Genomic DNA, 115,343 nt, shown 5'->3' on the forward strand with positions numbered 1-115,343 from the left:
CCGCAGAGCAGCCTGTCCCTGCCCCCGCGCCCGTGGTTGAACCCACGCCTGAGCAAAGTTTAATTACCGACATTCAAAACCGGGTTAGCAGCATTAGCCGCTCCTACGGGGCGGGGCTGATTCAATCGGTGGAGGTCAATCTACCGGAAAATACCCTGGGCGTGAATGTCGCCGAAGCTTGGTACGGTTTGCTGACCAGCCAGCAAAATGACGTGGCCCAAGACATCTATGCCCAAGCCCAGGGGCTCAAATTTGGCACCCTGCAACTGCGCGACCCTGAGGGTGTAGTGGTGGCCCGCAACCCAGTGGTGGGGCCAAACATGGTGATTTTGCGACGGCTGCGATCGGTGGATGCGGACTGGCGCACGCAGTAGTGGGGCAGATAAGTGCATGGTCAGCTCCTTCGACTCCGCTCAGAGGCAGAGTTGAAGAGACAGAGTCTTGAGCGAAAATTAAGCAGGGGCAGCTCTCAGTAACATTTTTGGAGTGACGGCATGACCTGGCAACCTGTCGGGAGATGGCTGCGACCTCGGACCTTAGCTCTAGGTGGGCTAAGTCTGGGCTTGACTGTGCTGAGCGGACTGCCTGTGCAGGCGGCTGAAGCAATTTTCTTTAGCTACGGCCCGGTAGAGCGAGCTGTGAGCACCAGTTCTCTAGAAACCCTGATTGAGTCAGGAGAACTTACCGATGACCTGGCCTTCTACGTCGATTTAGTCGGGCTGAGCGAGGCCGAAGTGGCTCAACTGCGCGAAAACCTCGATCGCCCGCTAGAGGTAGATGGGGTGCTGCTATCCCGTTTTCTCTACACCAGCGTGGGCGAGGAGCTGCTTGACCAGGTGGGGGTAATTCTCAAAACCCGGGCTGGCGGCAATGGCAAACTGTCGCTGCGGGCGGCGCTGATTCAAGCGGCGACTTCACCGGAGGGGCTGTCGGCCATTAATGTGGTGCGATCGCTGCCCACCGATATGCAGATCAGTATTAACGACGCCCAGGCGGTGGCCAGCGCCGTCGAGCGCATCGTGAACGCCACCACCGACTCCATTGTTCAGCTAGAGCAGATCACGGTGAGCCAGGCCGCCCAGCAGCCCCCCATCGACTATGCCAACCTAGCCGATTTGACCGTTCCCGGCCCGGCGAGGGTGCAGATTCAGCGGTTTGAGTTGACCGATACCCAGCGCGATGGTCAAGGACCGGCCCCTGGGGGCCATCGCCAGCTCTACATAGATGTTGTGCGCCCCCGCCAGTGGCGGGGCCAGGCTCCGGTGATGGTGTTTTCCCATGGGCTGACCTCTAGACCCGAGGCGCGGCACCAGTGGGCCTCCCACCTAGCTTCCCATGGCATTGTGGTGGTGCTGCCCCAGCACCCCGGCAGCGATGCCCAGCAGGTGGCTGACTTTCAGGCGGGCCTCAGCAGCGACGTGTTTGAGGTGCAAGAGTTTATCGATCGCCCCCTCGACATTACTTTTGTGCTCAACGAGCTAGAGCGGCTCAACCCCACAGAGTTTGAAGGGCGGCTCAAGCTCGACCAGGTGGGGGTGGGGGGGCACTCGTTGGGGGGTTACACGGCTCTGGCGGTGGCCGGGGCAGAGATTAACTTTGACCATCTCCAAGAAGTTTGCGATCGCAGCTTCATTTACCTAAATACGTCGCTGCTATTGCAGTGTCAGGCGCTAGAGCTGCCTCGGGAGACCTACCGCTTTCGCGACCCCAGGGTTAACTCAGTGCTGTTGGTCAACCCGGTCAACAGCAGTATCTTTGGCCCCGAGGGGCTAGCGGCGGTAACGGTGCCGGTGATGGTGATTGCGGGCAGCCACGACCCCGCTACCCCCGCCGTGTTTGAGCAGTTTCGCACCTTCCCGTGGTACACCACCGAGAATCGTTCCCTGGCGCTGATCGAAGGGCAGGCCCACATTGACTTCTCAGCGTTAGATGCGGGTCTGTCGCACCTGCTGTCTGCCCTGCCGGGGCTCACCCTAGCCGAGCCGGAGGTGATCGATCGCTACATGAATGCCCTAGGCCTAGCCTTTGTCGGCCGCTACGTGGCCCGCCGACCTGAGTACGGGTTGTATTTGCGATCGGGCTACGACAGCTACCTCAGCCAGGGTGAACCCTTTCGTCTATTTATGGTGAATGCGGGTGCAGAGGTGGAGCAGCAATTGATCAACCCCCTCGATGAGCTCCTCCAACCGCTAGAACTGCCCGACGGTGAACCGGAAGAACTGGGGGAACCGGGAGAATCGGAAGAATAAAAGGCCAACAATTTAAGAGCCTCAACCGGCCTCTACAGCGACCCAAAGGCCATTGTCGTTCCGGTGTTGGCCCACCATCATCCCCTGAACTCCAACCTAATGACTTGCCAGAATGCGGGTTGGATGATCAGGGTTGGCAGGCTGAAGGACAAGCTGCGGATCGCCCTCGTGTTGGTAAACATGTTTAAGGGTAGTCCCTTCACCCTCAATCAAAACCACCGCGATTTTACCGGGTCGGACAGCCCAAAGATCGTTGGTAGGGCGAACAACGACGATATCGCCATCAAAAATTTGGGCGTTTACCATACTGTCACCGCTAACCTGAAGAGCGTAGTCACCTTCTCGGTAGCGCCTGCCGTCCAGTCGCACCCGCTCGAAAAATCTTTCAGGGTGCTCCGTGAGATAGCCCGCTTGGACAATTCCTTTTAGGGGCAACTCACCGTACAGCATGCAAATTGCCCGCGCTTGCCCCTGAGCTCTGGCAATAAACCCCTTCTGCTGCAATCTGTCTAATAAGTCTTGAACAAAGGATGTGGAGGATTCTGGCAGAGCCGATTTCATCTCTCGAATAGTGGGGGCATAGCCATACAGATGGATCCACTGCCTCAAACAATTGTGCAAACGGCGCTCTGAAGGGAGAAGAGTCATGAGTCAAACTAATACATTTGCACTAACTTACCATTCAGTAGTTGATGTATCAATAGGTTCATATGTTCTGCGTACAAATGTAGAATCTATAGCTGCAAAAAAGCCCGGCTGGGATCTCAGCCGGGCGTCAGGAGCAAACTGCAATTGCTTGTTCAAAGAGGCGGAGGCTTTTGAGAGCCTGCGCGCCCACGGCAAAAGCGGTACCGAGGGCTAGATTTCTGCCACAGCGCGCTCGATCAACCGACGGGCCAGGGTTTGAGTACCGGTGTGCTCGTAGTACTTCACTGACATATCGAGGAACGCGCCTAGGTAGTCGAGCTTGCCCTTAGAGCCCTCGATAAAGCCGCCCAGGTTGTCGACCAGTTTGCTTTGGGTGATGTTGTGATCGGTCACAAAGCGATCCATCCAGCCCTTGGTCGACTCAAAACTCTCAGTCATAAACGACAGCTTGGCCTTGTCGTTGCCGCCGGGAATTTCGTTTTTGATGCCCTTGAAAGTCTGGTTGCTTTCCAGGTCGCTGGCCCCCATGCTCTTAATGGCGTTGAGCGCCTTGGACGAAAAGTCAGCCCCCAGGGGAATAATGCCGTCGAAGCTGACTAGGGCAGCCATGCGCACCAGCGACTCGCTACTGTAGTCGCCCAGGGCGGCGAGAAAGTCGCCTAGGCTATCGCCGGGAATACCGCTAATTTTGCAGAAAGCCACCACCTCGGCTACCAGCTTCACCACCAGGTCGATGGTTTGGGCTTTTTCGGGCTTGGGGGAGAGGTTTTTGAGAAAGCCCAAGAAGGTGTCTTGGCCAATGCGGTTGGCTAGCGCCGCCGCCCCCAGCAGCCCGGAGGCCGAGTCTACAGTTTCGTACAGCCAGAGGGCGCTCTGGTAGCCCTGCTTTTTGTCGTTGAAAAGGGCGATCGCCCGTTCGCCAATCGCCTGCACCATGGCCTCATCGGTTTCACCCGTGACGGTTTTGATGGTGTTGTCAAAGCCCACCAGGTTATTCCACTGGCCGGGCACAAAGGTGTCGAGGGTCTTCAGTGCCCGCACGGTCAAGCCCCCAGTGGGAAGCTTATCGACAATTTCGTAGATTTTTTTGCTCACAACTTACTCCTTAGGTCTGCCCTAGTTTCTGGATCGCCGTCATTGCCGTTTGCATAGCTAACTCCCTAGGAGGCGGGCTGAAGACTGGGGGACACGCTCGGCAGCTTCACCCTAGGTAACTTAAATCCGTCCTTGGGCCGAGTCGGGGCGGCGGTGGGAGATTGGGGGAGCGCTGCGGAGGGCTTGGCGCCGGGGTTAATTGCCCCTTTGAGCTGGGCTAGACCTTGAAGGTCAAACTTCTCTAGCCAGGCCGCTCGGTCTTCTTTGGTAAAGGAGGGATCGCGAGAGAGTACCTTGACTTGGTAGCGATCGTTCACCAGCACTCCAGTAGCGGTGCTGCCTTGCTCTACGGTCGGAAAGCCGCCGATAGACTGAGTGGCAGCGCTGTATTTCTCCGCTGAGCCAGGCACGCTGGTGGTATCGCTAATCGTGAGCATGGCCACGGTCTTGCCATCCTGCTCAAGCTTATACTCAGCAAACCCTTTCTTTTCCTGGTAGGGAGTGACGTTGTAGCCGCTCTGGTTGTCTGGGAAAAAGGCGTTGAAAGTGCCGCCCTTTTCGGCTTTCTTGTCGACCGCCGCAGGGGAACCAAAACCAGTAGTGTCGTCTTGCACCTGGTCGTATTTAGATGGAGCTGACGTGCAGGCGCTAACCAGCAGCACTAGGCACACCATCAGGGGCGCTAGCCGCCGCAACCAGCGGGTAAAACTCATAACTTTCTCCTTAAACAGGCAAGTGGCTAATGCCCTAGAACGCTCTAGGGCTACTTGGCGATTATCGTTGACCCTGGCACAGAAACATAAAGCTTGCGTAAGCAAAAATTATTTCTTACCAAAAAGAACGGAGGTATTCAGTCTAGTCTGCAAAATTAAGCCGCTATTTGACCGTAGCTACTTCGGGCTGATCAAGCATTATTTTTCCAGTGTGCTTCTGGTTGAATGCTCACTTCAAGGCGGTTCCCAATTCTCGGCTGCCGCAGACTATACGCCTCATGTACCGCACCCCTCTCCTATCTTAGAGGCCCAGGGCCACCTTAAACTTGGCTAGAGCAACGGCTTCAGTGGTGCTGACCTTATTGCTACCAGTGCCAAACAGCCCTTCACCAGCCGCAGCGGCAACGGCAGCGCCGCAGTCGTAGACAAACTGCTTGTACTCGGCGACTTCCTCAGGGGAGGCTTTGCCTTCGACTAAGGTCAGGGCGGCGCTAATGTCGGCGATCGCGCTGTCGATCATGGCTCCCGATTTGACATCCTCGGGCTTGATATCAGGCTTGTCGAGCTTGACCTGATTACTCTTCATGGTTTCTTCTGAGAAAGCCGCTTGAATGATGGAGTTGGCGGGATATTTTTGGGCAGCCCCAGCAATTTGTTTTGACATCGCCGCCGCTTCAATGGCCGTAGAGACAATGCCCATGTCAACCATGGCCACCGAAAGCCCGGTCATCATCGGCGCTTTAACCAGTGTTTGTAGCTCTGCGGTCGTGTAGCTGCTCATGGTTTACCTCGTGGAGGACGGTCTTGGCATAGATACTAAACCACTCAGTCTCCTTTGAGGGTTAAGCAAAAACGATGAGAAACCCACAAGGGATTGCTTTTAAAGGGTTAGGTCGGGCGGCCAGCCACACTCCACCCTCCTGACTTGTAATGAAGCAATGCTGAAAATCATCCTTAGCCAGGGCAGTCTTAAATTGGCAGCGTTAAGATTAAAGCGCTACAGCCTGTTTTTCCAGTTTTTGTGGCTTTGATACCGCGATGGTTCTACAGAGGCGGTCTTACGCCTTCTCCTGCTGAAGAGGCTGCGCCACGACCATCGCACTGACTCTTGAGGAGGATCTATGCCCGCAGTCACTCAGTCTCCCTACACCCAGGAGCAGATCAAGGTTTGGCTCCGGGGGCTGCTCACCCTGGCCTGGGCCGACGGCAACTTTGACGACGACGAAAAGGCGCTGATCGCCACTATTACCGAAGACGAACTGGCTCCCGAGCTCGATTTTGAGCATTTTGAACCCGTTACCCCTGCCGAAGTGGCCCGTGTGCTCGGCTCTGAGCCCAACGTGGCGGAAAACTTTTTGCGCATGGCGGTCATGGTAGCCCTGTCCGACGGGGTGTATTCCGTAGAAGAAGACTTGCAGCTCCAGGCGCTGTGCCAAGCCCTGAACCTGCAAGATACCGTGCTCACCTCGGTGCGATCGACCATATACAGCCTCAAACCGGAGAATGCCGAGATTGCTGCTGAACTGCGCCCCCCAGTAGTAGGCAAAATTGACCCCCTCAAACCCGCTCGCGAATGGCTCGATCAGCTTGAGGTGCACGACCCGCGCCTGGCCCGGTTTGTCTGCAAACTGATCCCGTCCCAGTGCCCCTTTGAGCGTGATGTGGTGCTATTCAATAAAAAGCTGGTGCACATTCCACCCATGTGCAAAATTAACCCGCTGTACGAGCAACTGGTGGGGCTACGCTTTCGCGCCTTGTCTTACTTGGCTGATGACTGCGGCGAAGACGTGACGCCGCTGCTGTAGACGGTTGCCTATTGGTCTGCTGCCCCCTGAGCCAAGCCGAGGGGACAGCAGACGATTAACACTAAAACCTAGAGACTTTCGGGTTCTTTGCCGGAGACTACGGGGGCGATCGCACTGAGCTTGAGTTCGGGGTGGTCAGACTGAATCTGCTGACAGTTCCACTCGTTGCGGAATAGGAGAACCGGGCGATCCCAGCTGTCTTTGACGGTGACGGTGTTGAACAGTCGGCCGACTTTTTCCAAAGCCTCCCAGTCGCCGTCGACCCAGCGGGCTACGGCGTAGGGCAGCGGCTCAATGCGGGTTTCAACGTTGTACTCGTTTTGCAGACGGTACTGCACCACCTCTAGCTGAAGCTGACCCACCGCCGCCAGAATAGGGTCACGCTTTGACTCGTCGGCGGAGAACATGATTTGCACCGCCCCTTCTTCGCGCAGCTCTGATACGCCCTTTTGGAACTGCTTGTATTTAGAGGGGTTGGGGTTCTTCAGGTAGGCAAAGATCTCTGGAGAGAAGCAGGGGATGCCGTCGTACTCCAGCCGCTTGCCTTGGTAAATGGTGTCGCCGATCGCAAACACACCGGGGTTATTGAGACCAATCACGTCGCCCGGATAGGCTTCTTCAAGGGATTCCCTGCCCTGGCCAAACAGCTTTTGGGGGTGCGACAGACGCACCGATTTGCCGCTGCGAGCGTGGCTCACCACCATATCTTTCTCAAACTTGCCGGAGCACACCCGCACAAAGGCGATGCGATCGCGGTGTTTGGGGTCCATGTTGGCCTGAAGCTTAAACACGAACCCTGAGAAGTCTTCATTGGTGGGGGAAATTTCGCCTAAAGTGCTGCTGTGGGCTGAGGGCTTGAGGGCGTAGTCGAGAAAGGCGTCAAGAAACAGCTGCACACCAAAGTTGGTCATGGCGCTGCCGAAGAACACTGGGGTTTGCTGCCCGGCGTGGACGGCATCGAGATCCAGCTCTGGCCCGACTTCTTCGATCACCTCCAGCTCTTCTTTGAACTGGTAGTAGAGGTCCTGGTCGAGCAGGTCTTCGATGCGGGGATCGCCAATATCTAGCACCGTATTCTTGGCCGCTTTTTTGCCGTGAATGCTGCGCTCAAACAAGTGAATCTGCTGGTGACGACGGTCAAACACGCCCTTGAAGCGATCGCCCATGCCGATGGGCCAGTTGACTGCGTAGGTTTGCAAACCCAGTCGTTGCTCAATCTCATCCAGCAGTTCTAGGGGTTCGCGGGCGGGGCGATCCATCTTGTTGAAGAAGGTGAAGATGGGCAGCGATCGCATGCGGCACACTTCAAATAGCTTCAGGGTTTGCGGCTCTAGACCCTTAGCAGCGTCTTCGAGCATCACCGCGTTGTCGGCGGCAGCCAGCGTCCTGTAGGTGTCTTCGCTAAAGTCTTGGTGACCCGGCGTATCGAGCAGGTTGATGGTGTAGCCGCCGTAGGCAAACTGCAACACCGTGGAGGTGATCGAAATCCCCCGCTGCTGCTCCAGCTCCATCCAGTCGGAGGTGGCGCTGCGCTGGGCTCGCTTGGCCTTCACCGCCCCAGCTTCTTGAATAGCGCCTCCGTAGAGCAGCAGCTTTTCGGTCAGCGTTGTTTTACCGGCGTCGGGGTGAGAAATAATGGCAAAATTGCGCCGTTGCTCTACCGCTGCGGCAATATCGGCGGAGGTGGCGGCGGTAGAAACGGCGGCGTCAGTCATGAACTAGCGTACTCGTGCGTGTGAATGGATACGTCTTTTAATTGTACGGGCTGACCTGGGTTTTGATGGGCGAGGTGCTGAGCGGACGGCCTAAAGCAGAGCGAACAGGCTGAGTACTAGGGGCAGCAGTTTGGTGCAGGCCTCGGCTAGCTTTGAGGCATCGGTAAGGGTCTCGGTCATGCCTTTGAGGGTGGTAGTGGCGCGTTTGACGATACCTTTGGTTTTGTCATCGGGGTTGGGTTCAGTGCCTGCGGTGGCAATGCGAGCCACGGCTTGCAGGGCTTCGGCTTTTTCCTCGTTGCTGAGTTCGCCGTCGGTTTCTACGGCGGTTTTGAGCTGGGTGAGAATGTCGCGCAGGTCGGGCTGGTCGGGAGCAGCGGGCGCAGGAATTTGATTGAGCTGGTTGGTGACCTGGCCGCTGATTTGCCCCAAGTTAAGGGTGCTGCCCGATAGGTTGACGTCGCCCCCGGCGTAGAAGCTGCCGTCGCCTGTGTTAATGGGGTTGTTCATATTGTTAATTTGTACGCTGGATAAAAATCGACTGAAGCCCAGGGAAATATCTTTAATGTCGTCGGCTCGGCGCTTTTCGGCTTCGAGTTGGGCAGCGGCGGTGGCGGCAGTGAGGCGGGCTTCATACACTTCGTCCCAAGTGCGCTCGATATCGGCTTTGTTGGTGGCTTCGGGCACTTGAATGGTAACTAGGACATCGTCGCCCTTGCGCTCAAAGCCCTGAATGGAGTCGGCGGTAATGTCGGGGTGCGTTTCGATAATGCTCTGAAATGCTGCCTTAAACGAGTCAGGGTTGACCCCGTTGCGAATGAGCAACTGCACGGTGTCGAGCATGTCTTTGAAGAATTTTTCAAAGTCGCCGGGCTGAAAGTCTTTGTCAGGATTATGGGGTCGCCGCTCTCGGTCGCCCCGCCCGTCAGGCTGCTTTCGCAGAAACACATACTGGCAGTCGATGTCTTTGAGAATGGTGGTGCTGTCGATGTTCCAGGCTTCGAGGCAGGCCCCGGTGAGTTGGGCAGCGGTGAGGTCAGTGCCGACGCAGTTGGCCTCGGTCAGCGTGGCCTCGTGAAGTTCGGCGTAGTGCAGTATTGCCCCACTTAGATTTGCACCAGTGAGATTGGCACGGTGGAGCTTGGCCCCGGCCAGGTTTGCCCCGCGCAGATCGGCGTTGCTTAGGTCTTGGTCGATGCCGTTGAGGGTGGTGAGCAGCAACCGCACGCGTGGGTCTTGCAGGATGGCGATGCCTAGGCGGGCGCGATCGAGCTGTTGAGCCTGGTGCCAGCGAACGTGGGTGAGGGTGGTGGGCCGCTGGCACCAATCGGCAAAGTTAGCGCTTTTGAGGATGGCATGGGCCAAGGTGCCCCCGGTGAGATCTGCGCTGCTAAAGGTGGTACCCCCCAGGGCCGTAAAGGCTAATCCAATAATGCGAAGATTCTCAAATTTTGGATCTCCTCTATGGCTTTTTCGACTGATATAGAGTGAAAGTAGTAAGTTTGCGAAAGCGAAAGCGAATGCAAAAACGACAGCAAAAGAAACAGCGACAGCGAAAGCGACAGCGCCAGCAATAGCGCCAGTAACAGCGAAAGCGAAAGCAAAAACAACAGCGCCAGCGCCAGCAACAGCGCCAGCAACAGCAATAGCGCCAGTAACAGCGAAAGCGCCAGCGAAAGCGAAAGCGACGGCAACAGCGAAAGCGCCAGCGAAAGCAACGGCAACAGCGAAAGCACTAGCGAAAGCAACGGCGAAAGCGAAAGCGCTAGCAAAAGCGACAGCGACAGCGAGAGCGACGCTTCCTAATGCTTTTAACGTGAAGCCTTGGCGGGCAATCGTTAAGAAAACGACGATGACTAGAACTGAACTGACTAGTCCTGCAATCAGGAATTCCTGAGAACCTTCAGTCAGCAGGTATCCAATCCAAGCTCCGGCAAAGCCTTGCAGAAATCCTGTAATGACGGAGATAAGAACGATTAAGAGCAACTGACCGACAACCCACCGCCGTTGCAACCCGGCCCTAGCGTGGCTAAAGTTTACTTCTTCCAGCGTCGCTTCCACAAACCGGGCGCTGCGAATATCTGCCCCGCTAAAGTCAGCTCTCGACAGATCTACCCTATGAAAATTGCACCCGCGCAGCACCGCACCGCGAAAGTCGCGTTCTCCGGCGGCGTAGAGGCGGGTGACTTCAGTGGCGCTCAGGCGTTTGCCCTGGTACCGGCCTGGCTTAGTCAATGAGTAGATCTCGTGTGGGTTGCTCTCAATTTAAGCGCAACCCACCCTAAAAGGCACTACCCACGCAGTTACGCTGCCTAACGACAGAGAAAACCCCGGTTTTTAAGGGCAGGGCCAGGGCTTGAGGCACGGCGCAGCAGAAACCTGGTTTCTAGCAGAGGCGATAGCATAGCCACCAATCACCAGATAGCGCACCTCATTATCGTTTAACGACTGTACAAACTCTTTGAAATCTTGGTTCAGCACCGTATTTCCAGAGGTGGTATTGCTGCCGGATAGACTCTAAAGCTTTTAGTCTGTCTGTATGGGGTTGGCTACGCCAATAGGTAGCATCTTGCTTGGGTGCATGAAGGCTAGCTCTTGTAACCACCATCTGCATAGCGCAAGGCTTTGGAACAACCACAACTGGTATTTTCTCCCTAGCTAAACCCATTGTAAATCACCTGGATAGCCTAGGGTGTCTAGGCTCCCGTTCAGAAACCAGCGCACAGATTGGTGCCGCGACCGGCGAAAAATTCGCTACCCTAAACGGTCGTGTAGCGTAGGCAGCAACAAGGATGGCAGCAATGGAGATAGTAGGCAAAATTGCGGTGGGTTTAGCCCTCGGGGCGACCCTAGTCAGCGGCGGGCTAGGGCCAGCTCTGGCGAAGATGCCAACGCCGACGGCGGCAGAAGTCAGCTTAGACAGCCGCCTGAAGCAGACGCGATCGCAGTCCTACCGCTATGCCATGCTGGCGGGCTACTCCGCCGCCGAACTGGGAGACTACCACACGGCATTGATCAACTTTCGCCGGGCGCTGACGTTTCGGCCGGGTGATCGCTACGCCAACGCCGGCATACGCAATATGCAAACCTATATCGCCCAAGAGCGGGCCGAGGCCGCCAAACAGGCCGAAATTGTCCAGCGCCAGGCAACTTTAGCCAGGGCTGTGGAAGCCAGCGATTGGGCCTGTGCCGCTGCCTCGGTCGATCGCTTAGTGGTGCTGATACCGCCCACCTCCGCCGATCGCGCTCGGCTGATTGCCTACCGAGGCGAGCTTGCCGGGTTCATTCAGGCCAGGGCCAACTTAGAGCAATGGTCTACAGTTTGCCCCGGCGGTCAGGTTTAGTCGGTCAACGCTCCCTGAGGGATGAACATCGACGCGGCATAATAACTATTGGGTTCACACCCAGCTGTCTTTGCCCCATTGTCTTTTGCAAATGAACTACCTGGTTGCCGTTTTAGACAATCGCATCAAAGCCGAAGAAGCCTACAGCGCCCTTGAAGAAGCCAGTCTGCCCACAGATAACTTCGACATCTTGGGCAAAGGCTTCAAGAGCGCCGACGAATACGGGCTTGTCGACCCCGCCGACCAGGCCTGGAATCAAATTCGACTGATGGCGGTGTGGCTGGTGCCCTTTGGTTTCGCTGCTGGGTTCATGTTCAACATCATTACCGGGCTAGATACCTTTGCCTTCACGGGGCGGTTGGGCAACCAGATCATCGGTGGGTTGCTCGGGGCGATTGGGGGATCGATGGGAGCCTACTTTATTGGCGGCGGCATGGGCATTCTCGGCAGTGGCGATGCCCTCTCGTACCGCAACCGACTCGATGACGGCAAATTTTTAGTGGTAGTGCGCGGCTCCGAAGCAGTGATTCGCCAGGCTACCCCCATTCTGCGCAAGTTTCGTCCCGAGAATATCCAGGGCTACACAGGGAGATAGGGGCTATGCCATCTTCCAAAACCGCCGATGTGATCGTGATTGGCAGCGGCATTGGTGGCCTGTGCTGTGGCGCGCTGCTGGCCCGCTATGGCTATAGCGTCACCGTCTGCGAAAGTCACACCATTGCGGGCGGAGCAGCCCACGGCTTTGAGCGCCAGGGGTTCATCTTTGATTCGGGGCCATCCCTCTACTCGGGAATGTCGTACCGGGCTTCCACCAACCCCCTGCGCCACGTGCTCGATGCGGTGGGCGAAGGGGATAGCATTACCTGGGCCAACTACAACACCTGGGGCGTGCGCCTGCCCGAAGGCGACTTTGACACCACCGTGGGCAACGATCAGTTCGCTGACGTGCTGCGCGATCTGCGGGGGGAGACCGCTGTTCAAGAGTGGCGTCGCCTGCAAAAAGCGATGGTGCCCCTAGGCAAAGCGGCCACTGCCCTCCCCCCCGCCGCTCTGAGGTTAGATCTGGGTGCGGTGCAAACCGTGGCTCCCTACACTTGGGAACTGCTGCGCAATGCTCCAGTGTTCACCCAGTCCAGCAAACCCTTCAGCACCGTGCTCGATCGCACCACCCGCGACCCCTTCATTCGCAACTGGATGAACATGCTGTGCTTTTTGCTGTCGGGTCTGCCCGCCGAGGGCACCAGCACTGCGGAAATGGCCTTTATGTTTGCCGAGTGGTATCGGCCCGGCGTCACGCTGGACTATCCCATGGGCGGCAGCGCAGCTCTAGTCAATGCCTTGGTGCGCGGGCTAGAGAAGTACGGCGGCACTCTGCGTTTGGGCGCTCACGTTAAAGAAATCTTGGTAGAAGGCGGGCAGGCAACGGGCGTTGCCCTCCGCTCTGGAGAAGTCCTCAGCGCAGGCACCGTGATCTCTAACGCCTCTATTTGGGACACGCTCAAGCTAGTACCCGATGGGACGCTGCCCAAGGCATTCGTAGAAGAACGCCAGGCTACTCCCGAGTGCCCTAGCTTTCTACACCTGCACTTGGGCATCGACGGCGAGGGACTTCCCCCTGACTTGGCCTGCCACTACATCACCGTAGAGGATTGGGAACGGGGCATTGACGCTCCGCAAAATCTCATCGTCATGTCGATTCCCACGGTGCTCGACCCGTCGCTGGCTCCACCGGGCAAGCACACCATCCACGTCTACACCCCCGCCACTGAGCCCTATGAACTGTGGCAGGGGTGCGATCGCCGCAGCCCCGAATATGCCCAGCTCAAGGCAGAACGGGCAGAACCCCTCTGGCAGGCCCTAGAGCGCATCATCCCCGACGTGCGCCAACGGGTAGAGGTAGAATTGGTCGGCACTCCCCTCACCCACGAACGCTTTTTGCGCTGCCACCGGGGCAGCTACGGTCCCGCCATCTCGGTTCAAGATGGCCTCTTCCCAGGGCCAAAGACCCCGCTTGAGGGGCTGCTCTGCGTGGGCGGTTCTACCTTCCCCGGCATCGGACTACCGGCGGTAGCCGCTTGCGGCTTGATGACTGCCAACACCCTGGCTTCGGTCAGCCAGCACCGCCAAATGTTGCGGGAGGTATTGGGCTAGTCGCTTCTCCGCCTACCCTAAGCGGCATCATCCTCCACGCCTAGGTTGGCTCACGCCAGAAGGTCAGATTTTCGCCAATCGGCTGCAACGTGGTGCCGGGATAGTAGAACTGCAAAATGCGAGGATAGGCCCAGCCCAGGCTGCCCAGGCGGTATGACCCAGTTTGACTCAGGCCAACGCCATGACCCCAGCCGCCGCCCACAAAGCGGTAGCCCGTGATCTGTCCTGAAGCAGGGGTACCAGGGGAAGTATTGCCCGCTGCCGGAGCCTGATACATCGGCTCGACATAGAACAGCAGGCTGCGGGGAGCCGTGAGCACCCGCACAATTTCATCCTTCTTGAGCTGCACCACACCCAGGTCGGTTTCGATATCGATCGCCTGCACCCGACCCGAGTCAGCCCGTTCTGAAACGCGCACCGATCGCACCTGGGTCAGCCCTGCCATCGGGTGCTGGCGACGGCCCAGGTAGGTTTTTAGATCTTGGGTGATTTCGGCCAAGGGGCTCTCATTGCGCCAGCGAAACAGCTCCCAGGTGTCTTCGTTGAAGCCTTTGTCGATGGCCATAAAGGCGCGAATCGCCTCCTCGGAGCTGAGGGGGTACTGGTTGATATCCCACAGGCCGTTGACGGTATCGACCACCGGGCGCAGGTAGGGGCGATCGGGGCCATCCCACACGTCGCTAAAGGCGGCGGTAATGCCCCCGGTGGTGGAAGAGTACAGGGCATCTACTAGCTCGTTTTGGTAAGTGAGCACCTGACCTTGGGTGGCTTGAATGGCCTGATCGGCCACGGGCGCGGTGCCGGTCAGCCCTCGGTAGACCTGGCACTGGGTGTCGGCGCAAAGCTCATAGTCGTCAATGGCAAAGCGGCGCAGATTGCGCAGGGCATAGGTGCGGGCCAGCACTGCCTGGGCCTGAATGGCGGGCACTGGCGCACTGGCACCAATCTCGTGGGGCACTACTCCGCGCAGGTAGGTTTCGATCGGCACGCTGTTGACTAGGGTGTAGGTGCCGTAGGTGTTGGGCTGTACCCGCAGGGTGCCGCCGTAGACGCGGGTGACGGGCGGCTCGCCGGGCTGGGTGACACGCACCCGTCCGCCGCTGGCGCGAATATCGAGGGTGTCGCGGCCGTAGCGATAGCCGTTGGCCTCAAAATAGGTGCGGGGAATTTGACCCACCACTTCGCTGTCGAGAAAGACTTCGGTAAAGCCCTGGGCTTGCAGGTTTTTGACCAGCAGGCGACGCACTAGGGGGCTGTTGTAGGTTTCACGGTTGGCCCACACTTCCCAACTGCCGGGCTGAGCGATCTCGGGCTCGATGCCGCGATCGCGCCACTGCTGGGCGCTGTATTCGGCGGTCTCAAAGCTGCGGTGGTTGCTGAGCACCACGCGCTCGCCTAGGGTGGCCTCGGGCAGTTGCTCAGGGGTGAGGCCGATCACCACTCGCGTTGCGGTTACGGTTTGGGGCTGGCCCTGGGTGTCAAAGCTGAGGGTGAGCTGCTCACCGGGCAGGGCTTCGAGGGTGATGCGGTCTTGTAGGTTTTCGCCAAAGCGCTGCACAATGCCTACTTGAATCACCGGGTTTTGGGCGGCGGGGGCGGGGGCGGCGATGGCGGTGGTGAGGGCGATCGCCATGCCGCCCACCGCTCCTAACCATCGCGATCGCCGATGGCCTAGGGGTTGAAGCTGAAGCCGGGGCGGGGAGAGCGTAGCCATAGTGCGCTAACGAAGTAGGGTGCTGCCCGCTGTTTGTGCAGTCGGGTCAGAGCAATTCTAGCGGCTCAGACCCTTAAGGGTGGGAATAGTTCCTGGGTCTATTCTCGATGGGGACAGGCAATTCCTAAACCGCCGCCTCTTACCAGCGGCACAGCTTGTGCTCCAAATCTACCTATTGTTGACTTGGGACAAGATGAAATCATATCCATGGTCAAAACGAGGGATCATTCGGCAATTGAGTTGACTGAGTTCTTCAACAATGTCGGGACTGTCAAAATCTTTGGAGTTTCGATTCAAAAAACATGCCTGCTTAGGCCTAAAATTTTGCAAGTGGCTGATGACTGATGCGTATACCAAAGCATCCTGGGGAGCTAAGTCGTACCTAGTTTCAAACTCTGCTGCACTGCTTAAAACCTCGGCTGTGAGGGCAATAATTTCGCCAACTTCCACAATGCGCTGACGGCACTGAACAAAGCGAGAGCGCTCTTCTTCGTTGCTTTGTACTAATAAACTGGCGATATCTTGAATGCTCTGAATTCGGCTGGCGTAGGATGCTGTGCGTGAAAGCTGGCTCAGTTCAGCATTCAATAATTGTTGAAGTTCACGACGGTTGCGGCTTTGGCGAGTCAACTTTTCGTGAGGTTCGGCCAAACTGTAGGCTGGCATGATGAGTTTTGCCTGCTCAGCCTCACAAAGGGAAAGAATCTGCTCGCAATCAGAGCATTGCTCTTGTTCGAAGGTCAGCTCTAGGACAAAGTTGGTTTCAGCGTAAATATTCACGCTGCTGCCTCGTGTTCAAATTTGCCTCCAGATAGGGCATTGTTTAAGCCTGACTCGACAAGCCACTGTAGGGACTCATCGCGGGCTTCTGGTGCTTGCTTAGAGTGGAGCAGTTCTCCAAGCCACGAAGCAACAATGAGTTCAAGGCTCTGCCCGCTAATCTGGTCGGCGGTTACCCCAGCCTTATCAAAATAGGGCTGAAGGATAGGACGAGCATCGATGGTGTAGGTCGGGTCGCTCTGCTCGGGATGAGCCTCGGCATCTGCCCACAGGTAAAACCTATCTGGGAAGGCTATTAGAAAGTAAGGGGCATTGGGAAAGGTGCCGTGGGCCAGAATGTTGCGACGAAGTGCTGCGGCCCAGGCTGGCGATGCGTTGGTTTTGCCTTTGACTTCAACTACTAGGGTGAGTTTGCCGTTGCGATCGCTAACGGAAAGATCCCAGCCCATGTCGCGAGTGAAAGCCATAGCGGGTTCGCATTGGAAGGTGACTACTCAATTATATTGGGCACAGCACCCGGTAAAGCATGGTGTTGAGCAGGAAATTTATTCGAATGGTTGGGGTGTTGATGGAAAAATCTTTTTTTAAGACACAGTAGGTTGGGAATAATATTGCACTGAGATTGTTGGGTTTCCTGCGTCAACACAGCTATAGGAGAGATGCGATCGCACTATAGGTCTTTATCGCTGCCACTGCCAACATAGGAAGCTGTTTCAATTAATTTATCAAGTTTGTTCTCTAAACGCCTCAATGCCTCTGGTGCTGAGAATCACCATGATAATGATGCACTGATTTAACAAAGCCATCCTGATACTCCACTTGAAGATCACAGGAAGCCTGGCACGTTAACCCATACTCACTGTAAGAATCACTAAGAGCTTGAAAGCTAGGGCCTGCACCGCCACATCGAGCGCTTCTTTGGCACCCGCTAACTCGACTTCGTCGCGATCGACGGCACCTGCGGCAAAGACCCCTTCCAAGACTTCATCGTCTTTTCGGCCTGCGCCTACGGGGCCAAAGGCCAAATCAACCTCGACGACGACCCACCCACCGTCCGCTACCAAAAGTGGTCGCTGGAAAAGGATGTCTCTATGGTTACCTACATCCCCGTCCCCTTCTCCGAATTTGCCGATGTCGTAGACCAAGATCGGCCCGAAACCTTTCTTGTCTCTGATAACGAACGGGTAGACCTCTCCAGTATCGATACCAAAATGATGGAGCTGGCCGAAATCTACCTGGCCTACAACGTTGCCACCTCCTCTTCCCTCGAAGCACCCAAGGTCATCCTGCTTGACAGATCTCCCTCCAGCATCCTGGCGAGCGTGGCCATCCAGCCCGAGGCCATTCCCATGCTCAACTTCCCCTTCGACCGTCGTCACCTTACCGTCGATGACGCCACCGTCGCCCTGGCCCACCCCTTCAACCCAGTCCTTGGCATTCCCACTACCAAAAAGTTCAGCCAGTACATGGCGCTGATCGCCGAGTTCCACCACCAGCGCACCCAGTCCCTCAACCTTGACGACTTCGCTGCCCGCCACCACCTTTCCGTAGATGACCTAGACGGAGCGATCCGCTACCTCACTAAGGCTCGCTGCCGAGGGCAAGATCCCCTCCCCCCCTTCGCCCGGCTCGAAACTCGCCAAGGCAACCACCACCTCACTACCGACGTCAACTGCATCACCTCCTGGGACTATTGCGTGTCCCTGTTCGAACACATCTGCCGCCGCCTCTTTATCGAAAAAGATCAAAAGGCCCTCGTCTATGAAACTCCCGACGACTACGGTGTCGTCCGCCAGCGCTGGATGTCGCCCAACGACGTGGGCTTCCTCATCGCTGTCGGCATCCGCGCCTTGATCGAAGTCTGCTGGAACCGCAAGATTCTGCTCACCGGCATCATCAAAGACTCTGCTTCTCGCTACCTCACCCGCAACTACCTGGGCGTGATGAAACAGCTCGGCGCCCAGGGTTACCCCAACCTCGCTGACCTGGATGTGCGTCAACTGCCCTGGACCGATCGCATTTTCCTCGAACTGCTACCCCTCGCCGACGAAACCCTCACCACCCCCTGGTCATCCATCGAGTTCGACTCCACCTACATGACCCTCCACGCCCGCGCCAAGGCCGACGGCAGCCCAGAAATCTCAGGCGTACAGGGGTTCATCGTGGCTCCAGAGCGACTATTTGCGCGATCGCTGGCCCAATTTTTTCTCAAGCGAGATAAGGCCACCCCTCTGATGGGGCACGTTGTATTTATAGATAGGCTTATCTACCCCGAGTGGGACCGGTCCGGGCTTGACCAGGTCACCATTGAAACTAAGGCTCTGGGACGCATTCAGCCCCTCTGTTACCGCACCAAGAATGACACCAATCTGGCCCAGTTCATCAACATGTATCTGCTCGACGTCCTTACCCGCAACCATTTCCCCGAGGTAATCGGCTACCCCGATCCGCTCCACAAGGCCGACTGGGGAGCTAAGACCGTGGGCAAGCGCATTCAGGGCATTATCCGGTCGTCCGCCTACTCCTTCCGTTCTCAGCCCCTGAGCCGCACCTTCCGCACTATCCGCGACTCCTTCCACCGCTCCTGACCTTGAGGCCCACCATGTTTGTACGCGACCTGAGCGGCATTCTCATGAAAATTGAGGAGAACGAAGTCACCCGCTACCGCTACGAACTCTGGTTCGACTATACCCGACAGGCTATGAACACCATCGCCGAGGGGGCCATGCTGGCAGTGCCCAACTTCGCTAGCGACCAGCAGCAGACCTGCTACAGCATCCTCGAAGTCACTGGCATTTTGCCCATGCACTATGCCCTCGGCACCGATACTGGCGGCTACCCAGGTTTCATCACCGAGGCCGCCCGCAACGCCGGCCAAGACTGGATCACCCAAGACGTCCTCTCCACCGAAGACACCACCAAAATTCGCTGTATCGCTGTCCCCACCAATCTGGAGGTGGTCGAAGTCGCCTTCTCCCCCAATGGCACTGGCCCCACCATTCAAGAAGAGAGCAACGTGCCTATGGTGGGGCACGAAGTCCACCTGCTAGATACCGCCATGACCGAGCAGGTCGCCAACCTCTCCCTCGACCTGGAGAACGAAAGCCTGATCCAGATCGGAGCCCTCGTCCGCGACGAAAACGTGCGCGTCTACTTGCGGGTGGAAGAGCTGATCAAAGTCCACTTCGGCATCTTCGGCTTCACTGGGGCCGGTAAGTCAAACCTGCTCAGCACGCTAATGCGCAAGCTGCTGACGGAGGTAAAGTCGGAGCCAGTCAAGATCGTCATCTTTGACTTGATGAGCGAATACACCGGCCTGCTGCTCGATCAGCTGGTGCAGCTACAGGAAGGCTTTATCGTCAACATTGGGGCGCAGACCAGCCCCGAGTCGGTGATTACCTACTACAGCGATCTATCTAAGCAGAACAAAGCACTAAATTTCTCTAATTTGGAAAGGGCCACAAAGGACTTCGTTAACTCTACTGTTTTGCCAAAAGCTTTGAAGCGGCAGCAGTCATCCCTTCATCGACCTGCTGCAATTTTCTTGCATGAACATAAAATGCGGTTCTGGCAGCAAAAAAATACTGTGGGCGACGCCCTGGCCGCCGCCAAAGAGCAGTTCAAGGGCAATATGGGGGCCTGCGGGCGGGATGTGCTCAAGTTGCTCAAGGAAATGGATCGGCTCTACGGCAGCAAGGGAATTGATGGGTCGCTCGCAGAAACAATCGAGTCCGACATCGAAGCCTTCGTCGACGACTACAACGAAGATGCTTCTAAAAATAAGGCAACTAAGAAACCCATTACGCCTACAGCCCAAACCAACCTCGATACCGTCGTCAGCGTGCTTAAGGCCCAAGCCCAGCAGTACAACATCGATATCCCCGCCAGTGTCACCGTCTCCATTCCCCAGATCGTCGATTGGCTCAACGACGACAGCCAAAGTAGCCTAATCATCGTCCAATCCCATAACCCCGATGATCTACGCGACTTTGCTGCCAAGCTCTCCTACGTCGCTTACGAGTCGCGGCGGCGCACCGGCCGCATTACACCCCTTGTTTCCCTCATCTTCGATGAGGCCGACGAGTTTATCCCCGGCAAGAGCAGCAGCGACAGCCAAAAGCACTCTAAAGCTGCAGTGATGACCTTGGCCCGCCGGGGTCGTAAGTTTGGCTTGGGCATTGGCATCTCTACCCAGCGCATCGCCAACCTCGACGTCAACACCCACCCCACACCTACTTTGTGTCGAAGCTGCCCAGGGAGTATGACCGCCGGGCGATCGCCGAAGCATTTGGCATCTCCGAAGACATGTTCCGTCAGACCTTGCCACTGGTCTAGAGACGCTGTCGATTCCAATCCACACCGAAGACGCTAACCACAACATTCTCGACTTTGTTGAGCAGCAAAGTTCAGCCCACCCATAACTATTTCAACGGCAGCCCTAGTTTTTACCCCAGCCAAATTCCCCTACGTTAGAGGTTTGCTCAGTTGGCAGTGTCGGCATCAATACCCCTTCTGCCGTCAGTAAAGCTTTATGGATTGTGATAGACCATTGAGATACGATTTATTGACAATTCTTAAAGCCCTTGAGAAATAAAGCTTTTCAGAGGTTTGATTACGCCCTTCACATGGAAGAGGTCACTGATTCGAAACCGGTATCGCCCATACATTAGTTTTGACAAGTCAGCACTTGCAGGCACGTTGCAAATGTTGAACTGTCAAAGTCTATTGAACTAATGCTGGTCTAGAAAGCCTCTTACCCAAAACTCGTCCAGCCACTGTTGAATAATTAGCGTTAGCGGCAGGGCTAACAGCAGACCTAAAAAGCCGAAGAATGCGGCAAAAATAACCTGAGACAGTAGGGTTATTGCCGGTAGTAGGGAAACCTGTTTCTTCATGACCAGCGGAGTCAAAATATTACTCTCAATCTGCTGAATCACGATATAGAGGACGACTACTGCGATCGCTTTCCAGGGAGCTTCGAGTAGGGCGATCGCAGCAGGCGGAATTACGCTGATAAAGGGGCCAAGATTAGGGATGAATGCAAGCAGCCCTGCCAGCAATCCGTTGGCAAAGGCTAGGGGGATGCCCAAAATCCAGAGGCCAATCATGCTCAACAAAGCGATAATCGTCATGTTGAAAAGGATGCCAATGAACCAGCCTGCGATCGCCTCTTCGCAGCCGTCTAGCACTCGACTTATCTGTTGTTTTCTAGACGACGGAAAGACCCTGAGCAAGAGTCTTCGGTAGGCCATCGGATTTAACAGCACCATGATGATGACAACCGACACCAACAGCAGGTTGAAAACAACGGTTAGGGTGTTGGAAAACCATAGGAAGAAGCGGCCAAATATGATGTCTAGATCTAATGCCTGAAGCTGACCTAGGATAGCTTCAAGACTTTGGAGATCTTCGATGGCAAACCCCGGCAATATGTTTCCTAAAGCCACAAGCCAAGACTGCGATCTATCAACAACTTGACCGGCAAGACCCATCAAATCTTGAAGCTGGTCAACAAAGGGAGGAACAATAATTATCCCAAACCCTCCCATGACTAATAGAACAGCGCTGGTTAAAATAAGAACGGCTATTCTGCGATCGGGAATTCGTTTTTGCAGGAGTCTGACTGCGCGGTTGAGCACTACGGCAAAGGTGATTGCTGTCAATGCTAGCAATAGTACGTTGCGAATCTGCCAAAAAATATAAAGACAGACTCCTAAAAGTACTAAGCTTAACCACTGGCTAAAAATCACTTAAGATTCCTGCAATACAAACTCGGTAAGATTTAGTTGAAAATACTTGAACTTCCATAAATCGCACAATTTTCTTGTTCGGATGCATCCGACATAAGAGCACTCGAGCGAGAAGTACGTTGACTATCAAAATGCTACTACTTATTTTCTGTTAGTAACGCACGAACGAGCCTTCTGCCTAGCTGGCAAATTTAATACCTGGCAAAAATGCTCTTTACCAAGAACTTTGTTTGTGTGTAAATAATGTGATTTTGTTCTCAGCAGATTCAAACTTGATACTAAGTCTGAAACCTGACTTCCTATCTAAAATTTATGGCTGCCGAGGGTAGAAGGTCATCTTCCTCAAGAATCATATTGACTTAACTATGTCTTTGTATAGATAGAAGTAGGAACTAAAGACAGATGCCATGCGTATCCAAACACTCTTTAATTGAGACAGATAAGGATTAGGCTAAGAAACTCTATGGATATCTTGAGGCTTATAGCAGCCATTTTTCTGCCGCCCCTTGGAGTTTTTCTTCAGGAAGGGATTGGCACTCAGTTTTGGATTAACATTTTGCTTACGCTTTTGGGGTATATTCCCGGTATTATTCATGCAGTCTGGATTATCGTGAAGCGGTAGATTGCATTCATATTCCTAAGATTTTATGCTGCGGTTAAGCCTTGCTTTTTCAAAAGCAAGGTATTTTTTTGTGTTTTATATTTCTCGGGAAAATATTTTTATTTGGTGTTCGCTAGTTTCGCTTCTGTACGCAAGGTAGAACTTTTGAAGCTGCACTAAGGATTGTCTGTAATGTTACTCAATCTAAAATTAAGGAAAGCGGCTAATTGCTAACTTTTGATGTGGACTAATGGTTTCAATTCTTCTTGGGGCTAGGGAAAATAATGCTAACGCAAACAGGTCAATTTGCTTTGGCGGTGTCAAAAGATAGAGGTACGACCGTTGAGAACTCTAGCGCGGGAAGGATGGTTCAGGCTGTTTTAACGGGTACAAATTTATTACCTTCAGTAGAGTACGTCTGAGCTAAGACAAAGAGCTTGGTGAAGCTGTAGAGAAATATTTTCCTCGGTAGTTTTGTTTGTAGCTAGAAAGCTAACCGTATAGGTAGTGTCAATGAATATTCAAGAATTAACCCCGCCAGGACAACAGCCTGAAAAGTGGATTGAACGCTTAGCGCGGTTTGGCTATGCGGCTAAAGGTATTGTCTACATGATTGTCGGGTTGCTGGCTGTGATGGCTGCCTTTGATTGGGGTGGAAGAATAACCGGTACCGAGGGGGCTTTTCAGACGATCGCATCTCAACCCTTTGGCAAGCTGATGCTGTTTATAGTAGCCATAGGGCTACTAGGGTATGTTCTCTGGCAGTTTGTGCAAGCGATTAAAGATCCAGAGCACCAGGACAGCGGGGCAGCGGCCATTGGCAGACGCCTCGGCTACGCGGCTAGTGGGCTAATCTATAGCGGCTTGGCCTTCTCTGCTCTAAAGCTGGTCTTTGGCCGCTCGTCGGGTGGTGGTTCTGGCAGTGAACAGCAAACGGCCACATTGCTCTCTCAACCCTTTGGTCGGTGGTTGGTAGCCGCCGTTGGCGTAGCCAGTGTGGCCTACGGGTTTTATTCGTTTTATCGAGCTTATTCTACCGAGTTTCGCCGCAAGCTTAAGCTGTCTGAAATGAGCGCTAATACCGAGAAGTGGATCACTCGTATTGGCCGATTTGGCTATGCTGCCAAGGGAGTGGTCGCTGTTATTATCGGCTACTTCTTTATTCAAGCGGCCCGGGCGGCCGATGCCAGCCAGGCTGGCACGACTGAAGGCGCTCTGCAGGCCATTCAGAAGCAGCCCCACGGAGCCTGGCTGATGGGAATTGTTGCCCTTGGCCTGGTTGCCTACGGCATTCATCTCGAAGTTCAGGCTCGCTACCGCCGCATTTCCCCTTAGCGACGCGCTGCATTTACATACATTGCCGATAGATAGAGGTGCTACTATACACCTCTTCTGTTGTGGCGATGGGTAGTTAACGCGGCATGGCACGTTGGGTAACGGCTCAGACTTTCAGACAGGGTTGGTATCAGTTTTGGCAAGACTGTCACAAAGTGCCCCAAGCAGTATGGCGGCGGTGGGCAGGCACGCTGGCAATCGGTCTGGGGCTGTGTGCGTTGGTCACTTTAACGCTTACTGTGTGGGCTAAGGGGCATGTTGACCAGGGCCTACAGGATTGGGATGTGCGGCTGTTGCCGGTGCTAGCTGAGGGTTTGCCGCTGAGTTTTTCGAAAGCGATCACGTGGGAATCGCCGGGTAACTTAATCGGCATGCTGCCCATCGTGGGGGGATTTGTGGGGGTGATGGTGGCGCGATCGCGCCCTCTGCTAGCCGCCACCATGATGGCCGCCTACGGGCTGCAATTTGCCTTGGTGTGGATTGGCTGGGGTTACTGGAACCGAGATCGGCCCGATTTGATCGTTGGTGGCATCGCGGCTCCGGGGCTGCATTCGTTTCCGTCGGGGCACGCGGTGGTGGTGATTACGGTGTATGGGCTGCTGGCCTATCTGTGGTACCAGGCCTCTCGCAGTTGGGTTGAAAGGCTGCTGATTATCTTGGGCGTAACGGGTTGGATTGGCATGATTGTCAGTTCACGCCTGGTGTTGGGAGCCCACTGGCCCAGCGATGTGATCATGGGTGTGATTGTTGGGGTGCTGTGGTTGACGACGGTAATTGTTGCCCTAAAACGGGTGGAAGACGCGATTTAGGGCAGGGAGATCCTAACGAAGGGGTTACGACTGGAGCAATTCGGCGATCGCCCGCAGGAGGGCAGCGGGTTCCACCGGCTTAGAAATGTGCCGCTGAAACCCGGCAGCGAGGGATTGCTCTTGGTCAGTCTCTCTGACGTAGGCGGTCAGGGCGATCGCCGGCACCTGGCCGCCCTGCTCGGCCGGCAACGCTCTAATCTGCTGCATCAGCATGTAGCCATCCATATCTGGCATGCCGATGTCGCTAACTAAAACCTGAGGCTGGGCCTGCTTGAGGGCGGCCAAGCCTTCCTGGGCTGAGGCGGCGGCGACTACATGGGCCCCGGCCTGTTCTAGCAAAAAGGTGATGAAGGTGCGCGTATCGTCATCGTCATCCACCACGAGGATTTCGGTACCCGGCAGGCTCAGCGAGGGTTGCTGGAGGGGGAGTTCTGACTGGGCCAGGGGCTGCTGGGCCAGGGTCGGTAGGCTAACGGTGAACGTCGCTCCCATGTTTTCGCCCAGGCTGGCCGCCTGGATAGTGCCGCCGTGCAGCTCGACTAGGTGGCGCACGATCGCCAGCCCCAAACCCAGCCCGCCAAACTGGCGGGTCGTAGCGCTGTCGGCCTGGCGAAAATAGTCAAAAATCAGCGGCAAAAACTCAGGCACAATGCCCTTGCCGGTGTCCTTGACAATGATGCGCGCTTGGTTGGCATCGCCCCGCACCAGACGCACCTCAATCTGTCCGCCGGCGGGGGTAAATTTAACGGCATTGGACAGCAAATTCCACACCACCTGCTGTAGCCGGGTGGCATCGCCCGAGACTAGGCCAACGTCAGTTTCTAGATGGGCTTCAACGTGAATTGATTTGGCGTCTGCTGCTAGACGCACGGTTTCGATCGCGGCCCGGATGGTACTGGCCAAATTGACCGGGCTGGCCGAGATCTGGAGCTTGCCCCGCAGCATGCGAGACACGTCGAGCAGGTCATCAATCAGTTCGGCTTGCAGCTTGGCGTTGCGCTCAATGACCGTGAGCGCCTGTTGGGTTTTGGTTGCGTCTAGGGTGCCGTTTTTGAGCAGGGTTGCCCAGCCGAGAATGGGGTTGAGGGGCGACCTAAGCTCGTGGGAGACCACCGCCAAAAACTCATCCTTGGTACGGCTGGCGACTTCGGCAGCGGCGCGCGCGGCCTGCTCCTGCTGAAGCAGCTGACTGCGCTGCTGCTCTAGCTGTTTTTGGTCCTCGATATCAGTGGCGGTGCCAAACCACTTGAGAATTTGCCCCTGTTCGGTCTTGAACGGTACCGCCTGGTGCAGGTGCCAGCGATAGACGCCATCGGCCCGACGCATGCGGCCCTCGGCCTGGTAGTTGCTGCCCTGCTGCTGAGCGATCGCCCAGTTGTGGCCGAGCACGGAAATATCGTCGGGGTGCACTATGGCCTGCCAACCTGTTGTCTTGACCTGATCTGGGGTGAGCCCTGTGAAGTCACACCAGCGCTGGTTGGCATCGAGCAGAACCCCTTCGGCGTCGGCCGTCCACACCAGCTGAGGAATGGACTCGACCAGGAAGCGGTAGCGCTCTTCGCTCTGGATGAGGGCTTCTTCGGCCCGGCGGCGATCGCTGAGATCGTTAATGAGCGCCACAAAGCCTTCTACCACGCCCTGGGGACTGAGGCGCGGCACGTAGGTGGCGCTAACATAGCGGATGTCCCCGTCTATGTGGACAACCTGGGTGTCAAAGGTAACTTTTTGCCCAGCCAAAACCTGCTCCACATAGGGGCGAATATTGCCGTAGGCCCTATCCCCCAGCACCTCCCACAGGTATTTGCCATAGATTTCGCTGGCTGAATGGCCAAACCACTCCTCGTAACCGCGATTGTTGAACCGGTAGCGCTGGTCGGCATCCACGAACGAGATTAAGGCGGGGACAGTATTGGTAACTAATTGCAGTTCGGTTTCGCGCTGCCGCAGGCTTTCTTCGATGCGCTTGCGATCGCTGATATCCAGCACCGAGCCAATGTAGCCCTTGAACTCGCCGTCTGCCCCAAACCAGGGGCTAGCCGCATCGATCGCCCAGTGATAAAACCCGTCTTTGCTGAGCAGGCGATACTCAAAACGAAACGCCTCCTGACGCTCATTAGCCGCTAGAAATATTTGACTACAAGTCTCTTTATCGTCGGGATGGACGGCATCCAACCACCCTGAGCCCAAACCGGTGGCCTCGGTCTGGCCCGTGAAGTCATACCAGCTTTGGCTGAGGTAGGTGCAGTAGCCGGTCGAGTCTGTCACCCAAACCATGACCGGCGCGTTGTCGGCCATGCTGCGAAAGCGTTTCTCACTCTCTCGTAAGTTGGCTTCCGTGCGCTTGCGATCGGTGATGTCAATGGCCGCGCCATAGAGCATCTGCCTGTCTGAGTAAAACTGAGCATTCCAGAGAAACCAGCGGTAGGAACCGTCTTTATGGCGATACCGGTTTTCAAAGGCCATCGTTTCGCTGCCCGCAAACCCCTGGTTCGCTTCCCCCACCGATGTCGTCACGTCGTCGGGATGGACGAACTCTACCCAGGGGCGAGACAGCATTTCCTGAGTGGTCCAGCCGAGAATGCGCTCAAAGGCGGGGCTGACCCACTGAAAGTAGCCGTTAGAGTCGGTGAGCACCTGTAAATCTGCACCCACCGCCAGAAATCGCTCTCGCTCTAGCTCTGCTTTTTTGCGATCGCTGATGTCGGTCAACAGAATGGCAAACCTGTGGCTTTGCGGGTCACCAATAGCGAAGGCGTCGATATTGAACCAACGGCCCGAAATCACCGATTGACGCTCAAATTGATAGGATTCCCCCATTGATACGACGCGGCCGTAGGTCTCAATCCAAAAGGCATCCAGGTCAGGAATCAGTTCGAGTGCCGTTTTGCCGAGCATCCCTGGTAGTTCCGTCAGCCTCTCAAAGGCTGGGTTAACCTCCAAGAAGCGATAGTCGATCGGTTTGCCGTGGTCATCAAACAGCATTTCACAGGCACAAAAGCCCTGATCCATCGATTCAAACAGCGTTCGATAGCGGTACTCGCTGTTGCGCAGGGCCAGGGTGGCGCGATCGCGCTCAACGGCAATGCGGGCCACCTGGGTGCCGAAGTCGGCCAGCTGGTATTCCCAAGGGGTGGGCTGTCGAGCCTGATCAAAACAGAGCATGAGTGACCCCACGGGCCGCCCCTCCAGGTCCAGCAGTGGGGTAGAGTGGCAGGCGCGAATGCCGTGGGCTAGACACAGGTCGCGCCAGGCCGCCGACCAGCGATCGTCGGTTACTACGTCGGGACAGGTGACCGGCTCCCCGCAGTCAACCGCCTTCGCACAGGTGCCAATGTGGAGGTCGTTGATGGGCAAGCCTTCAACGGCTGCCCTGAAGGCCGGCGGAAAGTCTGGGGCAATCGTCCCAACAAACTGCTGCTGTTGGGTATCGCTCAGCAGCACACCGGCCCGAATCAGGGGATTTAGCTGCGATACGGCGAGGCAGATGGCGGTTAGACAATCTTCTAGGGGGTACCCCGAAGCAACCAGCTCTAGCAAATGCTTTTGCTCCGCCAGCAGCAATTCAGTCTGCTTGCGTTCGGTAATGTCGAGGGCGGTGCCGATCAGCTCGACGACTTGCCGCGCCAGACCCTCGCCCCCAAAGATGGCCTGGCCACTGGCCATAATCCACCGCTCGGTGCCGTCATTCCACACAATGCGGTAGTCGATTTCGTAGGCCCCTGACGACGGTTCGAGGGCGGCACCGACGGCACTGACCACCCGTTCGCGATCGTCGGGATGCACCCGCTCTATGACTTGAGCCAGCGGTAGCGGCGTCGCTGACTCACCCCAAATTTCCTGCATGCGCTCGTCTAGCTCGACCAGCTGGGTACTTGGGTCATAGTGCCAGGTGCCTAGCTGCGCCACCCGAATGGCCAGCCGCGATCGCTCTTCGCTCCGTTGCAGGGTGGCCTTAGCCGCTTGCCGCAGCTGCGCCAGCTTGAGGGCCGCCTCAACTTTGGCCAACAGCTCCCGGGCCGAAAATGGCTTAGTTAGATAGTCATCGGCCCCCGCCGCTAGGCCCTCAATGCGAGACTCTTCCCCTGCGCGGGCCGACAGCAAAATAATCGGCAGCTCCTGGGTCTGGACATCGCTCCGCAGCTGCCGCAGCAGCTCAAAACCGTCGATTTCGGGCATCATCACATCCGTCAGCACTAGGTCGGGGCGCTGCCGACGAATGGCGGCGATCGCGGCTCGGCCATCCCTGGCCGTCTCGACGGTGTAGTGCGGGCTCAGCAGCCGCTCGACGTAGTCGAGCATGTCGGCGTTGTCGTCTGCTAAAAGAACGCGGGCGGTAGCGGTGGGTGATGGCGTAGGGGGGTGAGGGAGTGAGGGAGCCGGCGGAGCGGGTTCCCTGGGCTCGGTGGGGTGCCAGCGGAGGGCTTCTTCTAGGTAGGGGGTGGCTCCGGTGGCGGTGGAGAGGCGGGTGCGGGGGGTATTGATGCTATCGCTGGGCAAATGGTCAGACCCGGCTGGCATGGTGATAGTGAAGCAGGTGCCCTGGTCAACCTGGCTGGTGACTTCGATGGTGCCGCCGTGCAGGCCTACTAGCTCTTGCACCAGCGACAGCCCAATGCCTGAGCCCTCGTGGGTGCGGCCTCTGGCCCCCTGCACGCGGTGAAAGCGCTCAAAGATATGGGGCAGCTCCTCGGGTGGAATGCCTGTCCCCGTGTCTCGCACCTCGAGCTGAATCTGGTCTGCGTTACCGTGCAAAACTACCGCAATCTCGCCCTCAAAGGTAAACTTCAAGGCGTTAGAGAGCAGGTTCAGCACGATTTTCTCCCACATGTCGCGGTCGACGTAGGCGGGTGCTGCCAGGGGAGGGCAGTCTACGGCCAACCGCAGTCCGGCTTGCTCCACTGCCGACCGAAACACCCCTGCTAAGTCCGTTGTCAGCAGGGCCAGGTCGGTGGGCTCATAGCTGGCTTCAATGCGCCCCGCCTCAATGCGAGAGAAATCGAGCAGGGTGTTGACCAGCTTTTGCAGGCGCAGCGCGTTGCGGTAGACCAGCTCTAACCGCTGCCGCTGGTCGGCATCTTGGGTATCTTGCAGGGCTTCTTCCACCGGCCCCAGCATCAGGGTCAGCGGCGTGCGAAACTCATGGCTCACGTTGGAGAAAAAGACCGTCTTGGCGCGATCGAGTTCGGCCAGCTTGTCCGCCCGCCGCCGATCTTCTTCGTGGGAACGGGCGTTGGCGATCGCCGCCGCAATCTGCCCAGCAATCTGCTCAAAAAAGTCGCGATAGACCCCATCTACGCGGCGGCGGGGGTTGGCCACCGTCACCAATACCCCCACGGCTTTGGCCTGCCCCGGCACCAGGATGGGCAAGACCATGGCCTCCTGAGGCGGCTCTGGCCAAGGACTGCCCGGCAGGTGGCCAAAGTGGCTGACCAGATCATCAATGGTGCGAGACTGGCCGGTCTGGGCAACCGAGGCGATCGGCCAGCCCCTGGCCTCATCCTCAACGGTTAGGTCAACCTGGTCAAGCGTCTTGGGCAACCCCAGGGCAACCTCACTTCCCCCGCTGAGGTAGGCCATTTTGCCATCGTCGTCGACAATATAGAGCAACGCTAGCGGAACGTCGGCCGAGCTAGATTTAAGCGCCTCTGCCATCAGGGCACAGGCATCGTCAACGGTCTTGGCACTGCCGGTGCGGGAGGCCAGCTCGCGCAGCAGTCGGGCCCGGCGATCGTTCAACACCCGATAGGTGGTCTCACTGACCACATTGAGGATGCCGTCGATTTTGCCGCCCTCCCCTTGAATCGGGTTGAACGTATAGTCAAAAAAGCATTCTTCCTCGTAGCCAAACCGACGCATCACCAACAGCGTGTCGCTGTAAAAGACGCCCTCGCCCGTAGCAAACACCCTGGCAAAATCTGGGCTGATATCGTCCCAAATTTCGGGCCAGACTTCGTCGGCTGGGCGACCCAGCGACCAGGGGTGCTTATCTCCCACGATCGGTCGCCAAGCGTCGTTGTAGAGCAACCAGCAGTCTGGCCCCCAGTAGATCGCCATGGGGAAGCGAGAGTTCAGGCAAATGCTCAGGGTCGATCGCAGGCTCTGCGGCCACTGCTCAACCGCGCCAAACGGTGTTTTTGACCAGTCGTAGGAGCGCATCAACGCCCCCATCTCACCACCGCCCCCAAACAACTGATCAGCCGCCTGCTGATGCTGAACCATTTACAGCTCTCTCCTATCCATACCCAAATGAGCCAAGGGCAACCAGAATCTTCAGCCTCTAATCGACTGGGGCGATGAAAGCGATCGAAGCAATTTTAGCTCTCGGTTTCCTCTAGCTGCCCGTCCTAATTACCCGTAAGTAGTGGTTTATGTGTTGGCTTGGAAAAAGAGTATTTTATAAAGAGAAGCTGACTAACTGAACGTAGAGCGCTTAAGCAAGCCTAAAAGAATGACTGTAGTTTCCTCGGGAGCCTATTTATTCTCGTTATAAGATTAGCAGCAAGAATCCGTCCGAAGATAGATAAAGCATTTGCCAACACTTTGCAAACAGAAGTAATCAAGCTTCCACCCGCCTAAAGGTCGCCGTTGCCTGAAGGGTCAATACCCTAGCCGCTAGTCCAACCAAGTTTTGGGGATGGCGAATGCTTCATAACTTCTCTATCTACAGATCAAACCGTAGCCGCAGCCGCTAAATACCACCGGAACGCTGAAAATAGAAAAATCCAGATTGTAGAATGCCGATCGCAAACCCTAGAATGCCGCCTAGGTTGACGATCGCCTGCAGCTCACTGCGCACAATGCCCTGAATCGCCAGCTCCAGCTCCTGGGCCGAGGTGCCCCGCACCCGGTCGATAATCACCTGATCAATGTTCAAAATTGGAATAATCTGCGCCACCAGCGATTCTAGGTCGCGCTCTAGGTAGCGTTCTAGAATCAGCGCCAGCTCTTCACTCACCGGGTCTAACGACTGGGTGATCACCTCAGAATTTTGCAAGCGGTTGAGCAGCTGGGTGGCTAAGGTTTCCCAGTTGACCGAGTTGCCCAGATTTCTGACAAACTCTGGTCCCAAGGTGCGAATGTAACCCTGCAATGACTCGCGCAGGTTGCCACGCACCTGGCGCACCGTTGACACGGGCAGATTTTGCAGCGACACCCGCTGGAGCGACTCTTTGAGGCGCTTTTTGAGCTGAAGCGCCACCTCCAGCTCGGCAATGCGCGCGTTGCTTACCTCCCGCTCGTCGAGGCAAAAGGCTCTCAGGCGGCTCAGGGCGTTGCGCACGCCAAATAGGTTGGCTACCACCCAGTAGGTGCCGCTGGTGCGCTCCCGAAAGATGGTATCGATGACTTGAATGTTGCGATCGGTGAGAAAGTCAACGGCCAGCTGGCGCAGCTTATCGGGGGGAAACACGCCGCTGAGCAGCCAGGTGGCGATCTGGTCAGCTTGGTCGGCCGTGAGCTTAAAGTCGAGCAGCACCTGGTCGAACAGCTGGTTGAGCTGGGGCTCTAAAAAGTCTTCGCGCCGGGCCCAAACGCGAATCAGGCGGGGCAGAGATTTGCCGAACAGGTCTTGCAAAATCGCCCCGGCAATTTTGGCGGTGCGCTCCTGGGCACGGCTCTGCACCTGGTCGAGGGCAAGCTGCAACAACCACTTGATGGCTGCTTGGGTGCGATCGGTTTGTAGCAGCCGCCGGGCCAGCTTTTGCAACTCCTGAGGGGTGAGCAGTGACCCCATAATGGTGTCGGAGATACGCTTGGCCAGCCGCTCCTGGTTGCTAGGGATCAGTCCTGGGGTAAAGGGTAACTGCCGTTTGCCCAGGTAGATGGGGCGGTAGGGGCGAAACAGCATCTTAATGGCGATGTCATTGGTGAAATAGCCAATGATGCCGCCCACGATGGGCGGCGCCAGCAGTAGCCACAGCTCAGAGCTGGTCATGGCGACTCACCACCAACACCCCCATCAGCCCCCCGGCAATGGGGTAGTGAACGGCCCGCTCAAACCCGGCTTGGCGGGCTAACTTCACCTGTTCTGGCCCGGTCGGGAAGCGATCGACGCTGGGGCCAATATAGGCGTATTCGTCGGTCAGCCCCATTTGCTCAGCGGTAGGCACCACCAATGCCTCTAGGTACCAGCGCTGAAACTGCTCGGCTACCCAGCCCTGGGGGCGATGAAAGTCGAGGATGGCGGCGCTGGCACCGGGCTTGAGCACCCGTCGCAGCTCGGCTAGCCCCTGGGGAATGTCGGTGAGATTACGCAAGCCGTAGCCCATGGTGGCAGCATCAAAGGTGTTGGCCTCAAAGGGCAGGGCTAGGGCGTCGCCTTGCACCCAGTGCAGCGGCGCGGGCAGGTGAGCACGGCGCGATCGCTCTTTAGCTACCGCCAACAGCTCTGCCGAGAAGTCAAGACCGTACACCGTACCCGTGGCTCCCACTTGGTGGGCCAACAACAGCGCCAGATCGCCGCTGCCGCAGCAGACATCCAGCACCTGCTGCCCCGGAGCGGCCCCGCTCCAACGCACGGCCATGCGCTTCCACACTCGGTGCAGCCCAAAGCTGAGGCGTTCGTTTAGGCTGTCGTATACCGGGGCAATACGATCGAACAGGCCTTGAATATCAGTGGCGGTGGGCGGGGCGGCTGAGGGTGGCTGGGCAAATCCCACGGTGAATGCAGTAGAAGAGTAACCTTTACTGTAACGCTGCCCCTGGCCCACAGCCACGGTAGTTCGTAGTGTTTGTTACATCTGCGATCGCGATTGGGTCAGCCGTGGCCGATTTAGGGACAACGCTGAGGTCTATAGGGATAAGGTTCTGCCTCCCACCTCAAGCTTTAGACCTGGAGACCGCCTACCTTATATTCTGCCCACCGCCCCTCAGCGCAGCGTGCAGTTGGCAATCTGCACCTGCCCTGCCACCGTGATCGGCGTTGGAGCTGGGACGCCCGCGGTACTGCCCTGGCAAATGGCCGTGCCCAGTCGGGCCAAGCCGCTGGAATCAACGGTGGCAAAGACGAGCCCGGCATAGCCTCGCAACGCCGGGTTGATAGGTATAGCTTGGGTGCTGGTAATTTCTAGGCCGGTACCTCCGGCAGTCATCGTATAGGTGTAGTCGGGGGGAGCATTCTCCCTAGCAAAACCCAGCTCGTCGGTAGAGGTAGCAAAGCGAGAATGTTCTACAAAAAATGCCTGCTGGGCTCGGTTGATCGTGCCGACGTATTTCAGCGCTCTGGCCTGTTTAGAGCGGGCCGCTTGATTGAGAAAGCTAGGAAGGGCTACAGTTGCCAATACCCCCAGGATCACGACCACAACCATTAGCTCAATCAGGGTAAACCCTCGCTCCCTCTGAACAGAGCTAGAGGATGGGCGACGGGCAAACTTGTAACGGATAAGAGCAACCATAGCAACGAAAATCAGGATAGAAATTGCCATACCGTCTACGCAATTTCTCGGAGAAAACCGGGAGTCTTTGCCGAGTTTCATCTGACCTTTAAGTCGGCTGCGGGCCGCTGCGAAGCGAAACCCAAAGACAGAAATTATGCTTTGATGAGTCCTTCAACCACTAACAAACGCTTAGCTCTGCCAAAACCGTCTAAACTGTCTGACTATAGCTGTTGAAGTTGAGCGATTTGGACACTCTTTCCTCTACCGGCCCAAGCCCCAATTGCCTGCGCGTGTTTATGACGGGGGCCAGCGGTTGCATTGGCCACTATATTTTGGAGCTGCTGCTGGAGAGCGATCGCTACGAGCTATTTTTGCTGCTGCGCCACCCCGAGAAGCTACAGCTGCCGGTGCAGGGCAACCCCAGGGTGCACATTCTCCAGGGTGGCCTCGAAAATATTGAGCCTTTTGCCGACCTGCTGCCCACGATCGACATCGCCATTTTGACTGCTGCGGCTTGGGGCGGCGACCCGGCCTATGTAGAAGCCATCAACGTTGAGGCCAACCTGGGGCTACTGGCCCGCCTCGATCGCGATCGCTGTCAGCAGGTAATCTATTTTTCCACCGCCAGCATTCTGAGCCAGCGCAGCGAACCCCTCCCCGAAGCTGGGGAAATTGGCACCGACTACATTCGCACTAAGTACGAGTGTCACCACCGTCTGAGCGAGCTGCCGGTCTACAACAAAATTACGACGGTGTTTCCTACTCTGGTGTTTGGCGGCGACAAAGAAAAGCCCTACTCCTTTATTTCGGCTGGGCTTCAGGATGTCACCCGCTGGATAGGCCTGGCGCGCTTTTTTCGGGCCGATGCTGGGTTTCACTTTGCCCACGCTCAAGACATTGCTACGGTGGTCAACTATCTCGTCGAGCATCCCTCCACCCAGGGCTACCGTGAGTACGTGTTAGGCAACCCACCCCTGACGGTGAACCAGGCCGTCGAGCAAATCTGCGACTACTTTGGCCAACGCATCTGGTTTCGCATTCCCCTCTCAATGTGGCTGACCGATGTGCTGATTAAGCTATTTCGGGTGCAGATGGCTCCCTGGGACTATTTTTGTCTGCACTACCGCCACTTTGTCTACGCTGGAGCCGTCAGCCCAGCCAGCTTTGGCATGGAGCCCTACTGCTCGACCTTGGCCGATCTAATGCGGGTGCATGGTCTGCCTGGAGTGAAGCGGCGGAAGAAGATTAGGGGGTAAGGGAGATAGGGAAGATGAGGCAGGTGGGGAAGATGGGGCAGTTGGCAAACTGAGTTTTCTTTTCCCTCATCTTCCTCATCCCGCCATCCCCTCACCTTCCTCATCTCTCTACCGCTCTACTTCACCACAAACTGATAAGGCATCAGCATATAGACGCCACGAGGATCGTTGAGGGCGCGCAGAATTTGAGCATCGTCAACGAACTGGAGCACCTGAGCCGTCAGCGGGTCATGGGTCTGGGCCTGGGCAACTTCAGTGCTGAAAAAGCCGCGCAAGAATTGCTGCAACTCGCTGGGTTCAGGATACTCTTGCAGACGCCAATCATCGCCCAGCTCGGCCAGCTCAACGGCAGTGGCGATCGCCGCATTCACTCCCCCCAGTTCGTCTACCAAGCCTAGATCGAGTGCTGCCTGGCCTGACCACACCTGCCCTTGGGCCAGCTCGGCCACCGCTGGTCGCGTCAGGTCGCGGCCTTCTGCCACCCGGTCGAGAAAGCTGTCGTAGATGGCATCAACAGAGCGCTGCAAAATCGCCAGTTCGGCTGCCGTTTTAGGTCGGGTGCTGGAGAAAATATCGGCCAGCTCAGAGGTTTTAACTCCGTCCCAGTTGACCCCCACCTTGGTACCCAGCTCTTCGAGGTTGAGAAAGATGCCGTACACCCCGATGGAGCCGGTGATCGTCGTGGGCTGGGCCAAAATGGCATCGGCCTGGGAGGCAATCCAGTAGCCGCCGGAGGCCGCCACATTGCCCATTGACACCACCACGGGCTTACCCGCTTCGCGCAACAGCTGAACTTCGCGCAGAATTACCTCCGAGGCGGTGGCGCTGCCGCCGGGGCTGTTGACCCGTAGCACTACGGCTTTGACCTCGTCGTCCTGGCGCAGCTGGCGCAGCTGCCGAGCTAGGGTATTGCCCTCGATAATGCCGGTCTGGCTAAAGTCGCCGTCGCCGCCGTCAATGATGGGGCCTTCGGCGTAGACCAGAGCCACCTGGTTGTCAGAGCGGCGGCTGGTGAGGGGGTCGTCAACAGTGGCTGCATAGCCCGCTAGGCTGATCTGACGAAAGTCGAGGTCGCTGTCTTCTACCTCCTCATCCTTTTCGCCGGTCAGCTCCCGCAGGGCGGTGATCACTTCGTCTTCGTAGGCGATCGCATCGGCAAGCTGCTGCGTTTCAGCCTCGGCCCCAAACAAAAAACCCTTAGTGTTGGCAATATTTTGCAGCTGCTGGGCCGTCAGATCGCGGGGGGCGGCAGCGGTGGTCAGTAGGTTTTGCCACACATCCCCCAGTAGGCGCTGGGTTTGCTCTCGCTCCTCGGGACTCATAGTGTCGCGAATCAGCGGCTCGACCGCCGACTTGTAACGGCCCACGCGGGTTACCTGCACCCCTACTCCCAGTTTCTCCAGGGCATCGGCCTGGTACATGGTTTCGGCGTAGAGCCCGTTCATTTCGATCTCCCCAAAGGGGTTGAGATAGATCGTGTCGGCCAGGGCAGCTACCGCATACTCCCGCTCGCTCCAGGAGATGTCGTAGGCCAAAACTGGTTTGCCCGCGGCCTGAAAGGCCTCGATCGCCGGCTGCATTTCGGTTTGGCTGGCTAGACCGGCGCCCAGAGCAGTGCTGCCCTTAAGGTAAAGGGCGGTGATGCGATCGTCGGTGGCAGCTTCTTCGAGGGCCAGCACCGCCTGGCGCAGGGTCAGCTCGCTGGGGACCTGGGTGCCAAACACCAAGGCGCTGGGGTCGATCGCCTCGGGCGAGTCAGGAATCACTGTAGAGAGGTCGTAGACCAGCACCGTGTCTTTCTCGACGGTAGGGGCATCGCCTTCTTTGCCCAAACCCGCCACGATCACTCCTACCAGCCCCACCGCCCCCAAGGTGAGCAAAAAGCCCAGCAGCAAACAGAACAAAATTGACCCGGTCAGGCTGGCCAGGGTGTACTTCAAAAATTGCCGCATGGAGGTAACGCTAAGGGGTTAAGCAAGGCAAACTAGCGATATACGTCAGCGTCTTCAGCGTCTTCGTAGGTGTCTATAGCCGCGTCGTCGGGGGTCTGACTCATCTCTTCTTTAAAGCCGCGCAGGGTTTTGCCGAGGGCGCTGCCCAGTTCAGGGATTTTCTTGGGGCCGAAAATCAGTACGGCCACTCCGATGACGAGAACGACTTCAGTCCAGCCGAGGTTAAACATGGCGCTAGGGAGGGTGGAGGTTTGTCTAACTATACAGCCTAGGGCTAGCGGCCGGGGTAGAGGCGACTAGCACCCCGGCTTTTCGAGGCCTACACCGTCGCTGTTTCGGGGGCGAAGCGGAAGCCGGCCTGGCGAATGCGATCCATGGCGACGGCGAGGCGATCGCACTCGGCAATCAGGCTGACGCGAATGTAGCCCTCTCCGCCGGGACCAAAAGCGTTGCCGGGGGTGACCACCACCCCAGTTTCCTGTAGCACTGAGAGGGCAAAGTCTGTGGAGGTGCTGTCGGGAGGGCAGGGCACCCACAGGTACATCGTGGCCTGGGGTTTGTCCACCGTCCAGCCCAGGGAGGCAAACTCGTCGATCAAAAAATCGCGCCGTGATGAATAGCGCTGCTGCACCTCTTCTAGATAGTGGTCAGGCAGCGACAGGGCCGTTTCCGCCGCCCGCTGCAGGGCCGCAAAAATGCCGTAGTCGAGGTTGGTCTTGAGGGTGCGCAGGCCTTGAATAATGTGGGAGTTGCCCACCACAAAGCCCACCCGCCAGCCGGCCATGTTGTAAGTCTTCGACAGGGTATGAAACTCTACACCAACTTCCTTGCCGCCAGGAATTTCCAGCAGGCTGGTGGGCTGGTAGCCGTCGAAAGCCAGCTCGGCATAGCAGAGGTCATGCACCAGCAAAATCTGGTGGCGGTGGGCAAACTCTACCGCAGCCTCAAAGAACTCGCGAGGGGCAGTGGCAGCGGTGGGGTTGTTGGGGTAGTTAAAGAACAGCGCCTTAGCCCGCTGGGCCACCTCCACCGGAATGGCGTCGAAGTCGATTAGCCAGTTGTTGGCGGCGGTAAGGTGCAGATTGTAGATCTCGGCTCCGGCGATCGCCGGTCCGCGGAAGTGGGCCGGGTAGGCAGGAGTTGGCACCAGCACCAGGTCGCCGGGGTTAATAAACGCCATGGCCAGGTGGGTAATGCCTTCTTTAGAGCCCAGCAGGGGCAGGGCCTCGGCGGTGGGGTCGAGGGCCACGCCGTAGCGGCGACCATACCAGTCGGTAATAGCGGTGCGGAAGCTGGCGGTGCCCTCAAAGGGCGGGTAGCCGTGGGTGGCGGCGTCGCCGATCGCAGCGCGGGCGGCCTCCACTACTGGGGCCGGGGTAGGGCCATCGGGGTTGCCCATGCCTAGGTCAATCAGATCGAGGCCCTGCTCGCGAGCGCGGGCCTTGAGTTCATCCAGGCGGGCAAACACGTAGGGGGGCAGGGCGCTAAGGCGGTGGGCGGTGGGCATCCAGTCGAGGGTCATGGCTGCACCTCCGGGGCAACACTAGAGGACGAACGGGCAGGGGCAGAGGCGCGAGGTTTTTCGCGCAGTTCAGGGCACAGGGGCGACACCATGGCCGCCATCACCGCTTCGGGGGTGACGGTAAACGGCAGGTGGTGAATGTCAGACCCCTCGCGGCAGGCAAACTCGGCCACCTGCTGGAGCTGGCTTAGGGTAATGTCTCCCAGGCCCATATCAGCTAGGGTTTGGGGCAATCCTGCCGCCTGATAAAAGGGCAACAGCTGCTGCCGCGCAGCCCGAGCCAGAGAAGCGTTGCCCCCCATTTCTTCAAGGCGAAGCTGCACCAAAATGCCGTAGGCTACCTTCTCGCCGTGGAGAATGTTGTGGCTGGCGGGTAGCTGAGTCAGGCCGTTGTGTACGGCGTGGGCCGCCACGGTACGGCACTGGGCACCGCCAATACCCCCTACAACCCCAGCCAGCAGCACCGTAGCATCTACGACCTCCTGCCAGTCAAGGCCACCCCACTGGTGCAGGGCCGCCGGGGTTTTTTGCAGCAAAATGTCGCGCAGCACTCGCGCCTGCTGCACCGCCGCCACCATTAGGGTCTGCTGGCTCGTACCACTGCTGATCGCAGCCTCATACCACTTAGCTAAGCCATCGCCGATGCCCGCTACCAGGGTACGTCGGGGTGCAGTGCGAATCAGGGCATAGTCCAGAATTAGCAGATTAGGACAGGTGTTTAGAGCCACGTCGTAGCGGAAAGCCCCCTGGTCAGAATACACGTTCGACAGGGCGGTCCAGGCGGCACAGGTAGCGCCCGAGGTAGGCACCGTCACAACTGGTTGATTGAGCTGGTGGGCCAGCAGCTTAGCGGCATCGAGCGCTTTGCCACCGCCTATGCCAATCACCATATCGGCTTGGTGATCGGCATAGGCAGAGTGGAGGTGGGCCAGGGCCGCTTCGCTACAGTCGTGACCGTAGGCTACCGTTTGAGTCGCTAGACCCGCTTCGTTCAGGGCCTTAACCAGAGGAGCAGCTAGCTTCAGGCTGTAGCTGCCGCCGACAATCAGAGGACGCTGCCCCAGTCGGGCAATTTGCGCAGCGATTCCTCCAGAAATCGCCGCTTCCTGGGCCGTCAAAATGCCGTCTCCCCGAACAACCTGGGCCGGAGCGATGGCAAGGGTGGGTAGTTGAGCGGTGGTCATAGGCCGAGAGAGGGTGGATAAGTAGGTTGGTTAGGTGTAAATGGGCTTAGCTTGGAGTGGGGAGTTGAGACCAGGACTCGCGGTTGATCTGTACCTGGAACGGTTCCTCTGAGCCTTTGGGAGTGGGCTGAATTTGGCCTAGGTAGAGCAATCGAGAGATGCCACCGGGGTTATGGACAACCGTGCGGGCGCGAATGGTGGCGACCTGCCCTGGCAGGCCTAGGCGGTAGGGCTTAAACAGATTGCTGGCGGCCTGGTGCAGGGTGGCATCTAGCATCTCAGGGGTGATGGCCGGCGGCACCGTAATCACAATTTGGCTGGCTCCGGAGTCGTAAACCGTTGTGTAGGGAATGGCACCGGGCACGGCAGTGCGGCTAAAGGGCTCAAAGCTCAGACCTAGCAGACCAACGGTGAGCACGGCGGCAAACCCCGTTGCCCCCACTAGGCGAAAACGTAGGCCCCACTTCAGCCCAAAAGCCAGCGCCGTCAGCGCCGCTAGGGCTAGAGTACCAATGCCAGCCCACTGGGTGGCAGTTAAAAATTCAGCGGGGCTGAGCATGGTGCGATCGCATCCTTATAGTCTGAGACGGCCAGAGTATCCAAGATATCGCAGAAGCCCTTGGCCCAATCGAGAAAAGCGTTCCCCGGCGGCGATGGCGTTCAGACCCATAGCTATCCCAGAACCACGGTCCTGGTATCTAGCAATACCCTTCAATACCCGATCCTATCAGCAGTTTTCCAGTCTTTGCGGAGCGGGGCCAGAACTGAAGGCGGTGGCGCAGCCTCTCTGGAGGAGAATCGCGGGGGCTGAATGGGCAGTGGCGCGGCTTATTCGGGAGAATCGCGATCGCCGTCACCGCTGCTCCAACCAGGCTGAATCAGGGCTGCAAACCCCTTACTTAGCTACCTCTATATTCCACCGCGCCTCACCATCAAAACTCAATAAATTAGGTTGTAAACCTACCCAAGACAGGGTAAAACTTGAAGCCGTAGCAATAAACAACGGCGGCAGCGATGACACAGGTAGCAGATATGGTCATGGGTAAATGGCGACGGGGCATGGGCCGGGCAGTGCTTTTGTTGCCGCTGCTGCTGTTCGGCTGTGGGTCATCTAAGGTCGCCCAGTGCAACCAGCTCGCTGAAGTGGTCAATCAAACCCAGGGCTTTATGCAGGAGTTTGAAGCCGAGATTCAAACCTTTAGCGAGAGCGCCGCCCAGGTCAAAAACTTAGACGACATCAAGCTAGCCGCCAGCCAGTACACTACTGCCGTCGATAAAGTAGTCACCAACCTAGACGGGCTGGTCGGCGATCTCCAGTCCACTACCCTGCGAGACGAAGACCTTAGCAAGTTTAGGGATGACTATGTGGGGGTTGTGCAGGGCTTCAGCACCGCCCTCACAGATGCCCGAGAAGCCATGGATCTCGTAGTGCAGGTTGAGACCGAGGCCGAGCTACCCGCCAAAATCGAAGAATCTCAGCAGCAAACCATGACAGCGGTATCTTCCATCGAGACCCTCTCCCAAACCGAATCGCAGTTAATTACTGAGGTCAACGGCTACTGCGGTGCTGCCCAGCCCGCCGATACTGGATCGTAGCCTTGTTCGTGGGGCCGATTCTGCGACCTGTAACCGTTCTGAGATAGCCCCACCCCAGCGTTGTAGCCGCCTAGAGCTGGGGGCTATTTCCTAGGCTTTAGGTCTCAGCGATCGCCTAGGTATACATACGGATAAATTCACGCCCAAATCAGGCTGAATGAAGACTGACTCCAATTTCCTGACTGGAGACGATTAACTTCTGAGCATTTTGCTCCCTAATATGAAGCATTTTCTTCAACTAAACCTATACTTTGAATTCTGATTAAACCCGCCAATTTAGAGAGCCGCAAGAACTGTGAGCTTGGGCTATGTTAGGGCATAGTAACGCTCTGGAGCTAAGGGCTGCGGCTTTGGAGCACACTGTGTGCTTAGACCAAATTAAGTTAACTCTGCAAGGGCAGGTGAGCAAATGTTGCTCGATGCTTGCTACTCAATGCTTATGGCGGGTTTCTAAATCATTGAGCAAGGCAATTTTAAGCAGCTCAAACGCGGTTGTTTTGTCCTAAGTAGCCATCATCGTCACCTTGGTGTTATCGGTAAGTTACTGAGGCTAAAAATTCTGTAATTTACCTAGTCTGAGTAATTATTCATCCTGTGACCCACCCGTCCCAAGTTCCGCCTGATTTGAAAGATGATTTGCTGCGAGCCGTAGACAGTAGCCCCGCAGACTGGATTTTGCTAAACCTCGCCCTCAGCACCATGAAAATGGGCGGGCACCGCTACGGAGCCTTTTTAGACGCCGCCACCACCGCCGCTAAACTGGCGATCTACAGCACCTTCGTCGAACAGGGCAACAATATTCGCAAGACGGGGTTTTTGTACCACGTTGAACCCAAACGGGTCAAAGCCATAGTGCAAGAGATTCAGGTCGCCCTAGCGGAAGGGCAGAGCCTCAAGGTACTCAATTCAAAGGAGCCCTACTATCTCATTGCCCTGCCGTTTCTCTGGCAAGAGCACTTTCCCTGTCCCCCTGGTGCAGCGCGGGTGCGATTGCAGGGGTTGACCCCCGGCGAGCGCAAGACTATCGAAGAGAGCCTGCCCTCCAGCGCTCCTCGAGCGCGCATCTTAGACCAGGTCGAGTTCGCCGAGTTGATGGAATTACTTCATCATATGTCGCAGGAGGAACTGCCCTCCAGCCAGCGCATGCCCTTCAGCGATGCCCTGATGTTGCACATCAAGTTTCGGCTGCTGCACTCTGGCACCGTCATCCAAATTGACTCTCCCCTAGTGGATATTCCGCTGTATGCCCTGGCTAGTGAGTCCTACTCACCTAAAGGTGAGCAGGAGCGGGTCTTCGCCATGATCGACGACGTGGCCAGATTCTTCAGCTTGCTACAGGCCTGGGTGCGAGAAGATGAGGGCGTGCTGCGGGGGGTAGAGGTGTTTGATGTTGCCCCCCAAGACCGCAAGGCCGCTTTAGAAGAACTTGATGCCATGCTGCGTGCCTGGGCCGACAAGTATCACCAGGATGGTGGTCTGCCCATGGTGCTGCAATTTGCCGCAGGCCGCCGCGAGTACGAGTAAAGCGCTAGGTTGCAATCTAGGCCTTAACCCAGTGGCAATGGTCGAAGCGAGGCATTTGAGGATGGGTGAGCCCGCTCGACTCAACCTGACACCTCGCAGCCAGTGAACTCCACCACTCACCCAAAAAAACGGCCAATCTCACCCCCAGGTTGAGTTAAGCTTAAAATATCGTAAAGAAATGTAACGCTATGGGCCATGTCTCTTCATCGTCTGGCCGTAGGGTAGTAGTGGTTGGCGCTGGCATTGGTGGACTGACCGCAGCGGCCCTGCTGGCTCGCCAAGGTTATGCGGTGCAGGTATTTGACCAGGCCCGTGTGGCTGGGGGTTGTGCCTCAACCTTTAAGCGGCGAGGCTTTACCTTTGACGTAGGAGCAACTCAGGTGGCGGGGCTAGAGCCGGGAGGCATTCACCACCAAATCTTCAGCGAGCTCGACCTGCCGCTGCCTGATGCGACCCCCTGTGACCCGGCCTGTGCCGTGTTTTTGCCCGGCGAAACCGAGCCCATTCAGGTATGGCGCGATCCTGCAGCTTGGCAGGCCGAGCGCCAGCGGCAGTTTCCAGGCAGTGAGCCCTTCTGGCAGCTGATGCAGACTCTGTTTCAGCCCAGCTGGCGGTTTCAGGCGCGACAACCGGTATTGCCCCCCCGCAGCCCGTGGGATCTGTGGCAGCTGACCCAAGCCCTGCGCCCCGATACCCTGGTGACGGTGCCCTACACCTTTAGCACAGTGGGCCAAGTACTGAGGCAGCTGGGGTTGGCGGGCGATCGCCGCCTCAAGACTTTCCTCGACCTCCAGCTCAAACTCTACTCCCAGGTGAGTGCCGATGAGACGGCGGTGCTCTACGCCGCTACCGCCCTGAGTATGTCTCAAGCGCCCCAGGGTCTGTGGCACCTAAAGGGCAGCATGCAGGTGCTGAGCGACAGCTTGGAAAAAGCGCTGGTGCGCGATGGTGGCCTGCTTCAGCTCAACCATGGGGTGCGGCAGATCCATGGGGTGCAGGGCCGAGTGGGCGGAGTAACCGTCGAAGACCAGAGCACAGGCAAAACTTGGGTAGAACCCGCTGACCACGTGGTAGCCAATGTAACGGTGCAAAATTTAGTGCAGCTGTTGGGCGATCGCGCTCCCCAGGGTTATCAGCGACGGGTTGAGGCGCTGCCTGAGGGCAACGGTGCTTTTGTCCTGTACTTGGGAGTAGAGGCGGCGGCGATTCCCACCGATTGCCCACCTCACCTACAGTTTCTCTACAGCTACGACAGCCCCATTGCCGAAAATAACACCCTGTTTGTGTCAGTCAGTCGCCCTGGAGACGGACGCGCCCCTGAGGGACGAGCCACCATTGTGGCCTCATCGTTCACTAACCTTGCGCCCTGGTGGCAGGGCGATTATGAGGCTATGAAGCAGGCCTATACTGACGGTGCTCTGCGGCGGCTGTCTAGCTATTTTGACCTGCGGGCCGAGCATCTGATTCACGTCGAGGCAGCTACTCCCCGGACCTTTGCCCACTTTACCGCCCGCCACCAGGGCAGTGTTGGTGGGTTGGGGATGCGGATAAACACATTTGGACCCTTTGGGTTTGCTAATCGCACGCCACTGGCCGGACTTTGGCTTGTGGGTGACAGTACCCATCCGGGTGAGGGGACGGCAGGGGTGAGCTACTCGGCCCAAACCGTAGTGAGGCAGATTGTGGCCCAATAAAGCCTCCTCAAGAGTCAGCGAGGGGCAAATCCTCAAGAAAACTTTAAAAAATGCATCCTACTTGACGGAGAAAACTGTCCCTGTCCTGGGTATTATTGTCTAAACTATGCCCGTACTCTGGGCTAGTCTAAGTAAAACTCGCTACTTAGCCTACCGGCAAACCTGCTGTAGCTAAGCCGTCCCTGTTCCTGAAAGTGCAGCTAATCCTTGCAACCATCGGTTTTGATCGGGTGCCTTCGTCATCTACCGCTCTTCTAATCAGGTCAGCAGCATGAGTCCTTGGGATTCCTTAGATTCGTGGTCAAATTACTCTAGTCGGCCCCCCGCTAACCTAGAGGACTTGCTCTACCAGCACTGGCAGTACTGGCGCAAGCAGGAGGCCCCCCACGAGCTGATTGCGCGGTTTCGCAGCCTGTTTTTGGATGTGGCTAACTACCCCGACAGCTCAGTGGCTAGCGCCCTTTTGAGTTTGTCTGAGCAAGAGACCGCTGACCGCGAGTTTAAGTATGTGCTCAACCGCTGCTGCTACACCCTGATCAATCTCTGGTACACCCAGCCTCGTGATCATTGGGCAATTCCAGAACTGGTGCGGCTCTTTGAGGATTTGCCCCCCGCCAATAGCACTAACCCCAAGGCTCGAAAGGTCTACGGCTTAGTCAAGGAGTTTCCTCAAACTGAGCAGTATGCGTCTTTGGTGCGGCTTCAGCAGATTATGGCTCCTGCTCGGGAGGCCGATGTTTCAGCGGCAGCCGTGATTGAAGATCAGCCTCTGGCCCACCGCATTCGCCACTACCCCTTTCTCTACGACAACAGTCTGCTGACCAAAGACAGTGGCCAAGAGCAAAAACAAAACATCAACGACCTGCGCCGTCGAGCTGAGACCGACCTGGGCATTCGCTTGGCCAGATACCATGCTCAGCACCAAACTTCCGGTCGGGCTATACAGGCGGTCAACCCCACCTTGCTTGATGCTGATGGTCTAGAGCAGGCGCTGAGCTTTTACACCGGCAAAATTGATGGGCGCACCCACCGCGACCAAGCTCGCTGGTTTGCTACTTACAGCAAAACTGTGCGATCGTTTCGCGACTTCAAAGATGAGTTTGTCGACTACCTAATCGGCCCGATCGCAGCGGCAGAGCCTAAGTACAGCGGCAACCATTTCACCCGCAACCTGCGCCAGTACCTGCGCGAAACCCTAGCGGAGTTCGACAACCAGCCGTTGAACAGCTTTATTTTGGTTGAGACCTGTCGCCGTCTGCTCAACTTTTTGGTGGTCGATAGCCCCCACCGGCCCGTATTTCGCAACTTTCGCCACCTGGTCAACGATGTGGGACACACCCTGACCATGGGGCTGCTGCTGCGGCTGGTGCTGTTTTGCTCGGCCGCCAAGCCTTGGCTGGAGCGCTGCTTTTCGGTGCTGTTTAATCTGCATGAGCGCCGCACCTGCAAAGAGGTGCCCTGGCTGGTCACTAGCCTGGAGCACGCCAACGTGGCGCTGATCACTAACTTTAACGATGTGGGCTACCAATTTTAGATCGCTACTGGGATGAGCCAGGCAACGGCTTTAGTTTTCCTTTCAGGGGGAGCTGGCTGCTCGCCTTGGCAGATGCAGGCTAAGGCTATTGCGGGTTTTAGCCCCTGTCTGGGGTGGGTTAGAGCTTGAGCATAGCTGTAGCCAAGATGACTGGGGCCAAACTTAAGGAGAAGAAGCTTGGCAAAGGGCTGGGTTGGGGTCAAGGGAGTGGCGATCGCCGCCATAGCAGTGGGCCTGGTACTGCGTTTCTCTAACTTAGACCGCAAGGTCTACTGGCACGATGAAGTCTATACCAGCCTGCGAGTGGCAGGCTACATCGGCCCAGCCGTGGAGGATGCTGTTTTAGATCGCCCCGATCTGACCGCCACCGATCTGTTGCGCTATCAGCAGATGCCGCCTTCCCCCTCCCTATCAGCTTGCTGGGATGCCCTAGCCAACCACCCGGAGCACCCACCGCTGTATTACCTTGCCGCCCACGGCTGGGGACGGATGTTTGGGGCATCGGTGGGAGGCTATCGAGCGATCGCGGCGATTTTTGGGGCGATCGCCCTGGCGGCCATGTTTTGGCTGGGGCGGCAGCTGTTTCCGCTGCACCCACCCGTAGCCTGGCTGGCGACGGCCCTGATGGCGGTCTCGCCTGTGCAAATCATCTACAGCCAGGAGGCCCGCGAGTATAGCCTATGGGCGGTGGGGTTGCTGCTGTCCCACGGTGCCCTAGCGCGGGCGGTGCGACTCAACCAACCATTGGCTTGGCTAGTCTACGGTCTGGCCCTAGGGCTAAGCTGGTACGGATCGCTGATGACTGGATTGCTGGGGCTGAGTCACCTGGCCTTTGTGGCATTGACCCAGCGGCAGCGACGGCCCTGGATGGGGTTTGTGCTGGCCCAGGGTTTGGGCATTGGGCTATTCACCCCTTGGATTTGGACGATTGTGCGACGGTGGGAGCGGCTAAGAGAGGTCACCGCCTGGACCGATGACCCTCAGTCTTTAGACTATTTGGCGAAGCTGTGGGGTTTGCATTACAGCGCCACCGTGGTTGATTTTAATCTGCCCATCGACCATCTTTTTACGGTGGTTGGTCCGGCCCTGGTGCTGGGACTGGTGACCGTCAGCCTGGTTCACGTTGGGCGACACTATCCTCGCTCAACGGCGGTGTTTTTGGGCTGCGGGCTGCTGTTGCCGCCCCTAGTGCTGATTGGCGGTGACATTGTGCGCAGCGGGCAGATTTCGACCAATACCCGCTACTTTTTTCCGTCGCTGCTGCTGGTGCCGCTGGCGATCGCCCCCCTGATTAACGCTGGGCTTGCCGCCGCATCGCAGCGCTCTAGGACAGTGGGGGCGGCTCTTCTGGCTCTGCTGCTCACCCTGGGCATTGCCTCTGGGTTCGCCAACAACCGCGCCTTCACCTGGTGGAACAAATCTCTCAGCTACCCCAACCTGGCGATCGCCAACTACCTCAACCAGCAGAACGCTTCGGTAGTTATCTTTGGCGAGAGCGGTATTGCCCTGGGAGAAGCAATTTCCCTCAGCCACTACCTCACCCCCGAGACCGCTCTATGGCTGCTGCCCGAGAGAACCTTGCCCCCGGCGGCCACCCTGCAGACCGTCGCCCAAGACCAGCCCAGGCTATTTTTGTTTGAGCCGCCGTCGACCATGCTCGACACGGTGCCGCTGGGGTGGCAGATAGCTCCAACCGCCGATGTTAACGGGTTCGCTCCCAATGACCTGGTGCAGCTGATTCCGCCGCAGGGGTCTTGAACTGCGCTAACTCACCGCCGGAGCCTGCATTTGTAGACTGCCGAGGGTAGCATCCATCGTCACTGAGCCGCCAATGGGTAACGTCCAAAGTGGCTCTACATGCCCAATCCAGGCGCCTGCATAGGCGGGAATGCCTAGGGGTTTGATGTGGTCTTGCAGAATGTCCTCCAAGGTGAGCGAGCCATAGCCTTCACCGGGGCCGCAGGCGGTGCACTGGCCGAACACAAACCCCGCCAGACCGTCGAGCACCCCAGCCAGCTTGAGCTGGGTCAGCATGCGATCGATGCTGTAGGGAGCTTCGCCCACATCTTCTAAAAATAGAATTGCCCCAGTTGTGTCGGGCATATAGGGCGACCCCACAATGCCAGAAATGACTGAAAGATTGCCCCCCAGCAGTGGCCCGGTGGCGCGGCCCGAGGTAATGGTTTGAATGCGGCCCTGGTCGCGCATCAGGCGGTCTTGATCGCCCCCCAACAGCGGGTTGCTGTAGGTGAGCATTTCACCATTGATCAAAATGCGGCGCAGCGGCTCTACCTGGTCGTCTCGCCAGGCGGTTAGGCCGTGGGGGCCGTGGAATGTGACCAGCCCCGTCTGGGCGTAGAGCCCCAGCAATAGAGCCGAGATGTCGCTAAAACCGATGATAACCTTGGGGTTGGCGCGAATTAGGTTGTAGTCGAGGTAGGGCAGAATGCGGGCGCTGCCCCAGTCGCCGCGAATGGGCAGCAGTGCTTTTACTGCCGGGTCGGCGAACATGGCATTTACATCGGCGGCCCGCTCGGCGTCGGTGCCCGCTAGATAGCCGTAGCGCGCCAGGGCGTGGGGAGCCACGCGGGGCACGAAACCGAGGGCTTTGACAGCGTCGATCACCAGATCGAGGCGATCGCGCTCAAAGGTGGCCCCCGCTGGGCTGACAATGCCCACCGTATCCCCTGCTCGCAAGCGCGGCGGCAGTAGGGTAGGACGCCCTTGGGCCTGCACCGCCCGCTGCCCAAGCGTCACCCCTGCCGCTGCTACCCCCAGCCCGCCCAATAGCTGTCGCCGCCGCATACGCGCTACCCTAAAATTTTGCAACACCACTGCCGAGCATACACCGGAGTCCCCCCGTGACCGCACAACCTTCGTCCTCATCCCTGCCATCTCTTGGACCCGACGATTGGGAACAGCGCTACCAAGAGGGCACCCCCCGCTGGGATCTAGGTCATCCCGCCCCCGCCTTTCAATCGCTGCTTACTGCTGCGGATGCGCCTCAGTCGGGCCGTGCGATCGCCCTCGGTGCTGGACGCGGCCACGATGCTATCTTCTTTGCTCAGCAGGGGTTTGAGGTGACTGCCGTAGACTTTGCCCCTTCGCCGATGCAGTCGCTGAGGGAGCAAGCCCAGGCGCAGCAGCTTTCCCTTAACCTGCTGCAAAAGGACATCTTTGAGCTGACCCCTGATCTGGCGGGCCAGTTTGACTATGCGATCGAACACACCTGCTTTTGTGCGATCGATCCTGCTTTGCGTCCTGACTACGTGGCTTTGGTGGCGGAGTTGCTGGTTCCCGACGGCGAACTGCTGGCTGTCTTCTTCACCCACCAGCGCTCCGGTGGCCCTCCCTTTGGCACCACCTCGGCAGAAGTGCGCCAGCTCTTTGAACCCCACTTTGAAATATTGACTCTGGAGCCAGTGACGAACTCTATACCCTCGCGGCAAGGGGAGGAGCATTTTGGGCGACTGCGGAAGCGGGGATGAGAGAGATGAGGGGATGAGGGAGAAGGGGAGATGAAGGAGACTTTAGCTTACTTCCCCACCCTCCTCACCTTCTCTATCCTCCTGACCTTCCTCACCTGCCCCATCTTTCTCATCTCCTTATACTGAAGAAGACCGTTCACCCCGAATCTTCCCCATGGATTTAGAGCAGATTTCTGCCCAGCTTAAAAGCGAAGACTCGAAAGACCGCATGCTGGCTCTGGCCTCGCTGCGGGATGTGCCTGCGGCTCAGGCGGCACCGCTGATTCGGCAGGCGCTCCACGACAAAAACCTGCAAATCCGTTCGATGGCGGTGTTTGCTCTGGGCATTAAGCCCGATGAAGAGTCCTACGATATTTTGATCAATCTGCTCACCTCTGACCCTGACTACGGCATTCGTGCTGACGCGGCGGGGGCACTGGGATATTTGGAAGATCCCCGAGCCTTTGAGACTCTGGTGCGGGCCTTTTACGAAGACACCGACTGGCTGGTGCGCTTCAGTGCGGCGGTTTCCCTCGGCAATCTCAAAGACCCTCGCGCCCACGATGTGCTGATGCAGGCGTTGCAGAGTGACGAGGTGGTGATGCAGCAGGCGGCGATCGCGGCTGTCGGCGAGATTGGCGACCTGGAAGCGGTTGATGAAATCCTCAAGTTTGCCCAGTCGGAAGACTGGCTGGTGCGCCAGCGCTTGGCCGAGGCTCTGGGCTATCTGCCCACACCCAAAACTGAGCCAGCCCTGCGTTATCTCGAAAAAGACTCCCAGTTTCAGGTGGCTGAGTCGGCGCGAATTTCTCTCACCCGACTGCAGAAGCGTAAGGACGGTTAGTGCGCATCGATATCGCTGGGTCAAATTGACATAATGCGGCGTGCAATTGGCAATTTGACCTCTGAAAGCATTACACAGCTGTGCCACTTTGCTTTGCAGCGGCCTCTGCAAGCTAAACAGCTGTGCCACTTTGCTCAACAGCGGCCTGTGTATGTCAAACAGCTGTGCCACTTCGCTTTGCATCGGCCTGTGTAAGCTAAACAGCTATGCCACTTCGCTATACAGCTGTGCCACTTTGCTTTGCAGCGGCCTTAGTTTGTTAAGCGGGCTGCTGAGTATGCCAAGTTGCGATCGCAGTGGGCTTGATTTGGCGATCGCAGCCCCCGACAGCAATGGGTAGTCCGTCGAGGGCGGGCGAGGGCTTTACTCAATCAGCACGGTTTTGGTGGCGATCGCCATCCACATCTCGGCTCCGCTCGATGCTGGCGTGGTGCCTGCTGGGGAGGTTGGGTCAGGGGTGCCGCTGGTGGGCGGCACGGGGATGGGGTCGCTCCAGTCGTTGGGGTCGGTGTAGCCGAGGGTGTGGAGGATTTTGATGGTGCGATCGATGCCGGCGAGGCTGCCGTAGAGCATGTGGCGCACCCGCTCTGGACGAACTTGGGAGGTGCTGTGTGAAGACGGCGGAAGATTAGATGCGCCGCTGGCATCAGGTTCGAGATATTCAAACATCGGTTCTGTTTCCTTGTTGTGGGTACGGTATTGATATGACAAACTCGCGTATCCGCCCATATGCGATGCCTCTCAAATCTTCACAAAACAAGCCTTTTCGGCCTTTTTCGGCGTTCTTTTTACTAACCTATGTAGGATACTCTCCTACAGAAAATCTTCCTAAGGGCAAGGCAAGAAACGACCATTGGCTAAAAATTTGGTAGCTTAATATCCGGATTCACATTGCCGACGTAGCGACGCAAAATGGTCTCCGGCGTATTGCCAGACACCGCACTAATCGACCCAATCGACTCCCCCTCCTCCACCGAATGAGAAATTCTAGATATCCGCGTTGTGTAGGGCTTCCGGTATCGAATCTCCGCCAGTTTCAGCGCCAGTTGCCAATACCGCTTTCGAAAATTCCCCGTATGAATTGGCTTCCCTCGCACCGACGTGAAAATGAGACTGTCCGGGGATGGCTGCTCAACCCCTTGGCTCATACACACCGCATCCTACCGACGCTTCAAGATCTCTTTTGCCGTCTCATTGAGCGGAATAGCCCTCGTCTTCCCCTTCTTGGGCAGCTTCCGCTCCTTCTTGCGGGTCAGCTGCTCCAAAATATTCACCCGCGAAAAGTCCTTCGCCAAATGTTTCCACCGTAGCCCCAGCAGTTCACCAGGCCGACACCCCAGATTCAGCGCCACCCGCACGTAGTCCGCATAGTGGGTCAACCGCTCCTCTGTTTGAAAAATGCTGATCAGCTCCTCAATCTCCACGCGGGTGAACGGCGACGGCAGCTTCTGCGTCAGCTTCACCCCCTTAATGGCCTCCGTCCACGGATCCGGTTCCACCCCGTAGCCCCGTCGGGCTGCCCACTGCCACTCATCTCGAATCCGGTACAGGTAGCTTTTGCGTGTTTCCTGGCTCAGCGGTTTTTCCATCAGCCAGTCCACAAACTTAAATCCGTCCTCTTCCCGTAGCCCCTTAATCAGTTTTTCACCCCAAAACGCTTGCAGCTTCTTCAGAGCATAGCGGTAGCCATCCTCCGTACTATCGGCATCAAATCGATGGGTCTTGCGGTACAGCTCCCATAGCTCATCGAGCCGTCGCGGCTCCCCTGTCTTCTGGACAACCTCCTGCTTCGGAAACAGACGGTACTTCGCTTTGGTTGGGTCAAAGGTGCCGTTCTTCAAATCCACCGCCAAAAGCTCAGCGCGGTTCTGAGCCAGCTCCCGATTTGTGGGTGTATCTTTGGTCCCCAGATAGCAGTAGTGTCGAGTAACAGATTATCCGTCGTCTTAACAAACTTTTGTCATCTAATCAAAAATCGCTAAACTATTGATAGAAAAGGGTTTTAGCGATTGCCGAGCACCCAATTCTCGTTAGCAAGATTAACATTATATGTGTCGCCTCCTCGAGAACTAACAAATTAACTGTCGTATTTTAGCTGCTACTATCTGGCAGAATTTAACAGAATAAGTGTCATGTATTGAGGGGTCTTACCTTTCAATCTCAATGAAAGTTCATCAACTTTCACTCCCTCTATAGGATTTACCACAGTAGGGACAGAACCGGAACTTGAGAGAGGCAATGGGTTCCTAGCAACCTGAGCAGCGGTCTTGCAACTTGCTCCCACAGACGAAGCATTGCTTTGAGCGCGAAGCCGTTAATTATAGAGGTGGTCTCGCCGGGGACGGAGGCATATAAACGGGGTGGAAAATTTACGCTCTACCGTCAGTTAGACAATCTGAAGGAGTAAAGAGTGGAACCAAAACGGGAAAATTCCTGCCGACGTTTTTGAAAACCTGCGCAAAAATCTGAAAGAAGATTCAGCCTTTCAGGGAATGCCAGGGCGCTGGTATTACGCTGGCCGAGATTCGGTTAAGCGAATCTATAAGTCATGGCTCACCAAGCAGCGTCGCTTATACAGCCGGTTAGATGGTCAAACTCACTGGCTCACCGTCCTCCAGAGTGATGATGAACTCATAGCTGCCTGTAATCAAGACCTAGAGGTAATGCGAGCCGAAGCAGCAGCGCTTTTGGTCAAGGCTGAGGCTGAAGCACCTCCTAGCCCCAGTGCCAAAAAATCAAAAAAATCTCCTCACCCCCAGAAAAAGACTCAAAAGCAGAAATCTGCCCAACCCAGTAAAAGCCTCTATCCTTGGCTATTTGAGGCATACAAAACCGCAGAAACAGATTTGTCTAAGTGCGCGATCGCCTATCTGCTAAAAAATAACTGCCAGATTCCCACGAAAGCAGAGCATCCCAAAAAATTTCAGAAGCGCCGCCGTAAAGCCGAAATTCGGGTAGAGCGGATTATTGAGCAGTTAGCTCGCACTCGACTACCAAAAGGGCGCGACTTAACCAACGAGAAGTGGCTTGACACCCTCAAGATGATCGTTCAGCAAGTTCCAGAAGATGAAACCGAGATTGCTTTATGGGCAGCCGATCTACAAACAGACTCTAGCTCTCTACCTTTTCCCATAGCTTACGAAACCAACGAAGACCTGAACTGGTCTCAGAATGACAAGGGGCGACTCTGCGTGCGCTTCAACGGGCTAGCTGAGCACACCTTTGAGGTCTATTGCGATACCCGTCAGCTCCACTGGTTTAAACGCTTCCTAGACGATCAAACCATCAAAAAACAGGGAGGCAAACTACACTCTGCTGGTGCCCTAACACTCCGCTCGGGTCGCATCGGTTGACGGTTAGGCGCTGGCAAAGATGAACCAAGGAAGGTACCGAAAAAGCTAGCCAAGAAAAAGCCTCTAAAATTGCCCAGGTAATCTCTGGTACAAAGGCCAAAGGTAATTTGACCAGCCAGCAGAAAGACTTTGTTCGCAAGCGGGAAAAAACCTTAGCTCTGCTTCAAAACCCGTTTCCCCGCCCTAGCCGCCCCCTCTATGAGGGAAGTCCAGCAATCCTCGCTGGTGTCAGCTTTGGCTTAGATAAACCCGCCACTCTAGCTATCGTGGATGTCACCACAGGCAAAGCCATTGCCTATAGAAGTATTCGGCAACTGCTCGGCGACAATCATAAGCTGCTCAATCGGCAGCGCCAGCGCCAACAGCAAAAAGCCCAGCAACGACGCAGCAACCAGTTAAAGTTTGCTTCCAGCCGCGTTTCTGAGGGTGGACTAGGAGACCATATTGACTCGCTGATAGCTAAAGCCATCGTCCAAACCGTCCAGCGGTATAACGCCAGCAGCATTGTACTTGGTGATCTAACCAACATCCGCGAGGTCATCGAGAGTGAGATACAGGCCAAGGCAGAGCAAAAGACTGCCCTTAAGGAAATCCAAGCCAAATATGCCCGAGACTATCGCACCAGCATTCACCGTTGGAGCTATAGTCGGCTAGCGCAGAAGATCGAGAGCAAGGCTCTGCAAGCAGGTCTAACCGTGGAAACGATAAAACAGCCCTCCATTGGTACTCTGCAGGACAAAGCACGAGAGATCGCGATTGCAGGCTTTCAATCCCGCAAAGTCAGCTAAATTCTTGACAGTGGTTCATGGGTACCAGTACATTGTTTCTAGCGCCGCAGCTCATGCCAGTAATGGCCAATGTGTTGTGCAAAATGCGAGCTAGTTTGACTATCTGCTAAGTAGTCTTGCTTTCTGGCTCAGGTAACTGTCCACCCGCAAGGTCGTTGGTGCGCTGGCGATCGGAGAGCATGGGTCCTGTAGTGATGGTTACCGCTTACACCTCCGATCAAGGAGGAATCCACCCAAACCCTAAATTTGGCAAACCTAAGCAAGGGCGAAATCTCTAGGGAGTTTGCCAAAAAAGTGAAGCCATTATTGTGGCAGGCTTTCGGCTTATTGGCTGTAGCCCAACCAGTACCCCAAATCCTTTTCTTGCTGTAACAGTGTAACCTTTGCCAAAAAGGCCATTGAAACGCTTGATGGATACGGGCTGTAGATCACAGGGGTTGCCTCACCCTTTGAGGCCCAGGAGCGATTGAAAGCTGTCTCTGGCGCCGCTGTCGGGGGCTATGTGGGGGGGTTGCCTCACCCTTTGAGGCCCAGGAGCGATTGAAAGATCGTAGTGTAGTTGCTGGCGTCAAACGTGCCGCTGGGTTGCCTCACCCTTTGAGGCCCAGGAGCGATTGAAAGAACTAAAGCAAAGGTCAACACCATCATGGCTAGGCAGGTTGCCTCACCCTTTGAGGCCCAGGAGCGATTGAAAGAAGCCAGCTACGCTATCCTCTTAGGGAAGCGTAATCGTTGCCTCACCCTTTGAGGCCCAGGAGCGATTGAAAGTTGACGATACAATTGGGCCCTAAAAAACGTTTCAAGGCGTTGCCTCACCCTTTGAGGCCCAGGAGCGATTGAAAGAGGCTAACAATGTGCTCAGAGCCCGAGGGCAGTGTGAGTTGCCTCACCCTTTGAGGCCCAGGAGCGATTGAAAGTCCTGCTGCCGGTTTACTCTACGGTCTTTTCCGTAGTTGCCTCACCCTTTGAGGCCCAGGAGCGATTGAAAGAATTCGGTTGAGAGTTTCCACTTGGGCATGGCAATGGGTTGCCTCACCCTTTGAGGCCAGGAGCGATTGAAAGTCGATAATCTTAATGTCCAGCAGCTCGGGGGCATTTGTTGCCTCACCCTTTGAGGCCTAGGAGCGATTGAAAGCTCAAGCCAGACCCCTACGATAAGGGTGAAATCGCTGGTTGCCTCCCCAGCTTGAGGCCTGGGAGCATTGGAAGGCGACGTAATCAAGCATTCCCCATGCGACAAGGTTGCCTCCCCCTTCGAGGACTGGGAGGTCTTGAACGCATAAAACGAACTGATGCAGCATCACGCGCGGGCAAGCTGCCTCACCATTTGGGCTTAGAAGCTAAAGTCCCAGCAAACTGAACTAATGTCTTTCAGGACAAGCGTACTGCCACACTGGGTTTGCGTTATTCTTGACTTGGGTGGATTGAAAGGCGCGCTTCCTTCACACTAGGCTGATAGAAGCGCTTTTGGACGACACTAAAGTGTTATCGACTGATCTTAAGGCTTTTGATGACATCAGACTGTTAAGACGACATCGAACCCGTTAGGACGACACTAAAGTGTTATCGACGACAACTAAATCGTTACTCGACACTCGACAGTATGGGCGATACTGGTTTCGAACCAGTGACCTCTTCCGTGTGAAGGAAGCGCGCTACCACTGTGCTAATCGCCCTTGGGTTTTTTAAGATAGCACATCTTCTGGGGCGGTTTAGCGAAAATCTTAATTTCAGGTCAAGCCATATCAGGAGGGACTGGGCTGCCCTGTTGTGCTTGCTGAAGCTGTGCTTGAATTAGGGCCTGCATGTCTTGACGGTGAATCTCGACACCTTGGCTTACCTGCCCCGGCGTTTCAAAAAAGATCAGGCTGTCGATGGGCTGCATAGCCAGCAGCTGAAACAGGATGTGCACCACGGGCACCGGCAGAGCCATGACCTGGGGATCTTTGACGGTGGCTTGGCTGGTGGCAGCGTCTTGCAGGGTGGGGTAGGCGTAGACGATATTCTTTTGGCTGTTGGGCTGGGTGCGGTTACTGAGGGTGGTCATCATCCAGCCCTGCTCTAGGGTTTGCAGCACGTAGTATTGCTCATGCTTGAGCTGCCCGGCGATCGCCTTGAGGGTGGGCGCAATGGTGGTAATGGCGTTGCCAGTTACGCCATCGTTGGGGGCACTGTGCTGGAGGGAGACAATTTGGGCATCAAGATCCATAGCGGGTTCTGAGGGATAGTTGGGGGCTAGCGTTGAAGGTGACGGCTTGGGCCAAGAAATTTAAAGATGGCGATGGTTGAAGACCGTTCCAGGGAACCATCGAGCTTGATCTAGCATCACTTTACCGCAGGGGGCTACCGGCGAGGTGCCTCGCCCCGCATCCATAAAATTACGGACAGATGTTAAGGTGTTGGGTAGCTTGCAATTCTTGGGCAACCAATCTACTTAGACTCAGACTTTTCTACCTACTGCGTCTAGATTGGTCTCGTTAGCTAACCGCTATAGCTCACCCCAAGGTCGCAGCGGGCGCATCCACCACGTTCCTAAAAACCTGAATATCGCTCCACGGGTCTGTGTAGCTTTTTGAGGATAGCCAGATTGAGTCAGGGTATCTGTGCGTTGAGTGTGGATTCGCTTAGCCAGCTTTTCTACCAAGATTTAAAGAATGGTACTGGTGCCCCAGAGTCGGGGTGCCAGGCGATGGCTCAGCGGTTGGCTAGCGAAGTGCAGCGCATCTGTAACGAGAGCGATCGCATTCAGTCATCCGGCGATGTTGAAGCCTGGGCCAAATCGCTGGGCAAACACCGTCTAGATCAGTGTTTCAAATATTACAACCTGGGGTCACGCCAGGGCCGCGTTGAGCTGCACAGCACCCTCAGCGCCATCGTATACCGCTACATTACGCCGCCCCAGGCGCAAACCAGCTACCCAGCTCGGCTGGCGCTGATCGAAGATTTTCTCCAGGGGTTCTACGTCGAGGCGCTCAACGCCTTTCGGCGGGAAAATCAGCTGGGCGATCGCTATCAGCCCCGCACGCTGCTTGAGCTGGCTGAGTTCATGGCCTTTTCTGAGCGCTACGGCAAGCGGCGTATTCCGCTGCCCGGCCGGCGCAGCCAGCAGCTGATCATCCTGCGAGCCCAGACCTTTTCCAAGCAGCAGCCCCCCGAAGTCGCCATCGACATCGAGCAGGCCACCGACTACGGCGGCGACGGCGATGACGTTCGCCCCGCCGCTTCCCACCAGCGGGTGCGCGAAGAGATGATCGCCCAGGCCGATGATCTGCCCGAAAACTCCCTGCGGGGGCGGGTAGTCGAAGAGCTGCTGGCCTATCTTAAAGAGCGCAACCAGGATGAGTGTGCCGACTACTTTACCCTGCGACTGCTCGACCTGCCCACCCACGAAATCGAGGCTCTCCTAGGGCTGACCCCCCGGCAGCGCGATTACCTCCAGCAGCGGTTTAAGTACCACCTGCTGCGCTTTGCCCTGTCCCATCACTGGGAATTGGTGCATGAATGGTTAGAGGCGGGCCTAGAAACTAACCTGGGCCTAACCGCCCAGCAGTGGCAACAGCTGCAAGACAGCCTCAACACTAAGCAAGCCAGACTGCTCTCCCTCAAACAGCAGGGCATACCCGATGGCGAAGCCGCTAAAATCTTGGGCATAACCGCTACCCAATTTCAAAAGCAGTGGACTAAGCTCCTAGAGCAAGCCTGGGAGATTCGTAACGTTTAATATCCGTCAAACATCCATCCGGACAGACCGTAGCAGGCCATGAATAGAGACTCAGATATCCCCGAAGACCTCTTGCTAAAGCTCCTGCTAGAGCCACTTTCGGCGGATGACTCACCATCAGGAACGCGCTTTTCCCCGGCTACTGACGCTGACACGGCGAAGCTAGAGAGGGCAGGGCTACCTACCCCTCCGGTCTACCCTGATCCTGAGACATCTACCCCAGCGCCAGCGGCTTCAGAGGATGATGCGCTCAACCTCAGCTACACCCCTGTCTTTGACTCTGGAGACCTATCCACTGTGCAACCCCATTTTGAAGCCCTTTTGAAGCGCCGCCTGCGGCAAGAGATTGCCCATCGCCCGCCTCTGTTTCCTTGGGAGAAAGGTCTGCAAGACTATCCCGATGCCCTGCGCCCTAGCGCCGCCTCTATTTGGTTAGACCACCTTAGAAATCTTTCGGTTCCCGGCGATGTGCCTGAAGATGTGCTGGCTGACTTGCTCAACCAGTGCCAGCAGGTGGCTCAAGACATTCGCCAAACCGGTCGGCGACTGGTAGCGGCGGTCGAAGGCTTGTTTCCAGATCAACCCCAAACCCTGGAATACATTGCTGGGCTGGTGGCTCGACCGGCCTACCGGTCAGCTCAAACCGAGGCTTTGACCCAGGTAGACTACAACACGGCCTCGACGCAGCAGCAGGTGGCGCTAGCTATGCTGGCTGCCCAAGGCATCTTTGAAGCCCTATCGCTGACGGTAGGAGAAGCCAACCCCACCCAAACCCAGACCTGGCTCACGGCCTCTGGCCTGTTGACGGTGCAGGCGGCCTACGCGGCTGTCGGACAGCTGGAGGTCAAGGCGGTGCTACCGGCGGACGGTAGCCTGGTGCTGACCAGCCTGGGCGAAACCGTTGGCTCCGAACGCTCTACCCCCGGCGAGCTGGTGCTGCGCTTGACCACCCAGCCCGGTGCTGTGCATCGTCTGGATGTCAGCCTAGGGGAAGCCCAGGTGGCCCCCCTGAGCTTTCAGGTGATGATTGCTGAGCGCTAGAGTGACTCTGGGCAGGGGCTAGCCCAGCGGTTAGCATGGAGGCGACCCTCCTCCGGTTTGTCTATGGTCGCGTCCCGCTGGCTGGCCTCTTCTCCCTTAACTCGGCCCATCCCTCACGATGAAATTGAAGACTCGCGGCTGCTGCGGGTGCTGGTGCAGGGGTTAGTTACCGTAGGCATTGGTTCGGTGGTGGTAGCCGCCGCTGGGGTGACTGCGGCTTCGTGGTGGAACCTGCTGGCTATACCCCTAAGCGCGGTGGGAGCAACCTTTAGCTGGCAGCGGCGACGCGATCGCAACATCGCGGTGAAATTTCTTATTGCCATCGGCATGCTAGTGGCTCTGGCGGCGTTTTTTTCTCGGCTGCTCGAAGCGCCCGGCGACACCCGCATTGTGCTAGCAGAACTCTTGGTGCAGCTGCAGGTGCTGCACAGCTTTGACCTACCCCGCCGCAAAGACCTGGGCTACTCGATGATGATTGGCTTGATCTTGCTGGGGGTGGCTGCCACTATCAGCCAGACCTTGGCCTTTGCACCGCTGCTGCTGCTGTTTTTGGCGTTGGCAGTGCCGGTGCTGAGGCTCGACTACCAGTCGCGGTTGGGATTAGGACCAATCGCCTGGGGCGAGATCAAGTTGCGGCCTAGCCTAGGGCGGTTTTTGGGCCTAATGGGGCTGATTGTGGGCCTGGGGCTGCTGATTTTTGTCTTTTTGCCCCGGCTGCCGGGCTACCAGATTCAGAATTTTCCGGTGAGTTCGGTGATCGACACGCCAGGAGATTTTTCGGGGGAGGATATTCTCAACTCGGCCTACCGAAACGAAGGTGAAGACGGCGAAGGCGACGGCTTTGGCGACGGCGCTGGCACCATTCGAGGGCAGGGCAAGTCTACTGGTCCTGGGGTGGTGGATACCGTTTCTTACTACGGCTTTAACCAGCGAATGAACCAAAACCTGCGGGGCACCATGACTCCCCAGGTGGTGATGCGAGTCAGGTCTCAGGCACCGGGCTTTTGGCGAGTGCTGGCCTTTGACACCTACACGGGCCAGGGCTGGGATATCTCCCGCAATGACGATACCCAGACGCTAAAGCGATCGCGGTTTTCGGCCCAAACCTTTTTGCCCATGGACCCAACCCTGTCCCGCGATCGGGAGGTGGTGCAGACTTACACCTTAGTCAGCGAACTGCCCAACCTGATTCCGGCGATGTATCAGCCTAAACAACTCTACTTCCCAACTCGAGAGGTGGCCATCGACGCCGAAGGCAGTCTTAGGTCACCCGTGATCTTGCAGGAAGGCATGACCTATACGGTGGTGTCGCGGGTGCCTTTTCGCGATCGCACCCTGCTGGGTCAGGCGGGCACCCGCTATCCCCCCGGCATTCGCTCCCACTACCTCCAGGTGCCGGAGGAGATTCTAAAGCCGGTAAGGGCTAAAACCGAGGAGCTGCTTGCCACCTCCCCGGTGCCCCTGACCAATGCCTACGAAAAATCCCTTTACTTGGCCCAGGCTCTCAAGCAGCGCTACACCATTCAACCCGAGCTGCCCTTCTTCAGCGCTGAGCAAGATCTCGTTGAGAACTTTTTGTTTCAAGCCCAGGGAGGCTACCCCGACCATTTCTCCACCGTGTTGACCATCATGCTGCGCTCCATCGACATCCCAGCGCGACTGGTGGCAGGGTTTGGGGAGGGTGAATTTAACCCCTTCACCGGGTTCCACGTGGTGCGCAATACCGATGCCTATGCCCTCACCGAAGTCTATTTTCCCCAATACGGTTGGTTTGGCTTCGACCCCATCCCCGGCCATGAGCTGATTCCGCCTAGCCTTAGAGAGTACGAAACCTTCAGCACGGTGCGGCGGGTTTGGGCTTGGCTGGCTGGCTGGCTGCCCTCTCCCTTAGTGGGCTTCGTCGATGGCTTGGTCAGCTTGCTTGGCGATGGGATCGCCTATCTATTACGCACCTTTAACGTGCTGCTAAATCTAGGCTGGGTAGGCATTTTGCTGGGCATTGCGATCGCCACCGCCTTTGGCTTCATCGCCTGGCTAGCCTTCTTAGGGTTGCGTCGAGGCTGGCGCTACCGACAACTGCGCCAGCTCGCCCCCACTGAGCGGTTATATCAACAAATGCTGACTTGGTTTGCCCACCAGGGCCTCGGCAAAACCCCTGCCGAAACCCCCATCGAGTATGGCCAGCGCCTCTACCAGCAGACCCGGCCTCAGCCCGCCCAGGCCGCTAACGAAATTACCCACGCCTATGTCCGCTGGCGCTACGGCGGTGAACCCCAAAATCTCGCCTACCTAAGCGAAAAATTGCAGACCATCCGCAAAAAGGATAGCCCCCGCCAACGGCTCATTCGTCGCTAAACCAGCCCCGATTGGTTCAGGATAATCATTGATTATTCTGAGGTTTCCGTTATGCTCGATCCATTAGTTGGAGTCGGTGAGTCAAGGCCATTAGTGAGGCGGCGACTAGCATAATTAACTGCTGTATCGTTCTTACTCCCCACCCTCCCACCCCCCACCCTTACTCCCCCACCCCTATCCCCACCGTGAGCCTAAAAACCCTCGTCGAAAATTCCCTCAAGTCGCTCAATATTGCGACCAACGGCAGCACCGCCTTCTCGCCGGACCAGTTTGATGCCGACGTGATGACCACCTACGGGCGCTTCCCCATCGCGCTAACCAAGGGCCGAGGCAGCTTTGTTTGGGATGATCAGGGCCGTCGCTACCTCGATTTTGTGGCCGGCATCGCCACCTGCACCCTGGGCCATGCCCACCCAGCTATGGTCGAGGCCGTGACTCGGCAGATTCAAACCCTGCACCATGTGTCGAACCTCTACTACATCCCTGAGCAGGGGGAGCTGGCCCACTGGTTGGTGGAGCATTCCTGCTGCGATCGCGTCTTTTTCTGCAACTCCGGCGCCGAGGCCAACGAGGGGGCGATCAAGCTGGCCCGCAAGTACGCCCACACCCAGCGGGGCATCAATAATCCGCTGATTATTACCGCCCAGGCCAGCTTCCACGGGCGCACCCTGGCCACCATCACCGCCACCGGCCAGCCCAAGTACCAAAAGAACTTTGACCCGCTCATGCCGGGGTTCGCCTACGTCCCCTATAACGACATCGCGGCCCTAGAGGCGCTAGTTGCTGAGTTGGATGCTGAGACGCCCCAAGTCGCCGCCATTATGCTAGAGGCCCTACAAGGTGAAGGGGGCGTCTGCCCTGGTGATACTGCCTACTTCCAGCGCATCCGCCAGCTCTGCGACGAGAAAGGCATTCTGCTGATTCTCGACGAAGTGCAGGTGGGCGTCGGTCGCACCGGCACTCTCTGGGGGTTTGAGAATCTGGGCATTGAACCCGATATCTTCACCTCAGCCAAGGGATTAGGGGGCGGCATTCCTATTGGGGCGCTGCTGTGCAAAGCCTCCTGCGCGGTGTTTGAACCCGGCGACCACGCCAGCACCTTTGGCGGCAACCCCTTCGCCTGTAAGGTGGGCCTCACGGTGTGCGAAACTTTGGAGTCTGAGAACCTGCTGAGCAATGTGAAACTGCGCGGTGAGCAGCTGCGGTTTGGCCTGCAACGCCTGGTGCAGCAGTACCCAGCCCTGCTAGAGCAGGTGCGCGGCTGGGGGCTGATCAATGGCCTAGTACTTCAGCCCAACTCCACCATTAAGTCAGTGGATATAGTCAAAGCGGCGATGGATGAAGGTTTGCTGCTGGTGCCCGCTGGACCGCAGGTGGTGCGCTTTGTGCCACCGCTGAACGTCAGTGCTGACGAGGTGCAGCAGGCGCTCATGGCGGTGGAGAAAGCTGTGGCCATGCTGGTTAAGCGGGAGCATGCTTAGTACACGCTTGAGTTCATTATTAGGTCGTTAGGACGCTCTGTTCACTCCGCCCTAACTCCAAAATAGCCGGCGGCTTTCCCCTCTGGGGACGCTTCGTGTTGGTAATGCTTGCCACCAAGACAAACAGCTCCATTAGCCAACGGCTATTTTTTTTAAGCAACTCCGATCGCGGGTGAAGATACTCAAGCTCAAAAGCCTCCTCTTCGAGGAGGCTTTTGCTAATTCTGGTTCTATTCTTCTAGGTTGGTGTCTGGGTCAAGGGGTATGCCAATCGGGTCAGTATTGGGTAAGGTGCCTTGCATACCCTCACCTGGGATATCAGGATTGTTCTGCAAGTTAACCTGTCCCTGCTCGGAGGATTGATCCACTGTAGACGGCCCGCTGACTGTGGCAACGTCTGCTGTTTTGGCGTCTCCACTGGTAGAGGCGGTTGAGAAATTGGTGGCAATCGGAGACTCAACCGGATCGCCCTCGGGTTGGGCTTCGCCAGCGGCAGCATGGGCGTCAAGCATAGCGCTGCCGGAGGCATTAGTAGGTGCCATCAGCTGGGCGTGCTCTGACGCAATGACGGCCTGGTCAGGATTGGTCTGCTGATTGGATAGTGTGGGTTCAGACATGGGTTTATACCGGGTTAGGAACAATTAATAGCTTTGGGAAATGGCTGTGGTCAGCAGCCAGCTTGTAACCCTCTGACCTGCGACAATCATGGTCGCAAGGGCGGGATGCTTAGACGCTTTCACGTATAGGCTGCCTGTGCGGATCCAGCCTTTGTGGGTGCCTCGCTCATGCATGCCGTCCTCAGGCCGATAGAGGGCGTTGTCCTCACGCTCGCGGGAGGAGCGATTAGCGTGATGAGAGGGGTAGGTCCAAAATTCCATCAGCTTGTCCATAAGGCGCTCCGGGTTAGGACTGGGCAGTCAACCAAGTCATCGCTTCACGGGAAATATCAGCAGGAACTGTGTGCCCGCCATTAAATTCTCGATAGCGGGTGTCGTAGTGCGCCTGCTGCAATTGTGGGACGATTCTACGGCTGCAACTGTCGATCGGTAGCACCGGGTCTTGGGTACCGTGGGAGATGAAGATATGGGGTTCTCCTCGCTGGGCTGCGGGAGCCATAAAACCAGGGGAAAAAGCTATTACATGGGTAAATAAATCCCCGTTGGTAATGCCCACCGAGAGTGCATAGGAAGCCCCATCGGAAAAACCTGCGATCGCAACTCGGCTCGGGTCTATTGCGTAGCGCCTAAAGGTCTGGGCCAGCGCCCGATCCATCACAGCAATATCGGGGCCATAGTCGCCGAGAATGTCATCCCAGGTGCGCCCCCGTGACTCCACAGCCAGCGGTATCAGCCCATAGGTGTCGGCTAGCCCTGCCAAAATTCTGAGTGCCCCTTCCGCATCGCCGCCTGCACCGTGGAGCATCAGCACCAAAGGCACTGGGGTATCGGGCTGATAGCCTTTGGGCACATAGATAAACCCATCTCGCTGGCTTTCCAACTCTAGGGGATGTAAGCCTCTAGCAGCCCCTGCTTCAGTGGGCGGACTGGGGCGAGAAAGAAGAAAACCTGTTTCCTGTTGTGTGCTGTTCACAAGCTGTGTGCTTCCTGAGATATGGTCGGCTGTGCAGGCCGCTAGCGCAGCAACAGCACCCACCAATCCCCTCTTAAGAAGTCTTCGCCGCGTCAGAGTTAAGGGACTGTTCATCACTTCCCTTGGGCACGTTTTCTAGACAACCAAAAGATGATGTTGAGAGGATGAAAACAGTCTAAAAAGATACCCGTAGTGACGGCCTCTTACTAACAGCCTTTTAAGGCTAGAAACTTCTCTATCTAATGGAATATCTAGATATTCAGGCTATGTTTTTTGAACAGATTTTCTGCTGCTAGAAAGTGAAAGATTGGCAAATTTTAGGTCGTTTTACTCACCGCACCAATAGGTTTATCGATTACTTTCAAATCTAGTGCTACTGCCGCAACAGAAGCAATCACAATCAGCCATAAAAGAGGCCAGGGTTTAATACCCTGGCCTCTTTTATGGCTTACCCTTTAAACAAGGGCTAATCCACTCGCTCTAGCAATCGTAGTAGAGAGCCAGTTCGTAGGGGTGGGGCCGCAGGCGCATGGGGTTAACTTCGTTGTCGAGCTTGTACTCGATCCAGTTGCTGATGAAATCTTCGGTGAAGACGCCAGTGCTGGTCAAGAAGCTGTGGTCAGCTTCGAGGGCCTTGAGGGCATCCAGCAGCGAGCCGGGGGTAGACGGAATCTTCGCTAGCTCCTCGGGACTGAGGTCGTAGATATCCACATCCAGCGGGTCGCCGGGATCGATTTGGTTTTTGATGCCGTCGATACCAGCGCAGAGCATGGCTGCAAACGCCAGGTAGGGGTTCGAGGTGGCGTCGGGGCAGCGGAACTCAAGGCGCTTGGCCTTGGGGTTGTCGCCCGAGAGGGGAATGCGCACGGAGGCCGAGCGGTTGCCCTGGGAGTAGGCCAAGTTCACCGGCGCTTCAAAGCCGGGCACCAGACGCTTGTAGGAGTTGGTGGTGGGGTTGGTTAGCGCCAACAGGGCGGGGGCGTGCTTGAGAATGCCGCCGATGTACCACAGAGCCATCTGGCTCAAGCCGGCATAGCGATCGCCCGCAAACAGAGGCTCACCGTTGTTCCAGATTGACTGGTGGGTGTGCATGCCAGAGCCGTTGTCGTTAAACAGAGGCTTGGGCATGAAGGTGACGGTCTTGCCCCACTTCTTGGCGACGTTCTTAATGCAGTACTTGTAGATCATCAGCCAGTCAGCGGCCTCGATCAGCCGACCAAAGCGAATGCCCAGCTCGCACTGACCACCGGTAGCCACTTCGTGGTGGTGCTTCTCGATCGGCACGCCCAGCTTGGCCATGGTCAGCAGCATTTCGCTGCGCATGTCTTGGGAGGTGTCGGTGGGGGCGACGGGGAAGTAGCCCTCCTTGTAGCGGGGTTTGTAGCCCAGGTTGCCGCCTACTTCTTCACGGCCAGTATTCCAGCGGCCCTCGACGCTATCGACGTAGTAGTAGGCCGAGTGCTCGTTTTGGTCGAAGCGCACGTCATCAAAGATGAAGAACTCAGCTTCGGGGCCAAAGAAGGCGGTGTCGCCCAGACCGGTGGACTTGAGGTACTCGATCGCCTTGGTTGCGATCGCCCGAGGGCAGCGAGCATAGAGTTCTCCGGTGCGGGGCTCCTTAATGGTGCAGATCATGCTCAGGGTCGGCTCCGCCATGAAGGGGTCGATCCAGGCGGTGTTGGGATCGGGCACCATCATCATGTCTGATTCGTTGATGGCCTTCCAACCCCGAATGCTGGAGCCGTCAAAAGCTACCCCATCGGTAAAACTGCTCTCGTCAATCTGGCTCTTGTGCAGAGTGAGGTGCTGCCAGATACCCGGCATGTCAATAAATTTCAGATCAATTAACTCAATGCCGTCATCCTCAATCCATTTCAGGATGTCTGCTGGGGTTGCCATGAACTACTCCTTAGCCTCTTTAGCGTTCAAACGTGGGGAAACCGATTTAACTCGTCGTAGATGATGCCCTGGCTCCGTCCCAATTTCCCTGCCAAATCGGCAAGGCTGCAACAGGCAAGCCCTATACAACACCGGTTTGTTGGCACGGGCACTCTGACCCTGCTGGTTCCACAGGTATCAACTCATCAGAATTATCCTAGGGAGAGGGGTTAGCCCGTTTTGTATCACCTAATACTTTTTGTCAGGGAAAGCCAACAAAAGCGCTAGGTCAGTCCATGATGTTTTGTAACAATTCGCTCATAAAGCCCCGCCTCTGACGGGCCTGAGCAACCCAGGGGTTAGGCCCCCGTGGTAAACTTCTTCGAAGATTAAACCTGGCAATTTATCAGGGTTTTGGCCCTTAGGGTTAGAGCCTTTAGCCAGAGACGGGCAGCCTGCGCCTGCCACCATTTATAAAATGCTGTTTGCCAAGTGAGAGTTGGGAGAAACCACCTATGCGGGACGCTGTCACCACGCTAATCAAGAATTACGACAACACTGGACGCTATCTCGATAGCAGCGCCCTCGACTCTATTAAGTCCTACTTTGACAGCGGTCTCGATCGCATCAAGGCGGCGGCAATCATCAGCGCTAACGCCGCTGGCATTGTCAAAGAAGCAGGGGTTACCCTGTTTGCGCAAGTCCCTGAGCTGATTCGCCCCGGCGGCAATGCCTACACCACCCGCCGCTACGCTGCCTGCCTGCGCGATATGGACTACTACCTGCGCTATAGCAGCTATGCCCTAGTAGCTGGCAACCCCGACGTGCTCGACGAACGTGTGCTGACCGGGCTGCGCGAAACCTACAACTCCCTGGGCGTGCCCATTGCCCCTACGGTGATCGGCATTCAGCTGATGAAGGACCTCGTGAAGGCCAAGGTGCAAGAAGCGGGCGTAGCCGATCCCTCCGTGGTCGACTATCCCTTCGACTACATCACCCGTTCGATCAGCGAGACCAGCATCTAAGCGAAATCGGAGGAATGGTGTAGCGAACGGCTGCTTCGTGACGCCCCTTCCCCTGGCTCTGGGTATAGACTTTGGCACCTCTGGGGTGCGTGCCGCTGTGGTCAATCCACAGCGGCATTTGTGCTGGCAATATCGCCAGAGCTACCCCGACTTGCCGGCTCCAGAGTGCTGGCGGCAGGGGCTCTTTGCCCTGCTAGAGGCGCTGCCGAGGGCGATCGCTCCCCAGATCGGCCGAGTGGCGATCGATGGCACCTCGGCCACCGTGCTGCTGTGCGATCAAGCGGGGGAATCGCTTACTACCCCACTGCTCTACAACCATCCCTGTAGAGAATCTTTGGCAACCGTCAAAGCCTTGGCCTCTGCTCAGAGCCCCGCTGCCAGCGCCACGTCGAGCCTGGCCAAGCTGGTGTGGTGGCATCAGACGTTGCCTTCCTCAATCTGGAATCAAGCGACGTATTTACTGCACCAGGCCGACTGGCTTAGCGCTCAGCTCCACGGTCAATGGGGGCTGAGCGACTACCACAACAGCCTCAAGCTGGGCTACGACGTGGGCGATCTCAGCTATCCCGCCTGGATGCAAGGGCAGCCGTGGAGTCGGGTGCTGCCTCGCGTGCTGGCACCGGGAGAATTAGTGGGGTGCGTGACGGAAACCGTCGCCCAGCGGTTTGGCCTATCGCCCCAGTGTCAAGTATTCGCAGGCACCACCGACAGCATTGCGGCTTTCTTGGCCAGCGGCGCGATCGCCCCAGGCGATGGGGTCACATCCCTGGGCTCAACCTTGGCCATCAAGCTGCTCAGCGACCAGCGCGTCGATATAGGCGACTATGGCATCTACAGCCACCGGCTAGGAAGCCACTGGCTAGTAGGCGGTGCCTCTAACAGCGGCGGTGCCGTGCTTGAAAAATTTTTTGACCGAGAGGCTTTAGCCACCCTGAGTCAGCGCATCGATCCAGCCGTGCCCACGGAGCTAGACTACTACCCCTTGGTGCAGCCAGGGGAGCGCTTTCCCATCAATGACCCCACCCTGGCTCCGCGTCTCTCGCCGCGCCCTGAGGATGACACCGCGTTTTTGCACGGCCTGCTAATGGGCATTGCCCGCATCGAGCAGCGCGGGTACGAGTTGCTCACCCAGCATGGGGCATCGCCCCTACGGCAAATTTTCACGGCTGGGGGCGGTGCCGCCAATGAGACCTGGCGTCAGCTGCGAGCTACCCTGCTGCCAGTGCCCATCAAAAACGCCGCCCCGGTGGAGGCGGCGGTCGGTAGTGCTTATTTGGCGCTGGGGTGGCTAAAGGATACGATTGAGTGATCCTTAAAGCGGGTGAAGGGGCGCGATCGCTCTGCCTTGCCCCCAGCTGCTCGGCTACGAATTAAGCTTATTGTCCCGGCGATATTGCAGGTAAGCCGCAACGAAAAGCCCGGCCAGGGTGACAGGAATAAACCCTAGAACAATGCCACTTAGCAAAGGCTCAACCACAGCAATACTCCTTGTCTCAACAAAAATCTATGGTCTAACCATAACACTAATCAGGGCCTGAACTCAGGCCTTCAACCGCTAACCCCATGCCGGTCTGTCAGTTTAAGCACCCCGGTCGAACTAGCGCTCTGGCGCGATCGCAAACGCAAGTTAGTGGCTTCGTTACCAATGCTGAAAAGAAGCTATTTCAACGGGAAGGTTTTTGGGGTCAAGCTTGGCCTTGGCGATAGTGTAGGCAGGCCGCAACCAGAGCTTGCGCGACCTCTGGACAGCCGCCCCAGTGCAGGTGCAGGTATGAGGCATGAATACGATGCGATCCCCAGCCCTCAGCGGCATGGCGCTGCGTTGCTCCGTAGCGCTTGAGTTGATACAGCGGCGAGGGAGATGGTGTTTCTGCCTCGGAGCGGTGAAACTCGTGCCCCCATATAGTTTGACCGCTCTGCAAGAGTAAGCTGTCTTGTTCTGCCAAGGCGTGACGGTAGCCCAGGGTGAGTCGTCCGGTCATGCGCACGCTGGTGGGCAGCACTCCGACCATAGGCCAGGCGTTGTCGTTTAGATCGACCAGGGTAGTGGCTAAATACATCAACCCGCCGCACTCAGCGTAGATAGGTAAGCCTCGACAAATGAGGGCGTTGAGCATTGAGCGCAAGCCCTGGTTAGCGGCTAGTTCCGCCCCAAATATTTCGGGAAAGCCGCCGCCGAAGTACAAGCCATCGGCATCGGCAGGAGGCTGGGCGTCCCGCAGCGGGCTCCAGGGAATAATCTCGGCCCCCAGGGCGGTGAGAATGTCGAGGTTGTCGGGGTAGTAGAAGCTGAAGGCGGGGTCTTGGGCGATCGCGATGCGGGGAGTGGGGGAGTGGGAGAGTGAGAGGGTGGGAGAGTGGGAGGGTGGGAGAGTGGGAGGGTAGGGAGTGGGGTTGGAAACAAGAAGGGGGGTGAGGGCGGGCCAGTCGAAGGAGGTGTGGCCGAGGTGGGCGAGGCGGGTGAGGATGTCGGGAAGTTGGGGGAGTTCGGCGGTGGGGACTAGGCCTAGATGGCGATCGGGAAGGGCGATCGCCGTTTGCCGGCGCAATACGCCAAGAATCGGCAGATCGATGCTGGCTAGGGCATCGGTGAGGAGTTCGAGGTGGCGATCGCTGCCGACTCGATTCAGCACCACCCCAGCTAGTTTCACCTGAGGATCCAGCGTACGGTAGCCGTGAATAATCGCCAGCACCGATCGCGACAGGCGGCTGCAATCGACCACTAGCAACACGGGCAGGTTCAGCAGCCGGGCGATATGGGCAGTGCTGGCGACATCTGAGAGCCCAGACGCGCCGTCAAAGAGACCCATGACCCCTTCGACCAAAGCAAAGTCGGCCCCTTGGCAGCGGTGGGCAAAGCACTGCTGCACGTAGGTTTCTGAAGTCAAAATGGGGTCGAGGTTGTAGCAGGGTCGCCCAGTGGCCTGCTGGTGGAACATCGGGTCAATGTAGTCTGGCCCCACCTTAAACGACTGCACCCGGGGCGATTTTTGCGCTAGGGCCGCCAATAGCGCCAGGGTGACGGTGGTTTTACCTACACCGCTGCGCTCGCCTGCGATCACTAGGCCGCCGGGGCTAGCCGCTGTACTCAAGACCCTGCCCTCATGGTGAGCTTCCTACGGTTAAATCTGTGCAAACCATCTTATCGAGGGACGGGTACCGACGGTGGCGGTTGGGTAGTCTTGAAATATCTACGGTACGGGATAGGCCCAATGCGATGACGACGCCTTCGCTACTGGAGCAGGCCAAGGATGGGGATGCGGCAGCGATCGCCGCCCTGCTCACCCACGCCCTCAAGCCCAGGGGCATTACCGTACGGGGCGATCGCCATAGCTACTGTTTGCAGCTGTGGTTTAGCGGCAGCCCCGCCCCACCCCAATCGACAACGGTGGCCTACGTCCGCCGCACAATGGCAAAATTGCAGCCCTCCGTCATTGGTATTGTGCAACTCCACGGCACACAAACAGGCGAAACTCAGCCTGTTTGGACTGAGGAAATTGCCCTGCTGTCGCTGTTCTCAAAAGCTCCCCTATCTGACGAGTCACAGGCCTGTGAGACGCTAACCTCTACAAATGGGGGCAGAGCTGCTACCCCGGCCCCCCCAGAGCCAGTAGCAGTAGTTCGCGCCTACAAGGAACTGGGGCTATCCCTGGGAGACCCGCTGCCTCAGATAGAGGCTGTGTATTTTAAGCGCCGAGCGGAGCTGCTTTACCGGGGCGATCGCGCCGCCCTAGAGCCCCTCAAGTGGGCCTTCACCACCCTCAAGACTCATCTAGAGCAGAGTGTTGTCGCCGAGGTCGCCCCCACTAGCACCACTTTGCTAGAAGCAGATCTCCCTACAAATCCAGGACCGGGGCGGCGATCGCGACCCCGACAGACCAAGCCCCAGCCTGACCCACCAGCAGACGATACCGATTTGCTGTCATTTCAGAATCGCTACAGTAACGGGCTGATCTTCCCCGGCCTGATGCTGCTGGGAATGCTGATGAACGCCATGCCCATCGTCAATGCGCTGCTGTTCGGCATCAAAATTTGGATCCATGAGTTTGGCCACGCCACCGTGGCATGGCTGTCGGGGCGGCAGGCGCTACCCCTGCCCATCGGCTGGACGAGCTACAACCCCCAGCGATCGGTTTTGGTCTACCTTGCCATTCTGGTGCTGCTAGGTTTGCTTTTTTGGGCTGGACGACGCGAGGCCCAGCGCTGGCCAATGGTGCTGGCTGCGACGCTAGCTGTGGTGCAGTTTTATATGACCTGGCTGCTGCCTGCCGATCGCTTTGAGATGCTGATGGCCTTTGGCGGCGTGGGGGGCGAAATTTATCTGTCCGCCCTGCTGATGGTGGGATTCTACTTCCCCCTGCCCAACTACTTTCGGTGGGATTTTTATCGCTTTCCGGTAGTGCTGGGGGCGGCCTTTTGCTTTTGGGGTCAGGTGTGGCTGTGGCAGCAAGTGCCCAAGGGCAAAGCCTCAATTCCCTTTGGCAGCCTGTGGGGCGAAGCCGAGCACGGCGACATGAACCAGCTGATCGACATTCATGGCTGGATGCCGGGTGACATCATTGGCACCTATAGCACCCTAACCCACCTCTGCCTGCTGGGAATCATCGGGGTCTACGGGTACAAGCTATTTCGGCAGCACCGTGAGATTTTTATTGCTCTTGGGCGGCAGTGGTTACCCTAGCGATGCCACTCGGTGACGCCGCCGGGCTTATCGATCAAAGTAATGCCCTCGGCCTGGAGTAGGTCGCGGATGCGATCGCCCTCGGCAAAGTCTTTCGCCGCCCTGGCCTCGCGCCGCTGGGTCAGCAGCGCCTCAACCTCGGTATCCGACAGCCCGCCTTCGGTGGATACCTCAACCTCAGGCCGAGCTTCTAACCCCAGCACCTGAGCTAGGCACACCAGGGTTTGCCACTGCTGACGAAGAACATCGCTAGGAGTGTCGGCTTCGCCCGTGTGGGTGATCAGATTCCCTGCGCGGCGCAGGTCTTTGGCCAGGTCAAACAGCACCGCCAGTCCCCCAGCGGTGTTGAAGTCATCGTCCATCGCGGCTTGGAAGGTTTGTACCGGATCACTCTCCCGGTCAATGCGCATGGCTGCTGGGTCACCAAAGGCGGAGTCCTCAACATCGACCCAGCCAAGTTTGGCCCCATACTGATAGCCAAACAGCAGCCCGTCCACGAGCGTGCCCCAGCTGGTTTGGGCGGCAGCGATCGCCTCATCAGTAAAATCCACCGGCTTGCGGTAGCTGCCCTGGAGCAAAAACAGCCGCACTGCCATAGGGTCTGGGGCATTAGGCGCATCCAGCAAATCTCGAATGGTGGTGAAGTTGCCGAGAGATTTTGACATCTTCTCACCGCCCACGTTCACCATCCCGTTGTGCATCCAGTAGCGCGACAGGGGATGGCCGGTGGCTGCCTCCGACTGAGCGATCTCGTTCTCGTGGTGGGGAAACACCAGGTCGCTGCCGCCCACGTGGATGTCGATGGTGTCGCCGAGGCGATCGCGAATCATTGCCGAGCACTCGATGTGCCAGCCCGGTCGTCCCGGCCCCCAAGGCGACTCCCAAAAAGGTTCACCTTCTTTAGCACCCTTCCACAGGGCAAAGTCGAAGGGGTCTTGCTTGATGACATCTTCCCCCGTTACCCGACCGCTAGCTCCGGCCTGCATATCATCGAGATTGCGACCCGAGAGCTTGCCGTAGCCCTCAAATTTGCGCACTGAGTAATACACATCACCGTTGGCGGGATAGGCGAAGCCCTTCTGCTCTAGCTCACCAATCAGCCGCTGAATGCCGTCCAGGGTTTGGGTAGCGTAGGTATATTCGTCGGCCTCCACCACGTTCAAACGAGCAATATCTTCCAAATACGCTTGGGTATAGCGCTCCGCCACCGTCTGCATAGAAGACTCTTCTGACTTGGCGCGGTTGAGGATTTTGTCGTCAATGTCAGTAAAGTTTTGCACATAGTGGACGGCGTAGCCCCGCCACAGCAGGTAGCGTCGCACCGTATCCCACGCCACGTAGCAGCGGGCGTGGCCCAAGTGCGAATAGTCATATACCGTGACGCCGCAGCAGTAAATTTTCACCCGGCCCGGCTCTAGGGTTTCAAAGGGTTCCTTCTTACGGGTCAGAGTGTTGTAAAGGACAATGCTCATGGCAGGGCGAGGCAACGGCGCAGAATGCCCAGTATATAAGTTTATAAAAGGCGCTAACAGAACGATTCAACACTGAAACTGCCCTGGGTGCAACGCAGCACTCAGGTGTTGCAGATCGCTAGACTAGCTCATCACAGAGCTTAGATTCAAAATTGCTCGCTCTCACCGCAGCACCTCCACCAGGGTTTTGACGACGGTGCTGCTCTTCCAGTAGCCGCTGTGGGCATCGCCACCCCACAGCAGAGGCAGCCGTCCCCAGGTAATGGGCAAGCCGCGGTGCTCGGTAATCACATCTCGCAAATGCACATAGAGCTGAGCGTTGCCCATCAGCCGAGGCATGAGTCCCTGTAGGGGATAGGCAATCGGGTCACCGGGGTGCAGGTAGTTGTACCAAGGCAGCGCTTTCTTGCCTCGCTGGTGGTATAGGGTTTGCAGCATTGCTCGCAAATCCTTCGTCAAGTCATGGGTGCTATCGCCGGTCACCGACAGCAGGCTAAACAGTGCGATCGGCGACCCTAGGGTGTGCACGCTGGAAATATGTATTCCTCGCCCCGGCTCTTGGCCCAGACCAAACAGGGTATTGCGCAGCTGGGTTACCGTTTGCCGAGTTTGGCGGGTGCTGGCGTCTTTGTCCAAACTGGGGTCATCCCAGCGGGTGGCAAACAGCAGGTCGAAGAGAATGACGCTGCCCAGGCTGTGGGTGACAATGTGGAGGCGATCGCCCGGCTGCGCCCCTTGCAGAACCGGCAAAGCGATTTGCTGAAACCGCTGCACCACCTGAGCCCCCACGTGGCGGCTGAGGTATAGGGCCGCATCGCCCGCAAACTCAACCACCTCTCTGATGCGAAAGTCGGTCAGCCATAGGTTGCGCCACTGGGGAGAGGCTTCAAGCCCCTGGCGTAGGCTGGCCTGGGGCTGCACGTTCAAGTCGCCCCAGAATACGACGATGGGTTTAATCGTGCGTCCGTTACTACCGATGCTTCGCTGCACGTTCTGGAGCAGTTCCTGAACGGTGCGGTTAAACGCCTCAGGCTGACGCTGCTTGACGCCGTGAACAAATAAAACGTAGTCGGTGGCCATAGCAGTGTTCTCCAGGGGCAATGGGTAATACAGCTTACCTGCGCACCACCAGGTCGCAAGCATCGCTCTATAGCTACAGGAGTAGCGGCAACATTTCAGAAGATTGACGCTGGCAGAATGCAGGATACCTGTAGGCTGGGGGATTGGTTTGGCCTAAGTCAACCTGTAAGCTCAAATATATAGGATTTGATTTGAATACGTTGGGAGCCATGGTTAGTCGATCCAGCCTGTGTCGGATAGTTGTAGCCACGCTGATGGTGCTAACCCTTTGTCTCAGCTGGGTGGGCCCGGCCCAAGCCACCAGCTACGATCGCCAAAACCTGAGAAAGACCGACTGGTCTAACCAAGACCTGCGCGACAACAACTACACCCGCGCCGACATGGCCGACGCCGACATGAGCCACGCCAACCTGCGCGGGGTTCGCCTGTTTGACACCACCTTGGCCCGCGCCAACATGGAAGGAGCCGATATGACCGGAGCCACCCTAGATGGGGCCCGTTTCTTTCAGGCGAACCTCACCAACGTCATTCTGGAAGGGGCCTACGCCTTTGGCACCGACTTTCGCGAAGCCATTATTGATGGAGCCGACTTTACCGATGTGCTCCTCGACCCCAAGGTCAACAAAATGCTATGCGATGTGGCCAAGGGCACTAATCCAGTCACGAAACGCAACACCCGCGATACTCTCTACTGCTCATAGGTTTAGATCAGTTCCCGCTGGGAGTGATCCTGTAATTGCGATCGCCCACAGCTAAAACTGGGACGGCAAGCTGGCCTATAGCGATCGCCTGACTACTGATGAAAATGTCCTGACCTTTGTGGCAACGGCTATGAGGTAACCAATCAGAAAAAACCCCTACGCTGAACTCAGCGCAGGGGCTAAAGGCACGAACTTCAGGCGGTCAAGCTCCCCTACGCCGCAACGGGCTCAGCCGAGTTGATCGTAATGACCAAGTCGTTAAAGTCATTGTCAGAAAGGTCTTCGAAGCCCCAAACGTTGCCGTTGCGTTGAATGCGAGACTCACCGATGGTAGCCAGGTTATTGATATCACCATCCACCAGCAGCACAGGGGCATAGTAGGTGCCACCGGGCAGGGTCAGTTTGACACTGTCAGTCACCAGGTTGTCGACAAACAGCTCGGCATCGAGCAGGTTGGCGGCAACAGCTGTCTCATAACCAGCATCTCCGGCCACAAGGCCATCTACGCGCCCCTGGGCATCGGTTTCGTAGAACCGCAGCACGTTATCGAAGGTTGCTTCACGGGTCACAGTAATATCAACAACGACATCACCGTCGATACCAGTCAGATCAACCAGTTCAGCCACAGGTGGCTCAAACGCCTCATCCCCAAACAACGTGCGATACATCATCTCGTAAATGAAGGTGTTGTCTAGGGTAGAAGGCAGCAGGTCGGCATTGAGACCATAAGCTTTAGACACAATGCTGCCGGGAAAGTCGGGGGTGCCCACCCAGGCCACACCGAAGTTGCCCATTGGGCCATCGATGCTGTCGGTAGCCGCAAAGGAATCCCAGGGGAACTCCACACTGCCGGTGCTGCCGGTAGCGCCATCCAGAAAGACAGGAGTACCTGCTTCGGTGGTGGGGTTGGCGTAGATAAACGGAACCTCAGCTTCCTCTGCACCCAGAGCCGGTCCTGAGACAGGGTTACCTGAGGGGCGGGTGTAGGGGGCAAACTGGAACACCTGTAGACCGCCCGCATCGCTGTCGGCAGCGGTGACGACTAGGGTATTGGGGTCAACGTTATCGACGTAGTCCATGGCGACGCCAATGGCGGCATCGGCTCGGCGCACGGCTTCGATCGTGCCTGCCGCATTGTTGCTGTTGGCAAAGTTGTCGGTGCCCTCTTCTTCCAACACCACAAAAAAGCCATCGGGATCGTTGGAGACCAGTTTGAGGGTGGCGTCCAGCATTTCGGCAACAGTGGGAGCGGTCGCTACGTAGAGGGGTAGGGGAGAGTCTGTATTCAGCCCTAGGTCCTCTTCGGTGGTAGCGTCAAAGGTGGCATCGGCAGCAAAGACACCCAGCAGCTTTTCGGGAGGGTTGTTGCCATTGACCACCGCGTTCATCTGCTCCTCGGTGTAGACCACGGTGTAGCCCAGGGATTCTGCCAGTTCAATCAGATTTGTCTCAGGGCGGCGCTCGGGCCGGGTTTCAGCCGCATCAATTTCGGCGGTGACGTGGAAGCCGGTGGTGCCGACGGGCAGCATGTATAGCTCACCACCGCCCAGAATGACGTTGGTGCCAGAGCGAATGGTCTGCTCGATGATTTCGGCGTACTTGTCGCGGGCGCGGATGTCGTCACCGTCACGGTTGGTGGTGGCGGCGGTAAAGGCAGCGGTGCCCGGCTCGGCCATTTGACCCGATTGAATCAGCGCGGTGGCTTTGCCCGCCTCGATCGCCTCTTCCAGAATGGTTTTGCCCACGTTGCCCGAGGCCGGCACCACAACGGAGTTGTCTTCTTCCAAACCAAAGGACTCGTTGAAGACCTTGACCCCATTAGCGTGGGTGACGGCCCCGGCGTTGGAGGTACCGGTGAGCTGGTTTTCCATGTGGCCTAGGTAGACCCCAGCGTTGGACATTTTGTCCCAGTTGAGGCGACCATCGGGGCCGAGGTCGACGTTGCGCAGCGCCATATAGTGGGAGGGGCTGGTGCCGTCGGGGTGGATGAAGATGACGTTGCCAGTCTCGGCGGTAGGGGCGGGTGCCACCTTAGTTTGGTCAGGAATGCGCGGCTCAAGCTCGACATCGAACAGAGTTTCGTACATCAACTCGTAGATGCCGGTGTTGTCGACGGTGACGGGTAGCTTGTCGGCGTTGAGCCCCTCGGCCTTAGAGACAATCGAGCCAGCAAAGTCAGGGGTACCAGCCCAACCTACAGCGAAGGGGAATTCATCGCCGTTAGCATCCGGGGCAGCCACAAAGGGCAAGGTGCCCACGCCGCCCACGCCATCCAAAGGCACCGGACGGTCTTCGAGGGTGGGGTTGTTGTTGACGGTGCCCACGGGCTCAGCGGGGTCTACGTCAGTAACCTGTAAGCCACCGGCATCGCTGTCGGCAGCGGTAATGATCAGAGTATTTTCGTAGCGGCCGAGAAAGTCTTGGGCAACGCCGATCGCCGCATCGGCCCGCCGCACTCCCTCAATGGTGCCAGCGGCGTTGTTGTTGTTGCCAAAGTTGTCAGAGCCCTCTTCTTCGACGATCGCGATCGAGCCATTCTCAAAGTTGGGATGGGCCTCCATCAGCTGTTGGGTGACCTCCAGCATTTCGGCCAGGGTGGGCGCCGTCTCTAGGTAGAGGGGCAAACCACCCTCAGCCAGCACTTCTTCGGGGCGATCGTTGAAGGTGTGAACGGGCGCGAACACCCCCAGCACCTTTTGGGGCGTTGCCGACTGCTCCAGCAGGGCATAGAGCTCATCGCGGGTATAAACCACGGTGTAGCCCAGGGACTCAGCTAGCTCAATCAGGTTTTCAGAGGGGCGACGGACGGAGTCGCTGGCGATCGCGTCGTATTCCGCAGCGGTGCCGTGAAAGCCGTCAGTGCCCACCGGCAGCAGCGTGACTTCGCCCCCGGCCAAGATAAAGTCCACTCCAGACTCAATCACCTGCTTGGCGATTTCAGCGGTTTGACTCCGAGGCACAACCGTTCTACCATCGACTTCAACATTGCCGGTCTCAGCTACAAAGGCCGCCGTACCCGGTTCGAAGATCGCCCCAGACTGCACCAGCGCGGTGACCTTGCCTGCGTCGATCGCCTCCTCAACGATGGTTTTGCCCGTGTTGCCCGAGAGCGGCGTAATCTCCGAGCCATTTTGCTCTAGACCAAAGGATTCGGCATACACCTTAGCCCCAGTAGCGTGGGTGACAGCACCCGCATTGGAGGTGCCGCCCAGCTGGTCTTCCATATGCCCTAGGTAGACCCCGGCATAGTCCAGGTTGTCCCAATTAAGGCGACCATCGGGGCCTAGATCGGCAAATCGCGCCGCGGCGTAGTGAGATGGGCTAGCTCCATCAGGGTGAATGAAGATAACGTGGTTGTTGGCCATTGGTATGCTTCCTTACAGATTGTGTCTCTAGAACCGGGCAAGCTCTACGCAGCAACCTTTCGTCTCGCCTGGCCCATCCCAAGCGCTGCAAACCTGGCAAAGCGCACTAAAGCAGGCCACACCGGTTGCGACCGTGCGACGTCTCATTGCCTGAGACTGATACCTCAGGGTTGAGACAAAGGTTAGAGTGGGGCAACTCCCCAATCGCGTTAGAGGGGCTTAAGACTGAGCGTCGAGATCCGGTTACTGCTTGACCGCCGCTTGATAATCTCTCACAGCAACTTTAAAGAGAAGCTGACATCGGGTTAACGGATGCCCCGTAATTGGTTTAATCATTTCGAAAAGTTCTTAACCGCAAGTTCCATCCCACCCCACCAACCTGTTCAGATAGTCCTTTCAGGTCAATGGAGTGAGATGGGAACTGGCTTAGCTTCAAGCCATTTAAGCAACGGCCTCAGCCGAGTTGACGGTGACGATTAGGTCGTTGAAGTCGAAGTCGGTGAGATCTTCGAAGCTCCAAACGTTCCCGTTGCGCTCAATGCGAGACTGCCCCAGAGCCGCATCGTCGATCGTGACCAGGTTCTCAGGGTTGCCCTGAATCAACAGCGCTGGCGCGTAGTAAGTGCCACCCACCAGCAGAATGGATTGATCGACAACGCTGAGATTGTCGAGGGTTAAGCCGTCTGCATCGAGCAGGTTAGCCGCAACCGCTGCTTCATAACCGGCTTCACCGGGTAGAAGCCCATCCACAGCGCCCCGAGCATCGGTCTCATAAAATTTCAAGATGTTGTCGTAGGTCGCTTCGCGGCTCAGGGTAACATTCACGGCCACATCGCCATCAAACCCGGTTAGGTCAACTAGCTCCGTGACAGCGTCTCCAGCCAATCCAGCGACACCCAAACGAGGGTCGAGGTTTAAAGGCTGATCGAGCTGAAGTTCGATAATTTCGTTGTTGTCAATTCCCGGTGGACGGCCCACCGAGAAGGGGTAGTTGTTGTCGTTGGCCACCAGGATGGTGTCGGCATCGAGCACCAAGACATCCTCAATCGTTTGGAAGGGGAAGTCAAAGGTGGTGCTGCCGTCGCCATTGAGATCGTTGGGGTCGCTCACGTTCAGCAGATCAACCAGCTCTTCTTTTTTGACAAAGCCTTCGTTGTCGAGCTGAGACAGGTCAACTTTGAAGATCTTCTTGAACTCGGCGGCCTCGCCCTGGTTGTTATCGCGCTCAATTACGAGAAACTCGTTGGCGTTGATGGGGGTGAAGTCGCCGATCGCATGGCTAGTTGACTCCAGCTGATACAGACCTACCACTCCCTCAAAGGAACTGTTGGCCACGTCGAATTCGTAGATGCGCAGGGAGCCAGGGGGGTCACCGACGACAGTGCCCTCCAGCATCGGGTATAGGGTGGTGCGATCGGGGCTAAAGGCCATGCCCTCAAAGCCTTGGGAACGGTTGAGGTTTGCCACTGCCGGCTCTTCAATGAAAGTGCTGCGGGCGGTAAAGCCGGTGCCAGGGAAATCGGTGAAGAAGCCGTCTACCCCTAGCTCGATGAACTGCTCATATTCATTGAGGGGGTCGCCCTCGTAGCTGTCAGGCAGGAAGAAGCTCTCATTCCGCAGGGTATAGAGGTGAACCAGTAACCCAGCGTCATGGGCGTCTTGAATCAGGGTGGTAGGGATGCCAGTGACGCGATCGCCATCGCTAATCGCTCCATCGCCATTCAGGTCATCAGGCTGGCCGTTACTATCAGCATCCACCGTACTCAGCGGCACAATGCGCTGTTTGTTGGGGCCAATGCCAGCGGCATACCCAGCAATTTCTGCCAGGCCAGCGGGGGTAGACAGGTCAGTGTAGGTGCGAGCGTCGCCAGCAACCACAAAGTCGTAGGGCTGCCCCGAACCGCCAAACAGCTGCACTAGGGGAATGTCGATCGCCGCAGCGGGCATGATCGTGTCGTTCAGCGCCTTCAGGTTTGCCACCTCAAAGGACTGGATGTAAACCCGGCTGGGGTCGGTGAAGCCTTCTGCCACTAGGGTTTCCACCAGGATTTCGCTGGTGTTGAAGCCCTGCTGCTCAAAGAAGGTGGGGTGCTTGGTTTCGGGATAGATGCCGATTTTGCGTCCGGTTTCCGCCTCGACCTCTTGCACTAGGTCGATCACCTCCGCCAGGGTGGGCACCTTCAGGCCATCGTTGTTAAATTCGGTACCCCGAATCGCCGGAATCCGCTCAATGGCGTTGAGCTGCTTGACCTCCGCCAAAGTAAAGTCTTCGGCAAACCAGCCGCCCCGCAGAACGCCGTCCAGGTTTTTCACCGTCAGGCGATCGGCAAACTCAGCCCGCAGGTAAACATCGGTGCTGGTGTCGGTGGTGTTGAGCACGGGGTTACCGCTGGCGTCCAGCTGAATGGTGCCGTCAGGATTCAGCGCCACCACCCCTAGCATGGGTTCGTGACGAGCGATCAGCACACCGTCTTTGGTAACTACCAAGTCAGGCTCGATAAAGTCTGCCCCCTGGGCGATCGCCAGCTTGTAAGCCTCTAGGGTATGCTCAGGCCGCTCACCCGATGCCCCCCGGTGCCCAATCACAATGGGAGCACCGCCAGTTAGCGTATCGAACTCTGTAGTGGCCAGCACTTCAGGGTTTTGGGGCGAGCGAACAAAGTCACTGGTGATTTGATCACGCACCAGATCCCCCGTGCCGGGGAAGTCGGTAAAGTAGCCATCCACACCCAGGTTGATGAACTGCTCATATTCCTTGTTGGGGTTGCCCTGATAGTCGGCCGCCAAAAATCGCCCCTCGTTGCGGAAGGTGTAAGCATGGACAAACAGCCCCGCATCATGGGCATCAGGAATCAGCGTGGATGGGGCAGTGGTTATTTTGTCCGCATCGTTGACGGCGCCATCGCCGTTCACATCGTCCGCTGCACCGTCGCCATTGGCATCAACCCCTTCGACCGACACAATCATTCGCTTCCAGGGGCCGATGCCGTCGGCATAAGTGGCAATTTCGGCTAGCCCTTCAGCGGTTTGCAAATCGCCGTAGGTGCGGCTGTCGCCGTTAACCGCAAAGTCGTAGGGACGAGCATTGACATCCTCGTAAATGAGTGACCCATCTAGGGCCACGTCGTAGGCATCTAGCAACTGCACCAGAGGAATATCGGTCTTATTGTTGAGCTCCTTGAGGTTGGAGACCTCAAAGGATTGGATAAAGACGCGGCTGGGGTCGGTAAAGCCCGTTGACTCTAGGGTCGCCAGCAGGGGCTCTTCTAGAGACAGACCCAGGTCGTCGTGGTAGGTGGGGTGCTTAGTTTCAGGATAGATGCCGATCTTTTTACCGGTATCCGCCTCAACCTGCTTGACCAGGTTAATCACCTCTTCGAAGGTTGGGATCTGGAATACGCCATCAAACGCATCGGTGCGGTAGCCCTGTGGCATGATGGCGCGCAGGGTCTTGATTTCTTCAAGGGTAAAGTCGGAGGCAAAGAATTCGTTTTCGTAGGTGACGCCATCGATCACACCTGTGCGCTTGCGATCGGCAAACTCGGGGCGGCTAGCGACATCCGTGGTGCCTCCGAGAATGGGCTCGTGGCGAGCGATCAACACGCCATCTTTGGTGGCTACCAGGTCGGGCTCGATAAAGTCGGCCCCACGGGCGATCGCCAGACTATAGGCCTCTAGCGTGTGCTCTGGCAATTCACCACTCGCACCCCGGTGTCCAATCACTAGCGGAGCTTCGCCGTTGAGAGTGCTCAAAGGTTTGATATTGGGAGTAGCAATAGGCGCATCTAGCAGCACACCAGTAGCGTCAAAGTGCAGCAGGTAAGGGCCAAACTCATCGCCAATCCAGATTTCACCGTTGCCGTCAATGACAAACGATTCCACATCAAAGTCAGCGCCAGTGAGAAAACGCTCTGTCGTCTCCCCATTCACAATGTCAAAGGGAATCAGGTTGTTGGGGTCGCTGAGCTGCACAAAGCCCTGAATATCGACACTGCCATCCCCACCTTCTGACCCAGCTAAGCTCGGGTCAGCCTGATACAGCCGCAGCAGGTAGTCAGCACTGTTGGTCTTAGCGCCAAAGCCGTTGTCTGAGAGGAACCAAAAAGTCGAGCCATCGCTACCGGGAGCAAACTGAACGCCGCTGAAGCCTTGAATAGGCTGACCATCGAAGGGGCCAGTGCGACCATTGCCGGTGACGGGTGCGCCAGTGCCATCGTTGCCGCCAGCGGCAGGGCCTTCGGCAAAGGTGTCAGCGGGCAGTGAGGCAAAGCCAGTCAGCTCTGCACCCTGGGTTGTATCTAAATTCATAGCTGTCAGGCTCTCCCAAGTGACTCGTTGTAGTCCGTTCAAACAGGCATCAAAATCTTTTGCTGAGCTATCAACTCAGCAAGTTGTTTTCACCCCAATTTCCAGGGAAGATGCTCTCACAAAAGCTTTGAGGTGAGATTAAATGTGGGCTACCTTAGGGTTAACTTTGTTTCCCTATAAGTTAAGGAATTGTTTAAGGAGGGATTTATTATAGACTTAGCCACCTATGGATCCTGCCTGCCCCTTTGAAGTAGAAGATTGCTTAAGATTGAAGCCCTTATTTGCTGCAAACGTCTTGGTTTAGAAAGTTTCGATGTCGTCAAATCATCTTTCTTAGCTGATTCGCCTCTAAAAGCAAGTTTCTTAAAGGGAGCTATTAAGCAATAAAGTTTGGTTTAAATTCAGAGAAATTTCAAGTTGAGTATCTGCGTAGTTAATAGGATATTGGTCGGGTGAGTGCGATCGCATTGCTGCGAGCATTTTGCCAAATTCAACTATTGAGTATATGCAAATTTATAGAACATGCATTTAAAAAATCCCTTGCTAGCTAACACCAAATCCGAATTTCATAACCCCGATTTCATATAGGTCAAACTGTAGGGGCAATTGGCATTTGACCTACTAAATTGGCAATCCTGTAGGGGCGTAGCGTGCTACACCCTTACAAATCACGCGTATTCATGCGGGATTTGGTATAGGCAGGTGAAATGGTTCTATAGCCAATCTCACCTGAACAATTATGCTGATGCGGTGAAGATAGCAGCTTTAGCCTCTTGGCAAACTTGGGGCGTCGGGTCGATCGTTGATGCTGATGCAGTAGCGATTGCGGCCCGCCAGTTTGGCCTGGTATAGAGCGGTATCGGCAGCAGCCAGTAGCTCACTGGGCAACTTTTCCTGGAGGGGTACGCAGCAGGCGATGCCAAAGCTCAAGGTAATGTGGTCAGCTACTGACGAAAACCCATGGGGCAACCGAGCCTGGGCAAACTGCTGTTGAATTCTAGTCGCCACTGCCATCGCCCCCACTAGCGTAGTTTTGGGCAATAGCACCACAAACTCTTCGCCGCCGTAGCGAGCCAGCACGTCCCCAGGGCGTTGAATATGATCCTTCAACAGTTGGGCCACCTGCTGCAAACACCGGTCCCCGGCCGGGTGCCCGTAGTGATCGTTGTAGGGTTTGAAATAATCTACATCACACATGATCAGGGCCAGAGAGGTAGTGGCCCGCTGGGCCTGGGCCCACTCTTGCATAAATACCTGATCGAAATAGCGTCGGTTGGCTACTTGGGTGAGGGCATCTGTAGTGGCAACCCGGCTTAGCTCTCCGTTCGCCTGCTGTAGTTGCTGAGTCAACTCTTGCAGCTGCATCTCCGCCCGCATCTGGGCATCGATGTCTTGAAACGCCCCATAAAGACGTGTGCAGGTGCCGTCGACAAACTCCGCCTGCCCTAGCGATCGCACCCAACGTAGATTTCCCTTAGCGGTTATTACCTGTAGCTTTTCATCCCAGGGTTGCCCAGTGAGGCGCGCGCACTCGATAACCGCCACCATACGCTGGCGATTAACTCCTGGGGGATAAAAATTGAGAGCCGTCGCCAGGGTTGGCTCAAAATCGGCATCTACCTCGTGGATTTCTCGAGTAATGGGAGTCCAGTGCACCAGGTCCTGCTGTAAATCGACTTCCCAACCGCCAACGCGAGCGACGCTATTAGTCTGCTCTAAAAAGACTTTGGTGCGCTGAAGCTCTTCTTCCATGTGCTTGCGCTGGGTGATGTCGCGCCCCTCCGGAATTAGCAGCACCACCTGACCTTGATCATCTAAAACCGGCCGCAGGGAGAAGTCGATGGTCATCATCTGCTGATTGACCCCCTGCAACGTCACCTCATAGCGCACAAACTCGCCTTGGCCAGCGGCGGCGATCGCCTGCTTAAGCTGGGCCTGGGTTTCGCGGGAAAAATTCCACCAGCCCGTTTCCCAAAAGAGGCAACCCACCACATCTTCTCGCGCAAAGCCACCAAAGGTCAGGGCAGTCTGGTTGGCCTCCAGCAAAATACCTTCTGGCGTCAGCAGGCCAATAAACTGATACATCTGGTCAAAGATTGCCTGAAAGCGCTGCTGGCTCTCCCGCAACGCCTTCTCCGCCGTCACCCGGCCAGAGATATCCCGCACCATCACTAGCGCTTCGTCCCCCTCTAGGGGCACAATCCGCGCCTCTTCGTAGAGGGGCTTACCATTTATAGTGATGGCGTACTCGTAGATCTGGCGCTCTCCAGTGTCGAGGGCCTGGTGAATAAAATGCAGCCGCTGGTCGGCCAGCGCCTGAGGCAGCATCTCGTAGAGCGACTGGGGACGGTTGGTGTCAACGTCGCCGCAAAGGGTGATTTCACCACCCGAGATGAAGTCATAGCGCAGACCCTGCCGATCGATGCGCATGAGCAGATCGGGAATCGCTGACAACATGGCCTGTTTGGTGGCTTCACTCTCTTGCAAGGCCAGCTCGGTTTGCTTACGCTCGGTGATGTCTTGGATGTAGCCCAAGAACTGGGCAACGGTGCCGTCGTCGGCATAGATTACCCGAGTAAAGTCATCGATCCAGCGATACTCGCCGTTGGCGTGGCGCAGCCGATAGGTTTGGGCAAAGCACTGGGTTTTTGCCGTCGTAGCTGCGGTTACCTCTGCCTTTACCCGTGCCACATCTTCAGGATGAATTAAGGCAGCGAAGGCCACCCGCCCCTCTACCAGCGTCTTCGGTTCATATCCCAGTTGGGCCTGCACGTTGGGAGAAATATATTCCACTGGCCAGTCAGCTGTCGTTCCCCAGCGGATGACCATCGTTGGGCCGCCGATGAACAGGCTGCGCTCTTCCTCGAGGGCTTGCTCTATCTGCTTGCGATCGCTGATGTCCTGCACGATCGCAATGTCTGAAATCGCCTGCCCCTCGGCATCGCGCAGGATAGACAGCACTAGATTTGTCCACCGCACGCTGCCGTCTTTATGGAAATAGCGTTTTTCTAGCGTGACTGACGAGACCTCTTCCGCATAGAGTTTGGCTAGGGCGGCTTCAGTTTCTTGTCGCTCATCGGGATGGGCAATGTCTTGATAGCGCAGCTGGAGTAGTTCTGCCTCGTTGTAGCCCAACATGTCGCAGTAGGCCTGGTTAGCCTGCAAAAAATAACCGTCTAGGGACGCCTGGTTGATGCCCAGGGCGGCCTGCTGAAAGATGGCCCGCAGCCGACTTTCACTCAGGCGCAGGGCTTCCTCTAGCTGCTTTTGTTCAGTAATGTCAGTGGCGACGCTATCTAAGCGAACCGGCTTGCCCTCTGGGTCATAAACCACCCGCGAGCGATCGTGCACCCAGCGCACCTCTCCATCGGCTCGGGTAATGCGATACTCCAGATCAAAACGTTCTTGCTCACCAAGCTGCCCCAAAAATTGCTCAATCTTGGGTTGGTCGGCAGGGTAAATCAGACTGTGCCACAGATTAGTGGCACTCAAAAAAGCCTCCTTAGAATAGCCATAGAGAGTCTCTACAGCAGAATTGACGTACCGAGTTGTCATCGTCGGTAAATCAATTGACCAAACCACGCCGTTGATATTGCTGAGAATGTTGTCAAGCAACGAGTGCTCGTGGGCGAGCTGACTTTGAACAACCCGTAATTCCTCGGTGCGTTCTTTAACCTGCTGGGCAAGCATTTGGTTGAGATGCTCCTTGAGAGCCTCGGCCTGCTTACGCTCAGTAATATCTCGCAGAATAGACAGGTGAAAGTGGGGAGAAACGTTGGCCGTAGCCGCATACTCCACAATTCGTTCTTCCCCGTTGCCTACCCTTAAGGCAATTTCTCCCTGCATGTGCCCCTGGGCCAAAAACATCCGCCACTGTTGATGCAGGTCAACCCCAGGGTGCAAAACACAAAAATCGGCAATGGTGCGGCCAATTATCTGGTCTCGAACACAGTTCAGCAGCTTGCAGGCAGCAGGATTGACCTCAACATATCGACCCTGATCGTCAACAATGAGCATGGCATCCAAGGCCATGTTAAAGAGGTTGCGACCTTGAGATTCTAAAGCCACTCCCTCTTCCCCTAGGTCAGCCTGAGGTAAGGGGCCAAGGTTTACAGGCAACCCATTAGGAGTTAGAGACACAATAAAGTGTGGGCGAAAAACAACAGGGAAATGGAGACACCTCAGGTGGGCAGGTTTCACCACACCAGGGTTTTTAGAAAACGTGGGGCAAAAAGTAAAATCCTAAGCGTGAATATAATCTGAGTCGTTTAACCACTAATTTAGGGCGGCGGCAGCCCTCTTTCTGTATCACTACCGCTATGCCCATATCAATGGACCTATATTTCCCAACTGCTTGGCAATTTATCCCGCCCAATCTATTTCTCTTTCAGCAACAAACCCGTTGAGGGTGCTGGCGCATCTACGGCCGGGTTTCTCTAAAGGGCAGTTATTGCAGCAGTTGATTTAGTTAGGACACCTTGACAGGCGGAATCCTCTAGTAGGGGCACTGCAATGCCCCTACGTCGAACCTATCCCAATCCAATGGACATTTGCAATATCCTGCATCAGATGCCAACAAAACAGCCCCTGCCAGAAGTTACTGACAGGGGCTGTTAATTCAAGGGGGCAAGCGCTTAGCTAGCAGCGGCACCGCTGCGGCTGTAGGTAGCCCAAAAGCTAGGGTGCACCTTGCCCTGGATGTGGTTCCAGTATTGGGCAGCTTCGGCGGGCAAGCCAGCTTCGGTAGCTAGACGAGCTAGCATCGATTGCTGACGCTGCTTCACAGAGCGATGACGGTTCATCATGCTCATGCGGGCTTTGTCTTCGGTGCTAAGGGCAGTTGCCATGGCGGGGGCTGCGATCGCAGGCACGGTCGATGCCGCAACCACGGGTACAGCCTCAACCACAGGCGCTGCCTTAGGAGTACCAGTCTGGTAACCCACACCGCGATAGACCAAGTCTAGGGTGGGCTGCTGCACGGTAGCTTTCTTGACGGTGCGAAATCGAATATCTACGCCGCGGAACTTGCCAACTTCATCGGTTAAGTTGGATTCCACAACGGGGGGATTATAGTCGTAGCTTACGCCGCGATAGGTGAGTTTCATGGGGTCGCCTCCAAAAGATCAAGGGTTTGATCAGAACATTGGGGCGCGTTCCTTCGGGGGCTATTAACCCCTACTTCCGTCTCGCTTTAGCCAGTAACGAAAAAGCGAGATGAACGAATTTCTGATTACTTCTGTATAGTAAGCTACGGTTTTGGCAAATGTCAAGGCAAGTTCTATTCCGTATAAGCTTCTACACAATCCCGTATGCGTTGTAGGTCAGGCCTTTGAAGCACTTAGCGGCAGCTCAGAGAAAATTTGCCAAACTTGCCCATCGTGACGGAGCAAGGTGAGAGTGGGCACTTCAAACTCTGCCGAGAAAGGTCGGTGCTCAAACTCAGCCCAGGCCTGGTGAAAGGCAGCGGGCGCAAGGTCACGAAAGCCAATGGTAACGTGGGGCGTAAAGGGCCAAGAGGCGCGGCGATGGTCAGAACCAGTTCGGTAGCCCTCCCGCAGCCCAAAGTGTGTTTCTAGATGGGTTACTAGGGCTGGTTGAACGGCCATTAGCGCTGCCGTCTGATGCACATCTACATAAATCACTCGTGGCGGAAAGGCGCCAAACCCTTCTAAAACGATGGGAATGGGCCGCTGCTGATGGGCAAATCTGTGCAGATGGTGCTGTAGCTCGTCTAACCGCTCTAGAGACCAATTAAAGGGCGGCTGTAGAGTGATGTGAGGCGGCGATTTCAGGGCCGCCCTGCTGCCAAAGCGACGCTCAACTTCCTGCTTGATGGCAGTAATGGCATCCTGCACCGGCTGAGGCGGCAGTAGGGCGACAAAAAATCGAGCAGACTTTGGCGATGGGCTGGCCATGGAGGGCAAACCTTAGCGATGAGAATTTGGGCTAGGGCCAGCGATCGCGATCCCTTTCATAAAACGACAGCCGAGCGTAACCCATAAAGGTAGATTTCACCGTTTCGCCCACTGGGTAAGCCGTTGCCCCGAACAGATAGACCCCACCAAAACGAGGATTCCGCACGGGCCGCAGGGCCAAGGTGATAGGTACCCCAGGTTCAGCAGGTGGGTCGAAGGAAATCGTCAATTCGCGGGCGTCTTGGTCCTGGGTAAGTTCGCCTAAGGGTAGCGACACCCGACCATTAGGGGTATTGGCAAAGGCTTCAGTAGCTTCTAGCCGATAGCGAAAAATTGGGTCATAGCCTTCATTCAGGCGAATCACCACCCGATCCAGTGGCTCAACTGCCGCCTCGGGAAAGTCAAAGGTGAGGTAGTAAGTGACATTGCTTTCGCTGACCAGATTGCGGGTAGCGTAGCTTTCGGTCAAACGCGGCGGGTACGAAAAACCGACAGTGCCGTCAGAGTACTGAATTGCCGGGGCAGAGGTTAGCGCTAAAAACCCCCAGGTAGATCCCAGAGTTAGTAGACTGGCACCGACCAAAGCAACGCTTCGTCTAAACGATGGCCAAGGTAGAGATGGAGACATAACGCGATCGCGGCAAAGGGCTACCTCACCGGTGGAGACGGCGACATCGCCAACTGAGGCTAGATACCTCAAGTCTAGCGCTGTCAGGCCGAGAACTTGGGCCGAGAATCTGAGATCGCGCTAGTTGTCAAATAGGTTGAGCTGAAGTTCTGGCTTTACCCGCATCACCACCAGAGTCATGTCGTCGTCGTTGCTGCGATCGCCCCCAATGAAGCGATCGATCAAGTCAAAGGTGTAGTCTAAAATCGCTTCGGCTGAAGTGCAGTTGCGGCAAGCCCACTGGAGAGCCCGCTCCAGGTTTTCTTCCTCAAAGCGCTCACCGCGAGGGTTAGAGGCCTCGGTAAAACCATCGGTGTAAAACACTACCGTGTCGCCCGGCTGGAGTTCTACCTCGGCTTCGCAGTACTCGGTATTCATATCCAGCCCCAGCAGCATACCGGGGGTATCAAGCCGGGTGATGGTGTTGGTGGCCGCCTGCCACAGCAGCGGTGGATTGTGGGCGGCGTTGCCGTAGGCTAGGCGGCGAGTTTTAGGGTTGTACTCGGCATAGAACAGCGTCACAAAGCGGTTTGAGCTTTCTAAGTCGCTGTGCATGACGAAATTTAAATCTTGCAAAATGCGAGCGGGCGAATGGCCGTTGAGCACCTCAGTTCGCAGCATACCCCGCATCATGGTCATGATTAACCCAGCGGGAACCCCTTTGCCCATGACATCCCCAATGGCAAAACTCCAGGGGGCTGCTGCCGTCTGCTGAGAACCGGCCTGGCGTAGCTGGTCAAAGGTGGTCGGGATAAAGTCGTAATAATCGCCGCCTACCTTGTGGGCAGTGCGGCACTTAGCCGCCAGATCCATCCCCTGGATGGCGGGGCACTCGCGGGGTAGAAGCTGCAGCTGAATTTCAGCCCCAATTTCGAGCTCGCGATCGAGGCGCTCTTTTTTGCGCACCGCCGCTGTTAGTTCATTGTTTTCGATCGCTACGGAGGTTTGGTCAGCCACCAGGCGCACCAGCTTTTGGCGGGTCTCCGTCCAAGCATAGTCGGGGTCGCGGCTAAACACGTAGAGCCTCCCCCGCTCTACGTTTTGCACGATAATAGCGGTGCCAAACAGCTGAAACTCGTCACCCAGGTAGCGGTTGACCTGGCGATCGAGTGCCAACATAGCATTGCGCGCCATCGACATCATGGTGCTCTCAGGGGCAGCCTTAAAGCTAGCCGTCACTTGGCGGGTAGCAGCCTCTAGGGCCGATCGCACATCCTGGCACTGGTCTTCGCTCTGGCAGTGCAGTCGCTCTAGACGGACCTGCCCATCCGCTCGAAACAGCACCAGGGCACCGCCGCTAGCATCAGTTACCCGACTGGCGATCATGGGAATCAGCTCTAGGAACTGATTCAGGTTGTTGAGGCTGCGTAGAGCAAACCCTAGCGAACTGAGCAAATCCTGGATTTTGTACTGCTCACGCTGCAGCCGAGCCACCAGTTCCTTGAGGGCAAACACGGGTGGAGTATCTGGCAGAGCGCTACTGCTAACGCTCTCAAAAGAAGGTGATGGCCCGGATGGCATGGGAAAAGCTGTCATGGACGACCTGTGCAAAATGCTCTCGTGAGACTTAACGAACCAAATGACCAACTAAATATAGGGGCTAACCGAAAAACTGGCGTACGTCTTTGCCCTTAGACGTAGAAAATCCCCATTTTTGGCGGCATACAGCAACTTTTGCGAAGGTAATCCCGGCCGGCTGCAACCGGGGATAGCCCATAGTAGCGCACAAATTGAAGGCCAAGAATAGCATTCTCGAAAGGACTTAACTACCCCTGGGGAAGGAGATTAGCCAGTGAGGCTGGAAGCGAGGCATGGTTAGTTTTTTACCCATGGCCCTGGTGCGATCGCCACCACCCTCGGCAAAGCGCCAAAGCCTCCTCCTGGCTACGACACACTAGCGGGTAATCGAGTTGAGGACGATTCAAAATATATAGAGAAATCTCTAGCTGTTCAGCGATCGCGCACTTGATATCTTCTCCCCCAGGTGCGCCAGAGGCCTTGGTGATCACCTGAGTGATGCCCCACTGCTGCCAGAGGGCGCGTTCTAGCTCAGCAGTAATGGGAGGACGTAGAGCGATCAGGCGATCGGGAGTAAAGCCCGCTAGTAGGGCAGCCTCCAAGGCTACCGACGACGGCAGGATACGGGCAAATAGGGTAGCCTGGGTCTGCCAAGGGGCGAAGTGGTGCAGCCAGCGATAGCCCAGGGTCAGCAACGTTCGCTGTTTCAGCAAAACTTCAGGGGTGAGCAAGGCTTGAAGGTCTTCTATATAGTAAACACGCCCATTAGAAGAGGATTCTATAGCAGGACGCTCGTAGCGCCAGTAAGGGAGGTTAAAGGCTCGAGTAGCGGCGATCGCCCCTTGCGAAATTTCCACCGCAAAGGGATGCGACACATCCAGCACTGCCCCAATGTGCTGAGCCCGAATGAACTCTCCCAGCGACGCCACGTTCAGGCCCCCAACTAGAACCTTTAAATAAGTACTTTTTTTATAGGCATGCTGCGCGATCGCCGTTGTCACCGTAACCAAACAGGGAATCTGCTCCGCCACCAAGGCAGCAGCCAACTCCACCGCCTCCCCTGTACCCCCAATCACCCACAGGACTGAACCTCGATTGTCCACAAATTCCCCTCACTATCGTGTGTTCCTCCAAGCCGCAAAAGGGCGTCTCTCTACCCCCTCGCCTCAAAAAATTGCAGCAGACTCGTGGGTCTGTCCCTACACTCTGCTACCCTTTCCCTCATGATCTGCCTGGCCCGGCCATGAACCAACTGCTGCTGATTCCTATTGTTGCGTTTGCAAAGCTGCTGACCCTGGCCCTGCGTATATCCGGGCGGGGCTCGGGCACCGCCTTGCCAGGTTATCTGGTCGGCCGCTATTTTCCCTTTGTGCTAGAGGCACTGGTCAGCCAAATTCCGGTAGTGGTGGCTATTACCGGCACTAACGGCAAAACCACCAGCCAGACGATGCTCAGTGCCGTGCTTGATCAAGTTCCGCGGGCCAAGGTGCTGCGCAACAAAGCCGGGGCTAACCTCAGCCAGGGTATTTTGTCAGAGCTCCTTAAGCAGAGCAACGCCGTTGGCCGCCTCGACTTTACCCACGCAGTCCTCGAAGTAGAAGAAGCCACCCTGCCTCGCATCGCCCGGCTGCTCAAACCCAATATCATCGCCGTCACTAACCTTTACCGCGACCAGCTCGATGCCTATGGCGAAATCGATCGCACCGAAAAACTGATTCGCGACGGCATCGCCCAGTGCCCCACCGCCGCCGTGGTCGTCAATGGCGATGATCCCCGCACCTCTCGCCTCACCCACGGGCTAGAGAACGCCACCTACTTTATGTCGCTTGCCCCAGAGTACGCCCGGTTTTTACCCTACGAGGGCAAGCTCAACAGTCGGGTCCCTGGCAGTCAAGGGCTGGAGGCGACGAACATCCACATCAACGAAGACCTGACCACCGACTTTTCGGTTCAGGGGCAAATCAATCATGAAACGGTGCTCCTGCCCGAGGCTAAGACGGTATCGCCAGGATTCTTTCATGTTTACAACGCGCTGACTGCGATCGCGATCGCCAACCTTCTCGGTATAGACGGAGCCACCGCGATCGCCGGGCTCAAAACCTTCAAGCCAGCCTTTGGTCGAGGCGAAATCCTTACCCGTCAGCAGGGCGACAAACAGGTCAACTACCGCCTCCTGCTGGTAAAAAATCCCGCCAGTTTTAGCCTCAGCCTAGAGCTGCTGCGCAATATCCCTGGCCTTAAACTTATCCTCGCCATCAACGACAACACCGCCGACGGCAAAGACGTTTCCTGGCTGTGGGACAGTGAACTCGAAAGGCTCAACCAGGCCAATATTGACTGGATTTTCTGCACTGGCGTTCGCGCTAAGGATATGGCAGTGCGGCTAAAGTATGCGCTGGATGTTCCCCCCAGCCCCATCCCAACCGAAGAATCGATCCGCCAGACAATTGATTTATCCTTTAAGGAGGCTGGTTCTGGCGACACAGTGTTTGTGCTGCCCACCTACACGGCCATGCTCGAATTTCGCAAGCTCATGGGCAAAACCTTGGATGTGGTCTAACCTACCCATCTACTCCCCTACCCATCCACCCCCTACCCATCCATGCCCTACGCCCTCACCATTACCCACCTCTACCCCGACTACCTCAACCTCTACGGCGACACCGGCAACCTCATCGTGCTGCGCCGCCGCTGCCAGTGGATGGGCATTGACTGCGCGGTGAAACCCTTGACCATGGAAGAGGTAGCCCAGAGCGGTCAGACCGATCTTTACTTTATGGGCGGCGGCCAAGATATGGACCAGGTGGCGGTAGTCAATGACTTCCACCAGCTCAAGCACGAGGCCATCAGGGCCGATACCGAGGCGGGAGTAGTATTCCTAGGGGTATGTGGGGGCTACCAGCTCATGGGCAACACCTTTCTGATGGGCAATGGCGAAGAAACCCAGGGGCTGGGCATCGTCAACGTCAACACCCGTGCCCCCAGCACCGACGTCAAGCAGCGATGCATCGGCAACCTGGTTGTGGAAATTAACTCTACCGGCTACGCCGAGATGCAGACCATGTACACTACCCCTCGAAAAATTCCTCGTACCCTAGTGGGGTTTGAAAACCACTCAGGGCAAACGTACCTCGGCGAGGGCGTAGAGCCCCTAGCTAAAACCATCGCTGGATTCGGTAATAATGCCACCGCCGAGTACGAGGGCGCGCGTTACAAAAACGTTTTTGGCAGCTACATGCACGGGTCGCTGCTACCCAAAAACCCACATTTTGCCGATTACCTGATTGGGCTAGCCCTACGCCGCAAGTACGCCGATGTCAATCTTACCCTGCCCACCCTGACCGATACCGAAGAATTTGCCGCCCACGAGTTCGTTGTTCAGCGCTACAGGTAATCCTGAGCCATGAAGGCAACCTCTAAGGTTCTGGTGGGCCGACAAAAAAGTCCGTGGCTGGCAGTTAATCTATCCGCAGCGCTGCCTGGCATGGGGCAGATTTATGACGGTGCGATCGCCCGTGGTTTAGTCATCATCACTGCTCACCTAGGGCTCATTGTCTTCATCTTCTGGTCGATCTTCGCACCTAGGGGCAACACCCTGCGAGGGCTGATGACCCTCATTCCATTGATCAGTCTTTATCTATTTAATCTGTGGGATAGCCACCATGGGGCCAAACAAGGCATCACCCTCAACGAGTTCAGCCCGCTGCGCTACCAGTCTAGCGATCCCTGGTACCCCGTGTTTCTCTCCCAGATATTACCGGGGCTAGGGCACCTATTTTTGCAGCAGGCCACCGTAGGGGGTACGCTACTAATCTTAGGCATTTTCACCGCCTACCTAGCCAATTTCAACTCAGCTCTGCTACCCATACCGCCCATTATTTGGGCGCTGGGTTGTGGGTTGGTCTACCGAGTTGCTCCTGCCCGTCAGCGTCAGTGGAGCTGGTTAGGAGGGCTGCTCGTAGCAGTGCTAATTACCCGTCTGGCGATCAGCTCCATCCCATTTGTCGTGCCGCAAAAAGTGGTGCAGTGCATTGTGCCCAGCGAGTCGATGCTGCCCACACTAGAGGTGCACGATCGCATATTTGTTCGCCCCCGCCCCTTCGAGTATCCCCTAGCCGTGGGCGACATCGTTGTCTTCTCTAACCCTGAGCGCACTCCGATTGAACAAGCCGGAGAACTCAAGAATTTGATGGTGAAGCGGGTCATTGCTCTGCCCGGTCAGCAGGTAGAGATTCGCGACGGCCAAGTGTGGCTTAATGGCATTCCCCTAGTCGAGTCTCACCTAGTCGCCCCTATCCTCTACCAATGGGGGCCAAAAACGGTACCCACTGACCACCTGTTTGTACTCGGCGACAACCGCAACAACAGTCGCGATTCCCACGTGTGGGGGTTTCTGCCCCGAGCTCACGTGGTGGGCAATGCCTACAAAATCTATTGGCCACCCCAACGAGTACAGCCTTTACCTTAGTTGAGAATATTCTCAACTACTTTATTCGTTCATCACAAATTTAAATTGTTGGATTTTCAGTCTTTTTTAGAGTTAGATCAATCTCCCATCAGGGTAATTTAAGGGTGATTTTGTTTGCCAAAGGCCAATCTGAACAGCTGCCGCCATATTTATATGGTTTTCACATGTTGACAGTCTGACTTCACCGACTGCTCACAATGATAGTCCGGGTCAGGGCTAAGCTAGCCAACAGGCGTATCTTAGGAAAGCCTAAATATGTATGTCGTCACTATGCAAAAGGATTTACGTCATGCTTAGGTACGCTGATCACACTCTAGTAGCGACTTTATGAGTCCTAAAGTACACAACTTCATGATCAAGTTAAAAACTTGTTAATGCAGTTGAAGACAGCAGGTGAGTGTATAAGTCTGGCGTAAGCTACGGTAAGAATACTTAAGCTAAAGATTCATTCGACTCAACTTAGTTCCCCAGCTCACGACTAAATAGAATTTTCAGAAAGGAGAGTTTTCATTTAATATAGGCAGTGTTTTACTAAGACAAATGAGTTGAAATTTAGCTCAGCTTCCGCAGGTTGAGCGCGTCAGTTCGAAGACCAGAACTTCCTAGTTTTATTAATTTCTAGAGGGTTTATGAAAGCAGTTATATTAGCTGGTGGTTTAGGTACTCGCTTAAGTGAAGAGACTAGCATTAAGCCTAAACCCATGGTTGAGGTTGGGGGCTATCCAATCCTCTGGCACATCATGAAAATTTATGCTGCCCACGGCATTAACGAATTCATCGTTTGCTGTGGCTACAAAGGCTATGTCATCAAAGAGTACTTTGCCAACTACTTTTTGCACATGTCAGATGTAACCTTTGACTTGCGTTACAACCAAATGAATATTCATAACGGTAACGCCGAACCGTGGAAAGTCACGCTAATCGATACTGGCGCATCGACGCTGACCGGTGGACGTCTCAAGCGGGTAAGAGAATATATTGGGTCTGAGCCCTTTTGCTTCACCTATGGTGATGGAGTTAGTGATGTAAACGTCACCGAACTCATTAAATTCCACGAAGAGCAGGGTACCCTAGCCACGCTTACCGCAGTCAAGCCCCCTGGTCGATTTGGAGCCATCTCCCTACATGAGGGGCAAACCACGATCGCATCCTTCGCTGAAAAAGCCGATGGCGATGAAGCCTACGTTAACGGTGGCTATTTTGTCTTAGATCCTCAAGTAATCGACTTTATCCCCGATGAGGACGTCATGTGGGAGCATGAACCCCTAACGAAGCTAGCTGAAATGGGACAACTGTCAGCCTACCGTCACGACGGCTTTTGGCAACCCATGGATACCCTCCGAGATAAAAATAATCTTGAAGGATTATGGAAATCTGGAGAAGCTCCTTGGAAAGTTTGGTAATCCAAGCCTTTTCCAAAACAGCCTGCATAACTGCACACTAGAGCAAACATAATGTCCAATACCTACGACTACGCCATTGTTGGCGGTGGCATTGTGGGCCTGGCTACAGCCATGAAGCTGAGCCAAATGCTCCCCAGCGCCAAAATTACTGTCATCGAAAAAGAGTCCTCCTGGGCCTATCATCAAACAGGTAACAACAGCGGAGTTATTCACTCCGGCATCTACTACAAGCCCGGCAGCTTCAAAGCAAAATTCAGCCGAGCCGGTTGTCAGTCAATGGTGGACTTTTGTCGCCAGCATGACATTCCCTATGACGTCTGCGGCAAAGTCATTGTCGCGACTCAGGAGAAAGAACTACCCCTCCTAGAAAATCTCTTTCAGCGTGGTCTTCAAAACGAGATTCCCGTTACCAAGATTACGCCAGAGCAAGTTAAGGAGATCGAACCCTACGTTAACTGTATTGCCGCTGTTAAGGTAGATTCAACCGGCATCGTTAATTACAAAGCCGTTTGTCAAAAGTACATCGAGATTATTCAAGAGGCGGACAACGACCTCCGCTTGAATACCAAGGTACTAGGTATCTCCTTAGAACCACAAAATGTAGTTCTAGAGACGAACAAAGGCACCATCAAAGCGAAGTTTTTGATCAACTGCGCTGGGCTATTCTCGGACAGAGTGGCCCAGATGGCTAACCTCAAGCCCTCAGCCAAGATCGTACCTTTCCGCGGTGAGTACTACGAGCTTGTGCCCGAGAAGCGGCATATGGTTAATACCCTGATCTATCCGGTACCCAACCCCAGTTTCCCCTTCCTTGGGGTGCACTTTACCAAAATGATTGATGGTAGCGTGCATGCTGGCCCTAACGCAGTCCTAAGCCTGAAGCGGGAAGGCTACAAAAAGACCGATTTTGATCTGAAAGACTTTGCTGAAGTGATGGCTTATCCAGGCTTCTGGAAGCTGGCCTCCAAGCATGCAGATGAAGGTGTCCGCGAGATCGTTCGTTCTTTCAGTAAAGCGGCCTTCGTTAAAAGCTTACAACGCCTCATTCCAGAGGTTCGTAGTGAAGACGTTGTCCCCACCCATGCTGGGGTACGGGCTCAAGCGCTAATGAACAACGGCAGCTTGGTTGATGACTTCCTCATCGTTAACGGAGAGCGGTCAATTCATGTCTTGAACGCGCCGTCTCCGGCAGCCACATCATCTCTGGAAATTGGTAAGGAGGTTGCCTCCCAAGTGGTTAATGCCACGGCTCCAACCTCCGTCGCACTCTAGTCCTACTCAAACAGGTAATTCACCCATGAAAGTATTAGTTACTGGTACAGAAGGCTATCTTGGCTGTTTGCTGGCACCGTTGCTCCTGCAAAAAGGCCATGACGTGATTGGCGTTGATACCGGCTTTTATAAAGCAGGCTGGCTATACAACGGTATTAACTCGTCGGCTAAAACCCTAAACAAAGATATTCGCAATATTGAAGCTGCCGATCTTGAGGGTGTGGAAGCCATTGTTCACATGGCTGAGCTCTCTAACGATCCCCTAGGTAAGCTCGCCCCCAACATCACCTATGACATCAACCACAAAGGGTCTGTGCGCCTAGCGGAATTAGCCAAGGCCGCTGGGGTACGTCGCTTTGTCTATATGTCATCCTGTAGCGTTTACGGGGTTGCTGAAGGCGATGACTACGTCACCGAGGAGTCTGAGGTCAACCCTCAAACCGCCTACGCTAAATGCAAAACCCTCGTAGAGCAAGATCTGAAGCCCATGGCGGACGACGACTTCTCTCCCACCTTTATGCGTAATGCCACCGCCTATGGGGCATCTCCGCGCATGCGTTTTGACATTGTGCTCAACAATCTCTCGGGGTTGGCTTGGACAACCAAAGAGATTCGCATGACCAGCGATGGTACTCCCTGGCGTCCTTTAGTGCACGGTTTAGATATTGCTAAGTCAATTATCTGTGCCCTCGAAGCTCCCCGTGATATCGTCCACAATCAGGTCTTTAACGTCGGCGACACCAACCACAACTACCAGGTGCGCGAAATTGCGACGATTGTTGCAGAAACTTTCCCTGAATGTCAGCTGAGCTTTGGCAAGCCCGACACGGACAATCGCAGCTATCGCGTATCCTTCGACAAGATCAATAGCGTGCTGCCTGGGTTTAAGTGCGACTGGGATGCCAGACGTGGTGCAGAGCAACTTTTGAAGGTGTTCCAGCAAATCGATATGACCGAAGAGATGTTTACCTCTCGCGGCTTTACCCGTCTCAAGCAGCTGGAGTATCTCATTCGCACCCAGCAAATTGATAAAGATTTCTTCTGGAGCTAGCCATGATTTTTGAAGCAACTAATCTCAAAGATGCTTTTGTCATCGATCTCGAAATTCGCAGCGACGACCGAGGCGGCTTTGCTCGTACCTTTTGCGCCAAGGAATTTGAAGAGCATGGGTTAAAGCCCATGGTTGCTCAGTGCAACATGTCCTTCAACTACAAGAAGGGTACTCTGCGGGGCATGCATTATCAGCTTGCCCCGGCAGCCGAGACTAAGCTGGTGCGCTGCACCCGCGGCGCTATCTACGATGTCATCATCGATATTCGCCCCGATTCTCCGACGTACATGCAGCACTTTGGCATTGAGCTAACCGCTGACAACCGTAAGGCGCTCTATGTACCTGAGCTGTTTGCCCACGGCTACCAAGCATTGACTGACGATGCTGAAGTGATCTACCAGGTAGGCGAATTTTATTCCCCTGGTTATGAGCAGGGTATTCGTTATGATGACCCCACCTTTGGCATTGAATGGCCAATTCCCGTGACGGTTATTTCTGAAAAAGATGGTCAGTGGCCTCCCTTTAAAAGCTAGGTAATCTTCTGCCAGTTCTTTGCTGAGACGAAGTTCTCCGCCAAAGAACTGGCCTTTATTGAGCTATTTCAATCTAATCTATCGCTTAGGTTTAAACACCATGTTTATTGTTGATACGGCGCTAAAAGCCAGACAGGAAGCCGGCAATCCGGTTCGAGTGGGGATGATCGGCGCGGGGTTTATGGGGCGCGGGGTCGCTAACCAAATGCTCAACTCTGTGCCGGGTATGGAGTTGGTAGCGATCTCAAATCGCAACGTAGATACCGCTAAGCGGGCTTACCAAGAAGCAGGTGTCGAGGACATTACCGTCGTCTCCACTGTGGCTGACTTGGAAAACAGCATTGCAGCGGGCGGCTATGCTGTTACCGATGACCCGATGCTGCTGTGTCGAGCAGAGGGTATTGATGCTCTGATTGAAGTCACTGGTGCCGTAGAGTTTGGTGCCCATGTGGTGATGGAGGCGATCGCCCACAAAAAGCACGTCGTGCTCATGAATGCTGAGCTAGATGGCACCATTGGCCCTATTCTCAAAACCTATGCCGATAAAGCTGGGGTGATTTTGTCAGCCTGCGATGGCGACCAGCCTGGCGTTGAGATGAACCTCTACCGCTTTGTTAAGAGCATCGGCCTTACTCCGCTGGTGTGCGGCAATATTAAGGGCCTACAAGACCCCTACCGCAACCCCACTACTCAAAAGGGGTTTGCCGAACAGTGGGGGCAGAATGTAAACATGGTAACCAGTTTTGCCGATGGCACCAAAGTCTCTTTTGAGCAAGCTATCGTTGCTAACGCCACCGGTATGACCGTCGCTAAACGCGGCATGTTGGGCCACGATTTCAGGCTGCACCAGGATGAGTTGGTCAAGCAGTACGATCTCAACTACACCGGTCACATTGACGACCTAACCAAGCTGTACGATGTCGACCAGCTCAAGGAACTGGGCGGCATCGTTGACTACGTCGTAGCGGTAAAACCCGGCCCTGGAGTCTATGTATTTGGTACCCACGACGATCCCAAGCAGCGCCATTATCTGAACCTATACAAGCTGGGTGAGGGGCCTCTATACAGCTTCTACACCCCCTACCACCTGTGCCACTTTGAAGTGCCACTGTCAGTCGCCCGCGTTGTCTTGTTTGGCGACGCCGTTATGACTCCCATTGCTGGCCAGAAGGTTGATGTGGTGACCATCGCCAAAATCGACCTGAAAGCTGGTGAGACTATTGACTGCATTGGCGGCTTTATGACCTACGGCGAGTGCGAAACCGCTGAAATCACCGCGGCGGAAAACTTGCTTCCGGTGGGTCTAGCTGAGGGCTGTAAGCTAAAGCGGGATGTTGCTAAGGATCAGGCGTTAACCTACGACGATGTCGAGCTTCCTCCTGGGCGTCTGTGCGACAAGCTGCGGGCTGAACAAAACGCTATGTTTGCTCCGCAAAAATCCCTTGCCGGGGTAGCGTAGCTAGGGTAATTCCCTATTGCTCAACAGACTTAATGTAAGAGGGGAAGTCCACGATGGGCTTTCCCTTTTTTATGATCTTGCTGAGGGGAATGAATGCTTGAAAAGCAAAGTGGGATACACCACGGCTGCCGGATCTGAAGAGGGGCGATCGCATATCTAGGCAGATGAACATGGATGAGCTTGCCGATCTACATTGCTAACCCACTCCTTGTCGCTAGCTATAGCGGGTCAAGTTGACGCGATAGCGCTCTTTTTTAGTAACGGCGACTTCACCAATTTCGAGCCTTCCCTTGCCGCGAATTGCGATTAAGTCCCCAGTGGCCAGGGTGTGGCTGGCTTGGGTGATCGGCTTCCAATTCACGCGTACATCGCCGCTGTTGATGAGGTCAGCCATTTTGCTGCGCGACATGCCAAACCCGGCGGAGGCCACCGCATCGAGTCTCAGGGATGCTTCAACAGTGGTCAGGTCTTTTTTCTGAGGAGCACGCACCCGCAGTTGATCCCACTCTAGGGGTTGAGTCTTTACAGGTACAGAGCGTACTTGAGTAAGGGACTGGGTGAGAAATTCTGCCAGTTCAGGCACAACGATCGCCTGCGCCCCCCGCTCTCCAAGCACGATGATGTCGCCCACTTTGCCACGGTGCAGGCCGGTGCCGAGCAGGGCCCCTAAAAAGTCCCCATGGCTAGCGGGATCGAACATAAAGTTTCCCCCTACCGTCAGCAGCGATAGGGGAATCTGGGTCTGATCGAGGGGAATATCGGCTCGCGCGATCGCCAGCCGCTGGCGCTCAGCCTGGGGATACCCACCCCAAGCGAGGCTGTGAACATCGGTCAATCGCTGGAGCAGCGCTGCGGCCTCGATTTGCTCGGGGGGCGACAAAAAGTCGGTAACGACGATATCCCAGGTTTTGATGGCCTGGTCGGCCTGGTCTAAAACACGGGCCAAACAGTCGCGGTTGTCACTCGATTTCAGCAGGTCATCCTTGGGTAGCATGGGCAGAGAGCGTTTAGCGACAGATCAGTGATGGTGGTGGACTTGGGCAAACCCAACCTTCGGGCACTGATCCTAGCTTACTGTCAGGCAGACCTGGGGCAGAGGAGGGAAACTAGGTGGTTATGGGTTTCAACCTGACCACCTGGTTTCTGCAGCGGTAGTTAGTTGGCGATCGCTTCAGTTACCTCCTTGCGCTTGGCATAAATGCTCTTTAGGTGGCGCTTCACTGTATTGACGGTGATGTAGAGTTCCTGAGCGATCTCGTCGTAGGTGCGATTGGCTCGGCGCAGCACCCACACGGCTCGCTCACGGGGGGTGAGGTCATACTGCAATGCTTCAAGCATGGCAGAGGCGTGGGCTGCACGGGTTTGATTTTCTAAAGACACCAGCAGATAAGCACTGGCCGTAGCAGGCAGTTCGAGCCACTGAATACGGGCTCGAATTTGGTGTCCAGAGCAAGACGTAAATTCTTGGGTGAGCACCAGCATGGTTTCGGGGTAAAACTCACGGCTTTCTAGGAGGTGCACACACATAGCTTTAAGCCCAGGGGGCAGAAGATTCGTACTATCACTGCCGCTGAGATCGCGGCAGAGGGCTCTACCCTTCTGATTGCTATGTACGCAGGTGCCGTCTTCGGCCAAGACCAAAATTCCATCAACAAAGCCTTCGAGCACGGCGCTGAGCAGGGGTAGATTAGCCTGGGTTGCTGGGGAAGCAATAAAACGAGAATTAGAGAGAGTGGTGGATGAACTCATAGTGACCATGGGGCTACCTGGTTTAAGACACGACAGAGTTAAGGGAGTCATCCGGGAACACAGCCGGTTAAGTTGCGCTGGGATGGTTTGCGCTGGAGTTTTCAGTAAAGAGAACCTCAACCTGGAGGGTGGGATCTCCGCACACTAGGGACAGTTTTCTAAGTGGTTTCTACAGGGTTGCAGCGGCGGCGAAGGTGAATCGCCCGTAAAAATACGGATAAAACTGACAGATTCTTCACCAAGATGAAGCGTTGTTCTGGAAAGTTTGGCAAGTTTCTATGGCAATTTGCTGACTTTTTGAGTCATTTATTTGGTAATGGAAACCGGTCTCGGGTTAAAGGGCTTGCATAGATGCTGTTCGCCACGTTCTGAGCAGATTGAGCAAGGCTCAGTAGCTACCAGAGCGCCCGGCCCAATCTGCTGCACTAGTCGCTAAGTTGTTGCAGCAATTTGATGAGACGGTTGAAAAAGTAAGGGCTTATCTATATTGTTATGGGCATTCCATTGGGCTAGGGGCCATAGTAACAAGTATGATATCGGCCAATCGACGACTGTTACGACGTTTGCGGGGGGGCATGATGGCCGCTGCGATCGCACTTCCCTTCCTCTATCCAACACTGCATGTGGCAAGCTATGCCCAGGAAGCACCGCCAGCGGCGGCAGAGGCCGCCCTCAACCAAGGGTTGAGCCTCATTCAGCAGGGGCAAATCGACGGTGCTCTGGCCCAGTTTCAGCAGGCGGCAGCCCTAGACCCCACCCTGGCTGCGGCCCATTACAACGTTGGCCTAGCCCTGCGCCAAAAAGGTGAGCTACAAGAGGCAGCCTCCGCGTTCTGGGCAGCAATTCGAGCTGATCCGCAGTTTGCGCTGGCCTACGCCAACCTAGGCGGGGCTCTGATCGAAGGCAATAACCTTGATCAGGCCGAACAGTATTTGCAGCGGGCGATCGCCATTCAGCCCGACTTGGGCAATGCCCATTACAACCTGGGCTTGGTTTATCAGTCTCAGGGAAAATTTCCCGAGGCACTGGCGGCGTTCGAACGGGCAGGTCAATATAGCCCCAACGCCCCCGAGTCATTTTTGCAGAGGGGCATTATCTACCTACAAACCGAGCGCAACGCCGAAGCCGAGGCTGTGCTGCAACAGGCTCTGACTCTTCAGCCCCGGTACGCGCAAGCCCACTACAACTTGGGAATTGCTCGATTCAACCAGGGTCAAACCGAGACTGCTCTCAACTCGTTTCGCATAGCGACTCAAATCAACGGTGGCTACGCTGACGCCTACTACAGTGCTGGGCTAGCCTTTATTCAGCTTGGTCGTTTTGCTGAAGCCCGCACCGTGCTGGAATATGCCAAAAACCTCTATATCACCATGGGTAACCCAACCTGGGCAGCTAAAGCCCAAAGTCACCTAGGGCAATTGCCCGAGAGCTAGTGAGTTTGAAGGGGTACGGTTTAGCGATTTACACGACTATTTCACTACCGAAGCACTATCGAAACTTGAGCTTGCGAGAGGCGTAGAGGCACATTTTCAGCAAGATTAGCCCTTCTCTAACGTGGGCAATATTTGAGCTCCCATAGGTGCGAGGCTGGTAGCGAATTGGCACTTCCACAATGTGGAGGTTGAGCTTAGCAGCCCCAAACAGCAGGTCAAAATCCCCAAAGGGGTCGAAGTCGCCGAAGTAGCTGCGCCCGGCAGCAATACGCTTATAGTCGCGTCGCCACAACACTTTGGTGCCGCAAAGGGTGTCTTTAAGCGGCTGCTCTAGCAAAAATGAGAAGAGCAGAGCAAAGATTTTGTTGGCCACCATATTGAGCCAGGGCATGGCGGTCGTAGAGCGAGGGTAAACCAACCGCGATCCGTTGGCAAATTCTCCCCGACCTGAGGCCAGCACTTCGACAAAGTGGGGCAAATCTTCTGGGGGAACGGTCAAATCAGCATCGAGAATAAGCAGAATGTCGCCGCTGGCCTGGTCGAACCCGAGCCGCACTGCATCCGCCTTGCCCCGCCCCGTCTGCTGGAATGCCTTCAGCGTAAAAGGCCCTCGATAGGTCTGCACTAAATCCTGAATGGCTTGCCAAGTCTGGTCACGGGAGTGGCCTTCGACAAAGATGACTTCGGTATGGGCACCCAGTTGGGGCAGCCGAGCCACGGCAGCGGCAACGTTTCCCGCCTCATTTCGAGCTGGAATGATGACGGAACAGGTCGGCTGATCTGAATTGGGAACGGATTGAGGCCGAGCCACGATAAAGGTGGTCAAGCACAGGTGCTTAACCACGGGCAGAGGCGCTAGATAGCGATTCACCAAGCCAGCTATCCCCGGCACAAACTTGGGCCAGAGAAACCGATTGCCCCGCTGAAGGGGGCGATAGCCGGTGATGGTGAGTAGGTTAGCCACGTCATCCATGCTCAGCCAGTTTTGGGGGGGTTGGGGGCGGCGCTGTCCTATCCGTTCGGCTAGGCCCAGCAGGGGCTCCCAAAGGTGGCTGTGGAAGGTGAGAATGAGGCGAGTGTGGGGCTGGCAGAAGGGCTGCAACCGCTGGAGCACAGCTTGAATATCGCCTAGGTAGCCCAGCACTCCTGACAGCAGAATGTAGTCGAACTGGCGGTGTTCTAAAGCCAGCTGAGCGGGCTCGATCGCCTCAGCATCTAGCGTGTAGAAGGCAAGCTCAGGGTATTTTTGGCTGGCGATCGCCGTCACCGCCGGAGCAAAGTCAATGCCTACCCCAATCGCTGGAGCGGTGGCATGGAGCAGGTCACCAGTACCGCAGCCGACTTCTAGCACGCGGCTGCCGGGTGGAATAATAAATTGATGAAGCCGAGCCAGATCGCCGTAGTAGTAGCGGTTGCGACGACTCCAGCGATCTAGCTCGGAGGCAGTGTAATCAAAGTAGGCCCGGATATCTTGCTTGAAGTCTTGCTTGGGGGCCTCAAGCAAATTAGTGGAATGGGCTTGAATCACAGACGTTTAGGACTTCTTGAGGGGCTCAGCGGCGTCATCCCGCTCAATGTAAAGGAATAAAAAGGCCATGGCAACAGCGGGAAAGACAAGCCCCACCAAAGGAACCAGAATAGAGGGTAAGAATGCAGCTGGCATAGGGTTTCTACCTCAATAGCAACATCACAGCGTTGAGCATAAGACTACTGCGAATCGGCGTTCTATATGTCTATCTTGTTACAAACTTTCTCACTCGACGGGTTTGCCTCTTCCAAGAGCAGACGGCTGTGCCACCAGGCTTGGGTTTCGCGATCGAGCTTGGCAGTGTAAAGGGTGGTGACAAAGGACTGAGCTCCATAGCCCTGACCGACAATTTCAACGCAGTAGGAGGGCGACTTGCGGGTGGCCATATCGGGCACAAATCGCTTGCCAATGCGCCGCCAGCTGGGCTCTTTGCCCCGCCACTGAATGCGACAGCAGGGCCAGGGTAGCTGATCGCGATCGAACAGGCGGCAGCAGGGACCGACGACGCGGTAGGTGAGATGCGCCCCTGGGCTCTGAAAAACATGGCCCGTAGGCCAGGGATGCTCTGAGGAGGGCGGCAGGGGCGGTATCATAACAGCATGTAACAACTGGCCAATGTTGAAGTAGTCTACGGGATTTTCTATGGCTGAGCCAATTACTCCAGCGGTGAGCGATCGCATCTGTAAGCACATGAACGACGACCACACTGAAGCGGTCCTGCTTTACGCCACCGCCTACGGCAACCAACCCACCGCCACCGCCGCCGTGATGGAATCTGTGGACCCCGAGGGCATGACCCTGGCGGTGACCGTAGACGGAGCCCCAACCACTGTGCGAGTGCCCTTCGACCACACCTTGGAGGGGGCCGAAGATGCCCACCACACCCTAGTTGCCATGCTCAAACAGGCAAAAGCCAGAGCTTAAGCTGGGATCTTTACCATGAGCGTCTCCATTCAATTTTTGCCCGATGGCGTCACCGTCGAAGCCGAGGTGGGAGAACCCCTGCTGGCGGTGGCCGATCGCGCTGGGGTGAGCATTCCCACCGGCTGCCTCATGGGGTCGTGCCACGCCTGCGAAGTGGACTTGGAGGGGCAAGCAGACCCGATCTGCGCCTGTATTTCGGCAGTGCCGCCGGGCCACGACGCGCTCGTCGTCAACCTTTACGTCGACCCCACCTGGTAGGGATTCTGCCTGGCATCGATCAGCTACGCTCTGAAGCCTTTGCTCAACGTCGGCAAGAGGCGGCGCTGGCGAGATGGGATAAGGGTTGAGGTTGCATTGCGATCGCCCCCAGTCACCAACTCCTGCAAGTACCCCCAGGCCTGTTGTTGAGCGGCATCCCAGCTCAAATGTTGGCGGTAGTGCTGCCAAGCCGAGAGGGCTAGGGCTTGGTAGCGTGGGTAGTCGGCCATGACGGCGGCAATATATTGGGCGTATTCAACAGCGGTGGCCTCTACCTGGAAGGCTCTGCCGTTAACGTCGGTTTGCAATACGGTGGGAATGCCCCCTACAGCGGCGGCCACGCAGGGGAGGCCGGCGGCGTTAGCTTCACTAATGGCAACCCCAAAAGTATCGGCCTTGGTGGGAAAGATTAAAAAGTGGGCAGTGCTGAGCAGGTGAGCAAATTGGGCCTCACCCTCGGGGGTAGCGCGTTCAATGAACCCGAAGGAGCGCACAAAACTGGGGCGATCGCCCACCCATTTAGGTTCGCAGCCGACGACCCAGAGTTCAGTCTTTACGCCCTGCTGGTTGAGGGTTTGGGCCACCTCTAGAGCTAGCGGCCCACCCTTGCGCTCCCAGTCCACCCCAAGAAACAGCAGTCGACAAGGGTTTGGCGGCCGCTGCGCAATCAGGGCTTCTACCTCAGACTGAGTCAGATCCTGAGCTCGGCTGGCCCCACGGGGAATAATGCGAATTTTGTCGGCGGGCAGACCGTAGAGATCGATCGCAGACTGGGCCGCCCATTGAGAGGTGAGAATGACGCGATCGCACCGTTCTAGGGCCTCCTTCTCTACAGCGTGCAGCCGCCGTCGAGTCTCGGGGCACAGATTAGTTAGATAAGGATAAAAATCTACCAGGCTGCCCAACAGCGCATCGGTCCACAGCACCGTGGGCAGTACCGTGCGCACCCGTGCTAGGGGAATGGCGTTCTCAGGACAAAGCAGCAGGTCAGCCTTAAATTGGGCGAGTTGAGCTTCAAGCTGGCGAGCGTAGTAGGGCGCAACCCAGGGTTCCACAGGGCTGTAGTAGCTCTGCCCCAGGCGTTGGTAAAGTAGCCACTTGAGCCGAGTAATCGGCACCCTGCGCCGCTCCAGCGGACCGAGAAATTCCAGTTCAGCCCCAGCACTTTGCAGGAGTTCAGCAATTTTTTGCCCAGCTCCATAGAGGCCCAGATGGCGACGGGGCCAGGAGGCACGATCGCGCACATTATAAGTAGTAGCGTAGGCAATTCTCATATGAATAAGGGTTGAGCTATGGCTAGCCCAACCCTCTCAGCGACTGAGCCTAGAATGCCCAGGAAATCTCATCCGGCAACGATAGTTAGATGAGACGAATCCAGTAGCGATCGCGTCCTCTCCGCTTCGCCTGATACAGTGCCGCATCCGCAGCGGCAATCAGGTCTTCGGGCGACTGGTCGGCGGTGGGCACTACGCTGGCGATACCAATGCTGATGGTGAGGTAGTCGCTCACAGACGATTGGGGATGGGCAATTTTGAGGGCAGCAATTTCCTCTTGAATGGCCTTAGCGACAATCTCGGCCCCGGCACGGCGGGTATTCGGCAGCACCACCGCAAACTCCTCGCCGCCGTAGCGGGCCAGCAGGTCGGCAGCGCGCTTGACGGCGCGGGTAGCGGCGGCGGCAAGCGCGATCAACGCCTCATCCCCCTGCTGGTGGCCCAGGCAGTCGTTGTAGGGTTTGAAGAAATCGACATCAAACATAATCAGCGATAGGGGCTGCTGCTCGCGCACCATGCGCTGCCACTCTTGCTCCAAGTACTCGTCAAAGCGGCGGCGGTTGGGAATGTGGGTCAACCCATCTAGGGTGGCCAGGCGCTCTAGGGTTTCGTTGGCCTCAGTTAGGGCGGTTTCCATGCCCTTGCGATCGGTAATGTCGATGCAGTTAGTAATTACGCCGTTGATAGTGCCGTCGGCATCCTGAAAGGGGCTAATCACGACCTGGTACCAGCGGCGAATGCCGACTCGGTCGATCACTTCCTGCTCGCCTTGGTAGGGCAGTTGGGTCTCAATCACCCGTTGGTGAATGAGGTGCTGCTGGATGGCCTCCAATGCCGAAATGTTGGGGTTAACGTCGGTGTCGAGCTTGCCCACCATGTCGGCGGGAGTGATGCCGTGAAGGCTGGCGCTGGCGCGGTTGGCCATCTGCACCCGGCCCTGACGGTCCTTGACCACAATGATGCTGGGAATGCTGTCGATCACATTTTGCAGAAACTGACGCTGGCGAGCGATTTCGGCCTCGGCTTGCTTGCGTTCGGTAATGTCGCGCACGATCGCCAATACCTGGTCAGGGCCACTGGTAACAATCCGCGCTTCTTCATAGCGCCAGCCGTCGGTTGTAGAAAAGCGATATTCGTAGACCTGAGGTGCGCCGGTTTGTAGCGCCAGCTGAATGTAGTGCATGCGCTCGGCAACCATATCGGCGGGAAGCACCTCATGCATGGGTCTGCCGATCTGGGCACTAGGTTCAGCAATCAGGTTGACCGCTCCGGCATTCATCACGTCGAGGCAGATGCCGTCGCCCGAAAACCGCACCAGCAGGTCGGGAATCGCCTCTAAAATAATTCGCTGGGTGGCCTCGGCCTGGCGCAGGGCAGCGGTGCGATCGGCCACTTGGCGCTCCAGGGTCTGGTTGTAGTCAGCTAGTAGCGTTTGGGCCTGCTTGCGGGTGGTGATGTCTTGAAAGGCAGCGATCGCATATTCCACCTGCCCCCCCTGGTCAAAAATGGGCGTCGTCACCATCTCAACGGGGATAGCCTGATTACCCGGTCGCAGCTCAATATCGTCGGCCCAGCCGGGCTGTCCCCGCAGCGCCATGGTTATGGGCAGTGCCGCAGTAGGGTAGCGCTGGCCGGTGCTGGCCCGGTAGGCAATGCAGGTTTCGTCCAGACCGAGAGACGGTATTGAGGGCATGTCTTCGAGGCAGAGCAAAATACGGGCCTGCTGGCTCGCAAACACCATCTGGCCATGGCGATCGTAGACGGCAATGCCCAAAGGAATGCCGTCTAAAAACTGTCTCCAGCGCCGCTCGCTGCGCTGAAGCTCGTGGTTGAGGTGCTCTAGCTCGGCAAATGAATCGTGCAGCTTAGCGGCCATGGTGTTGAACGCCCGCGCCAGCTGCCCCAACTCGTCGGTGCTCTCAATAGGGACTGGGGTTTGCCAATTGCCCTGGGCCGTAGCTTGAATGGCCCGGCGCAGCTGGGCAATGGGCTGTAGCACTCGATTGACCACCGCCAGCCCCACCACCACCGAGCTGCCAATGGCACCCAGGCTCACCAACGCCACGGCCCAGTTGCCGAGATAAAAGCTCAAAAACCCCAGCAGCCCAACCGCACTAACCAGCTGAAGCACAAAAATTGCTACCAACACCGTGCTGAGCGAAAAGGGCTTAAGCAAACGGCTCAATGGGCGGTAGAATGGGAGTTTTGGCACTGGATTGAGCGGCAATATTAAGTGAAGCAAAACACCCTACCTACTTTTCTAGAATAAAGCGCCTAGACCGGCCCTGAAACACTTGCTGTGCCACATGTTTACAGAAGGTTAGGGCTTGGCTTATAGGCCTATCCTAGGGGCTAAGTAAAGGCTAGCCCGTGATCTCAAACAGCTATTTCAGCACCCCAACGGAACAAGCCAAGTGATTTAAAGCAGTTGCAGTCGCAAAGTCCTGGTTCTAGGCGATTTTAGTGGGCTTGACATAAAAAATGTTAGGCCTCTGTCCAAGATTTTTTAGGGATTATACGGTCTAGGTCAGAGCCTCTTAGCCTCTCCTTAACCCCAAAGGGTGTCTGGGCCTGCAATAGTTAGGATGTCCACGCTTGCTAGCCGGTAGCGCGATTCTGGTGCCCTCATGTTAAACACCCAAGCTCTAACCTCTACAGATGTAGCCCTGAGGGCCGAAAATCTCAATGTCTACTATGGCTCTACCTTAGCCGTGCGCAACGTAGACCTACACATTCCTCGGAATGAGATTATCGCCTTTATCGGCCCCTCTGGCTGTGGGAAGAGCACCGTTCTGCGCTGCTTCAACCGCATGAACGATCTAATTGCGTCATGCCGGGTAGAGGGCAAGATCACTTTCCACGGCAGCGATATCTATGCCAAACAGGTAGATGCGGTAGAACTCCGCCGCAGAATTGGCATGGTGTTTCAAAAACCCAACCCTTTCCCTAAGTCAATCTACGAAAACGTTGCCTGGGGCGCTCGTATTAATGGCTACCAGGGTGACATGGATGAGCTAGTGGAAACGTCTCTGCGCAAGGCCGCCGTGTGGGATGAAGTGAAGGATAAGCTGAAGCAGAGTGGTCTGTCTCTGTCAGGAGGACAGCAGCAGCGCCTCTGCATCGCCCGCACCATCGCCATTCAGCCCGACGTCATTTTGATGGATGAACCCTGCTCGGCCCTTGATCCAATCTCGACCATCAAGATCGAGGAAACCATGCAGCAGCTCAAGCAGGACTACACAATCATCGTGGTCACCCACAACATGCAGCAGGCCTCACGGGTGTCCGATCGCACCGCTTTCTACAACGCTGAGGCGACGGACAAGGGCGGTAAGGTCGGCTATCTAGTGGAGTACGACCACACCGAAGTCATGTTTAACAACCCTCGCGAGCAGTTCACCCGCGACTACGTTTCGGGCCGTTTTGGCTAAGTTTGCTCCATTAATGCTTAGTTATGAACCGTGTGGTTGATCTGGCTCAACCACACGGTTTATTGCTTCAATAGCTGAGGTGAGCAGATTGATTGTAGTCAGACGATTCCCTTGATACCCGAGCGCTATAACGTCTACAGGCCATACAACCAAGCAATCAAAAGTGGCGTTATCACCGTCAAAATTATGTTGAGGGGTAACCCGACTCGGGTAAAGTCAAAGAATTTATAGCCCCCTGGGCCATACACCATTGTGTTGGTCTGGTAACCGATGGGCGTGATGTAGCTGTTAGAGGCCGCAAAGGTGACGGTGAAAATAAAGGCGATGGGGTTTAGCTCTAGGCTTGTGGCTACTCCCGCTGCGATCGGAATCATTAAGATGACGGCGGCATTGTTTGAGAGCAGTTCGGTCAAAAGATTAGTCACCAGATAAAAAATTATCAAGAGGACGATGCCCGATGCTCCACCGCCAATGGCAGCTAGCTGCTGGGCTAGCCAGTCCGTAGTACCAGAATTTTCCATAGCTGTGCCGAGGGGAATCAACCCGGCCAGCAAAAAAATCACGTCCCACCGAACCGAACCGTAGATTTCTCCTGGTTTTAGGCAGCCTGTAATCACCATTGCCATCACCCCCATCAGAGCGGTGACGAGAATAGGAGCCCAGTTCAAGGCGGCAACCACGATCACTCCCAAGATGATGGCGATCGCGACCCAAGCCTTGTCAACCCGCAGGCCCTCAGCCTCCCGCTGTTCTAAAACCAGCAGCTCTCGGGTGGTTTGCAAGCCGGTAAAGCTGCTCTGAGGACCCTGCACCAGCAGCAAGTCGCCGAAGCGGAGGGGAACTTTGCCCATGCGATCGCGCACCAGTTCTTCGCCTCGCCGGATGGCCAGCACCGTGGCGTTGTAGCGTTGGCGAAAGCGCATTTCCTTAAGAGTGGCTCCGACCAAGCGAGAATTCGACAGAATTAACACCTCAGCAATGTGCTCTTCACTGGTGTCTGGCTCGTCTTCAATGGGTTGTTGGCCAAATTTGACTTCAGGCAAGATGTCTAGCCCGCGCTGATCTTTGAGGCTGAGCAGTTCATCTCGGCCGCCTCGAATCATCAGTACGTCGCCCGCCTGTAGCACTTTGTCGGCTAGGGGTTGAGCAAAGTGGCTGCCATCGCGAATGATCTCCAACACGTCGATGTCAAACTTCCGCTGAATCTCGCTCGCTTTTAGGGTCTGACCAATTAGGGTTGAGCGCGGAGTAATAACCACCTCGCTCATGTAGTCTTTCAAATCGTAGTTTGACAAGTTAGGGGACGACGATTTGCGATCGGGCAAGAGCTTGGGCGCAAATAGAGCTAGGTAAGCCAAGCCCACAGCAAAGGTGATTACTCCGACGGCAGTGAACTCAAACAGCCCAAATTCTCCATAGCCCAAGTCTTTGGATACCCCACTGGCCAGAATGTTAGTCGATGTACCAATCACCGTAATCATGCCACCCAGCACCGTGACGTAGGACAGCGGGATCAGCAGCTTCGACGGCGAAATATTCTGTTTTTTACACCATTCCTCGACAATCGGCAGAAAAATGGCTACCACAGCCGTGTTGTTGATAAAGGCTGTGATCGGCCCGACCAGGATGCCCATCACAAAAATCTGCCGGGAAGGCTCCTTGCCTCCCCATTTCATCAGCCAGTCTCGCACAATCTGAATTACACCAGTTTTGGCGACTCCAGCGCTCAGAATGAACATGAGCATAACGGTAATGGTGGCGGCGTTGCCAAAACCGGCAATGCCTTCCTCGGGCGTGACTAACCCTAAAACAATTAATACAGTGGCGATCGCCAGGGCAGTCAAATCTACCGGTAGCCACTCTGCCACAAAGGCGATCAGAGAGCAGACCAGAACCACCAACATCAGAAAAATAGGATTTTGAATAAAGTCCATACAAATTTGAGGCTGAGACTGAGCTTAAGTTTTGCACACCGCCTGCATTAAACAGTCAGGGGTGGCCTAAGGCCCATCTAGCTTTTTTCTGGTTTCGCGCCAAAGCATACACCTGCTGTGTAGAAGCTCAGTGCGCTCACAAACCTAGGACTTAAAAAAATATTTCGGCAGCAGTCTCAAAAGTTATTGCCATCTTTCAATGCTTGACCTGAGCAGCTCTTTTTGTCGGGTCTGGTCTAACGGACTAGTGAGAATGTTTTCCTCAGCTCGCGTACTGGGTTAGGAGCAACCTAATATGGCCATACAATTAGGTTCTAAGGTAGTACTATCCTCTGAAGATTTTTCTTAAAAGCCTATGACTAGCCCCGATGTTTCGCCCTCGGCTCCGGGCTCGGCGGCCGTCCCCAAACCCAGACTAGGCCTTCTGACCATGCTGCGTTTGGGGGTGTTCAACATGGGTTTGGGCATTATGTCGCTGCTCACCCTGGGGGTGATCAACCGGGTGATGATTGACGAATTGCGCGTACCGGCGTTGGTTGTGGGGGGGGTGATCGCGGTTCACCAGTTTATGGCTCCCGCCCGGGTGTGGTTTGGCCAGATGTCTGACTCTAGGCCAATTTTTGGCCATCACCGCAGCGGCTATATCTGGCTAGGCATTGGGACGGTGGCGGTAACGGCATTTTGCGCTTTGCAGGTGGTGTGGCAAATTGGCAGCCGCATTGCCGAGACTGGCTGGGGGCCAGCGGTGTACCCCTGGGTGGGGCTGCTAGGGCTGCTGTTTGCAGTCTACGGCCTGGCATTGAGCGCCACTTCGACCCCCTTTACTGCACTACTGGTGGATGTGTCGGACGAGGACTCGCGATCGCGCCTGGTGGGTATCGGCTGGGCCATGCTACTGCTGGGCATTATCGCCGGGGCGGTTATCACCTCCATCGTGCTGAAGTCAATTGAGTTGAATGCCCCCTTTGAGCAGGTGCGTAGCGCGGTGAATCGGCTATTTATAATTGCCCCTGCGGTGGTGTGTGTGTTGG

Annotated in this window: 89 protein-coding genes, 1 tRNA gene, 3 pseudogenes, 1 CRISPR repeat array and 1 riboswitch (2 of these 95 cut by a window edge); of the genes and pseudogenes, 42 read left to right on the forward strand and 51 right to left on the reverse strand. The window is 56.2% G+C overall.

All coding sequences use genetic code 11. The features are described from left to right. Positions 1-374, forward strand: partial view of a hypothetical protein gene (locus tag NC979_RS16045; protein WP_190517338.1) — the end only. It extends 799 nt beyond the left edge of the window; 374 of the gene's 1,173 nt are visible here — the last part of the coding sequence; the start codon falls outside the window, past its left edge; it ends in the stop codon at positions 372-374. 120 nt (positions 375-494) lie between these two features. Beyond that, positions 495-2,249: an alpha/beta hydrolase gene (locus NC979_RS16050; RefSeq protein ID WP_190517340.1), complete on the forward strand. Its 1,755-nt coding sequence runs from the start codon at positions 495-497 to the stop codon at positions 2,247-2,249. A 96-nt stretch (positions 2,250-2,345) separates the two neighbouring features. Here the strand turns inward: NC979_RS16050 and NC979_RS16055 are convergent, their stop codons facing one another. The 4 genes from NC979_RS16055 to NC979_RS16070 form a co-directional block, all read right to left on the reverse strand. Beyond that, positions 2,346-2,897, reverse strand: a complete 552-nt coding sequence (locus NC979_RS16055) for a LexA family protein (RefSeq protein WP_190517342.1) — start codon at positions 2,895-2,897, stop codon at positions 2,346-2,348. Between the two features lie 210 nt (positions 2,898-3,107). Beyond that, positions 3,108-3,992: a hypothetical protein gene (locus NC979_RS16060; RefSeq protein WP_190517345.1), complete on the reverse strand. Its 885-nt coding sequence runs from the start codon at positions 3,990-3,992 to the stop codon at positions 3,108-3,110. Positions 3,993-4,057: 65 nt separating this feature from the next. After that, a complete protein-coding gene (locus NC979_RS16065; RefSeq protein WP_190517348.1) occupies positions 4,058-4,705 on the reverse strand; it encodes a hypothetical protein in 648 nt (215 codons plus the stop codon). A gap of 301 nt (positions 4,706-5,006) precedes the next feature. After that, the gene (locus tag NC979_RS16070; RefSeq protein WP_190517350.1) at positions 5,007-5,486 is read right to left on the reverse strand and encodes a hypothetical protein; all 480 of its coding nucleotides are present in this window, start codon (positions 5,484-5,486) and stop codon (positions 5,007-5,009) included. A 340-nt stretch (positions 5,487-5,826) separates the two neighbouring features. On the opposite strand from NC979_RS16070, the gene NC979_RS16075 reads away from it, so the two are divergent. Continuing rightward, positions 5,827-6,510, forward strand: coding sequence for a Mo-dependent nitrogenase C-terminal domain-containing protein (locus NC979_RS16075; protein WP_190517352.1), 684 nt, complete (start codon positions 5,827-5,829; stop codon positions 6,508-6,510). Between the two features lie 68 nt (positions 6,511-6,578). On the opposite strand, the gene prfC is transcribed toward NC979_RS16075, so the two are convergent. From prfC to NC979_RS25390, 4 genes and pseudogenes are all read right to left on the reverse strand, one after another. Then, complete coding sequence (gene prfC, locus NC979_RS16080; RefSeq protein ID WP_190517354.1) at positions 6,579-8,225, reverse strand: peptide chain release factor 3; 1,647 nt, start codon at positions 8,223-8,225, stop codon at positions 6,579-6,581. Positions 8,226-8,315: 90 nt separating this feature from the next. Continuing rightward, positions 8,316-9,590 (reverse strand): pentapeptide repeat-containing protein, encoded by a 1,275-nt coding sequence (locus tag NC979_RS16085; protein ID WP_242023947.1) that lies wholly within the window; start codon positions 9,588-9,590, stop codon positions 8,316-8,318. Positions 9,591-9,646: 56 nt separating this feature from the next. After that, a complete protein-coding gene (locus NC979_RS16090; protein ID WP_242021527.1) occupies positions 9,647-9,961 on the reverse strand; it encodes a hypothetical protein in 315 nt (104 codons plus the stop codon). 298 nt (positions 9,962-10,259) lie between these two features. After that, a pseudogene (locus NC979_RS25390) lies at positions 10,260-10,460 on the reverse strand (pentapeptide repeat-containing protein); the annotation flags it as partial. Positions 10,461-11,026: 566 nt separating this feature from the next. On the opposite strand from NC979_RS25390, the gene NC979_RS16095 reads away from it, so the two are divergent. The 3 genes from NC979_RS16095 to NC979_RS16105 all read left to right on the forward strand — a co-directional run bounded on the left by NC979_RS16095 (position 11,027) and on the right by NC979_RS16105 (position 13,720). Continuing rightward, positions 11,027-11,569: a hypothetical protein gene (locus tag NC979_RS16095; RefSeq protein WP_242023948.1), complete on the forward strand. Its 543-nt coding sequence runs from the start codon at positions 11,027-11,029 to the stop codon at positions 11,567-11,569. A gap of 91 nt (positions 11,570-11,660) precedes the next feature. Continuing rightward, positions 11,661-12,164, forward strand: coding sequence for a hypothetical protein (locus NC979_RS16100; RefSeq protein ID WP_190517361.1), 504 nt, complete (start codon positions 11,661-11,663; stop codon positions 12,162-12,164). A 5-nt stretch (positions 12,165-12,169) separates the two neighbouring features. Further along, on the forward strand, positions 12,170-13,720 hold the full coding sequence (locus NC979_RS16105) for a phytoene desaturase family protein (RefSeq protein WP_190517363.1): 1,551 nt from the start codon (positions 12,170-12,172) through the stop codon (positions 13,718-13,720). Positions 13,721-13,760: 40 nt separating this feature from the next. Here the strand turns inward: NC979_RS16105 and NC979_RS16110 are convergent, their stop codons facing one another. The 4 genes from NC979_RS16110 to NC979_RS16125 all read right to left on the reverse strand — a co-directional run bounded on the left by NC979_RS16110 (position 13,761) and on the right by NC979_RS16125 (position 17,278). Continuing rightward, the gene (locus NC979_RS16110; protein WP_190517366.1) at positions 13,761-15,434 is read right to left on the reverse strand and encodes a SpoIID/LytB domain-containing protein; all 1,674 of its coding nucleotides are present in this window, start codon (positions 15,432-15,434) and stop codon (positions 13,761-13,763) included. 168 nt (positions 15,435-15,602) lie between these two features. Further along, positions 15,603-16,214, reverse strand: a complete 612-nt coding sequence (locus NC979_RS16115; protein WP_190517368.1) for a PIN domain-containing protein — start codon at positions 16,212-16,214, stop codon at positions 15,603-15,605. Next, on the reverse strand, positions 16,211-16,681 hold the full coding sequence (locus NC979_RS16120; protein WP_190517370.1) for a hypothetical protein: 471 nt from the start codon (positions 16,679-16,681) through the stop codon (positions 16,211-16,213). Before NC979_RS16120 ends, NC979_RS16115 begins: the two co-directional genes overlap by 4 nt. 378 nt (positions 16,682-17,059) lie before the next feature. Beyond that, a complete protein-coding gene (locus NC979_RS16125; protein WP_190517372.1) occupies positions 17,060-17,278 on the reverse strand; it encodes a hypothetical protein in 219 nt (72 codons plus the stop codon). A 27-nt stretch (positions 17,279-17,305) separates the two neighbouring features. Here NC979_RS16125 and NC979_RS16130 point away from each other — a divergent pair, with 27 nt between their 5' ends. Together NC979_RS16130 and NC979_RS16135 are read left to right on the forward strand one after the other, a co-directional pair. After that, positions 17,306-18,802 carry a hypothetical protein gene (locus NC979_RS16130; protein ID WP_190517375.1) on the forward strand — a complete coding sequence of 499 codons (1,497 nt, stop codon included), beginning with the start codon at positions 17,306-17,308 and terminating at the stop codon, positions 18,800-18,802. 14 nt (positions 18,803-18,816) lie between these two features. After that, positions 18,817-20,586, forward strand: a complete 1,770-nt coding sequence (locus NC979_RS16135) for an ATP-binding protein (RefSeq protein WP_190517377.1) — start codon at positions 18,817-18,819, stop codon at positions 20,584-20,586. A gap of 358 nt (positions 20,587-20,944) precedes the next feature. On the opposite strand, the gene NC979_RS16140 is transcribed toward NC979_RS16135, so the two are convergent. Continuing rightward, complete coding sequence (locus NC979_RS16140) at positions 20,945-21,964, reverse strand: AI-2E family transporter (protein ID WP_190517379.1); 1,020 nt, start codon at positions 21,962-21,964, stop codon at positions 20,945-20,947. A 463-nt stretch (positions 21,965-22,427) separates the two neighbouring features. Here NC979_RS16140 and NC979_RS16145 point away from each other — a divergent pair, with 463 nt between their 5' ends. The 3 genes from NC979_RS16145 (at position 22,428) to NC979_RS16155 (ending at position 24,709) form a co-directional block, all read left to right on the forward strand. After that, the gene (locus tag NC979_RS16145; protein ID WP_190517382.1) at positions 22,428-22,586 is read left to right on the forward strand and encodes a YqaE/Pmp3 family membrane protein; all 159 of its coding nucleotides are present in this window, start codon (positions 22,428-22,430) and stop codon (positions 22,584-22,586) included. A 492-nt stretch (positions 22,587-23,078) separates the two neighbouring features. Next, entirely contained in the window at positions 23,079-23,900 is an 822-nt protein-coding gene (locus tag NC979_RS16150; protein WP_190517384.1) for a DUF1206 domain-containing protein, read from the forward strand. 86 nt (positions 23,901-23,986) lie between these two features. Then, positions 23,987-24,709: a phosphatase PAP2 family protein gene (locus tag NC979_RS16155; protein WP_199308746.1), complete on the forward strand. Its 723-nt coding sequence runs from the start codon at positions 23,987-23,989 to the stop codon at positions 24,707-24,709. A gap of 24 nt (positions 24,710-24,733) precedes the next feature. On the opposite strand, the gene NC979_RS16160 is transcribed toward NC979_RS16155, so the two are convergent. The 4 genes from NC979_RS16160 to NC979_RS16175 form a co-directional block, all read right to left on the reverse strand. Further along, on the reverse strand, positions 24,734-30,928 hold the full coding sequence (locus NC979_RS16160) for a PAS domain S-box protein (protein WP_190517387.1): 6,195 nt from the start codon (positions 30,926-30,928) through the stop codon (positions 24,734-24,736). 469 nt (positions 30,929-31,397) lie between these two features. Continuing rightward, positions 31,398-32,642 carry a DUF445 domain-containing protein gene (locus NC979_RS16165; RefSeq protein WP_190517390.1) on the reverse strand — a complete coding sequence of 415 codons (1,245 nt, stop codon included), beginning with the start codon at positions 32,640-32,642 and terminating at the stop codon, positions 31,398-31,400. Then, positions 32,629-33,366, reverse strand: coding sequence for a bifunctional demethylmenaquinone methyltransferase/2-methoxy-6-polyprenyl-1,4-benzoquinol methylase UbiE (gene ubiE / locus NC979_RS16170; protein ID WP_190517393.1), 738 nt, complete (start codon positions 33,364-33,366; stop codon positions 32,629-32,631). The genes NC979_RS16165 and ubiE overlap by 14 nt, the downstream gene beginning before the upstream one ends. Before the next feature lie 210 nt (positions 33,367-33,576). Next, positions 33,577-34,101 (reverse strand): type IV pilin protein, encoded by a 525-nt coding sequence (locus NC979_RS16175; RefSeq protein WP_190517396.1) that lies wholly within the window; start codon positions 34,099-34,101, stop codon positions 33,577-33,579. 227 nt (positions 34,102-34,328) lie between these two features. On the opposite strand from NC979_RS16175, the gene NC979_RS16180 reads away from it, so the two are divergent. Further along, positions 34,329-35,339: an NAD-dependent epimerase/dehydratase family protein gene (locus NC979_RS16180; protein ID WP_347403910.1), complete on the forward strand. Its 1,011-nt coding sequence runs from the start codon at positions 34,329-34,331 to the stop codon at positions 35,337-35,339. A 116-nt stretch (positions 35,340-35,455) separates the two neighbouring features. Here the strand turns inward: NC979_RS16180 and sppA are convergent, their stop codons facing one another. From sppA to NC979_RS16205, 5 genes are all read right to left on the reverse strand, one after another. After that, complete coding sequence (gene sppA / locus NC979_RS16185; RefSeq protein WP_190517401.1) at positions 35,456-37,291, reverse strand: signal peptide peptidase SppA; 1,836 nt, start codon at positions 37,289-37,291, stop codon at positions 35,456-35,458. 32 nt (positions 37,292-37,323) lie between these two features. Next, the gene (locus NC979_RS16190; protein WP_190517404.1) at positions 37,324-37,521 is read right to left on the reverse strand and encodes a Sec-independent protein translocase subunit TatA/TatB; all 198 of its coding nucleotides are present in this window, start codon (positions 37,519-37,521) and stop codon (positions 37,324-37,326) included. Between the two features lie 89 nt (positions 37,522-37,610). Continuing rightward, the gene (locus tag NC979_RS16195; RefSeq protein WP_190517407.1) at positions 37,611-38,813 is read right to left on the reverse strand and encodes an aspartate aminotransferase; all 1,203 of its coding nucleotides are present in this window, start codon (positions 38,811-38,813) and stop codon (positions 37,611-37,613) included. Beyond that, the gene (locus NC979_RS16200; RefSeq protein WP_190517409.1) at positions 38,810-39,997 is read right to left on the reverse strand and encodes an iron-containing alcohol dehydrogenase family protein; all 1,188 of its coding nucleotides are present in this window, start codon (positions 39,995-39,997) and stop codon (positions 38,810-38,812) included. The genes NC979_RS16195 and NC979_RS16200 overlap by 4 nt, the downstream gene beginning before the upstream one ends. Positions 39,998-40,043: 46 nt before the next feature. After that, complete coding sequence (locus tag NC979_RS16205; protein ID WP_190517411.1) at positions 40,044-40,556, reverse strand: Ycf51 family protein; 513 nt, start codon at positions 40,554-40,556, stop codon at positions 40,044-40,046. Between the two features lie 455 nt (positions 40,557-41,011). Between NC979_RS16205 and NC979_RS16210 the strand changes: the two genes are divergently transcribed. From NC979_RS16210 to NC979_RS16230, 5 genes are all read left to right on the forward strand, one after another. Further along, positions 41,012-41,593: a hypothetical protein gene (locus NC979_RS16210; RefSeq protein WP_242021525.1), complete on the forward strand. Its 582-nt coding sequence runs from the start codon at positions 41,012-41,014 to the stop codon at positions 41,591-41,593. A gap of 594 nt (positions 41,594-42,187) precedes the next feature. Further along, positions 42,188-43,117, forward strand: coding sequence for a heterocyst differentiation control protein (hetR, locus tag NC979_RS16215; protein ID WP_190517414.1), 930 nt, complete (start codon positions 42,188-42,190; stop codon positions 43,115-43,117). Between the two features lie 188 nt (positions 43,118-43,305). Continuing rightward, positions 43,306-44,811, forward strand: coding sequence for a C-3',4' desaturase CrtD (crtD, locus tag NC979_RS16220; protein ID WP_190517417.1), 1,506 nt, complete (start codon positions 43,306-43,308; stop codon positions 44,809-44,811). A 271-nt stretch (positions 44,812-45,082) separates the two neighbouring features. Beyond that, positions 45,083-46,345 carry a hypothetical protein gene (locus NC979_RS16225; protein ID WP_242023950.1) on the forward strand — a complete coding sequence of 421 codons (1,263 nt, stop codon included), beginning with the start codon at positions 45,083-45,085 and terminating at the stop codon, positions 46,343-46,345. A gap of 177 nt (positions 46,346-46,522) precedes the next feature. Continuing rightward, complete coding sequence (locus NC979_RS16230) at positions 46,523-48,103, forward strand: glycosyltransferase family 39 protein (RefSeq protein WP_190517420.1); 1,581 nt, start codon at positions 46,523-46,525, stop codon at positions 48,101-48,103. 6 nt (positions 48,104-48,109) lie between these two features. On the opposite strand, the gene NC979_RS16235 is transcribed toward NC979_RS16230, so the two are convergent. Then, the gene (locus NC979_RS16235; RefSeq protein ID WP_190517422.1) at positions 48,110-49,150 is read right to left on the reverse strand and encodes a S66 peptidase family protein; all 1,041 of its coding nucleotides are present in this window, start codon (positions 49,148-49,150) and stop codon (positions 48,110-48,112) included. A 56-nt stretch (positions 49,151-49,206) separates the two neighbouring features. Here NC979_RS16235 and NC979_RS16240 point away from each other — a divergent pair, with 56 nt between their 5' ends. Both NC979_RS16240 and NC979_RS16245 read left to right on the forward strand, forming a co-directional pair. Beyond that, positions 49,207-49,833, forward strand: a complete 627-nt coding sequence (locus NC979_RS16240) for a methyltransferase domain-containing protein (protein WP_347403911.1) — start codon at positions 49,207-49,209, stop codon at positions 49,831-49,833. Between the two features lie 154 nt (positions 49,834-49,987). Beyond that, positions 49,988-50,656 carry a HEAT repeat domain-containing protein gene (locus tag NC979_RS16245; RefSeq protein WP_190517424.1) on the forward strand — a complete coding sequence of 223 codons (669 nt, stop codon included), beginning with the start codon at positions 49,988-49,990 and terminating at the stop codon, positions 50,654-50,656. Positions 50,657-51,019: 363 nt separating this feature from the next. Here the strand turns inward: NC979_RS16245 and NC979_RS16250 are convergent, their stop codons facing one another. Both NC979_RS16250 and NC979_RS16255 read right to left on the reverse strand, forming a co-directional pair. Beyond that, the gene (locus NC979_RS16250) at positions 51,020-51,325 is read right to left on the reverse strand and encodes a hypothetical protein (protein ID WP_190517427.1); all 306 of its coding nucleotides are present in this window, start codon (positions 51,323-51,325) and stop codon (positions 51,020-51,022) included. Positions 51,326-51,816: 491 nt separating this feature from the next. Next, on the reverse strand, positions 51,817-52,503 hold the full coding sequence (locus NC979_RS16255) for a tyrosine-type recombinase/integrase (RefSeq protein ID WP_190517429.1): 687 nt from the start codon (positions 52,501-52,503) through the stop codon (positions 51,817-51,819). Positions 52,504-53,076: 573 nt separating this feature from the next. Between NC979_RS16255 and cas12k (NC979_RS16265) the strand changes: the two are divergent. Both cas12k (NC979_RS16265) and cas12k (NC979_RS16270) read left to right on the forward strand, forming a co-directional pair. Continuing rightward, positions 53,077-54,009 (forward strand): annotated as a pseudogene (cas12k, locus tag NC979_RS16265) (type V CRISPR-associated protein Cas12k); the annotation flags it as partial. A 35-nt stretch (positions 54,010-54,044) separates the two neighbouring features. Next, positions 54,045-54,797, forward strand: a pseudogene (gene cas12k / locus NC979_RS16270) (type V CRISPR-associated protein Cas12k); the annotation flags it as partial. A 436-nt stretch (positions 54,798-55,233) separates the two neighbouring features. After that, positions 55,234-55,786: direct repeats of the CRISPR family, unit length 37 nt; unit sequence GTTGCCTCACCCTTTGAGGCCCAGGAGCGATTGAAAG. A gap of 615 nt (positions 55,787-56,401) precedes the next feature. Here the strand turns inward: cas12k (NC979_RS16270) and NC979_RS16275 are convergent. Beyond that, positions 56,402-56,473, reverse strand: a tRNA-Val gene (locus tag NC979_RS16275). 59 nt (positions 56,474-56,532) lie between these two features. After that, positions 56,533-57,006 carry a hypothetical protein gene (locus NC979_RS16280; RefSeq protein ID WP_190517437.1) on the reverse strand — a complete coding sequence of 158 codons (474 nt, stop codon included), beginning with the start codon at positions 57,004-57,006 and terminating at the stop codon, positions 56,533-56,535. A gap of 405 nt (positions 57,007-57,411) precedes the next feature. Here NC979_RS16280 and hetZ point away from each other — a divergent pair, with 405 nt between their 5' ends. From hetZ to NC979_RS16300, 4 genes are all read left to right on the forward strand, one after another. Further along, positions 57,412-58,518, forward strand: a complete 1,107-nt coding sequence (hetZ, locus tag NC979_RS16285) for a heterocyst differentiation protein HetZ (RefSeq protein WP_431191073.1) — start codon at positions 57,412-57,414, stop codon at positions 58,516-58,518. Between the two features lie 39 nt (positions 58,519-58,557). Then, positions 58,558-59,559 (forward strand): hypothetical protein, encoded by a 1,002-nt coding sequence (locus tag NC979_RS16290; RefSeq protein WP_190517443.1) that lies wholly within the window; start codon positions 58,558-58,560, stop codon positions 59,557-59,559. A 63-nt stretch (positions 59,560-59,622) separates the two neighbouring features. Next, the gene (locus tag NC979_RS16295; RefSeq protein ID WP_190517446.1) at positions 59,623-61,914 is read left to right on the forward strand and encodes a transglutaminase TgpA family protein; all 2,292 of its coding nucleotides are present in this window, start codon (positions 59,623-59,625) and stop codon (positions 61,912-61,914) included. A 185-nt stretch (positions 61,915-62,099) separates the two neighbouring features. Beyond that, positions 62,100-63,395, forward strand: coding sequence for an aspartate aminotransferase family protein (locus NC979_RS16300; RefSeq protein ID WP_190517448.1), 1,296 nt, complete (start codon positions 62,100-62,102; stop codon positions 63,393-63,395). 230 nt (positions 63,396-63,625) lie between these two features. Here NC979_RS16300 and NC979_RS16305 read toward each other — a convergent pair whose 3' ends face one another. The 4 genes from NC979_RS16305 to glnA all read right to left on the reverse strand — a co-directional run bounded on the left by NC979_RS16305 (position 63,626) and on the right by glnA (position 66,884). Further along, positions 63,626-64,012, reverse strand: coding sequence for a hypothetical protein (locus NC979_RS16305; protein ID WP_190517451.1), 387 nt, complete (start codon positions 64,010-64,012; stop codon positions 63,626-63,628). Between the two features lie 24 nt (positions 64,013-64,036). Beyond that, positions 64,037-64,273: a hypothetical protein gene (locus tag NC979_RS16310; RefSeq protein WP_348253798.1), complete on the reverse strand. Its 237-nt coding sequence runs from the start codon at positions 64,271-64,273 to the stop codon at positions 64,037-64,039. Between the two features lie 25 nt (positions 64,274-64,298). After that, the gene (locus NC979_RS16315; RefSeq protein WP_199308747.1) at positions 64,299-64,985 is read right to left on the reverse strand and encodes an alpha/beta hydrolase-fold protein; all 687 of its coding nucleotides are present in this window, start codon (positions 64,983-64,985) and stop codon (positions 64,299-64,301) included. Between the two features lie 480 nt (positions 64,986-65,465). Further along, positions 65,466-66,884 carry a type I glutamate--ammonia ligase gene (glnA, locus tag NC979_RS16320; protein WP_190517459.1) on the reverse strand — a complete coding sequence of 473 codons (1,419 nt, stop codon included), beginning with the start codon at positions 66,882-66,884 and terminating at the stop codon, positions 65,466-65,468. Positions 66,885-67,378: 494 nt separating this feature from the next. Here glnA and apcB point away from each other — a divergent pair, with 494 nt between their 5' ends. Together apcB and NC979_RS16330 are read left to right on the forward strand one after the other, a co-directional pair. Continuing rightward, positions 67,379-67,888 (forward strand): allophycocyanin subunit beta, encoded by a 510-nt coding sequence (gene apcB / locus NC979_RS16325; RefSeq protein ID WP_190517462.1) that lies wholly within the window; start codon positions 67,379-67,381, stop codon positions 67,886-67,888. Between the two features lie 37 nt (positions 67,889-67,925). Continuing rightward, positions 67,926-69,197, forward strand: coding sequence for an FGGY-family carbohydrate kinase (locus NC979_RS16330; protein WP_347403912.1), 1,272 nt, complete (start codon positions 67,926-67,928; stop codon positions 69,195-69,197). Between the two features lie 54 nt (positions 69,198-69,251). On the opposite strand, the gene petG is transcribed toward NC979_RS16330, so the two are convergent. Together petG and NC979_RS16340 are read right to left on the reverse strand one after the other, a co-directional pair. Then, entirely contained in the window at positions 69,252-69,365 is a 114-nt protein-coding gene (gene petG, locus NC979_RS16335; protein ID WP_190517464.1) for a cytochrome b6-f complex subunit V, read from the reverse strand. A 208-nt stretch (positions 69,366-69,573) separates the two neighbouring features. Then, the gene (locus NC979_RS16340; protein ID WP_190517467.1) at positions 69,574-70,980 is read right to left on the reverse strand and encodes a cobyrinic acid a,c-diamide synthase CobB; all 1,407 of its coding nucleotides are present in this window, start codon (positions 70,978-70,980) and stop codon (positions 69,574-69,576) included. 125 nt (positions 70,981-71,105) lie between these two features. On the opposite strand from NC979_RS16340, the gene NC979_RS16345 reads away from it, so the two are divergent. Continuing rightward, positions 71,106-72,569, forward strand: coding sequence for a hypothetical protein (locus NC979_RS16345; RefSeq protein WP_190517469.1), 1,464 nt, complete (start codon positions 71,106-71,108; stop codon positions 72,567-72,569). Here NC979_RS16345 and cysS read toward each other — a convergent pair. Together cysS and NC979_RS16355 are read right to left on the reverse strand one after the other, a co-directional pair. After that, entirely contained in the window at positions 72,566-74,041 is a 1,476-nt protein-coding gene (gene cysS, locus NC979_RS16350; protein WP_190517471.1) for a cysteine--tRNA ligase, read from the reverse strand. The genes NC979_RS16345 and cysS overlap by 4 nt on opposite strands. Before the next feature lie 162 nt (positions 74,042-74,203). Next, on the reverse strand, positions 74,204-75,121 hold the full coding sequence (locus tag NC979_RS16355; RefSeq protein ID WP_190517473.1) for a hypothetical protein: 918 nt from the start codon (positions 75,119-75,121) through the stop codon (positions 74,204-74,206). Between the two features lie 209 nt (positions 75,122-75,330). On the opposite strand from NC979_RS16355, the gene NC979_RS16360 reads away from it, so the two are divergent. After that, a complete protein-coding gene (locus NC979_RS16360) occupies positions 75,331-75,822 on the forward strand; it encodes a pentapeptide repeat-containing protein (protein ID WP_190517475.1) in 492 nt (163 codons plus the stop codon). A gap of 212 nt (positions 75,823-76,034) precedes the next feature. On the opposite strand, the gene NC979_RS16365 is transcribed toward NC979_RS16360, so the two are convergent. From NC979_RS16365 to NC979_RS16400, 8 genes are all read right to left on the reverse strand, one after another. Next, complete coding sequence (locus tag NC979_RS16365) at positions 76,035-79,187, reverse strand: alkaline phosphatase (RefSeq protein ID WP_190517477.1); 3,153 nt, start codon at positions 79,185-79,187, stop codon at positions 76,035-76,037. A 441-nt stretch (positions 79,188-79,628) separates the two neighbouring features. Beyond that, on the reverse strand, positions 79,629-83,495 hold the full coding sequence (locus NC979_RS16370; RefSeq protein WP_190517479.1) for a glycerophosphodiester phosphodiesterase family protein: 3,867 nt from the start codon (positions 83,493-83,495) through the stop codon (positions 79,629-79,631). A 765-nt stretch (positions 83,496-84,260) separates the two neighbouring features. Then, a complete protein-coding gene (locus tag NC979_RS16375) occupies positions 84,261-87,563 on the reverse strand; it encodes a PAS domain S-box protein (RefSeq protein ID WP_190517481.1) in 3,303 nt (1,100 codons plus the stop codon). Positions 87,564-88,129: 566 nt separating this feature from the next. Further along, the gene (gene gifA / locus NC979_RS16380) at positions 88,130-88,600 is read right to left on the reverse strand and encodes a glutamine synthetase inactivation factor IF7A (RefSeq protein WP_190517483.1); all 471 of its coding nucleotides are present in this window, start codon (positions 88,598-88,600) and stop codon (positions 88,130-88,132) included. Between the two features lie 42 nt (positions 88,601-88,642). Beyond that, a riboswitch (Glutamine riboswitch) is annotated at positions 88,643-88,718 on the reverse strand. Between the two features lie 98 nt (positions 88,719-88,816). After that, the gene (locus NC979_RS16385) at positions 88,817-89,410 is read right to left on the reverse strand and encodes a 2'-5' RNA ligase family protein (protein WP_190517485.1); all 594 of its coding nucleotides are present in this window, start codon (positions 89,408-89,410) and stop codon (positions 88,817-88,819) included. A gap of 31 nt (positions 89,411-89,441) precedes the next feature. Beyond that, positions 89,442-89,993 (reverse strand): DUF2808 domain-containing protein, encoded by a 552-nt coding sequence (locus tag NC979_RS16390; RefSeq protein ID WP_190517487.1) that lies wholly within the window; start codon positions 89,991-89,993, stop codon positions 89,442-89,444. Positions 89,994-90,158: 165 nt separating this feature from the next. Next, a complete protein-coding gene (locus NC979_RS16395; RefSeq protein ID WP_190517489.1) occupies positions 90,159-91,613 on the reverse strand; it encodes a PP2C family protein-serine/threonine phosphatase in 1,455 nt (484 codons plus the stop codon). Positions 91,614-91,900: 287 nt separating this feature from the next. Next, a complete protein-coding gene (locus NC979_RS16400) occupies positions 91,901-92,698 on the reverse strand; it encodes a cobalt-precorrin-6A reductase (RefSeq protein ID WP_190517491.1) in 798 nt (265 codons plus the stop codon). Between the two features lie 140 nt (positions 92,699-92,838). Here NC979_RS16400 and NC979_RS16405 point away from each other — a divergent pair, with 140 nt between their 5' ends. From NC979_RS16405 to NC979_RS16440, 8 genes are all read left to right on the forward strand, one after another. Beyond that, positions 92,839-94,155 (forward strand): Mur ligase family protein, encoded by a 1,317-nt coding sequence (locus NC979_RS16405; RefSeq protein WP_190517494.1) that lies wholly within the window; start codon positions 92,839-92,841, stop codon positions 94,153-94,155. A 42-nt stretch (positions 94,156-94,197) separates the two neighbouring features. Continuing rightward, the gene (locus tag NC979_RS16410; RefSeq protein WP_190517496.1) at positions 94,198-94,989 is read left to right on the forward strand and encodes a type 1 glutamine amidotransferase; all 792 of its coding nucleotides are present in this window, start codon (positions 94,198-94,200) and stop codon (positions 94,987-94,989) included. A 9-nt stretch (positions 94,990-94,998) separates the two neighbouring features. Then, entirely contained in the window at positions 94,999-96,063 is a 1,065-nt protein-coding gene (lepB, locus tag NC979_RS16415; RefSeq protein ID WP_190517498.1) for a signal peptidase I, read from the forward strand. Between the two features lie 629 nt (positions 96,064-96,692). Continuing rightward, positions 96,693-97,466, forward strand: a complete 774-nt coding sequence (rfbF, locus tag NC979_RS16420) for a glucose-1-phosphate cytidylyltransferase (protein WP_190517501.1) — start codon at positions 96,693-96,695, stop codon at positions 97,464-97,466. A gap of 51 nt (positions 97,467-97,517) precedes the next feature. Beyond that, positions 97,518-98,738, forward strand: a complete 1,221-nt coding sequence (gene lhgO / locus NC979_RS16425) for an L-2-hydroxyglutarate oxidase (RefSeq protein ID WP_190517503.1) — start codon at positions 97,518-97,520, stop codon at positions 98,736-98,738. A gap of 25 nt (positions 98,739-98,763) precedes the next feature. Further along, the gene (locus NC979_RS16430; RefSeq protein ID WP_190517505.1) at positions 98,764-99,789 is read left to right on the forward strand and encodes an NAD-dependent epimerase/dehydratase family protein; all 1,026 of its coding nucleotides are present in this window, start codon (positions 98,764-98,766) and stop codon (positions 99,787-99,789) included. A gap of 2 nt (positions 99,790-99,791) precedes the next feature. Beyond that, entirely contained in the window at positions 99,792-100,322 is a 531-nt protein-coding gene (gene rfbC, locus NC979_RS16435) for a dTDP-4-dehydrorhamnose 3,5-epimerase (RefSeq protein WP_190517507.1), read from the forward strand. Between the two features lie 100 nt (positions 100,323-100,422). Then, positions 100,423-101,781 (forward strand): NAD(P)H-dependent oxidoreductase, encoded by a 1,359-nt coding sequence (locus tag NC979_RS16440; protein WP_190517510.1) that lies wholly within the window; start codon positions 100,423-100,425, stop codon positions 101,779-101,781. A gap of 214 nt (positions 101,782-101,995) precedes the next feature. On the opposite strand, the gene NC979_RS16445 is transcribed toward NC979_RS16440, so the two are convergent. Both NC979_RS16445 and NC979_RS16450 read right to left on the reverse strand, forming a co-directional pair. Then, on the reverse strand, positions 101,996-102,775 hold the full coding sequence (locus NC979_RS16445; protein ID WP_190517512.1) for a photosystem II electron transport protein, Sll1252 family: 780 nt from the start codon (positions 102,773-102,775) through the stop codon (positions 101,996-101,998). 161 nt (positions 102,776-102,936) lie between these two features. Next, positions 102,937-103,539 carry a helix-turn-helix transcriptional regulator gene (locus NC979_RS16450; protein ID WP_190517515.1) on the reverse strand — a complete coding sequence of 201 codons (603 nt, stop codon included), beginning with the start codon at positions 103,537-103,539 and terminating at the stop codon, positions 102,937-102,939. A 521-nt stretch (positions 103,540-104,060) separates the two neighbouring features. On the opposite strand from NC979_RS16450, the gene NC979_RS16455 reads away from it, so the two are divergent. Further along, positions 104,061-104,963, forward strand: coding sequence for a tetratricopeptide repeat protein (locus tag NC979_RS16455; protein ID WP_242023951.1), 903 nt, complete (start codon positions 104,061-104,063; stop codon positions 104,961-104,963). A 55-nt stretch (positions 104,964-105,018) separates the two neighbouring features. On the opposite strand, the gene NC979_RS16460 is transcribed toward NC979_RS16455, so the two are convergent. From NC979_RS16460 to NC979_RS16470, 3 genes are all read right to left on the reverse strand, one after another. After that, entirely contained in the window at positions 105,019-106,491 is a 1,473-nt protein-coding gene (locus tag NC979_RS16460) for a glycosyltransferase (protein WP_347403913.1), read from the reverse strand. A 6-nt stretch (positions 106,492-106,497) separates the two neighbouring features. Then, positions 106,498-106,626, reverse strand: coding sequence for a photosystem I reaction center subunit VIII (gene psaI / locus NC979_RS16465; protein ID WP_190517518.1), 129 nt, complete (start codon positions 106,624-106,626; stop codon positions 106,498-106,500). A gap of 62 nt (positions 106,627-106,688) precedes the next feature. Next, a complete protein-coding gene (locus NC979_RS16470) occupies positions 106,689-107,084 on the reverse strand; it encodes a DUF8632 family protein (protein ID WP_190517521.1) in 396 nt (131 codons plus the stop codon). Between the two features lie 49 nt (positions 107,085-107,133). Here NC979_RS16470 and NC979_RS16475 point away from each other — a divergent pair, with 49 nt between their 5' ends. Beyond that, positions 107,134-107,415, forward strand: a complete 282-nt coding sequence (locus tag NC979_RS16475) for a DUF2470 domain-containing protein (protein ID WP_190517523.1) — start codon at positions 107,134-107,136, stop codon at positions 107,413-107,415. A 15-nt stretch (positions 107,416-107,430) separates the two neighbouring features. Beyond that, the gene (locus tag NC979_RS16480; RefSeq protein ID WP_190517525.1) at positions 107,431-107,673 is read left to right on the forward strand and encodes a 2Fe-2S iron-sulfur cluster-binding protein; all 243 of its coding nucleotides are present in this window, start codon (positions 107,431-107,433) and stop codon (positions 107,671-107,673) included. A 23-nt stretch (positions 107,674-107,696) separates the two neighbouring features. Here the strand turns inward: NC979_RS16480 and NC979_RS16485 are convergent, their stop codons facing one another. Next, complete coding sequence (locus tag NC979_RS16485) at positions 107,697-108,947, reverse strand: glycosyltransferase family 4 protein (protein ID WP_190517527.1); 1,251 nt, start codon at positions 108,945-108,947, stop codon at positions 107,697-107,699. An 85-nt stretch (positions 108,948-109,032) separates the two neighbouring features. Next, complete coding sequence (locus tag NC979_RS16490) at positions 109,033-111,132, reverse strand: diguanylate cyclase domain-containing protein (protein WP_190517530.1); 2,100 nt, start codon at positions 111,130-111,132, stop codon at positions 109,033-109,035. A 442-nt stretch (positions 111,133-111,574) separates the two neighbouring features. Here NC979_RS16490 and pstB point away from each other — a divergent pair, with 442 nt between their 5' ends. Then, the gene (pstB, locus tag NC979_RS16495; RefSeq protein ID WP_190517533.1) at positions 111,575-112,378 is read left to right on the forward strand and encodes a phosphate ABC transporter ATP-binding protein PstB; all 804 of its coding nucleotides are present in this window, start codon (positions 111,575-111,577) and stop codon (positions 112,376-112,378) included. A gap of 134 nt (positions 112,379-112,512) precedes the next feature. On the opposite strand, the gene NC979_RS16500 is transcribed toward pstB, so the two are convergent. Beyond that, entirely contained in the window at positions 112,513-114,312 is a 1,800-nt protein-coding gene (locus NC979_RS16500) for an SLC13 family permease (protein ID WP_199308748.1), read from the reverse strand. Between the two features lie 355 nt (positions 114,313-114,667). Here NC979_RS16500 and NC979_RS16505 point away from each other — a divergent pair, with 355 nt between their 5' ends. Next, positions 114,668-115,343, forward strand: the beginning of a protein-coding gene (locus NC979_RS16505; RefSeq protein WP_190517535.1) for a BCD family MFS transporter. The gene runs 788 nt beyond the window's last position; only the first 676 of its 1,464 coding nucleotides appear in the window; it begins with the start codon at positions 114,668-114,670; the stop codon falls past the right edge of the window.

The sequence above is a fragment of the Leptolyngbya subtilissima AS-A7 genome, assembly GCF_039962255.1.
Classification (GTDB): Bacteria; Cyanobacteriota; Cyanobacteriia; order Phormidesmidales; family Phormidesmidaceae; genus Nodosilinea.

Excerpts from the sequence above, each read along its gene's own strand:
- NC979_RS16055 (WP_190517342.1), bottom strand. The coding sequence starts at position 2,897 with ATGACTCTTCTCCCTTCAGAGCGCCGTTTGCACAATTGTTTGAGGCAG.
- NC979_RS16200 (WP_190517409.1), bottom strand. The coding sequence starts at position 39,997 with ATGACCACCGCTCAACTACCCACCCTTGCCATCGCTCCGGCCCAGGTT.
- NC979_RS16190 (WP_190517404.1), bottom strand. The coding sequence starts at position 37,521 with ATGTTTAACCTCGGCTGGACTGAAGTCGTTCTCGTCATCGGAGTGGCC.
- NC979_RS16135 (WP_190517377.1), top strand. The coding sequence starts at position 18,817 with ATGTTTGTACGCGACCTGAGCGGCATTCTCATGAAAATTGAGGAGAAC.
- NC979_RS16410 (WP_190517496.1), top strand. The coding sequence starts at position 94,198 with ATGCCCTACGCCCTCACCATTACCCACCTCTACCCCGACTACCTCAAC.
- lepB (WP_190517498.1), top strand. The coding sequence starts at position 94,999 with ATGAAGGCAACCTCTAAGGTTCTGGTGGGCCGACAAAAAAGTCCGTGG.
- glnA (WP_190517459.1), bottom strand. The coding sequence starts at position 66,884 with ATGGCAACCCCAGCAGACATCCTGAAATGGATTGAGGATGACGGCATT.
- crtD (WP_190517417.1), top strand. The coding sequence starts at position 43,306 with ATGGGCCATGTCTCTTCATCGTCTGGCCGTAGGGTAGTAGTGGTTGGC.
- NC979_RS16310 (WP_348253798.1), bottom strand. The coding sequence starts at position 64,273 with ATGGAATTTTGGACCTACCCCTCTCATCACGCTAATCGCTCCTCCCGC.
- gifA (WP_190517483.1), bottom strand. The coding sequence starts at position 88,600 with ATGAAACTCACCTATCGCGGCGTAAGCTACGACTATAATCCCCCCGTT.
- NC979_RS16475 (WP_190517523.1), top strand. The coding sequence starts at position 107,134 with ATGGCTGAGCCAATTACTCCAGCGGTGAGCGATCGCATCTGTAAGCAC.
- NC979_RS16165 (WP_190517390.1), bottom strand. The coding sequence starts at position 32,642 with ATGACCAGCTCTGAGCTGTGGCTACTGCTGGCGCCGCCCATCGTGGGC.
- NC979_RS16295 (WP_190517446.1), top strand. The coding sequence starts at position 59,623 with ATGGTCGCGTCCCGCTGGCTGGCCTCTTCTCCCTTAACTCGGCCCATC.
- NC979_RS16430 (WP_190517505.1), top strand. The coding sequence starts at position 98,764 with ATGAAAGTATTAGTTACTGGTACAGAAGGCTATCTTGGCTGTTTGCTG.
- NC979_RS16195 (WP_190517407.1), bottom strand. The coding sequence starts at position 38,813 with ATGACCCTCGACTGGATGCCCACCGCCCACCGCCTTAGCGCCCTGCCC.
- NC979_RS16050 (WP_190517340.1), top strand. The coding sequence starts at position 495 with ATGACCTGGCAACCTGTCGGGAGATGGCTGCGACCTCGGACCTTAGCT.
- NC979_RS16235 (WP_190517422.1), bottom strand. The coding sequence starts at position 49,150 with ATGCGGCGGCGACAGCTATTGGGCGGGCTGGGGGTAGCAGCGGCAGGG.
- NC979_RS16155 (WP_199308746.1), top strand. The coding sequence starts at position 23,987 with ATGGCACGTTGGGTAACGGCTCAGACTTTCAGACAGGGTTGGTATCAG.
- rfbC (WP_190517507.1), top strand. The coding sequence starts at position 99,792 with ATGATTTTTGAAGCAACTAATCTCAAAGATGCTTTTGTCATCGATCTC.
- NC979_RS16455 (WP_242023951.1), top strand. The coding sequence starts at position 104,061 with ATGATATCGGCCAATCGACGACTGTTACGACGTTTGCGGGGGGGCATG.
- NC979_RS16210 (WP_242021525.1), top strand. The coding sequence starts at position 41,012 with ATGACACAGGTAGCAGATATGGTCATGGGTAAATGGCGACGGGGCATG.
- NC979_RS16440 (WP_190517510.1), top strand. The coding sequence starts at position 100,423 with ATGTTTATTGTTGATACGGCGCTAAAAGCCAGACAGGAAGCCGGCAAT.
- NC979_RS16160 (WP_190517387.1), bottom strand. The coding sequence starts at position 30,928 with ATGGTTCAGCATCAGCAGGCGGCTGATCAGTTGTTTGGGGGCGGTGGT.
- NC979_RS16445 (WP_190517512.1), bottom strand. The coding sequence starts at position 102,775 with ATGCTACCCAAGGATGACCTGCTGAAATCGAGTGACAACCGCGACTGT.
- psaI (WP_190517518.1), bottom strand. The coding sequence starts at position 106,626 with ATGCCAGCTGCATTCTTACCCTCTATTCTGGTTCCTTTGGTGGGGCTT.
- NC979_RS16370 (WP_190517479.1), bottom strand. The coding sequence starts at position 83,495 with ATGAATTTAGATACAACCCAGGGTGCAGAGCTGACTGGCTTTGCCTCA.
- NC979_RS16145 (WP_190517382.1), top strand. The coding sequence starts at position 22,428 with ATGGATATCTTGAGGCTTATAGCAGCCATTTTTCTGCCGCCCCTTGGA.
- NC979_RS16250 (WP_190517427.1), bottom strand. The coding sequence starts at position 51,325 with ATGTTTGAATATCTCGAACCTGATGCCAGCGGCGCATCTAATCTTCCG.
- NC979_RS16405 (WP_190517494.1), top strand. The coding sequence starts at position 92,839 with ATGAACCAACTGCTGCTGATTCCTATTGTTGCGTTTGCAAAGCTGCTG.
- pstB (WP_190517533.1), top strand. The coding sequence starts at position 111,575 with ATGTTAAACACCCAAGCTCTAACCTCTACAGATGTAGCCCTGAGGGCC.
- NC979_RS16355 (WP_190517473.1), bottom strand. The coding sequence starts at position 75,121 with ATGGCCACCGACTACGTTTTATTTGTTCACGGCGTCAAGCAGCGTCAG.
- NC979_RS16065 (WP_190517348.1), bottom strand. The coding sequence starts at position 4,705 with ATGAGTTTTACCCGCTGGTTGCGGCGGCTAGCGCCCCTGATGGTGTGC.
- NC979_RS16110 (WP_190517366.1), bottom strand. The coding sequence starts at position 15,434 with ATGGCTACGCTCTCCCCGCCCCGGCTTCAGCTTCAACCCCTAGGCCAT.
- NC979_RS16130 (WP_190517375.1), top strand. The coding sequence starts at position 17,306 with ATGGTTACCTACATCCCCGTCCCCTTCTCCGAATTTGCCGATGTCGTA.
- NC979_RS16280 (WP_190517437.1), bottom strand. The coding sequence starts at position 57,006 with ATGGATCTTGATGCCCAAATTGTCTCCCTCCAGCACAGTGCCCCCAAC.
- sppA (WP_190517401.1), bottom strand. The coding sequence starts at position 37,291 with ATGCGGCAATTTTTGAAGTACACCCTGGCCAGCCTGACCGGGTCAATT.
- NC979_RS16105 (WP_190517363.1), top strand. The coding sequence starts at position 12,170 with ATGCCATCTTCCAAAACCGCCGATGTGATCGTGATTGGCAGCGGCATT.
- NC979_RS16480 (WP_190517525.1), top strand. The coding sequence starts at position 107,431 with ATGAGCGTCTCCATTCAATTTTTGCCCGATGGCGTCACCGTCGAAGCC.
- lhgO (WP_190517503.1), top strand. The coding sequence starts at position 97,518 with ATGTCCAATACCTACGACTACGCCATTGTTGGCGGTGGCATTGTGGGC.
- apcB (WP_190517462.1), top strand. The coding sequence starts at position 67,379 with ATGCGGGACGCTGTCACCACGCTAATCAAGAATTACGACAACACTGGA.
- NC979_RS16245 (WP_190517424.1), top strand. The coding sequence starts at position 49,988 with ATGGATTTAGAGCAGATTTCTGCCCAGCTTAAAAGCGAAGACTCGAAA.
- NC979_RS16450 (WP_190517515.1), bottom strand. The coding sequence starts at position 103,539 with ATGGTCACTATGAGTTCATCCACCACTCTCTCTAATTCTCGTTTTATT.
- NC979_RS16150 (WP_190517384.1), top strand. The coding sequence starts at position 23,079 with ATGAATATTCAAGAATTAACCCCGCCAGGACAACAGCCTGAAAAGTGG.
- NC979_RS16290 (WP_190517443.1), top strand. The coding sequence starts at position 58,558 with ATGAATAGAGACTCAGATATCCCCGAAGACCTCTTGCTAAAGCTCCTG.
- prfC (WP_190517354.1), bottom strand. The coding sequence starts at position 8,225 with ATGACTGACGCCGCCGTTTCTACCGCCGCCACCTCCGCCGATATTGCC.
- NC979_RS16365 (WP_190517477.1), bottom strand. The coding sequence starts at position 79,187 with ATGGCCAACAACCACGTTATCTTCATTCACCCTGATGGAGCTAGCCCA.
- NC979_RS16100 (WP_190517361.1), top strand. The coding sequence starts at position 11,661 with ATGAACTACCTGGTTGCCGTTTTAGACAATCGCATCAAAGCCGAAGAA.
- NC979_RS16500 (WP_199308748.1), bottom strand. The coding sequence starts at position 114,312 with ATGGACTTTATTCAAAATCCTATTTTTCTGATGTTGGTGGTTCTGGTC.
- NC979_RS16470 (WP_190517521.1), bottom strand. The coding sequence starts at position 107,084 with ATGATACCGCCCCTGCCGCCCTCCTCAGAGCATCCCTGGCCTACGGGC.
- NC979_RS16225 (WP_242023950.1), top strand. The coding sequence starts at position 45,083 with ATGAGTCCTTGGGATTCCTTAGATTCGTGGTCAAATTACTCTAGTCGG.
- NC979_RS16395 (WP_190517489.1), bottom strand. The coding sequence starts at position 91,613 with ATGACAGCTTTTCCCATGCCATCCGGGCCATCACCTTCTTTTGAGAGC.
- NC979_RS16095 (WP_242023948.1), top strand. The coding sequence starts at position 11,027 with ATGGAGATAGTAGGCAAAATTGCGGTGGGTTTAGCCCTCGGGGCGACC.
- NC979_RS16070 (WP_190517350.1), bottom strand. The coding sequence starts at position 5,486 with ATGAGCAGCTACACGACCGCAGAGCTACAAACACTGGTTAAAGCGCCG.
- NC979_RS16385 (WP_190517485.1), bottom strand. The coding sequence starts at position 89,410 with ATGGCCAGCCCATCGCCAAAGTCTGCTCGATTTTTTGTCGCCCTACTG.
- NC979_RS16120 (WP_190517370.1), bottom strand. The coding sequence starts at position 16,681 with ATGGCTTTCACTCGCGACATGGGCTGGGATCTTTCCGTTAGCGATCGC.
- NC979_RS16345 (WP_190517469.1), top strand. The coding sequence starts at position 71,106 with ATGACGACGCCTTCGCTACTGGAGCAGGCCAAGGATGGGGATGCGGCA.
- NC979_RS16485 (WP_190517527.1), bottom strand. The coding sequence starts at position 108,947 with ATGAGAATTGCCTACGCTACTACTTATAATGTGCGCGATCGTGCCTCC.
- NC979_RS16305 (WP_190517451.1), bottom strand. The coding sequence starts at position 64,012 with ATGTCTGAACCCACACTATCCAATCAGCAGACCAATCCTGACCAGGCC.
- NC979_RS16075 (WP_190517352.1), top strand. The coding sequence starts at position 5,827 with ATGCCCGCAGTCACTCAGTCTCCCTACACCCAGGAGCAGATCAAGGTT.
- NC979_RS16175 (WP_190517396.1), bottom strand. The coding sequence starts at position 34,101 with ATGGTTGCTCTTATCCGTTACAAGTTTGCCCGTCGCCCATCCTCTAGC.
- cysS (WP_190517471.1), bottom strand. The coding sequence starts at position 74,041 with ATGAGCATTGTCCTTTACAACACTCTGACCCGTAAGAAGGAACCCTTT.
- NC979_RS16205 (WP_190517411.1), bottom strand. The coding sequence starts at position 40,556 with ATGCTCAGCCCCGCTGAATTTTTAACTGCCACCCAGTGGGCTGGCATT.
- NC979_RS16360 (WP_190517475.1), top strand. The coding sequence starts at position 75,331 with ATGGTTAGTCGATCCAGCCTGTGTCGGATAGTTGTAGCCACGCTGATG.
- rfbF (WP_190517501.1), top strand. The coding sequence starts at position 96,693 with ATGAAAGCAGTTATATTAGCTGGTGGTTTAGGTACTCGCTTAAGTGAA.